This window comes from Desulfatiglans parachlorophenolica (assembly GCF_055394735.1).
Genome location: NZ_AP042460.1, coordinates 4,632,678 through 4,748,020, shown reverse-complemented (window position 1 = coordinate 4,748,020; position 115,343 = coordinate 4,632,678). Strand labels below are relative to the sequence as shown.

Sequence of the window (115,343 nt, the reverse complement as noted above, 5' to 3'; positions counted from 1 at the left end):
CCTGATGGCTGCAAAGGCTACTTTGCGCCAGGCGAAGGAACTTTTTGCGGCGAGGGCTGGCTCGACACTTTATCCACAAATAGAGGGTAACTTGGGTGGTCAGCGTCAACGCTTCAATCCTGAAACATTAGGACAGACCGGAGAAGCACGGGAATTCAGTCTCTACAACGCTGGCGTAGGTGTTCGATATACATTTGACCTGGCCGGAGGTAATCGTAGGGCGCTGGAAACTCTGGCTGCCAGGAGCGATTATCAGCAATTTCAATTAGAAGGTGCTCGTTTGACATTGGTGGCAAATATTGTAACAACAGCCGTTAATCAGGCTAGGCTGAAAAGGCAGACTGAGATTATAGAAAACATCTTAAAGTCGCAGGAAAACCAACTGGAATTAACCCTTGAACGCATTCGGCTTGGTCATGGAGAACCAGACGATGCGTTAGCTTTACAAACACAGTTGGAACAAACGCGCGCCAAACTACCGCTGTTACGTTATGAACTTCAACAAAACAAACATTTTTTAGCTGTTCTTGTGGGTAAATCTCCAGGAGAGAGCCTGCTACTGTCGTTTACCTTGGAGGATTTCACCCTGCCGCCTGAGTTGCCGTTGTTAATCCCCTCTGAACTGGTGCATGCAAGGCCGGATATTCTCGGGGCTGAAGCGTTGCTGCATGCCTCTAATGCAGAATACGGGGTTGCAATATCGAAACTATATCCCCAACTCAACCTTAGCGCCGATCTTGGATCGCAGGCACTCACGACCGGGGCGTTGTTCGGCGGTGGTTCTGCTGTTTGGAGTTTGGTAGGGCAACTGACACAACCCCTGTTCAATCCAGGTTTGCCCGCGGAAAAGAGAGCGGCTCTTGCCGCCTTCGATGCGGCTGCGGCAAACTACCAGTCCGTTGTTCTGGAAGCTCTTCGCAACGTAGCTGATGTGTTGCGGGCATTGGAGAATGATTCAAAAAGGCTGGAGGCTCTTTCTGCCGCTGATTTCGCTTCTGAAAAGTCTTTAGAGTCAACACAGCGTCGGTATAGGCTTGGAGCAACCAGCTATTACGATCTGCTTATCGCACAACAACAACGTCTTCAGACCGAAATCGATCTTACAGAAGGCCAGGCCAAACGTCTGGTCAACACTGTAGCTTTCTACCAGGCGATGGGCGGTGGTTTATGTGACATTAGCGGAAGCGCTGGAGTTGTTTCCAAGGCTCAAATCGGGGGACGGATCGCCTCGCGATAGTTCTGGAGGATCTGCTCGCGGGACTTCTCCATCACCTTATGCAGAAAGGGGCTGGCAGGGACATCGAAACAGCTCGACGTGCGTTTATAGCTCCTCGCAGTATTCCCGCACCTTTCCGAGAAAGGCTGGACTGATGGGAACCGTCCTGTTTTCCTTGTAATCGAAAAGGACCATCGTCGATTCACCTGACGCGTAGATCGTATCGGGATCGCCATGGTTCACGATCAGGTATTTGAAGACGAAGCTCTTCTTCCCGACCCGACCGATCCAGACCTGGATGGCGATCCGGTCCCCCAACACCACGGGCCTGAGGTAATCGCAGCTGATACGCGCCAGGATGAACGGGTACTCGGACGGATCCACGATTTCCAGCACGCGGGCAAGGAAGGCACTTCGTCCTTCCTCGAAATAGGTCAAGAAAACGGCATTGTTCACATGACCCATGGCATCGACATCCCGGAACCGCACGGTAAGATCGGCAACGATTTTCTGATGATTTTCCATGGCTCTCACCCTTCGCAGGTCGTTTCTTTGACTTCCCGACCCTATACAATCTTGAAATGCCAAGTCAACCTACCGGCCTGCCTTCCAACCCCGCATCCCTTGAACCGCTGCGATTCATCGAATCATTGCACAAGAAGACGGTTGAGGGATCGAACCATAAGATCTAAAATGGATGTGCAAAAGGCAGTCGAATCACACGGCGCCCATCTTGAGACTAATGAATGAGTGCTGTTTCTCTATCCACCCATCACAACACCTTTTTCGAACAAATCGCAAGGAGAAGATCCATGAATCATAAACCGGATGCCCCTTGGCCGGAGATGCGTCTCAGCCCCGTCGGTGTCGTGCGCAGCGGCATCACGTCGCCCATGCTTGCGGCCGGCGATGGAGACCTCGAACTGCAGGAGAAAAATGAGGCGATGCGCGAATACCACGAAAAGGTAGAAGACGGCATCTGCGAACTCGTCATTCATCCCGATTTTGCGGAACTTCTCGAAGGCATCGAGGATTTTTCCCACGTCATGGTGCTTTACTGGCCGCACCTGATCGACCCATCGAAGCGACGGCTTAGAAAAGTCCATCCCATGGGCCGCAAAGACCTGCCTTTGAGGGGCATCTTTTCCACGTGCAGCCCGGCAAGGCCGAATCCGATCCTGGTATCGGTGGTCCCGCTGCTGGAGCGCGATGGCAATATCCTGAGAGTGAAAGGGTTGGAGGCCGTCGACGGCAGCCCCATCATCGACATCAAACCTTTTGTAGAGCCTTCCCACGGCGCCAAAGACCCCAAGGTCCCCGAATGGATGAAACGGATTCACCGGGACCTTGGCATCGACACGCCCGCAGAGGCCTGAAAGGTCAGGCACTAAGCAGGTTCGCAACCGTGGCCCCTATGATCACGGCCATCCCGACCATCTGAAGGAACCGCACGACCACTTCCATAATACAGGGGAGTAGGCCCGACGTCGGCCGCGTTGACGATCGGAGAAGCGCAAAACGCCGCCCGGTGGTCCGGACGGCGGGGAGCGGTTCAGTCACGGGCTGCTGAAAGGCCCGATCCGGGCAACTCCCGGGCGCCTATCGAACCTTATGCGGTAGGAAGGGGGTGCACATGGAACGGCGCCTCCTTGATGTGCACATCGCGCTGCGGGAAGGGGATCTCGATATTGTGCGCCTTGAAGGTGTCCCAGACCGCCAAACGCAGGTCACTGCTGACGTTGGCCACACCGTTGGCGGGATCGTTGATCCAGGCGCGCAGTTCGAGGTCCACCGAGCTGTCGCCGAAGCCCATGAGCCGGCAGGAAGGCGCCGGCTTTGCAAGCACGCGCGGGATATCATTGGCCGCGGCCACCATCAGATCCATGGCCTGATGGATATCCGCGTCATAGGATACGCCCACCCCGATCTTCAGCCGGACCAGATTGTTTGAAAAGGACCAGTTGATGACCTGGTGGGTGATCAAATCTTCGTTGGGGATCAGAAATTCGAAGCCGTCCCGGGTGAGGACCGATACATAGCGGGCCCCAAGGGACTTGATCCGGCCGTAGCTGTCCCCGACTTCGATGACGTCGCCCGGCTTGATCGATTTGTCCAACAGGAGGATGATCCCGCTGATCAGGTTGCTGACCACCTTTTGGAGGCCGAATCCGATGCCGACACCCACAGCGCCGCCGATGAACGCGAAGGCCGAAAGGTTGATGCCGAGGCTGCCGAAGGCGACCGCCACCGCAATCACGAGCAGGGTCACTTTCAGCGCCTTGCTGAGCAGAACCTGAACCGACGGCGTCAGATCCTGGAAGGTGTGGATCCGCTTCTCGAACACCCCCGCAGCTCCAAGGGCCAGCCGCAGCAGGATCGTGAGGACGATCATCCCCTTGATCACCAGCAGGACCGAGATCCGGATGCCGCCGAGATCGACGCCGATCCGGTCGAGGAGGACCATGGCAGGTCCAAGCAGATTGAGGATATGTAGCGCCGCCAGCGTCCAGGCTGCCATGGCGATGAAGCGCCCCCACCTGGCGCCTCCCAGAATGGACGCGCTAAAGCGGATCATGACCCAGGCTGTGAGAAGTCGCGCTACAAGACTCAGGAAAGCGCCCGTCAGGCCATAGGCAAGGAAAGCCGCACGCGCCGCGTACAGGATGAGAATACCGGCGAGAAAAGGGGCGATATGGGCGAAGGCCGACAGAAGCCTCTCAAAGAAGCCCTCCTGTCCATCCGGGGTTGCCGCTCGGCGTTCGAGGCGCTTTTTGACCGGCCTGGCAATGAGGAAGGCTATCGGGATCAGGATCGTGATCGCGGCCGCTTCCATCAAGGTCTGCAGCGTAAACACGTGATCGAGGATCCAAGCCCACCCGCTCGAGGCGACCGACGACCAGTACCCTATTTCGAGGTATTTGTCCAAACGCTTCTAAATCCTGACGAAGATGAGATTAGACGATGAAATATTCATTGCATGGAGGACCATACTGGATCGAGCAGCATCTGACAACCTTCTTCCACCCGGTTCTATGCCAAATCTCGTCATGAAGCGCGTCCGGACCCTATCCCCCCGAAACCGGGATGTGGATATCCAAAACCTCCCCCGGCTGGAGCACATGATCGAAACCTTGCACCCGCCCGTCGATAAAGACATGGAGCATGATGTCTTCGAATTCCGCAGGGTCCCCAATGCCGGGGATGGCCTGGAGCAGTTCACCGATGGTGCTCCCGGGAGCCACATCCAAAACCAGTTCATCACCTCCGCCGAGGGCCGCCTGAAGCTTTTCAGTGGATCCCACCGCATAAAACGATTTTATTCTGACCTTTATCATCCCTCACCCTCTTTTCTAATGCGTTTCCAATCCGGAAATGGCCTTTTTGGCCAATCTCGGCGTCAATCTGCAGGTTTGCCTGTGCAGCGACCACCAGACCGCCTCAGCGCAAACGCTGGATTTCCTTGATATCGGCAAACGGGACCCGGCGCGAGGCGTGTGAAGAAAAAATTCTCATTTCCGGGTTTAAAACCGGATCGCGCTGGATAATCATTTCCGGCTGGACACTATTATAACAGTTGACAACGTATCCAATATACCTTAAATTGTAGTGTTTTGAAGTTCACATATCAATGCTTGAATTGGGTGCCCTGCATGTTTCCCAACGCATCTTTCTCCTTTCAAACGCCGCCTTGATCCTTTTCTGAGGACACCGGTCCAACTGGAGATCCCCGGGAAAAGTGATCTTCTCTGGGCGATTTTCTTGTTTCGCTAATTCCTGCTCGAAATATCAACATCTTACATAATCAGGGACAGTCAAATGAATTCAACTGCCGCCGCTCATCGGGTACCGAGAAGCTCCCTTCTCCATACGGAGATCGAACGTCGCCGTACCTTCGGCATCATCAGCCACCCGGATGCCGGTAAAACCACCTTGACTGAGAAACTGCTGCTGTTTGGGGGCGCGATCAATATGGCCGGGGCGGTCAAGGCCCGCAAGGCCAGCCGGCACGCTACCAGCGACTGGATGGCCATTGAACAGGAGCGCGGCATCTCGGTGACGAGCTCCGTCATGAAATTCAATTACCGCGATTACGAGATCAACCTGCTCGATACGCCCGGACACCAGGATTTTTCAGAGGACACCTACCGGGTGCTCACCGCCGTGGACAGCGCCGTCATGGTCATCGACAGCGCCAAGGGGGTCGAGACGCAGACCCGCAAACTGATGGAGGTCTGCCGGATGCGCAACACCCCGATCCTGACCTTCATCAACAAGCTCGACCGCCAGGGAATGGCGCCGCTCGACATCCTGGCCGATATCGAAGAAAACCTTCAGATAGAATGCACCCCGCTCTCCTGGCCAATCGGCATGGGCAAGCGTTTCAAGGGGACCTACAACCTCTACCGCAAAGAACTGAACCTCTTCAAACCCGGCGAGGAGAGAATCTCCGGCGATATCCTCACTATCCGCGACCTGAGCGACCCGATCCTCGACGACATCCTGGGCGGACAGGCCGAAGAACTCCGTGAAGACGTAGCCCTCCTGGAGGGGGCCGCCGACCCCTTCGACCTGGAAGAATACCTCAAGGGCAGCCAGACGCCGGTCTTCTTCGGCAGTGCCATCAACAATTTCGGCGTGCGCGAGATGCTCGACGCCTTTGTGGAGATCGCACCCGCGCCCCTCCCGCGCCAGACGACCACACGCACCGTCCATCCCGACGAAGAGGCGTTTTCCGGTTTTGTTTTCAAAATCCAGGCCAACATGGACCCAGCCCACCGCGACCGGCTGGCCTTCCTGCGCGTCTGCTCCGGCCGCTTCGAGCGCGGGATGCGTGTGCGCCACCATCGGATCGGCAAAGACATCCCGATCGCCAACCCGATCATCTTCATGGCCCAGGACCGCGCCCTGGTCGAGGAGGCCTGGCCCGGGGACATCATTGGCATCCACAATCACGGAACAATCAAGATCGGCGACACCTTCTCCGAAAGGGAGCCCCTTCAGTACACCGGCATCCCGAATTTCGCCCCCGAGCACTTCCGGCGCGTGCGCCTGAAGTCCCCGCTCAAGGCCAAGCAGCTTCAGAAGGGGCTGACCCAACTGGCCGAGGAGGGTGCCGTGCAGGTATTCCGCCCCCTGGATGGAAACGATTTCATCCTGGGCGCGGTCGGAGCGCTGCAGTTCGAGGTCACGGTCGCGCGCCTCAAGGCCGAGTACGGCGTGGACGCCGCCTACGAGCCAATCGGCTACAACACCGCCCGCTGGGTCATTTGTCCTGATAGGGTGCAGCTCAAGGCCTTTGAAAAGGCAAACCGGGCGCAGCTGGCACTGGATACGGGAGGAAACCTGACATTACTGGCCGAGGGTGAGTGGGAAATCAAATTCGTGGCCGAGCGCTGGCCCGAGGCAACCTTCCTGAAGACCCGGGAGCACCTCTGATCCCCGGCCCTCTTTTCAGCCGCCGAAATTCGGGTTGATGAACTCGATCCGGTCTCCGTCCCCCACGCGTGTGCGCTCATAATCCTGCGGGTAGACGAACCGGCCGTTGTGCTCCACGATGAGGTGCTTGTCCCCCTCCTTGAAATATTCAATCAGTTGCAGGATGCTGAGCGCTCTGGGAAGCTGCTCCGTCATCCCGTTCACGGTGATCTTCATGTCTGAGCCCCTTTTCATTCGAAATGCGGATGGGCCGGAGACCGCAGATGAAACCCGCCCGAACCATATTGTTATATTCTAATATTTCTATATAGATTTTCAAACCCGAAAAATCACCTGAAACATCTCCCCGCCGTTTCCGGAGAAGCAGCCTCTGGAAACCGGTCCCGAATGCAAACGGCGCAATCCCGAAGGGTCGCGCCGCAGCCCGCCACGAAGTGTCGATCCGGAACTGTTTGTCATAGCGTGCAAATATTCGGATCGGTCCCGGCATACCTCCCACCAAAATGAGCGCGCAGGCCTCAGGGTGGGTCGCCTCCCGCCGGTGCACGCCCTGCGCAGACCGGGCAGGCCGGATTCCGGGCGATTTTGATCTCCTTGAACGACAGATTCCTGCCGTTGAAGATCAGGAGCCTTTCCTTCAAAATCCCGTCGAGCCCCAGCAGAATCTTGACCGCCTCGATGCTCTGGAGGGATCCGATCACCCCGGGAACCGCCCCCAGGACCCCGATCGTTCGTCCGTTCGGCCGGTCATCCGTGGGAAAGAGACACTCGAGACACGGGCCCTGTCCGGGGAGGAAACTCGAGAGCATGCCGCCGAAGCCCTCCACTCCGCCGTAGACAAAAGGCACCCCCGCCCGCACTGCGGCCCGGTTCAGCGCCTTGCGGGCCGCGAGGTTGTCCGTGCCGTCCAGGATGAGGTCACACCCCTCCGCCAGCATCGATGCGCTTTCGTCGTGAATCTCCGCCTGAATCGGTTCGATCCGGCAGTGGGGATTGAGCGCACGGAGCTTCTCTTCAGCCGAACGTACTTTGGGCCTGCCAATGTCAGACGTCGTATGGATCAACTGCCGGTTCAGATTGCTCATTTCCACACAGTCGCGGTCCACGATCCGAAGCGAACCCACCCCGCAGGCCGCCATCTGATAAGCGAGGATCGAACCCAACCCCCCGACCCCGCCGATCAACACGCGGCAGCGCGAAAGACGCTCCTGACCTTCACGGCCGATCTCCGGCATCATCACCTGCCGGCCATAGCGGGTCACCTCCGTCCCTGTCAAATCCTTGCCCATAACACTCCTCTTCACTGAACCTTCCTGCAAGGAAACAGCTTCATAGATCATCTGTCCCGGCGTTTTTAGGCGGCTGTGGGGGCAGCGGGCTTCGGGTCGTCCCAAACTTCGAGCCCTCTTACGGACCGGGATTTAAACGCGCGCTGTAAAAAGCATTGAAGCAGATCCGAAACGCTGGACACCCTCCGAAGAATGTCTATTATTACGCAATAGACCATTCAGATGAAATCAACCCCGGCCTTGAATATTGCGGACCGTCACCTGAAGCGGTTCAGAGCAGTTCATTCCCGCGTGCTGAGAAGAAGGGCAACCATGGCAGAATCCGATATTTTTGACAAGATCTATCGCACGTACCTGGCCGACGTCTCGTCTATCGATCTGGAAAAGGCAAAAAAGAGGCTCGGCATCGATGCAGCGGAAGGCAAGATCCGCATACCCTTTTTCGGGAGCGTGTACCACGTCTCATCCGAAGGCGTCACCGACGAGCAAGGGCATAGACCGCCCCATCTCGTCAGCGTCATCCTCTGCAAGTATCTCCTGCTTTGTCCTCAGGACGACCCGGCCGGTTCGGATTGGGTCACCTATAAGGATTTCAAGGACGCCGCGCCTTTTGTCATCGGGTTCAGGACCAATGCGGAAGATCCGATCGCCCGGCTTTTCGCCGGCCGTCTCAGGGAGCTGGAAGATGCAGCGAGAAATCTCGCCGGACATCCTGTTGACATCGGCGTTGCGAGCGACCTCGCTTTGAGGTTCGACGCCCTCCCCAAGGTCCCTCTCCTGCTGCTTTTCAACGACAGGGACGAGGATTTCCCCGCCCAGTGCACGCTCCTCTTCGAAAGGCGGGCGGAAAGGTATCTCGACATGGAATGTCTCGCCATGATCGGCTGGGCGCTGGCAGACCGGCTGAAATAGAGCCGATGGAAAAAACCGCTCCTCATAGCCTGTCTCCATACCTGCGTACAAAGGGGATTCTTGAAGAACCCAACAAAAAGGCAGGGCCTACAACAGTCCCATTCCGGTTCAGCCCTGTCGATTCGAGAAGCGAGATCTTATGGGGCCGTTTCTCAAAAGTTCAGGTTGACGCCGCTCACCACACGGAATCCGTCATCGGGATAGCCGTAATGAACCTCATAGTCTCGATCGAATAGGTTTTCGACGTTGAGATACCACTCACAGGCCAACTTTTTCATGGTAAAGGGCTGGAGAACTTTCAGATCGGCTGTGGCATAGGCCTTGACCCGTTGGGTATCGAGGGCCTGCGCCGAGCTGTATTGTTCGGCGACATAGCGAACAATCCCCTCGAGACGCGTGTCCCACCCCTCGACGGTATAGGTGAAGCCGGCCCTGACCTTGTGCCTGGGTGTATAGGGCAGTTCGACGCCCGCCTTTTCATTTCGGGAATCCTGCAGGATATAACTCACCTCGATGCCGAGGCCGTTGTCTAAACCGAAGGCGCCTGCCACCTCCATCCCCTGACGCCAGGCCCGGTCCACATTCACCGGCCGGTAGATGCGATCCGGCCCGCGTTCATAGACGATGGCATTACGGGTCTCATCCCTGAAAAGCGCCGCCTTCAGAAACCGGCCTTTCCGGAATGAGTAGTCGAAACCCAGATCATAGGAAACGCACTGCTCCTCATCCAGGTCCGGATTGCCCCTTACCTGGTCGATCGAACCGTGGCTCGGCTGGTAAAGCTGGCCAAATGTCGGAAGGGTCACGGTATACCCGGCATTCGCCTTGACAAGACCCTTTTCCGTAAGCTGAAATCCCAGACCGCAGGAGCCGCCCGGGTTGAACCCAAAATCCGTACTGTGGTCCCCCCTCGCACCCACGGCGGCGGTCACGCTCCCGAAATCCCGCTCCCAATGCGCATGCGCGCCGCCCAAAACCCGGTGGTGGTCCCCTGAAAGGGTGTGGGCCACGTCATTCCGCTCGACGAGGCCCCCCAAACGGAGGGTACAAATCCCGCCCTCATCCGACCAGGTGGTATCCCCCTTCAGACCGAGCTTCAGTTCCTCCAGATCCGAGACAGACCCGGATTGAGCGGTATCGCGCGAATCGACATCGTCCGTGTATGCCTTGAGGGAAAAATCGCCCGATTCACCGGCAAACCCCTTCATCTCGAGATCGAAAGAACCTTTCGCGTAGCGCTGCCGCGCATCCGGGGTCGGGTTGTCCGTGGGACCGGGGGTGCCCTGCTCCAAGAGGTAGTACCGCCCGTTCAGATTGAATTGCAGAGCTTCCGCGGTCGAATGGTCCCAGTGTAGGCTCACCGTCCCTCTGTCCATGTCGCTGTTCGTGCGCTTCCCGTCCCGATGAATGCCGCCCGCCGTCAGCATCGCGTTGCCTCCGGCAAGGGGTGCGCCGCCGCTCAGGGTTCCCTCGGCCAGACCATAGGACCCCGCTGAGAGCTTCAGGCTGCCAGGCACCTCATCATCGACTGTTCCGCGGCCGCACCCATCATACGTGACGATGTGGATGGCCCCGTTGGCGGCACCCGGCCCAAGCCAGACAGGCACCGGCGGTTTGAAGACACTGATGGACTGGACGGTTTCGATCGGGATGCCCGCAAGATCGACGCCGCCGTATTGGCTGGTGTTCAGCGGCCTCCCGTTCAGGAGGACGAGCACCCCGCCGGCCTTGCCGGAGCCGCGGATCGAGATCCTCGCCCCCAAGCCGGCCGAATGGCTGATTTCCACCCCGGCCATCGTATTCAGGGCCTCTTCGAGATTCCGAAGGTTCCCCTCGCCAATCTCCTCCCGGGAGAGGGTCTCCACCTGCTGGGGATGATTTTTAACATAGTCTTCGAGCCTCTTTGCCGTGACAGTGACGGCCTCCAAGACAACCGCCGAACCGCCGGCATGGTTGTCCTCGGCCCAGACAACCGCCGCGTTCCCGAGGACAACCACACCTATCGCGGCCAGGACCACCCTCCACCGTCGTCGGTGGGCGGCGCAGGATGCCGCGTGTTCCTGCGGCTTTCGAGGCGGGCGATGCTGAAAAGAGAGTCCGTGCATACACCCATCGGCCTTCAATGCATTATATTCCATTCAAGATTCCGCGGCCTTTCTCAATCCGGTCCCCTACGTTCAAAAAGAACCCGCCCCGGCAGACTCGTGCGTCTCCGAAGAACGATCCGAGGCATCTCTTCCGGCGTCCTTGCGCACCAGCAGCAGTGAAAGGTAGTGAGGGGTGCCCTGGGGCATATCCCTGAGGTCTTCAACCACCACCTCGCCATCGAGCCCGCAACGGGAGACGAGGACGGAAGACGGCCTCAGGTCCAAGTGATCGAGGGTCTCCAGGATACGCCCGCAATTCCGGTAGACCTTCAGGATGACACAGCTCTCGGCCTGCGCGAGCCTCCGGCGCAGGTCCTCAGGATCACCGACGCCCGAGAAAACCGTGAGGGTCTCCTCCCCTTCCACGAGGACGCGCCCCACGCGCGCGGCAGCCGCCTGATAAGATGTCACTCCGGGGATCACGCGTATCTCCGCTTCCGGAACCATAGCCCGGATGGTGCGCATGAGATAACCGAAGGTGCTGTAGATCAGCGGGTCGCCGAGGGTGAGAAAAGCGGCGTCCTTGCCGGCATCCAGCGCATCCAGCACCTGACGGGCGTTCTCCTCCCAGGAAGCCGCCCGCTTGTCGGCGGAAAACGTCATGGGAAAGGTAAGACGCGTCACCGAAACCCCCGCCTTGAGATGGGGCGCGGCGATTCGCGTCGCGAGGGATTCCCGGTCACCCCGCGAGGCGGCGGCGAAGACCGCCCCCACCGAGTTCAGGATCCGCACCGCCTTGACGGTCATCAGGTCCGGCTCTCCAGGCCCGACCCCGACACCGTACAGGATCCCCCTCTGCCTCTGAATCTCTGGTTTCACCCATGTGCTCATCATCCACCTCGGGCGTTTCAGCATGCAGAAAAAGGCCGCCGCGACGTTACGCAGGGAGCGGAGACCCGTTTCCATCGATTATTTTCGCGGGCCGCCGGCGGTATTTGTCGAAATACCCCCGCGGCGTCACCATCCTCCCCCCGATGATCCGGGTGGAAGAATTCCCGACCAGAAGGATGCTGAGCATATCCGTTCGGGAGGGGTCGAGCCGGGCCAGATCCGTCACCTCCACCGTCTGCCCGTCCCGCATGGCGTTCCTAACGATTCCCACGGGCGTGCACCTCGAACGGACACAGGAGATGACCTCCCGCACGGCCTCGAGCTGCCAGTCGCGTTTCCTCGAGCGCGGATTGTAGAGCGCGATCACAAAATCCGCCTCCGCCGCCGCCCGGACCCTCCGAAGGATCGACTCCCAGGGTGTCAGCAGGTCGCTCAGACTGATAACGGCGAAATCGTGCATCAAGGGCGCGCCCAGAAGGGCGGCGGCGGCGCAGACGGCCGGGATTCCGGGCACGATCTCCACCTCGACCTCCCCCGTTGGATCCCGGTCTTCCAGCACTTCCAGGACGAGACCGGCCATCCCATAGACCCCGGCATCCCCGCTGCTCACGAGCACGGTCGCTTTCCCCGATCGGGCCGCCTCGATGGCTGCTTCGCAGCGCTCCACTTCGCCCCGCATCCCGGTCGATACGATGGTCTTGCCGGCCAGGACCTCCGGCGCCACCAGCGCCAGGTAGGTCCTGTATCCCACAACGACCTCCGCCGACTCCAGCGCCGCCAGGCTCTCAGGAGCCAGGTAGCGCGGGTCTCCCGGTCCGAGGCTCACCACCCGGAGGCTTCCAGGGCGACGGCCACCGTCACGTTCCGTCCTTTGGTCTTGCCCACCAGGATTTGCCCCCCGCGGGAGACCGCTATCGCCGACGCTTCGCATACGCTTGGCACCCCCATACACCGCGCCACCACCTCCGACGGGTGGGGCGCGTCCACGCCTCTGAGGACATCGGGACCGACCAGCTCGACCGGCACCGCCAGCCCGGCAGCCGCCTGGAGAATGCCCGCTTCGTCCCTTTTGGCCTCGATCGTCGCGAGGCACTTGACGGCCTGCAGGGACAGCCCGTGCCTCGTGAACACCGCTTCGATCAGCCCCCGGACCTCCGCCGCCGGCGTCCCCCGGTTGCAGCCGACGCCCACCACGAGGCAGCGAGGGTGCAGCACCAGATGGCATTCCGGATCCGGCGGCGCACAGCCCCCCCACGTCACACAGACGCCCGGCCGCCCGCGCTGGAGCGACGTCCGGTCCTTCACCCGCTCAGGCGTAGAACCCGGCCCCCAGGTCCATGCCTGGTCCAGGCGGCCCTCGGGATCCCATGCCTGGATCGGTTCCCCTTCGAGAAGAGCCATGTTGACCTGTTTGATCGCAGCCGGGTTCTGGATCGCGCATCCCCTTTGACAAGCCAGGCGATCGATGGCCGGGACACCCGCGGTGTCGGTGGCCGTCGTGATGACGGGCTCACCTCCGGTAAGACCCGCGACCTGCCGCGCCAGATCGTTCGCGCCGCCTACATGACCCGAGAGGACGCTCACCACGTACCGCCCCCCCTGGTCCAGCGCCACCACGGCCGGATCCCGCAGTTTGTGCGACAGGTGCGGCGTGATCACCCGCACCACGATCCCCACCGCCGCCACGAAGACATGCCGCCGGTACCCGTTGAATCGCTGATCGACCGCCTCGCGGAGGCTCTCGAAGGCCTCCGCCCCGTGCCGGGGCGCGAGCCGCCGGGGCAGAAACAGGTCCCCGTCGAGGGACAGCGCAATCCGGGCGCCGAGCCGGGCGCCGGCAGGGGTCAGTGCATAGACGGCCGTGGTCTTCACGGCCTGAACCCGTGCTTGAAATCCTCCGCGTAGAGCCGCGAGGCGCAGGCCGTTTCCTCCTGGCCCGGGAGCACCAGAAAGATGGCCTGGCGATGGATGCCGGCGGCCCCGACGGCTTCGGGCAGTTCGGAGAGCCGGGTGCGGATGAGCCTTTCATCGGGCCATCCCACCCGGTGGCACACGATCACCGGCGTCTCGGGGGAGTAGCCCCCTTCCAGCAACTCCCGGGCGACCCTTTCGCCCTGAGCGGCCGAAAGGTAGACGGCCATGGAGGTCTGGTGGCGGGCCAGATCCCTCAGCTGCTCGGCCTCCGGCACCAGGGTCCGACCGCCGAGCCGGGTCAGAATCAGCGACTGGGCCTTTTCCGGGAGCGTGAAGGAGACCCGTGCGGCGGCCGCCGCGGCAAAAGCCACCGACACACCCGGCACCATCTCATATGCAATGCCGTCCCGTTCGAGAAGGGCCGCCTGTTCCCGTACCGCACCGTAGAGCGCCGGATCGCCGGTGTGCACGCGGGCCACCGAAACGCCGCCCCGGACCGCGGACACCAACGCCGCGTGGGTCTCTTCGAGGGTCATGGACGCCGAATCGAGGACCTTCGCCTCTTTCGACGCACAGGCTATAACCTCCTCCGGCACCAGGGAGCCCGCGTAGAGGACCAGCCCCGCTTCCCGGATCAGCCGCGCCCCCTTGACCGTGATGAGCTCCGGGTCGCCCGGACCCGCGCCGATAAAATAGACCTTGGCTGATCCGCCCTCCGTCATGGGACCTCCTTCGCGCCCCGGCAGGCGCCTTCTTCTTTCAACCCGCCCGCGCCTCCCGGTTTTTCCGCCGTCAGCAGGAAAACCGGGTTCAGAGCCTCCAGGCGTTTATCCTCGGCGAGCGGTACGGAACGGGACGCCTGGACTGCGGTCACCGAATATGGCCAACCGGCGGACTCCATCCAGGCCTTTGCCCGCATCAGCGATCCCAGAAGGACGAGGGGCGCCACCAGACGGCCGCCCGGTGCGAGCCTCGCGCACGCAGCCTCGAGGACCTCGTCGCCCCGGCCGATGCCTCCGCCCAGGAAAATCCGGTCCGGGTCCGGGAGTTCTGCCAGGCAGCCGGGCATCACCCCCGAGCGCACTTCCACCCCGAGCGCGCCGGTCCGCCGGATATTCTCCCGGATAAGCGCCGCCCGCTCCGGCGCCTTTTCGACGGCGTAGACCCGCCCTTCGAAGGCCAGCAGCGCGGCCTCCAAGGCCACAGAGCCGCACCCCGCCCCAAGATCCCACACCGTGTGACCCGGAAGGATCTCGAGCAGGGCAAGCGCTGCCGCGCGGATCTCCCGTTTGGTGATCAGGCCGTTCTCGGGGCGATAGGCATCGTCCGGCATCCCGAGGTGAAGAGCCGCCAGGGGCGCGATGCGCCGGTGGAGAAAAAGGCAATTGAGCGGGTGAAACCTTCTTCGCGCCGCCTCCTCGAGCGTCAGACATCGGACCCGCTCCTCCGGCCCGCCAAGGTCCTCGAAGACCTGCATCTCCAGTCCCGTGGCACCCCGATCGATCAGTTCCGAGGCGATCCGCGCCGGACCGAACCGGGGATCCGTATAGACGGCGACGGTCGCATTCCCGGCTACAGCCCGGTAGAGCGGCCAGAGGTCCCGCCGTCCGTGGAGGCTCACCACCACGATCCTTTCCCAGGGGATGGCCATCCTGGCCGCCGCGGCCTGAAGGGCCGTGACATTCGGGTGAAACCGCACGGCCCCCGGCCCGAATTCCTGGATCAGCCTCCGGCCGATCCCGAAAAACAGGGGGTCCCCTCCAGCCAGTACGACCACCTTCCGACCGGCCTCGAGGCCCGCCCACAATCGGGAGATCACATCGGAGAGCGGGTCCAGGATGGGGATCCTCTCGGCGCCGGACCACGGGAAAAATCCGAGGAGCCGCGTCCCGCCCGCCAGGATCGCGGCCTCACGGATCAACCCGAGCGCCTCCTCGGAGACATCCCCCCGGCCCATCCCCACCCCCACGACCTCCAGGCATCCGTTGGTCCTCATCTCCGCTTCCCTCCCCTATCCGTTTCCGGACCACGGGCCGGCACCATTCCTCGCCGCCTGGTTTCCACCCTCCTCAGCACAGATCAGGAGCCGCCCCCCGGAGTCGAAAAGGCAAAATCCAAGCGCCGCTTCCGGTCCTAGATGCCGCCGGCCCATCTGAAGGGCGGTCTGCGTCACCCGCTCGAGAATCTTGCCGGAACACGGGGCCTCCTGGATAATGCCCAAGGCCTCCCGGGCCGTATTGGCGGCCATGACCCTGTGGGCCCGTTCCTGGTCGAGCCCCTCCGCCGAACACCCGTCGGCCAGCCGGCCGAAATCCAGGGCGGCCTTATGCGCGTGGGTATAGCCGTGCCCCTGGGCGATCTTGAGAAGTTTCCCGAAGAAACAGGCCATCCATACCGCTTCAAACCCACGCTTGCGGGCCTCCTTCAGAGAAAAGGCGAAAAAATCGGCGATCTGGATACGCCCCTCAGGAGGGATCCCGGGCCGCAGGGCCGCCAGGAAAGACTCGCTCCTGCCCCCGGTCGAAAAGGCGATGGAACGGATACCGCCCGCCCGGGCCATATCCAACCCCAGGCGGATAGTCTCCCGGTAGGCCTCGTTCGAGAAGGGGCGCACCGTCCCCCGGGTGCCCAGGATGGAGATCCCTCCCAGGATCCCCAGCCGCGGGTTCAACGTCCTGCGGGCGATGCGCTCCCCGTCCGGCACCTCGATCTCCACCACCAGACCGTCCGCCGGACCGAAGCCGTCCACCTCGTGCACCGCCTGCGTGATCTGCCGCCGCGGGACCGGGTTGATCGCCGGCTCACCCACATCCACCGGCAACCCGGGGCGGGTGACCCTGCCGACGCCTGCGCCCCCTCTCAGTGACACCCCCCCTGGCGGCCCCCCGACAGTGAATGCCACGCGGCAACGGATCCGGGCCCTGTGAGTCACATCCGGGTCATCGCCGGCGTCCTTGACGACCGTCGCCGCCGCCCCCCGGCCCTCCCATTCCACCGCCGCCAGGGGCACCACGAGGCGCCCGCCTTCCGGAAGCGGGATATCCACCGTGTCCAAGCGCCGGCCGGATAGAAGCAGCGTGGCAGCGGCCTTGGCGGCAGCGGCGGCGGCCGAGCCCGTGGTAAACCCTTCCCGCAGTTCTCTACGGCTCACCTGCAACCCCCATGCACCCTCCCCAAGCCTTTCACGAGGCCTCTTCCAAAGCGAACTCCGCCAACTGGTTCACCACGCAGGCCGCCAGCGCAGACCCGCCCTTCCTGCCGCAAAGGCTGATATAGGGGACTTTCGCCTGGTTCATGAGCCGGTCCTTCGATTCGGCCGCGTTGACGAACCCCACGGGCATGCCCACGACGAGGGCCGGCCGGCAGCGCCCGCCCGAAAGCCAGTCCAGGATCCTGAGGAGGGCGGTCGGCGCGTTTCCGACCACCCAGATTCCGCCGTCGATGTGCGGCGCCGCCAGATCCACGCCGGCCACCGAGCGCGTGATCCCTTCCCTTGCGGCACGCTGCGCCGCCTCCGGTGCGTCCACGTGGCAGGCCACCTCGCATCCAAGCCGGTCGATGCGCCGACGCGTCATCCCCATCCGGGCCATGTGGGTATCCGTCACGATCAGGCAACCCCGCCGCAGAGCGCCGACCCCGGCTGCGACGGCGTCGGGATGGAAGCGGACCAGGGTCGGCATGTCGAAATCGGCCGTGGTGTGGATCATCCGCCGCACCACGGCCCACACCCGACCCTCGAAGGGACGGGGCTCCGGCACCTCCCGGTCGATGATGGCGAACGAACGTGCCTCGATCTCCTCCGGGCGCAACAGCATCCCCTTTTCGGTTTCGGTTGAACCGCTTGTCGGCATCATGCTCCAAACCTTTTTCCAGATATCTTCACAGACAGCCGTTTTTGCCTTGCCGGGGCCTTCCGGCCGACTCCCCACAGACCTTCACGAACTGGTGCGCGACCTCGGGGTTCGATCCCCAATGCAGATGCACATAAGAACCGAGGACGCGGCCCACGGCGTACCCCTCCGGAACCCCTTCCGTCCCCTTGCGGTCGCTCACCCGGTAGCTGCAGGCCACCTCACCGGTTCTTGCGGCGATCCCGGAATAATGGAACTCATGCCCCCGGACCACCGTCCCGGCCGGCCCCAGGAGGCAGGGCCTGACGGTCACCACCTCCCTGTAGCCCAAGGCCCGCAGCCGCTTTTCCATACGCATCTCCATCGGGAAAAACCCCGCCATGGGGAACCGGCGGCCGCTCTCGTCATGGATGGCCTCGGACAGGACCATCAACCCGCCGCACTCCGCATAGATCGGGCGGCCCGCGCGGCCGAAGGTCCGGATCGATTCGAGCATGGCGCGGTTCCGGGTCAGCGCCTCGCAGTGAAGCTCCGGATAGCCGCCGCCCAGGATGAGCCCCTGGATATCATCCGGGAGTCTGCTGTCCTTCAAAGGGGAAAACGGCACCACCTCGGCCCCGGCCTCCCGCAGCAAGCGGAGGTTCTCCTCGTAATAGAAGGAAAAGGCCTCGTCCATCGCGATCCCGATGCGTATCCCCGGGCCTCCTGCCGCGCTTCCCGCCGAAGGGGCACCCGTCGCCCGACATCCCAGGCGGAGCAATCGATCGAGGTCCACCCCGCGCTCCACCCAGTCTACGAGCCGCTTCACCCCTTCATCATTCAAGGCCCGCGCCTCGTCCGTCACCAGGCCCAGGTGCCGGGACGGCATGGCGATCCGCTCCTCGCGCTCGAGGCAGCCGTAAACGGGAACATCTCGAAGGCCTTCGGCCGCCTCGGTGAGCATCTGCGCGTGGCTGCGGCTCCCCACCCGGTTGAAGACCACCCCCGCCGGCCGGAGCCCCGGGTCGAAGCGCGCGAACCCCAGGGCGACGGCCGCCGCCGAGCGCGCCGCGGCCCGCGCATCGATCACGAGGATGACCGGCAGGCCGAGCCATTTGGCCATCTGCGCCGTCGAGCCCGCCTCATCCGACCCCGAAAAGCCGTCGAAAAGCCCCATGACACCCTCCACCACAGCGACGTCGGCATCCGCCGCGTAGCGGTCGAAGAGGCGCTGATTGGCCTCCCGATCGAGCATCCACCCGTCCAGATTGTGAGACGGCCTTCCGGTAACCCGGCGGTGGTGCCCCGGATCGATGAAATCCGGCCCCACCTTGAAGGCCTGGACCCTGCAGCCGCGCGCCCTCAGGGCCGCCATGACGCCGAGCGAAACGGTGGTCTTACCGCACCCGCTGTGGGTCCCTGCGATGCAGAAGGCGGCGAGCCCCGGGCTGACAGCCGTCATCACTTCACCCCTCCACAAGTCCCAGGATGCGCGGCACATCGCAATGGGCCTCGAAGTGATCCGCCAGCCGGTCGTATTGGTGAAAGCGCCTCCGCCTGCCGGGGCCGGGTTTGCTTTCCCCAAGTCCTTTCGCCCGCCGCAGCGCATTCAGAAACGCCCCGCGAAACCCCGGTTCGTCGAGGATCCCATGCAGGTAGGTGCCGGCCGCCAATCCACCCCTGACCGCCCAGCCGTCCTGCCAGCCGTTTCTTTCCCCGGGCCGATGAAGCTCCAAAAACGCCTCTCCCTCGCCGCCGATCGGGGCCGTAAGCCCCATGTGGATCTCGTAGCCCGCGACGCGCTCCCCGCCGATCAGGGAACGCCCCGCCACCCTGCGGACGACCTTTTCCTCAGCGAGGACGGTTTTCACCGGAAGAATACCGAGGCCCGGGACCTCCGGGCGTTCGGACTCCACGCCCCAGGGGTCCTCGACGGCCTCGCCCATGATCTGGTAACCCCCGCAAATGCCGAGGACCCGCCTGCCCGATCCAAGGAATGCCCGCACCACAGGTATCCAGCCGGTTTTCTCGAGCCAGACCGCGTCCTCCATCACGTTCTTCGTCCCCGGGAGGATCAGGGCATCGTAGTCACTGGAAAGGTCCGCCGGCCGGGAAAGGTAATTGACGACGACGCCGGGCTCCCCCTCCAGCGCCTCGAGGTCGGTGAAATTGGAGATGACCGGAAACCGGAGCACCGCGATGTTCACCTTATCGGGTGCGGTCCGCGCCATGGCGCGCCGATCTTCCTGGAGCGCCACCGAGTCTTCCTGGTCAATGACAATATCCTCGAAGAAGGGCACCACCCCGAGGACCGGCCTCCCTGTGCGCTTCTCGATATATTCCACGCCGGAGGCGAAGAGCCGTTCGTCCCCACGAAACTTGTTCACGATAAACCCGGCCGTGAGCGCCCGCTCCCGGCGGCTCATGAGGTGCCAGGACCCGATGATCTGGGCGAAGACTCCCCCCCGGTCGATATCCGCCACGAGGATGCACGGGGCCCCCACCGCCTTGGCCATGGCGAAATTGACCAGATCGTTCCGTTTGAGGTTCATCTCGCAGCAACTGCCCGCACCTTCGAGGACGATCACCTCGTGCTGCGATGCAAGCCGTCGGTAGGCCTCCAGGACGGCCTTCCGCAGGCGCGGCTTGAGCCGATGGTAATCGAGGGCATCCAGCCGCCCGTAGACCTGCCCGTGCATCACGACCTGCGCGCCCATACCGGTCGACGGTTTGAGGAGGATCGGGTTCATATCCACCGATGGGAGAAGCCCGGCGGCCTCGGCCTGAACCACCTGCGCCCGGCCGATCTCCCCTCCTTCGACGGTGACATAGCTGTTGTTGGACATGTTCTGGGCCTTGAAGGGGGCCACGCGGTACCCCCGGCGCTTCAGGATCCGGCAGAAGGCGGCGGTCACGACGGATTTGCCGACGTCGCTCCCCGTGCCCAGGAACATGAGCGCCCGGCATCCCCCATCCGGCCGCATTTCTCCTTCGTTCATCAGGGCCTCCTTTCACCGGCCGAGACCGGGTGGCGAACCGGGGGCTGCACTCCGCCGATCTGCGCCTGCGTTGGAATCACGTCCAGGGCCTCCCGGATATGGGCCGCGAAACACTCCACGACCGCCGGATTCAAGCCCAAGCCATGATCATGCAGGATCACCTCCAGCCCCGCCGATTCGAGCGCCTGCCTCCAGGAATCCTCCTCCCCGGCCAGGTCTTCGAGGAAATGGGTGCCCGCGACGAGCATGAAGGGGACCAGCATCACGCGCCGGATCCCCGCTTTGCGGATGGCGTCCAGGGTCTTTTGCCGGGGCGCGTCGCCTTCCACGACACCGACAAAGACCCGCCGGTGACACGTCTCTCTGAAAAGCCCTTCGAGCGCCGGATAGGCGCACCAGATCGGATGGTCCGTGCCATGGCCGACCAGCAGAAGCGCCTCCTCCCCGCAGCAGGGAATGCCGCGATCGACGGCCCGGGCCGCCGCGCGGTAATCCGCCGGACCGGCGAGAAGGGGGAGCCCCATGGACACGCGCACCCCATGCCCCGCCACCTCCTCGACCAGGCGATAGAATTCATGGCCGCAGACAAGGTGCATGGACTGGACAACGGCCCACGAATGCCCTTCCTGCTCCAACCCGGCGAGTACCCGCCCCGGGTCCGGAAGCTCGATGCCCTTCCTGACCTTCAGGCGGCTTCTGACCATCCTGGAGGAATAGGCCCAGTGAACGGCATGGCCCGGAAATCGGCGCTCGATGTGCTCCCCGATAAAGTCATAGGTCTCGAGGGCACGGGTCGTCGTGCCGAACGCGGCCAGAACTATCGGAATGTCTTTCATCCAACCTCTTCCTTTGCGGTTTCCATCCCTGACGCCTCTCCGGCGAACCGCCCCCGGTGCTGCGGGACAGCTTATGGGTCCATTGGCCTGCCAGTCCCCGTTCAATCCCGGGCGGCGTTGACGGCGAGGAGCGCCAGGCCAAAAAAACAGGCCCCGCTCACCCCCAGAAAGACGAAAGCGGTGCCATCGGCCGGCATGCCATGGGCCGAAGCCCTGATCGCCCGCGAGGCATGGGTCAGCGGCAGAAAGGAGAGCACGCCTTGCGCCCAGGCAGGCAGTCGTTCGACCGGGAAAAAGGTCCCCCCCAGAAAGGCCATTGGGGTGATGATAAAACTGTTCAAAAGCGCCTGGTCTGCATGCGATTTCACGAGCATGGCCAGGCAGACCGCGAGGGCCGAGAAGGTCAGGCTGTTCAGGATCACCATGCCCCAGAAGGCCGGGTTGAGCGAAGGAAGGACCCCGAACCCGGCCCCCAGCACCAGGATCACCAGCACGGAGAGCAGGGCGCGGGTGATTCCCGCGCACACCTCACCGGTGACATAGGCCAGATTGCGGATCGGGGCCGCCTGGAACTCCTCGAAGATCTGCCAGTAGAAACGCGTGATATTGATCTCGCTCGAGATGGCGAAGGACTGGGTCATGGTGTTCATCGCGACGAGGCCCGGCAGGAGGTATTCGAGATAGGGACGCCCGTCGATCTCCACCCCTTTCCCCATCGCGTACCCGAAGGCGACCAGATAGAGAAAGGGCGAAACAGCCATCGATGCCAGGAGCTTCCAAAGCCGCCGCTCGATGATCAGGAGTTCCCGATAGTAGACTGCAAACCATCCACGCATCACTGCACCTTCTTTCCGGTCAGCGAAAGGAAGGCATCCTCCAGATTGACGCGTCTGAGGGTGAACCCTTCATCCCGCTCAGCCGCGGATCGGCGCGCCTCCTCCACCCTTTCGAAATAGCGGGTCTCGATCCCGTCCTCACCCACCCGGTCGAGCGCCCACGCGCCGACGGCATCCATCAGAGGGCGCGGGCGGTCCAGGGCCACGATCCGCCCCTGATCGAGGAAGGCCACCCGATCGGCCAGAAACTCCGCCTCCTCGATATAGTGCGTCGTGAGGAAGATGGTGGTGCCCAGCCGCTGCACCCGCCGAATGAGGCCCCAGATCCTGCGGCGCACGGCGGCGTCGAGGCCGACGCTCGGTTCGTCGAGAAAGAGGATCGCAGGGGAATGGACCAGGGCCCGGGCGATCATCAGACGCCTCTTGAGCCCGCCGGAAAGCTCTTTGACAAGGCTTCGGCTGCGCTCGGACAACTCGACATACTGCAGCATCTCTTCGATCCTCGCCCGGCGCTTTCTGCCTGGCATCCCGAAAAGCCGGCCATGGATGTCCATGTTCTCGAACACCGTCAACTCCTGGTCCAGGTTGATGGACTGCGGCACCACGCCGACCAGGCGCCGCGCCGCCGGCCCATTCCGATGGATCGAGACCCCGTTCAGGTGCACCTTTCCGGATGTGGGGAGCGTCAGCCCGGCCAGGATCCGGATGGTCGTGGTCTTGCCGGCGCCGTTGGGCCCGAGGTAGGCGAAAAGTTCGCCCCTGGGCACGTGCAGATCGACGCCCCGCAGGGCATAGACAGATTTGTAGCGCTTCTCGAGGCCCTCGATGACGATCATGACACCCCCTGCCCGACCGAACCCGCCCTGCGAATGGCTTTGAGATCCAGGGCGACGTCCTGCAGGGGCTGACGCCTCACCCGATGGGGAAGGGCGAGTTCAGCCGCCGCTTCGATATCGGCCCGTACGACCTCCAAGCGGCCTTCCCACGCGGCGTGGGTCTTGGCGGTCTTCAGCATGACGATGTCGCTCCGGTGGCCATCCACCCCCGCATCCAAACCGTACCGAGCGATCTCGAAAAGGAGCCCGCGGTCCACCCTCACTTCGGAGAGGCGCTCCTGCGCAAGACGGATCTTCTCGACCCATCCGCGCACCTCCGGTTCCCACTGCCGGACAAAGCGCTCCGGATCCGCATCGAATGCGGCGCGCCGCTCCATGACGGCCACCCGCTCCCCGGCATCGTGCGCCCCTTCCACATGCACGCACAGACCGAACCGGTCCAGAAGCTGCGGTCTCAATTCACCTTCCTCCGGGTTCATCGTGCCCACCAGCGTAAACCGTGCGGGGTGGGAAAAAGAGATGCCTTCGCGCTCCACGGTGCAGACGCCCATCGCCGCTGAATCGAGAAGGATGTCCACGACGTGGTCGTCCAGCAGGTTGACCTCGTCCACATAAAGGATCCCGCGGTGGGCGGCGGCCAGGAGCCCCGGCTCCACCTGTTTTTCTCCCCGTTTGAGGGCGCTCTCGAGATCCAGCGTCCCCACCACCCGGTCCTCGGTGGCCCCGATCGGCAGTTCGACCACCCGAATCCTGCGGCGCACCGTGCCCGGCACAGCACCCCCCAGAATCCCTTCCCGGCAGGCCGCCCTCGGACAATCGCGGCATATCTCCGCATCGTCCCATGGGGCCCGTTGAAAGGGGCAATCGGCCACCACCTCGATCTCGGGCAGAATCTCGGCCAGGGCCCTGACCGCCGTGGATTTGGCCGTGCCCTTTTCCCCCCGGATCAAGACCCCCGAGAGCGTCGGGTTGATCACGTTCAGGATCAGGGCGAGTTTCATCCTTTCCTGCCCGACAATGGCCGGAAAGGGGTAAACGGATTGCTTGCTCATTGCGTATATCCTTTCACGACGGATAAAAGCGCTTCGGCTTTCAGATCGTCGACCTTGAAGTATTCGGCCCGCAGCGCGGAAGCCAGGCGGCGGGCAAGGCCGAAGGTGATCATTCCCTCCTCTTCCGTGTCCACCACCATGAACCGGATCCGCTCATCGGCGGCCAGGCGCCCTGCCAAAGCCAGCGCCTCTTCCACGGGAGGAATGGCCTCTCCGAGGGGCGCATTGGCCTTGCCGTCCGTGATAACCAGCGTAATGGGACGCAGGGTCGGATCTTTGAGGAGTTGGCTTCGCAACACATCATGGGCCTTGAGAAGCCCCGCGGAAAGGGGGGTCCTTCCACCCACCGGGAGTTCACCGAGAAACCGCGCGGCCGCCTCCACCGACGAGGTGGGGGGAAGGTTCAGCGTCGCCTCACCCTTTCGAAAGGAGATCATAGCCACCCGGTCACGCTTCTGATACGCGTCCAGGAGAAGCGACATGACCGCTCCTTTGGAGGCTGCCATCCGTCCCGAGGCCCCCATGGAACCGCTCGCATCCACCAGAAAAAGGAGGAAATTCCCCAGCCGCCTCTCCCGTACCTTTTCCCGCAGATCCTCATCCCGCAGGACAAAGGCGAGACCGTTCGTCCTGTCGCGCCGACGCTGATGCGGCGCCGCTGCCCGGATGGTGGCATCGAAGGCGATATCGCCGTTTTGGGCGCCAGCGACACTCCTTACGTAGCGCCCCTGCTTCAGGGAAACCCGCGAACGGCTCCGCCGTCCCGAACCGCGCCGGAGCACGCGGTCCTTCGGCGTGCCGAATTTTTGGACGGTGAAGGTAGCGCCGACCGCGAACACCTCGTCGTGGGAGTCCCCACCTTCCCGCTCGGGCGGCGGTTCATGTCCCGCCTCTCCGGAAGGGGTCTCCGGCGGCGAGGTTTCGTTCCGCTGGTCATTTTGCCGGGCGTCCTCCTGAGGCGCCGTCTGGTTCGTCTCCTCTTCGCGACCCCCGTTTTCGCCATCTTCCCGGTCATTCTCCTTCTCCGGAGGATCGGGAAGCGGAGGAGGCGGAGGGGGCGGGAGCGCTTCCCGCCTCCGGTGCCGCAACGCGGCGGGCGCCACCCGCTGGATGTCCATCGACGTCACCTCCCCTCTTCCTTCATAGGCAGCCAAGGCGCAGGCGGCCTGCTCCATGACGAGATCCGCGCGGTGACCGGCGACGTTGTTCTCCCGTGAAAGCTCGGATACGAAGGATCGCAGACGACCGGGGAACCGCACACGGGCCAGCCGCTCACGGGCCAGCGCAATCCGCGCGGCCAGCTCCCTGTTCTGGTCTTCCCAGCGGGCGATAAACCCCCTTGGATCCCTGTCGTAATCCTCGCGCCGCTCCATCAGCAGGACGCGTTTCTCCAGTTCGCCTTCGGCCACCACCTCCACACACAGACCGAACCGGTCGAGCAGCTGGGGACGGAGTTCTCCCTCCTCGGGGTTCATAGTCCCGACCAAAACGAAACGGCAGGCATGGCGGAGGGATATCCCCTCCCGCTCCACCACGTTCGTTCCGGATGCCGAGGCATCCAGCACGACGTCCACCAGATGGTCGTCCAGGAGGTTCACCTCGTCGATGTAAAGGATCCCCTGGTGGGCCTCGGCCAGCAGACCGGGCTGCATCGAGGAAACGCCATCGCGGATGGCCGCGCCCAGATCGATCCCGCCAATCACCCGATCCTCGGTGGCGTTCAGGGGGAGCGTCACCAAAGGGGCGCAGCGCTTCTCGGCCGCGGGTTGGCCCCCGGCGATGCGGCAGCCCGGGCACCACTCCTCCGGCCGCGCCGGGTCGCAGTGAAGCGGACACCCGCTGACCACCGCGATCTCCGGCAGGATCGCCGCCAAGGCGCGCACGGCGGTGGACTTTGCCGTCCCTTTCTCCCCGCGCAGCAACACCCCGCCAGCCCTGGGATTCACGGCATTGACCACGAGGGCCAGCCTCATCTCTTCCTGCCCTACCAGGGCTTCGAACGGATACAGGGGTCTCATCATGGCGCCTTTAGGAGGAGGTCGAAATCCACGCGGTCCTGAAAACGCTTCCGGCGTGTCCGCCGGGTGTCGAGGATTTCGGAGCAAATCCCCGGACCGTTGAACACCCTTTCACTCCACCGCTCGTGGCCTTCCGGACGGCCGAAAATCCGGGCTTCGTTCCACGCGCACACCGCAACAGAGAGCCCCTCCAGGGTCCGAAGCGCCCCCAGACGGGCCTCGGCCGGGGTCAGACGATCCTCGGACGCCAGGACGATATCGCAGCCCAGTTTTGAAAAGGCGACGGCCAGTTCGGGGTGCGCCAAGGAGCTCAGGGGCGCGAGGGCGATTTTCGCCGGCCCGAAGGTCACGGCGGGAAACGGCCATTCCCCGGAAACCGCCGGTTCCTCGAGACGGAAGGACTCCAACCGCCCCCCGCCGGTGAGGATCCACTCACACCCCGGCCCACCGTTCCGGACCGCTGCCGCAACCGCTATGTTGCAGCGCTTCGCAAAGGCCTCGATCCTCTCCCGGCCGAAGTCCGCCCCCGAGACCCGGGGCAAAACGAGCAGGTCGGAATCGGATTTCTCGGCAGACGCCATATAACCCTCGATCGCCTCCAGGTCCAGACCGTCCCGCCCGGGGACCAGACAGTGCACGCCGATCTCGCCCGGTTCCGGCAGCCCATAGTGGGCCGTCATATCGTCGATCAGGCGGCAGTCGAGATACAGGGGGCGGTAACACGCCGGAGTGCGATCGGCCAGGCGCGCTTCGCGTCGGGCGCCGCTCAGACGCCCGTCGGCGTCCAGGAGCAGATCCACCAGGAAAACCGCCGAATCCGCGGAAGAAGAGGCCAGAAGCGCCTCTCCCCCCGGCCCGAAGACACACGAGACGGCTGATGAGCAGTCCATGATCCGGTCCTTTCCGGTCCGGTTGCACGCCGCAATCGTCAAGCCGTTCTCGCAGGCGCGCCCCTGCCAGAGTTCCAACGGGTCGAACCCCCCCGGCGGCCAGTTGGCCGGCACCCAGAGGAGATCGACCCCGCGCAGCGCCATCATCCGCGGCATCAGGCCATAGTAAGTGTCCGAACAGATGAGGACGCCGATGCGACCCCAGACGGTGTCGAAAAAGGCATCCTGCTTTTCCGGCCCCGGACAGGCCCAGCGTGCCTCGGCACTCACCTTTCGATAGCGGCAGACGATCCGGCCGACAGGCCCCAGCACGAACGCGCTGTTGTAGAAAATGCCGCTCGCCTCGTCCACCTCGGGAAGGCCCACGCCGATGTACACCCCGGATTCGGCCGCCAGATCCGCAAGGGCCTCGATCGTCGCCCCGTCCCGGGTCTCCACGAACGGAGCGACGTCCTCCCGGGAAAGAAATGAAAAGCCGGCAACCGCCATCTCCGTGTTCAGGATGAGGGCCGCCCCTGATCGGGCCGCTTCCCGGTTGAGCCGGAGCAATGCCTCACGATTCCTGGCGGGCTGCTTGTAATGCACGTTCAGATGGACCAGTGCGATTCTCAATGAAGGGTTTCCCGGCATCCTTTCCTCAAATCCCCCTTTGAAACCGTTGCACAGGTTTCGGAGAAGGGCGCGCGGACCAGCGCCGCCCTCGTTCGCAGCATGCAAAGTCCTCTGCCTTTCGAAAGGCTTCTCATGAAACGTCACCGTCCGATGTCATCGCCCTTTCGGCGGCGATCACCCGGCCGCCGCTGCCGTCCTCGAGGATCCTCGCCTCGATCTGATAAACGCAGGCGATATTTTCCTCATTCAGGACCTCGGCGGGCGACCCCTGGGCAAATATTCGTCCCTGGTGCATCATCACCACGAAATCCGCAAAACGTGCGGCCAGGTTGAGGTCATGGAGCGCCACCACGATGGTGAGGCCTCTGTCCCGCTGCAATCTTTTCAAAAGAGTCATGACGTCCAGCTGGTACTTCGGATCGAGGTCGCTCGTCGGTTCGTCCAGGAGCAGGATCCCGGTTTCCTGGGCCAGGGCGCGTGCGAGGAGGACCTTCTGCTTCTCCCCGCCGCTCAGTTCATCGAAAAAGCGCGACACGAAGCCCGACATGGAAAGAAGGCCGAGGGTTTCCATGACCACACTCCGGTCCCGGGCGCTGACCCGGAAAGAGAGATGCGGCTTGCGCCCCATCATGACCACCTCGAAGACCCGGGTCGAAAACAGCTGGGAGCCGTGCTGGGGGACATACCCGATCATTTTACCGAGGTCACGGCTGGCGAACCGCGCCATGCTTCGGCCATCCAGGTAGACCGATCCCTTCTGCGGCTTGAGGATACGGGCCAGAATCCGTAGAAAGGTGCTCTTGCCCGAGCCGTTCGGACCGATCAGGCAAACCAGACGACCTTCCCCGACATCCAGGCTGATGTCCTTCAGGACCGGTTCACCGCCATAAGCAAACCAAAGGGCCTCCGCTGCAATCCTCACCCCCACCAATCCTTTTTCCTCCGCCACAAGAGATAGATGAAGAACGGTCCCCCCACCAGAGAGGTCATGATCCCCACAGGGACCTCGACCGGCCAGACCAGACTTCGGGCCGCCGTATCGGCTGCAAGCAGAAGAATCGCCCCCAGCAGGCCCGATGCGGGCACCAAATACCGGTGGTCCATGCCTACCAGAATCCTGGCCATGTGCGGCGCCATGAGCCCGACGAACCCGATGGCCCCGGTAAACGCCACGACCCCGGCCGTGACCAGGGCCCCGGCCGTAAGGACCAGCAGTCGGAGGCGCCGGACCTTGACCCCCAGACTGACGGCCACCTCTTCTCCCGCCGCAAGCACGTTCAGATCCCATGCGTAGACCATCAGGAGCGCAAAGATGACCGCCACAAGGGGCAAGATCAGCATCACCGTGGCAAGACGCGCATTCCACAGGCTCCCCATCAGCCAGAACACCACGGAGCGCAGGTCCTCGTCACGGGCGACGTACTGCAGGATCGCCACCAGGGCCGAGAAGATATAGCCGACGGCGATCCCCGCAAGGATGATGGTTTCGCGGGACGAACCTTTGACGCGCGCGATGCCGTAGGTGGTGAACATAGCGAGCATCGCCGCGGCAAAGGCGTTTCCCACCACCAGCCATCGCCCGGCGCCCACCATATCCCACCCGAGTACGATGGCCAGCGCCGCGCCGAAGGCCGCTCCGGCGGATACCCCGAGGACGACGGGGCTTACGAGCGGGTTCAGGAGCACCCCCTGCGTCGCTGCGCCCGCAAGGGCAAGGCCCATCCCCGCCACCGCGCCGAGTGCGACCCGGGGAAGCCGCAAGTCAAAGACCAGGAGCCGGACCTCGTCCGGGACAGCCCAATCCGAACAGGCCCAGCCCAGGCAGGCCCCCAGGACCTCCCGGGCCCCCACCGCGGGAAGGCCGACGGATGCGCCGCCAAGCGCCACAGCCAGGAGCGCGGCGAAGAGTACGCCCAGGATCAGGCCCCTGCCTGCGCCTTCGCTGCCTCCAGTGGAAAAAGCGGCTTTCTCGATGCCGGTGCCGCTCATGGATAGAAATAACCCCCATCGAGGTCCACCCCGAAAAACGCCTTGAACAGCGAGGCGTGAACCGCCTGCGGATCGATGCCCGAGAAGCGCTCCGGGTGGATCGCCTTCGCCAGGTGAAGGGCGCCGATGAGTGTCCGCAGGCCATAGCCGATCCGGTGATCGATCAGGTAAACGCGAGCCTGCCTGACACACGCAAGGCCCCTGATCCCGGGCCTCGACATCACCTCTTTCCTCAGCCGATTCACGGATGCAGCGGATGGGATCCGGTCATCGACCCCTCGAAGATCGGCGCCGATGAGGAGATGGTCCGGCGCCTCCGCGATCACCCACTCGGGCGAAACACGCTGGAAGGGAAGCGGGAGGTTTTCGGCCACGTTCCGCCCCCCGGCCGCTTCCACGAGGCACCGGCCGCTGTTCCGGCCGAAGGTCCGCAGAAGGTCGCCGCCGAATCCTTGAAAGACACCCGGTCGCGCATGGATCGAAAGACCCGCCAGGCGCGTCTCGAGCAGCGCTTCAAGGCCCTTCAGGCAGGCCGTCAGGCGCTCTCCGCTTTCCGGGCAGCCATAGAGGCGGGCCAGAGCGGCTATGGCGGCAGGCACATCCCGAAAAGCATAGCCGTTCAGAAAAATCACCGGGACCCCGACCGCCTCCATCTGCCCCGCCGTCTCGTGAAAGTGGGTATCCGCGATGACCGCGTCGGGTTTGATCTGCCATAGAAGCTCCAGGTTCGGAAAGCTTGGGGTTCCGATGCTCGGAACGGAGGCCATGCGCCCGGGCCAGGTCAGCCAGGCCGAACGGGCGACAATCCTGTCGCTGCAGCCCAGGGCGCAGGTGATCTCGGCGGCCCCCCCACCCAACACCGCCACGCGCTCGAGCGGCCAGGGAAGACGACGTTCCCTGCCCAGGTCATCCACGTGAAGAACGGTCTTTCCCCGCTCCGGTGCCGCATGAACAGCGGCGGCCCCGGAGGAAGGCCCCGGAAACACGATCAAAAATCCAAGGGCGAAGATGCCCAAAACCGGGATCCGGAGACGGGCTGCCGACCCGGCGGAGGGCCCTCTCTTCCGCCGCATCATTCGGTCCTCTCCTCGATCTCGCCCTCGATGTCCAGATAGGCCTGGCGCAGGGACGCCTCCATCTCCTCGCCCGCCTGCCACATACCGCGCTGGATGGCCTCGAGGAGCTTGTCCAGGATGTTCTGCAGGGCATAGGGATTGACCGATTTCATCCACCGTCGCATCGCGGGGTCCAGGGCGTAGGCATCGGCGATCTTTGCATACATCCAGTCCTCGATCACCTCCGCGGTGGCGTCCCACCCGAGGACCACGTCCATCATGTGAGAGATGTCCCCGGCCCCTTTGTAGCCGTGCCGCTTCATCCCTTCGAGCCACTTCGGATTCACGAGGCGCGCCCGCAGCACGTGCCGGGCCTCCTCGAACGTGGTGCGGATTTTTATGCGCTTGGGGTCGGCGCTGTCCCCCATGACGGCAAAAGGCAGCGACCCGCGGACCGTCCTGGCAGCTGCAATCAGACCGCCGTAATAGTTGTAGTAGTCCGTACACGACATCATGTCGTACTCGCGGGAATCCTCGTTTTTGACGGTCACTTCCATGCGTGAGAGTACCCGGCGGAATACATTGGGCTTCTGACGACCGTAGCTGCCGAGGCCATAGGCATGGGAAGAGTAGCGGATGTAGTTGTTGCCGAGGTCTTCCGTCGTCTTCCAGTTCTTGGATTCCACCAGTTCGGCCACCCCCGCCCCATAGGTGCCGGGCGGACAACCGAAAACGCGGAAGGTCGCCTCCCGCCAGGCCTCCTCCTCCATCATCCCCTCGCCGCGATAGGCCTCCAAATCTCTGAAGACGTTTCGGCGCAGCAGGTTCGTCTCCGGGGGCTCTTTCAGCGTCGCCACCATGCGGACGGCCTCGTCGATCCGTTCGACGAGGTTTGGAAAGGCGTCCCGGAAAAATCCGGATATGCGGGGGACGACATCCAGGCGGGGACGCTTCAGCTCGCCTGCGGGGATCACTTCGAGCCCTGAAACATGGCCACTCCCCTCCTGCCAGACCGGGCGGAGCCCCATCAGATAGTAGATCTCCGCTATATCGTCTCCGCGAGTCCGCATGGTCGACGTCCCGAAGACCAGGATCCCGACGCTCTCGGGGTAGCGGCCGTTTTCCTGAAGACACCGTTCGATGAGGGCATCCCCCAGACGGACCCCCACCTCCCAGGCTGCAGGGGTGGGGATCCTTTTGGGGTCCACGGAGTAGAAGTTGCGGCCCGTCGGCAGGATATCCGCCTGACCGCGGCTGGGCGCACCGGAGGGCCCGGGGGGGACGAAGCCTCCCCTCAACCCTTGAAGGCTGAAGTGGATCTCGTCGGTGCAGCGGCGGATGTTGGGGACGAGGGTCCCGGCGATGTAGAGAAGGGCCGCCTGCGCATCGCTGGAACCCTCCGGGAAATGCCCTGCGACAATCCCTTCGACGGTCTCCGGCCGAAACCCCCCCGCTGCGAGGCCACGAACCATCGCCAGGGCCTTCTCGTGGGCCTCCCGCAGGATTTCACCGCCCGTGCGGTTGTCGAAACGCGGCAGTCTGCGGCCCCGGTTTTCGAGGACATCGTCGTGCTCGAAACCCATGGCTGCGAGCACGGCCTCCCGCAGGGATGGAACGCCGCCGTTGGGCAGCCGGGTGAGTTGGACGACGAAATCGACCAAACGCTCGCCCTCGGGCGGCTGTCCCATCACGTGAAGGCCGTCGTTGATCATGGTGTCGGCCAGATCCCGGAGGTAGGCGTGCAACCTCTCGAGGAACCCGTCGAAATCGGCCAGGGCCTCATCCTCCGTGGTTTCCAGGTCCTTATCGAGGTTTGCGGCGGCCGCCGCCTCCCAGAGCATGGGACGCAGAACCTCGAGCTTTCCCGGGTCCTCGGCGGCGGCAGCGGCATAGTCGTTCATCAGCCCCTCCACCTTGGCCAGATCGTCATACAGATCGGCCTGGGTCAAGGCCGGGGTGAGGTGATCCACGATGCAGGCGTAGGAGCGCCGCTTGGCCTGGGTGCCCTCGCCCGGATCGTTGATGATGTAGGGGTAGACATTGGGGAGGTCCATGACAGCCAGGTCCGGATAGCAGGATCCCGAAAGCCCGAGGGCCTTCCCCGGCAGCCACTCGAGCGACCCGTGTTTCCCGACATGCATCACCACATCGGCCTTGAAGATGTCCCGTATCCAGCGGTAGTGGGCGAGGTAGGGGTGTGGCGGCGAAAGATGCATGTCATGGTAGATTTGGTCGATCTTCTCGAGGTAGCCGCGCGGGGGCTGAATCGTGAGGAACACATTCCCGTTCACGACCCCGGGGAAAAGCATTCGGCCATCGTGTACAAAGAGGTCCCCGGGCATCCCGCCCCAGTCGGAGGTCATCTTGCGCCGAACCTCCTCCGGCAGCGCGGCGTGCCAGGGCTCGAAGCTCTCCGGCCCGGCCTGCGCCTCCGCGCGCGCCGCCATCCGCTCGGGGGTCGACCAGCGGCGGTCGGCGGTCATGCGGCTCAGCATCTCCTCCGCCAGTTCATTCCCGTCGGCGTAGCTCCGCTCGATCCGATAACCCTCCGCCTGCATACTGTCCAGCAGGGCAACGACGCTCGCGAAGGAATCCAGACCCGCCGCACACCCGATGCGGTCGTTGCGCGGCGGGTAGTGATGAAAGACAATGGCCGCACGGCGCTCGGCCGGGGGCGTGCGGCCGAGCCGCGCCCAGTTGAGGGCCAGACGCACCATCTTGTCCACCCGCTCCGGGATGGGCCTGTATTTGACCAACAGCGCCCCCGTGACAGGATCGATCACCTCCTGCTCGCGGGTAGCCACCGGAACGGTGATCAACGCCCCGTCGAATTCGGGCTGCGCCGCGGAATAGGACACATCCATGGTGGGCAGGCCCTGAACCGATGCCTCCCACTGGCTGCAGGGAGCGGAGCAAAGCATCGCCTGAATGACGGGCACGCCCAAACGAGGGAGAAGCCCGCCGTATTCAGGGGCCGCCAGTGTGAGAGAGAACATCAGCGGGTTGATCAGGACCTGGATGCGCGGCCTCCCGCCATCCATGAAGAACTGCTCGACCACATCGTCGGCGCCCCGGTTCCCTCGCTCCGCATCCTTGTAACGCAGGTGAAAGACCGGGATCACGTTGGCCCCGGACCCTTCGACGGCCCGGATGATCGCGTCGACAAAGGCCAAATTGTTGTTGAGCCAATAGGACTGGTAGAACCACAGCCCCACGGTGGGCTTCGAAGGGTCCACCTTCCGGGACAAGTACGCTTCGAGGTACGGGATACCGGCGAGGTCGGGGTGATAGATCCCCTCGTTCGGGACCTCCAAAGGCGGCCGGCATTCGGTTGTCTCCGCAAAGAGGAGATTGTGAAGGTATTTTAGAAGCTGGCAGACGTTGTCACTTCCACCGAATGTCAGATAGCGGTGGATTTTGTCCCACGGCGCCGTACCGAAATCCGGGGAGTGATCGCGTGCCAGGAGCAGTCCGTCTTCGTCCCCGCTTTGGGGATCGATGTGGAGGTAGGGGGTTCTACTTCCGGCCTTGCGCCGCTCATCCAGCGCTTCGATCAGTCCGTCGTATGCCGGGCAGGATGCCTTGCCGCCATGGAGCGTCATCAACACTGCGTCCACCTCCAGGGCCTCCTTCAGGAAATCCCGCACCCTTGCATCATCGAAAAGTTGGGTCTGCGTCCTAGCGACAACCCGCACCCTCCCGCCCTGTGCCTCATAGAGTCGCACCCCTTCCCCCAAGGAAGGAACCTCCATGCCGGTGGCGCTGAAATAAACCAACTTAAATCCTTGCATAGTTATTTTCCGCCCCTGAACGTATCTCGCATGCCGACCCGTTTCCAAGATCCGGAAACGGCGACAATCTCCTCTCCCAGTCGCCGAAGGCCCGGTACAGGTGCCGTGCCAGACACTCCGGCCCGCTCCGGTTGTAATAAAGCCTGCTGGGGCAATCCCCGGCGCATGCGTTTGCGGGCGCGGCGCGGTCACACCCGTCTCCCCCGCAGGCGAAGGCGGCCAAGGCCCGGAGACCGGCGGGGTCCGGATGCTCCACCGTGCCGGCGGCAAAGGCGGGGTCTCCAAGCGTCTGCCCGCAGGGGAAAAGGCTGCCGTCGGGGTGAACCGCGACGCTTTCGCCCGCCTCTGCGTGGCAAAAAGGTGAGGGTGCGCCCCCTCGTCGTTTTTGCCGCCAGGTCTCCCATTCCCGAAGGAGGATGGGCCTTCTGCGCATCCTGTTTACAGCCTCGAGCGTTCTCAGAAGCTCTGTCACCCCGGTGTACAAGGTCTGCGGATCGGACGGCGGCGCATCGGTCCGCCCGATTGCACGCCCCTTCGTTACCAGGAGATCCAACCCAAGGCCGAACACGTTCGGCAACCCCCCGAGGAACAGCCCAAGCCGCCCCAAATGTCGGGCGCTCTTACGGGTCACCACACTGGTGACGCTGAAGGGAACCTCGTATTGTCTGAGAAGCTCGAGCCCTTTCAGCGTCGACCTCGTTCCACCCCGCTGCGCATCCTGGATATCCGGCGGGCCGTCCAGGCTGACCCCGACCTGGATGCCGAACCGCTTGAAGATGCGGACAACAGAGGGATCGACCAGGGTACCGTTGGTCTGAACACCCAACGTAGCCGAACCGTTCGAACGGTGCAGCAGACCGCCGACCCATTCGATCATCTCCGGGACCAGCGTCGGCTCCCCTCCGCTCAGTTGCACATGAAATCTTTTTTCCCCCGCCATCGCCAGCCGGACGGCGGCCTCCGCCACCGCTCGAGACATGGTGGGGGTCTTGGCGACGATATCGCCGTGATAGCAATAAGAGCAGCGCAGATTGCAGTCGGTGGTCAGCACCAGAATCACATAGCGGGTCCTGAGCGGCCGCGCCGCCGGCTGCGCACCGATCATTTCTCCTTGCCAAGCCTCTCTCACGGTTTCCTTCCGTCCCATCGCGCGGTCCATTTTCAAACGTTTGGATCCTTTTAAAATTCAATCCCTCTTTGCGCACAGATCCCCTTCCGGAAGGGATGTCTGACCTCGACCATCTCCGTGACCAGGTCCGCCTCGGCGATGATCTCCTCCGGCGCCCAGCGCCCGGTCAAGACCAGATGGACGTCTCTCGGACGTTCCCTCAGAAAGGCAACCACTTCGGCCTGCGGAAGCAAACCCCTGTGCAGGGCGATATGAATCTCGTCCAGGATGACCATCCGGTACTCCCTCGAGACTATGGCCGATCGGCCTTTTTCCCACGCCTCTCGAGCCGCCTCCCTGTCCTTGGGCCCGGGTTCACGGCCAAAAGGCCGCATCATGCCCCGGCCAAGGGGGAGGATTTCAAACAGGGGATGGAGGTGCTTTGCCGCCTCCAACTCCCCATAGTGCCGGCTCCCCTTGACAAACTGGATCATCAGCACCCGAAACCCCTGTCCGACGGCCCGCAGGGCCAACCCCATCGCGGCCGTCGTTTTGCCTTTTCCGTTGCCGGTATGCACGATCAGGAGTCCGGGCTCCCGGGGACACGTTGCGGTCCAATGCTCGTCTTCGATCCTATCGGTCATGCTGTCCTTCTGCGCTCCTCGAACCGCACAGGAGGACACGATCCTTCCCCGCACGGCGTGATATCGAAATCCCGATCTCAGGCAATCGAAGCAACCTCCAGCACACGCCTGTCGAAGCGGCGACTCCGCTGGGATGGCCGCTGGAACGGTTCTCTGTCGATGCCGGGTGAGGGGGTTTCCCCCCTGCACCCGGACCCCCCGTGATCAGGAGAGGGTTAAAAGGTGATCTTCGTCCCGCCGTAAATCCAGCGCCCGGGCATGGTAAATCCACTCTCGGTGTACTCCTTGTCGAGTAGATTTTCGGCCCGCAGCCAGACCTCCAGCCACTTGCACACGGCATAGCTCAAGGCGGCATCCACACTCACCACGCTGGGCTCTTCATAACGAACCTTGTTCCAACTCGGGTCATAGAGCGGCACGATCCGGTCGCCGCTCCAGTTGATCCTCACCGAAGCCCTCAGATCCTCCACAGGAATCACCGTCGTGATGAAGCTGGCCTTGTTGCGGGGCAGATATTCCCGCCGGACCCAGATGTCACTGTCCTTTTCCTTGTACTGCGACGACGCATAGGTGTAGACAGCCGCAAAGTCGATCCGCTTGTTGGGTCTCACGTTCACATAACTCTCGAACCCTTCCGCCTTGGCTTCACTGGCGTTTTCATACCGATTCGCAAAACCGTCAAAGATGATCAGATCATCGAAATCGGTGCGGAACCAGGTAAGCCCCATGGTAAACTGTCCGTCCATAAACATCTGATCGACACCGAGTTCATAGCTCCGGCTTTCCTCGGGGCGAAGATCCGGGTTCCCGATGCTGATGACCTGCCCGTTCCACAGGTACCCGCCGTAGGTCTCGTAAAGGGACGGCGTACGGTACCCCGATCCGGTGTGCCCGTGGATCCGGGTGCCTGTATCGAAGGCATAGGCGGCCGAGAACTCCCCGACGGTCTTGGAATCGAACCGTTCATGATGGGTGTAGCGCCCCCCGGCATTGATCCGCAGCGCATCTTCGAGCAGTGACACACCGATCTGCCCGAAGGCATCCCAGCTGTCCCACTGCTCGTTGTAATAGACGGGATCGTAATCACCCAGGTACGGGTTGCGCGGCTCCCGGCCGTCATAGACCGATTTCTCGTAGTCCGCCCCTGCCGTCACCGTGAGCCAATCCAGCGGACGCAGATTGTGCTGCATCTCGAGGTATGTGGTTTCCCCGTCATAGTTGGACTGGTCCCCCGGTGTATCCGACCAGAAGTAGTGCCGCTCCGTTCGGCCGTAAGACCCTCGGAGGCCATAATCCCAAAACGCGGAGACGTCGTGGTTGAAACTCAGGCCCTGCTGGGTCATAAGGCTTTCACGGTGTTCGTCTTCACTGGCCAGATTTTTCACGACCTGCCCGTTGGCATCCAGTGCGGGATTCACCTCGCTCAAGGCGAGGTCGGAGTCGAAGGTGATGGAGCTGAATTCGACCGACATTCCCGGCCCGAACCGAAGACCCGCGCCAATGGTGCCGCCGAGGCTGTCATAGTAATAATCGTTCGGGCCGCCGTTGTTCTCGCCGTCGGTCGTGACAACCTGTGGATCGATATCCAGATAGTAGCGGTCCTCCTTGCCATAAAAGATACGCCCGTTCTGGATAAAGGTGTTTCTCTCCCCCACCTCGTTCCGCCACTCCAACCCGAGCCCGTCGACCCATTTTTCGGGGATCACATTGACGACTCCACCCATCGCCTGGGAACCGTAAAGGGTGCTGCTCGTGCCCTTCAGGACCTCCACCTGCTCGATATTGGAGGCGCCATAGAGGTCTCCGATGAAGTATTGAAGGGTGCTTTGTGTGTCCGCCGCATCCCTCAGGGGAAAGCCATTGTAGCGAAACTGGGTATGCTGGGTTCCGGAGCCGCGGATGCTGATGCCCGAGAATTGCCCGGGGCCCCCGTTGCGCCTGAGGTAAACGCCGGGCAGGTCATCGAGCAACTCGGGCAGAAAATATTGCTCCGCATCGTCACGCTCCTGTGTCGTCACCACGCTGACGCTTTTGGTCACGTGTTCGAGAGGCTCCTGGATCCGATCCGCCGTGACGACGGTCGGCTCCAGATACACCCTGCCGACGTCCTTCTCCTCCGATTCACCGGCAAGTTCCTCCTCAGCACCCGATGCGGTAGCGGCCTTTTCATCTGCAGCCCCTGCAGCCGAAGGCACCCCCCAGAGAAGACACAAAACCATCAAGATCTTCAGCCCGTTCCCAAAATGAATTTTCATAACGCTCCTCCCTCCTCCGTTCCTTGATGCGGGCAATCAAAAAGACGCATACGGTCCCGGCCGGCGGACTGCGTCATCCCATCCGATGAGGCCGGACGGGTGCCGTGAACCGCTGCCAACCGGGCTACACCGCCAGACCTCTTCTATCCGTAATTCGGTCAGGCGGGCGGCTCCGCGACGCACAGGGGAACTGAAGGTTCGAGCATGCCTTTCGGCCAGGCCGATCCCGGCGCAAAGACAAAAAAAATCCCCGGTCGACAAAGTCGATCCGGGGATTCCCCATTTTTATCCCTCAAGAATCTTCAGCCCCTACCCATACCACGAAATACGAGGGCCATGTGATCAGGCAGGTCTTCTGACTTCCCCCCCACTCTGGCGGCCTTCCCACCCGACTTATGACGGGCAGTGGCCATTGGTGCCAAAGCAGTTCCCTTCTCAAGCGGAAAAGGGAGGGGTTACAGCGGCGGGTCCGTCCCCGATTCACACGGGGTTCCCTCTTAAGCTCTTCACGAGCACCTGAACAACTATGGAGTTGATAGCAGGCGCCACAAACCCTGTCAAGAAAAATTTCTTCTCACAGCCAGCCCCATTCGGAACACCCCGGGCTGGAATGTGCTGTTCAAAAAGATCTGCTGTCGATCGGACGACATTCATCCACTCACAGACGTCCGAGGTCTGTTCCCTCTTTCCAGCGCAAACCATGAAAATTTCAGCATTCGAAAAGTCCGGCTGTCTCTTTCCCCGATCACAGTCTTGAAACCCTTCAGCCCTGTTCCTGGAGCACCCTTCCCGTCGCATCCAGAACCGTGTACTCCACAGGGGTAGCGCCAAAATCTGCAAATCAAAACAATCGATGATCTGCGATCGTGAGCATCGCTCGGCATGAGTTATGACAACCTTCAAATCACGGAGTTGAAAAAAAAGTTGACCGCTGATGGCTCGATGTGCCACATTGCGATCAACCGAGTCGCCATTTGCGATGGCATCAAAGGGAAGACGGTGCGAAGCCGTCGCGGACCCGCCGCCGTAACCGGGAACGAAAGCCGCAGAATGCCACTGTCCGATTGGATGGGAAGGCGCGGCCGCTAGGATGATCCGGAAGCCGGAAGACCTGCTCGGGTGGTGGTTGCAGCTTCGATTCCCGCGGAAAAGGAACGGCTGCAGTTTGGATGGAACACGGCATCCCGACTCTGAACATGGAGGGTCGGGATTTTTTTGCTTCGCAAACCTTCATCCTTCGGGGGCCGCTCACCCGGATCGCCCAAGGGGATGCACAATGGATCTTGGACATGGTGGAAATATCGGCCTGCTGGCGGCACGGGCGGGTTTGCCCAGGGATAAAATCCTCGACTTTTCGGCTTCCATCAATCCCCAGGGTCCGCCAGAATCCTTGCGCAGCCTGGTCAACCGCAGTCTGAGTGAGGCGGTCCACTATCCCGATCCTCACGCCTCCGGTCTGGCCACTGCACTGGGTGCCCATCACGGTATTTCGTCGGAGAAAATCGCGGTGGGCAACGGCTCGACAGAACTGCTCTTCTCCTTGCCTCGTGTACTGTGCGTGTCCCGGGCGGTGCTTCCCGTTCCGAGTTACCTGGATTACCGGACTGCGGTGCTGCGTGAAGGGTTGTCCGTCGAGGAAGTGGCGCTCAAAGAAGGCGACGGATTCGCCATACCCTGGAACACGCTCGAAAGGAAACTCAAGGGGGGAGAGATGGTCGTCCTGGGCCAGCCCAACAATCCCACCGGGAGGCTTTTCGAGATCAACCGTCTGGTGGATTTGTCCGACCGTTATCCGGACTCCTTTTTTGTGGTGGACGAGGCCTTTGCCGACTTCGTCCCGAACTACCAAAGCCTGATCCATGCCGAGCGTTCCAACGTCGTGGTGGTGCGCTCTATGACCAAGCTTTATGCCATTCCAGGCTTTCGTCTGGGCTACGCTGTGGCGGATGCCGTTCTGGCCGCCCGATTGCGCGAGTTTCTACCGCCCTGGTCCGTGGGTTCTGTGGCTCAGACCGTCGGCACAGGCGTTTTGCGTGATCAGGCCTACGCCGAAAAGAGCCGTTCGGATGCCGTTCGCCGCCGGGAAATATTGGCGAATGAACTGTCCGCCCTGCCTGGGTTGAAGGTCTATCCCGGTGCAGCGAACTATCTGCTGGTCCGAATCAAGCGGACGGACATCGATGCGGTCGCGTTGGAAGAACAGGTGCTGCGCCAGGGGATCGCTATCCGGGTATGCACCGACTTCGTCGGCCTGGGAAGAGACTATTTCAGGGTGGCGGTGCGGACGACATCAGAAAACCGGTGTCTCGTCGCAGCACTGGCCAGGGTACTCCAGCCATCCCGGCCGACCGCCGTCGTCAAATCCCGAAAAACACCTGCCATCATGTTTCTGGGCACCTCTTCCCATGCAGGCAAGAGTGTGCTGACCGCCGCCCTGTGCCGCATCCTTCTCCAGGACGGTTACACAGTAGCCCCGTTCAAGGCCCAAAGCATGTCACTTGATTCCTATGCGACATCCGAAGGCGGGGAAATAGGGCGCGCCCTGCTGGTCCAGGCTCAGGCCTGCCGTCTGCCGCCCGACGCGCGGATGAATCCGGTGCTGCTCAAGCCCCTTTCAGAATCGGGGTCTCAGGTGATCGTGGTCGGAAGACCGATCGGCAACATGTCGGCCTCCGAGTACATCGCCTGCAAGAAGGATTTGTGGAAAACGGTCCGCGAAGCCTACGACTCATTGGCGGCCGAGGCGGACGTGATGGTGCTCGAAGGCGCGGGGAGCCCGGCCGAGGTCAACCTGAAAACACATGACCTCGCCAATCTGGCCCTGGCCGATCATGCCCGGGCCACGTCCCTGCTGGTGGGGGACATCGACCGGGGCGGACTTTTCGCGGCCTTTGCCGGGACCCTCGACCTCTTGTCGGAGCATGAGCGGTCCCTGATCAAAGGATTCGTGATCAACCGCTATCGCGGCAGACAGGCCTTGCTCGATGACGCCATCGCCTTCACCGAGCGCCACACCGGGCTGCCGACCTTCGGAGTGGTGCCATTCCTGGAGGATTTCGCATTCCCTGAAGGAAACCCTGCCGATTACGAGGCGGCATCCCAGGCCGAAGGTGAAAAGGGACGCGTCGCCGCGCCTTATGAGGTGGAGGCCGCCCTGGAGCGCCTGGCCGCTGTGGTGCGGGAAAATCTGCATATCCAAAAAATCTATCGATCGGCGGGATTGCGATGAAATGGATCCTCTACATCTGGCTTGCCCTCGCCCTGGATTACCTCATCGGCGATCCCCGTCGGCTGCCCCATCCGGTGAAACTGATCGGCGGTTTGGCGATCCGCCTCGAGGCCCCTATGCGAGCCCGGTTCGCATCCGCCAGGATCGCCGGTCTGGTGACGGCCTTGGCCGTCATCGGCATCGCCGCCCTGACCACCTGGGCCTGCCTGACTTTAGCTGAAGGGGCGGCGTCATGGCTGGGGCATATCATGGCCGTCCTCATCCTGTACACCGCATTCGCCGCCAGGGACCTCGACCGCCATGGCCGATCGGTGCAGGCAGCCCTGAGGCAGGGCGATCTGCCTCTGGCGCGGCGGCGGGTCTCCCTGATGGTCGGGCGTGACACCGCACGACTCGACGAGGCCGGCGTGACGCGTGCCACAGTGGAAAGCGTGGCTGAAAACACGGTGGACGGTATTATAGCACCTCTTTTTTTCGCCTTTCTGGGTGGACCGGTGGCAGCCGTCGCCTATAAGGCCGTAAGCACTCTGGATTCGACCTTCGGCTATCGGAACGAACGGTATCTTCAGTTCGGCTGGGCATCCGCCCGCCTCGACGATGCGGTCAATTATCTACCGGCCCGCATCAACGTTTTGCTCACGGCCTTGGCCGCCTGGGCATTGAAAGAGGACCCCCGTGCCGCCTGGCGGGTGGCCTGGAGAGACGGCCCCAAACACAACAGTCCCAATGCCGGTCTGGCAGAGGCCTCCACGGCCGGCGCACTGGGTGTTCAACTCGGCGGACCGGTTTACCGCAGTGGGCGCTTGGAGGAAATGCCGACCCTTGGAGATCTGCGTCATCCGCTTTCCCCCACCCACATCGCGCGGGCCTGCCGATTGATGATGGGGGCGACCCTGGCCGGGGCTGTGTTGTTTTCGCTCGTGCGTGGAATCATCCTATGGGCTATGTAAAATTCTGCCTGATCTTCCTCCGCAGCTAACAAGTTTCCATCCGGCAATGGTCTTTTTTGCCAATCTCGGCGTCAATCTGCACGTTTGCTTGTGCGGCAATCACCAGGTCGCATCCGCGCAAGAGCTTGATTTCCTTGATATTGTCAAACCAGAACCCACCGCGAAGCGGCGGGACTGAGCACGCGAAGCGTGTGAAGAAAAAATCCTCATTTCCGGATTGGAAACCGGATTGTACCGGGAAATCATTTCCGGATGGACACAAACTAACGAATCCCGGTTACGCAGTTCCTTTCCTCCTCTTCAGAGTGTGTCAAAGAAACTGTCGTACTTCCTTTTCAAGACCCGCCGAAGAAGCCAACCTGAGCAGACGCATGACGCCTTTTTTTGCAGGATCGGATTGCACATAGACCCATTCACACAGTTTCTTGAGCGCCTGTCCACGTGCAACGATGCCAAGGCATGTTTCCACCCCCTGCTGCATATCGCGCACCTCTTCACTCAAATAGAGGATCGCTCCCGCGTTCAGACAGGCGAGTTCCATGCATGGGCGAGGTCCTGTGCCGGCGATAACCTTCAGGAACCGAAGGGATTCCGCATCCAATTTGCCCGTCGCCGCTATGTCATTGTATTCATAACGATTCAGTCCAAGGTCCTCGGGTTCGAGCCGGTAGGTACGATCGTTTCCATCCGATAAGGATTCATGTACAAGAGTTTGGCCGATATTGGAAAGCTCGTCCATGCCGTTTTCACGCCTGTTGTCAAAACCATGCACGGTCATCGTTCTTTGGTAGCCGATCTCACGCATGACACGCGCGGTTTTCTCTACCATGGATTCTGAGTGCACACCACGAAGGGCATGGGTGGGACGGCAAGGGCTCGCCAACGATGCTGCGATATTGAGCGTGGATCCAAAGCGAATCCGGCTGAGAATACGCGCCAGGGACCGGGGGTGCACCTTTGAACTCATCCCGTTGAAGAGTCCGATGCCGACTTCCGAAATGCTCCTCTCCACCGTGCTCATATCACATTCCACATCAACACCCAACGCCTCGGCAATGTCTACCGTTCCACAGGCCGATGTGAGAGCGCGCGACCCGTGGCGAGCCAATCTCACACCGCCCGCAGCAGCAATGACAGCTGCAGCCGTACTGACATTGAAGGTCTTCAGCTGATCCATACCCGTTCCCGAATTTTCGACCAGAGGCGATCCGAATTCGATCTTGGCGGAGACCGTATCCAGTTCCCGGATGGCGGCCCAGGCACCCGCGATCTCGCCGGCGGTTTCTCTTTTTGTCGCTAAAGCCGCCAGAAACGCGCCCTGCTGCAAATCAGGCTGCTCATCGAGGAGAATCTCCCGAAAGGCCGCATAGCTCTCCTCGCGGGTAAGATCCATACCCGAAACCACCTTCTGAATCACCGCGCCAAACGAACGAAGGGCCGCCTCGTCAAATCGCTGCATCGTCTTTCCTCCTATTCCAGGGATAAAGCAGAATCTTCATACCCGTGCGGTGAGCCACCAGATCCAGCGCCTCTCCAAGGTCGCATAAAGCCATCCGATGGCTGATCATATCCCGGACCGGAACGCGACCTTGTGCGATCCGCTCAAGGGCCTCCAGACCGTGATGGCGAGAGCAGCCATATGCACCGACGATGGTTTGCTCGAAGTAATGGATCCGGTTAAAATCAACCATCATCTGCTCCCCCAGTGGTGCGAGTCCGGAGAAAACAACGAGCCGCCCCCTGGAACCAAGGACCTGTAGGGCCTCCTCGTAAGCCTGACGATCCCCGACGGCTGCTAAGCAAACGTCGTAAGGTCCCGCACCGGCCGTTTCCCGCCCGCCGATCAACGTCCGTCGTCTGAGATCCGGCTCGATATTCACCGGGTAAGCCCCCGCGGATCTTGCAGCACGTGCCAGAAGGGTCCCCGCTGGGCCGGCACCCCAGATAGCCACACGGTCCCCTTCCGTCAGGCGTGCCATTTCAAGGGCGTTCAGGCAGCATGAAAGGGGTTCGGCAAAAACCGCTTCCTCGGCAGAGAGCCCCAGCGGGACGGGTATCAAGCTGCGTTCCGGCGCAAGGACGTACTGAGCAAAACCCCCGTCCCTGTGGAATCCCATGATCTGCATCCGGCGGCACATATTCTCCGCCCCCTTGCGGCATGCCTCGCACTCCCCGCACCAAAGCCCCGGGTAGACATAAACACGCTCCCCTTCGGAAACCTCTGCACAACCGGGGCCCTGTTTTTCAACGATCCCCACCACCTCTTCCCCGGGTATTCGCGGAAGAATGAGGTCTCGGTGTCCTTGACGGATCAGCTTGAGATCCGTGCGGCAAAGCCCGGTCACCTCCACCCGAATGAGCACCTCCCCAAAACCCGGCTGCGGCAGGGACACCCGCGTAAACTCGAACGAGCCGATCTCCCTTACCTGTATGCACTCCATATTCATTCGATTCCCTCCACCATAAAAAAAGGCTCCAACAGCTCCGAAGAACCGCTAGAACCCTTTACCATCGGACCCTATTACCGGCTTGCCTGCGTCGTCTTCTGGCTTCCCCAGCCGTACGATCGTCTTCCCACAGCGATACCTCGCCACAGTGACTTTGAATGACCGGACGGATCCCCGTCTCCTGAAAGAGCGCGGGGAGAGGGGTTACAGCGGCGGGACCGCTACGGACTCACACCGTATTCCGTTACGCAGGCAACCCTGTTTTTTTCGTGGATGCTAAAGAGATGGGAAGCAAAAGTCAAGATAAAATTCCCGCCATCGAAAGACCCTGTCAAGATCAGGGGGGCACCCCGCAGGGCTTTGTATCAGGAGCACAGAACACCCCTGCGAAGGGACGGCAATGTGCTCTCTTTGAAGGTCTCCGAGCGGGCGTTCTCGGACCTGCTGCCGGAGCGCAGGATGATCGACCCGCCCCCCCTTGACCGACGACTCATCACTTTTTGGCGCACACGATCCTAACGGCTTGTTGTGCGCAAGGCTCTCAACGTGTGCCGTCACAAGCGACTGCCTCGACGAAACCGGTTCAGCTCGAACAACGGTCCTCCGATCAGATAAACACCGAAGAGGATTGGGATCGATCTCTGGCCTTGTCGACGGTTATGATCGCAAGGGAAAAAGCCGACACGCCGATGGCGGCAAGGATCGGATAGTCGCCGATTTCCGGCACCAATCCAAACGATGATGTCCGGATCGCATCGGCGGCATGGGTCAAGGGCAACAGATACAGGATCCTTTGGGCCCAATGCGGAAGCAGATCGACCGGAAAAAATGTCCCGGCCAGAAATTCGCCCTCCTCGATCAATCATTCGCCTCCCGGCGGCATGGGTTCCGCCGGCGCAGCTGCTCGACATCCAACACGATATCCTGGAGAGGCTGCCGCCGTATGCGGTGGGGAAGGGCCAGTTCCGCGGCCTCATCGATGTCTTCCTTCATTACCTGTGTACGGCCGTTCCAGGCGGCCAGGGTTTTGCCGGTCTTGAGGATGATCACGTCGCCGCGGTGGCCGTCCACGCCCACATCCAGGCAATAGGAGGCGATTTCGTAAAGGAGTGTGCGATCCACCTGAACCTTCGGATAGAGTTCCATGGCCGTTTCGATTCTTCTTGCCACCTCCCTCGATTCGGCCTCCCACCGTTGAGAGAATGCTTCCGGATCTTCGTCGAACGTAATCCGTCTTTCCATGATGGCCACCCGGTCGTCAGGATCGCCGATGCCCTCGATATGGATGCAAAGCCCGAACCGATCCAGCAACTGCGGCCGCAGTTCGCCCTCCTCGGGGTTCATAGTGCCCACCAGGGTGAAGCGCGCCGGGTGCGAAAAGCTCACCCCCTCGCGTTCGACCGTATTGACGCCCATAGCCGCCGAATCGAGCAGGATGTCCACCACATGGTCTTCCAGCAGGTTGACCTCGTCCACGTAAAGAATGCCCCGGTGGGCCTTGGCCAGGAGCCCCGGTTCGAAACGTTTTTCGCCCTTCTTGAGGGCCTCTTCCAGGTCCATGGTTCCCACCACCCGGTCCTCGGTGGCCCCTACGGGCAGTTCCACGACACGGATGCCACGCCGGATCGTTTCGACGGGTGACTGGGGATCGTTTTTGCGGCTGCACTCCAGGCGCCCGCATCCCATACAGATGTCGGACGCACTGTCCCTCAGAAGTTGGAAAGGGCAATCCCGAATGACCTCGACAGCGGGCAGAATATCAGCCAGGGAGCGTACGGCCGTCGATTTGGCGGTTCCCTTCTCGCCCCGGATCAAGACGCCCGAAAGGGTGGGATTGATGATGTTCAATATGAGGGCCAGTTTCATCTTTTCCTGGCCGACGATAGCGACGAAAGGGTAAACGGGTCGGTTGTTCATTGGACGTTCTCCTTGGCGATGTTGGCGAGCGTGTCGGCCCTGAGGTCTTCGATCTTGAAGTATCGGGCCTTCATGGAACCGGCCAGCCTGCGGGCCAGGCCGAAATTCACCAGCCCCTGGCTTTCCGTGTCCACGACGATAAAGCGGATCCGCTCGTCGGCACCCAGCCGCACGCCCAATTCGAGAGACTCCTCCAGCGGTTTGCGGTTCCCGAGGGCGACATTGGATTTCCCGTCGGTGATGAAGATGGCGATGGGGCGGGCGGTCGGGTCCCGCACCAGGTGATTGCGCAAGACCTCGTAAGACTTGATCAGGGCGGCGGAAAGCGGCGTCCGGCCGCCCACGGGCATCTCCCGCAGGAGTCCGGCCGCAAGCTCGATGGACGCTGTCGGCGGCAGGTTCAGTACGGCACTCTCCTTGCGGAAGGATATGAGACCCACGTGGTCTCTTTTCTGATAGGCATCCAGGAGGAGCGACATGACCGCCCCCTTGGACGCCCGCATGCGGCCGCGTGCGCCCATGGAGCCGCTTGCATCCACGACAAACAGCAGAAAGTTGCCGATCCGCCGCTCCCGGATCTTTTCCCGGATATCTTCCGGCCGCAGGACTACGGCAAGCCCGGAGCCGCCCCTGCGCAGCAACTGGTGCGGAGCGGCCGCCCGCAGGGTGGCGTCGAAGGCCACGTCGCCTGAGTTCCGATTCATCGTCGCATGAACATAACGCCCCTGTTTCAGCGCGACCCGCGTCCGGCTGCGGCGGCCCGAACCCCGGCGGAAGGCCCGATCCTTGGACGAGACGATTTTTTGGACCCTGAAGGTTTCGCCCACCTCGAAGATCCGCTCGCGCGAGTCGGCAGCCCCTGGCCGTGATTCTTCCCTCCTGCTGTCCTGCCCATCCTGCGCATCTTCGGACCGAGGACCTTCCCCCGGATGGGCGGATCTTTCCGCCTGGGCATGATCCTCATCCGGCGATTCGTCTTTTCCCTGCCGCTTTTCACCGGGGCTGTCGGGAGGCCTGTCGGGCGTGTGCCGATGGCTGGGAGGCGGGGGCAGCGGGGCCGCTCCACGCCTCCGATGCGCGAGCGCGAACTGCGCGGCTTGCTGGATGTCGTCGAGGGTGACCTCCGGATTCCCGTCCAAGGCCGCAGCGGCCCTTGCCGCCTGTTCGATGACCAGGTCAGCGCGGTGCCCCGCCACGTTGTTTTCCGTGCAGATATCGGAGATAAGCCTCCGCAGGCGGTCCGGAAAACGAACATCCTTGAGGAAATCCCGTGCGGAGACGATCCGTTTGGCCAGGGTGTCGTTCTCCGCCTGGAAGCGGCGGATAAAGCCGGAGGGGTCGGTGTCGAAAGCCTCCCGCCGATCCATCAGCGCGGCCCGCTTCTCGATGTCCTTTTCCGAGGCGACCTCCACGCAGAGGCCGAACCGGTCCAGGAGCTGTGGTCTGAGTTCGCCCTCTTCGGGGTTCATGGTCCCCACCAGGATGAACCGGGACACATGGCTGAAAGAGACGCCTTCACGCTCGACCCGGTTTCGGCCCGAGCCGGCGGCATCGAGAATGATGTCCACGATATGGTCATCCAGCAGGTTGACCTCGTCCACATACAGCATGCCCCGGTGGGCCTTGGCCAGGAGCCCCGGCTGAAAACCGCGGACGCCCGTTTTCAACGCCAGATTGAAGTCGATTCCGCCGGCCACACGGTCTTCGGTGGCATTGAGCGGCAGCGTGACCAGGTGGATACGCCGCAGCCGGGCCTCGACCACCCCCCTGCGGCTGCGGCACAGCGGGCAGAAGCAGTCGGGCTGATCCGGGTCGCAGTTGCACGGACATCCGTCCACAACGCGTATCTCCGGCACAAGCTCGCCGAGCGCGCGCACGGCGGTGGATTTGGCGGTGCCCTTTTCGCCCCGCACCAGGAGGCCGCCGATGGCTGGGTTGACGACGTTCAGCAGCAGCGCGCGTTTCAGTCTTTCCTGACCGATGAGGGCGGAAAAGGGGTAGACAGGATGCTGCGTCGTCAAAGCGTTCTCTCCTCCTTCGACCGGATCTTGTTCATGACGCTCTGCATGGCCGACCGCCAACTTTCCACGTCATCCGCCGTCAGAACGTCCACGGCGCCTCCCTGAAAATCGCCCTGAACATCCCCGATGGTCTCCTCCAGCCTCGCTTCGGTCTCCAGGTAGGCATTCCTCAACTGCTCGAGCAGATCTCGGGCCGGCTGCCAAATGCCCCGGCTTTCGGCCTCCAGAAGCCGGCGGCCGATTTCCTCCATCGCCCAGGGGTTCACTGCCTCGAACCAGGCCTTCATCTCCTGATCGAGCATGAAGGTCTCGGCGATTTCATCGAATATCCAGTCGTCCACCTTTTCGGTGGTAACACCGAAACCGTAGACCCGGCCGATCCGTTTGGAGAGTTCCGCGGCGCCCTGGTAACCGTGGGCCTTCATCCCTTCGAGGTATTTCGGGTGGAGGAGCTTTGCCCTTACGACCCGGCGAAGTTCATCGGCAAAATCGGTGACAGCCACGTTGGCGGGGTCGCGGGTATCACCGTAATAGGTCTTTGGAGCATGGCCGGAGATGGACTTCGCCGCCACCGTCATGCCGCCGTAGTTTCCATAGAAGCCACAGCAGTTCAGGAAATCGCCTTCATCCGAAATATGCTTGTCGAAAGTGACCTCCACCCTCCCCAAATTCTCCACAAGCTCACGATGCGCCTCGGTTCCGTAAGTGGCATCACCAGCCCCGCCCCCGTATGCGTACCCGTTCCAGAAGACGTAGACGTCGGAAAGATCATCCGCGGTCTTCCAGGCCGAAGCCGCCACCGCCAGGTTCACACCGGCCTTGTAAACCCCCGGCTGCGCGCAGAAGATCCGGTATGTGAGACGGCGGAAATGCCCGCTGTCTCCGAGATCCAGATCAGAGCCCGCGGCCTGCTCGACGATGTGCTTGCGGATGAAGTTACGCTGCGGGTCTTCATCCTGCATGGCGACGGCCTGGACTACCCGGTCCAGGTAGGTCACCGCGTCCGGGAAACAATCCCGCGTGATACCCGAAACGCGGATATTGACGTCGATCCTCGGCCGGCCGAGCGTTTCGCCCGGAAGGATGTCAAAATCGTCTATCTGCCCATTGCCCTTCCATGTCGGCCGGGCACCCAGCAGATGCAAGATCTGGCCGATCTGCTCACCGTCGGCCCGCATGATGTCCGATGCCAGCCACACCATACCCACCGATTCGGGATAACGACCCTCCTCTTCCAGGTATCTTTTCAGCAGGGCGTCGGCCAGTTTGACCCCGACCTGCCACGCCGCGCGGGTGGGGATCCGGGTGGGGTCCACATTGTAGAAATTGCGGCCGGTCGGCAGGATGTCGTAGCGTCCGCGCGAAAGGTAGCCGGAGGGCCCGGCGGGCACATACCCCGCGTTCATGGCGTTCAGGAGAGAATCGATCTCCCTGGAATCCTCGATCCTCCGGTCGATCTCTTCGACCAGGGCCGCAAATTGTTCGAAACGCTCCTGAAGAGAGGCCTCCATCCCTCCAGGCGCGTGCTCCTCGATCAGCTTCTCCAATCGCTCGCCGCCGATCAACCGCGCAATAAGGCCCTCGGCCAGACGGTCTGCTTCGAAGATCATCCGGCCGTAAGTTTTTCCGCTCCGGCTCGCCAGACCGGGGTTTTCGAGCGCTCCAGGCAAGTCTTCGCCCCAAAGGTCGAACACCAGGCGGTGCGTGTTCAGCTTGCTGCCGCTGTCGAAGCGCAAGATGGTGTTGATGACCTCGGCGCGGCCGCCGTCCCGCGGCTGTTCACCGAAGACGTGCATACCCGTTCGTGTCTGGGAGTTCCGGATCCGTGAGAGCAGATCATGGCAGCGTCTTGCAACGGCGTTGAAATCGGGCGCCTTCAGCGCATCGATTTCCCGGCGGAAATGGGCCCGGTCAATGGCCTCGTTGATGAGGTGCTCCAGGTGATGGGCCCGAGCCGGGTCGGTTTGCTTCGCCCGCTGATGATCGTTCAGGAGTTCCTCCAGGTCCTGGAGTTCTCCGTAAGTGTCGGCCGTAGTCATCACCGCCTGCATGTGATCCACCAAGGTGGCGTAGCTGCGCCGTTTGGCCACGACGCCTTCAGCCGGGTTGTCGGCGTTGTAGATGTAGAGATGGGGGAGTCTGCCGGCGGCGATGTCCGGCCAACATGCGCCTGAGAGCCCCGCGCCCTTCCCCGGAAGCCACTCCAGGTTGCCATGGGTACCTACGTGGACGATGACGTCGGCATCGAATACGCGGTCCATGTACATGTACGTGGCGATGTACTGGTGCGGCGGCGGGATGTCGGGATCATGAAGGATCTTGCACACCTGCCCGTCGCACCGGGACCCGGCGCAACCCCGTTTGGGCTGCATGATGACATTGACATTTCCAAAGTTGAGCCCGGTGATGACCAGTTTTCCGTCGTGTACCATGGCCGCGGGCACACCGTTCACCTCCTGACCCGGGGGCTCCCCCCAGGCCTTTACCAAGGCCGACCGGGCCTTTTCTGGCAGTTCGGCAAACCATTTTTCGTAGACTTCGCTTTTCAGAAGGGCCAAGTGGCCCCCCTTGGCCACGATTTCGTCCACAGTGGTCCACCGGAACTCGGCGATGGCTTTCCGTTCCAGGATGGTCTGCATCAGGGCCTCACCCGACTCCGGCGCACCCTCGATACGATACCCTGCCTCCTGCATCCGGCGCAGGACACGCACCACACTCTCGGCCGAATCGAGCCCTGCCGCTCCGCCCACACCGGCCTCGAGTCCCGCGCACTCGTTCTTATGCAGCACGAAAACAGCCTTTCGTCGAGCGGGCGGCCTGGCCGACAACCGGACCCAGCGCGCCACACGCTCGGCAATGTGGGACACACGCCCGCCGATGATTTCACGGATCTCGAAGGCTGTTTCGGAGCGGGCATCGGTCAGCTTACGGCTGCAGGCCATGATGATCGGCTCGATGTTGCCTTCGAATTCCGGCATGGCGATCCCAAAACTGACTTCGGCGATGAGTCCCTGGGGGTCTTCTTCCCATTCCTGGATCGATTTGCTATACGAGACCACCGGCTTGAAGACCGGCACGTTGAGCGTCCTGAACAAATCCACGGTTTGCGCCGCCACGCCGGTTTCGGAAAGCCCGCTTCCCGCCTCGCGGCCGAGAAAGAAAAAATGCAGATTGATCAGCGCATCGATGCGGGGCGCACCTTGCGGATCGAGAAAAAAACGTCGGGCCGTTTCGATGGGCCCCAGAGCCCCTGCTTCCTTGTCGGGCACCCCGTGGGAGAAGACCGGCAGCACTGCCAGCCCATGCGCCTCCAGGGCCTCGATGAGGTCTCTTTCCATAGCCCCATCAGTGTTGGTGAAGGTGTGACGGGAAAAGAAGACGCCCACCGTCCGTGGATGCAGGGCTGGATGGAACCGGCGGTAGGCTTCGAACGTAGCGTGGACGGTCTGGTCCGGCGGGCGCAGGATGCCTTGCCAAGGAAGGGGAACGGGGTCCTCCACTCCGATGCCGGGATTCACCTGATGAGCCAAGAATTCAAGCAACCTGCGGCAGTTTTCCGTTCCGCCCTCGGCAAGGTAGGCGTAGGCCCGGGCGCAGACGGGGATCTCCACCGTGGCCCTGCGACCCCAGTTGGCGGGATCGAAGGAGGTGGTGACAATGGTCTTGGCGTTTGAAACCTCGTCGATCCGCGCGTCGACCTCCTCCCAGAAGCCATCGCTGGTCCAGTAGAGGAAAATGATGTCGGCCCCCCGCGCCGCTTTCCAGAAAAGTTCCAGGCAGTCGGCGTCGCTTTCGATCTCTTTTTGGGAGAACAGGGTCAGTTCGACGTGACGGCTCTCGTTCGCGGCCGCCAAGAACGTGGGGAGATACGAATTCCACATGATTGAGACGATTCGAACGCGTTGGGTATCCATCGGTCAGGTCCTTACATCGTCTGGGCACGGGGGAAATCCGCTTGCCGGGGATGCCGGCAGGTGGATGCACCGCACCGGGTGAATATGGATATATCCGTTTTCTTTGCGGATTTGAGCCTCGACTCCATAGATAGCCGCGATGTTCTCCGAGGTCATTACCTCGGAAGGGCTCCCTTTGCAGAATATCCTGCCTGCGTGGAGCATCAGGATGGTGTCGGAAAACCTCGCCGACAGATTCAGGTCGTGCATCGCCATCATGATGCCACGGTTCTTGATCTTCGACAGGTTGGAAATCAGCTCCAGAATTTCCAGTTGGTGACGCAGGTCCAGGCTGCTGGTGGGCTCGTCCAGCAGCAGGTAGGGGGTATCCTGGGCCAAAGCCCTGGCAAGCAACACCTTCTGCACCTGGCCGCCACTCAGACGGTCCATGTCCCGCGATGCCAAATTTCCCATATCCATCTCCTCGATAATCCGGGCGGTTCGCTCCAGGTCGTCCGGTGAAGGGCGCCAGGCGATATACGGCCTCCGGCCCGCAAGGACCGTCTCGAACACGGTCGTCGGAAACCTGGCGGGCATGCTCTGAGGCACATAACCGACGTGCTTCGCCATTTCTTTTCGAGGCATGCGGTGCACATCCCGGCCGTCAACAAGGATACGGCCTCCAACGGGTGTGAGGATACGGACAATACACTTGAGAAGGGTGGTTTTGCCGGCACCGTTCGGTCCTACGAGGCTGAGGACGCTGCCCTTCTCGACCGTTTCGCTGACCCCCTCGAGCACAGGCAGGCCGCCGTAGTCAAACGACAGGTTTTCTATCTTGAGCATCACCAGTACTCCCTGGAGCGTTTCATCAGGAGATAGAAGAAAAAGGGCACGCCGATAAAGGAGGTGACGATCCCGATGGGAATAACCTGCGGCGCCCAGAGGCTTCTACCGAGGATATCCGCGGTCACCACGATCAATCCTCCCACGATCCCCGAAGCCGGCAGAAGGAACCGGTGGTCGTTTCCGATCACCATACGAGTGATATGGGGGGCCACAAGCCCCACGAAACCGATCACCCCCGTGAAGCAGATCCCGCCGGCGCTGACAAGGGAAGCCGCAACGACTGCCGACATCCTCAGCCGGATGACATTCACACCCAAGGAAAGGGCCGAGTCATCCCCCGAAGCAAGCAGGTTGAAATCCCACGCTCGCCATAAGAGGAAGGGAAAAGGGATCAGGATCATCGCCGCGGCCAGGCCGATTTGTGGCCACCCCGCCTTGGAAAGACTCCCGAAGAACCAGAACACCACTTCGTGCACCTGCTCCATGGTCCCCATGTACTGAAAGAGGGACGTGAGCGAGGAGAATAGGAACATCTGGGCAATGCCCGTCAGGATCATCGTCTCGGAAGATGCCCGTTTCATCTTTGCCACCGCCAGGATGAACACCGCCGATAGGATGGAAAAACAGAAGGCACCGAGGGCCATGGGCCAAGTCTGGAAACCCCGGTTCAGGAGGAGGATCACCGTCACCGCCCCGAAGCCTGCGGCCGATCCGACTCCCAGGGTAAAAGGGGAGGCGAGGGGGTTGCGGAGTATGGCCTGGAATACGGCGCCCGCCAGCCCCATGCCGAAACCGACAAGCGCGGCCATGATGACACGGGGCAGGCGCAGCATCCAGATGATGCTATGGTTACGCCCGGTGTCTTGGAAAAGAGAGAAAACCACTTCGCTCCATCCCATGCCCGAGGCGCCGACGTGAAGCCCGGCGGCCATGGCCGTGAGGAGCAAAAGGAGGGCAAGAGCGAGAGAGAAGGCACTCGCCCCGGTGCGCGCCCGATAGAGCCGGGAAAGGTCTTCAGCCCTACGGTGCATCTTCACCCTCCCGGGTATCATCGGATACGAAATGGCCGTGATAAGGGATGCCCTGAAATATTTCGAGGTACTCCCCGTGCAATGCCTTGGGCTTTAGATCCTGGAAGAGCGCCGGGTGAATCCAACCGGCCATATACGCGATTCCGATGATGGCCCGGGGGCCGTTCCAGATGGCGCTGTCCGTGACGTGCACCCTTTTCGATGCAACAGCCGAAATATGCCGCCACGCCGGACGCCCCAGGATGGCCTCCCGGCAGAGGTCGAGAGACGCCGCATCTTTGAGGCCATAGCCATTCCCATAGGAGGCGGCCTTGACAATTACCTCGGGGTTCCGGGATACCACCCACTCCGGCGTGACCTGAGGGTAAGGAATGGAAAAGCCGGCGGCTATGTTCCTCCCGCCGGCTGAGACACACATTTCATGCCCCCCCGATCCCGGCCCCGCGGCATGATAGTCGGTGTAGCCTTCAACGTAAACCGCCGGCCGCTCCTGGACCCCACCGAGCCTCTCAGCTATCCTTCGGACATGCGATCGGTGCCATAGGCAGAAACGCGCCGCCTCCGCTTCCCGATCCAGCAGCCGCCCCAGGATCCGAACTTCTCGTTCCAAGGCTTCGACCTTGAAGAAGTCCAGACGCAGCACCTGAATTCCAAACAGGGCCATTTTCTGTTCCAGGATCGGTCCCGGGTTTCGTGCGTAGGCAATTACCAGATCAGGCTTGAGGGCGGCGATGGCTTCCATATCCGGGTCGCGCCAACTCCCCACTTTTGGTTTTTCTGCCAAACTGCCCCAGAACTCCGGCTCCCGCTTGATTTCGGAAAATACGCCGGAGATAAGATCTTCTGCCTTCAGTGTACGTAAGACTTCCAGAATATCCGAGTTTAAGGCTACCAGGCTTTGGATAGGCAAGGAGACCGGAACTTCTCTCCCCAACGCGTCTTCTACAACCACTGAAGAGCCAGAGCCCGTGGCCGGTGCCGGCGAAAAGTGCAGGATGAACAGAGCGGCGAGCCCGCCGATCAGGCATGCCCATGTGTGAAAACCACGACAAGGCATGTCAGTATCGCAACGTGAACTCGGCGAAGAACGTCCGGCCGTCACTCTTGTAGTATTCGTAGTATTCCTCATCCAGGATGTTATCCACGCAAAGGGATACTTCCACCTGTCTCAAAGGGATCACAGTGATCTTGGCATCCATGAAAAAGGCCGGCTCATAGGTGCTGTAGACCCCCTCCGCGGTGTCCCTGTTGTCCGAATCGTTATAGATCTTACTGAAATAGCGGCCTACCAGGCTTCCCCTGAACCATTTGTAACGGGTGTCGATCCCCGCATTGAAGGTGTTCTCAGGGATGCCCGTGACCTGCTTGCCTTCGCTGGCCGGATCCATCGGGCTCTCGGTGATCTCGGCGTTCGTATACGTGTAATTGCACCAGAGGGAGAGCCACTCCATCAACTGGTGCGAGGCCTGAATCTCGAGCCCATAGGTTCGCGCCTCCCCGGCATTGGTCCGGAGCTTCGTCGAACCGTCGGTCCGGTAATAGATCAAGTCCTCGATATCGTTGCGGTAGCCAGTCATGGAAACCCGGGTCTTTCCATCCAGAAAGCTTTGCTCGATGCCCATTTCGTAGGTCCAGACGGTTTCAGGCTTCAGATTTGGATTGCTTTGATAGATGGTTCCCCAGGATTCCCAGGTTCGATAGAGTTCATATAGCGTCGGAGGCCTGAAGGCATGACCGGCGGAGGCCTTGAACGTGGTCCGTTCATAGGCCTTCCACACAGCGGAGATCTTGGGGCTCAACTGGGATTCCGTATTGCTTTCGTAGCAAGTCATCGCCCCCGGAACCCCCGAGGCGCCGTCATAGACCTTCCAGGAATCGTAACGGAGTCCGAGGTAGAGGGTCAGCGGATCGGCGATCCGCCACTCGTCCTGGGCGAACAGGGCCCACGTCTTCGAATCCCCCCCGCTGTAGAAGGTGCTTTCTCCAGTGTCGTCATAGCTGCGGTAAAACGGAATTTCGTAGTCATTGGTGTCTGACTCGTCCGTCCGATAGGAGGTACCAAGACTCATGATGTGAGCTGAACCGATGGGCATGTCCCCGCGTAATTCGGTGAACCAGCTCTCGTTCTTGGTAACTTTCAGAGATCCCTCTGAGTTGTTGTAATCGTCCAACCCGCTCCCGGACTCGAGCGTGTAGCGATCGTCGACCTGAACCGTTCCCGCCTGGGCGTTGAAATGAACCGTTCCGAATATCTCATCGAAGGCCAGGGTGCAGGTGTCGTTTTCGGTCTTGCCGATCCCGGTGTAGTTGATGAAATCGTTCGGCCTGAACCGGGCACGCTGACTGGGGCCGGAGATGGCGTAGGTGGAGTTGTCGCCGAGCGTCCCCATGTAGGAGTTCGGCGCTCCGTAGTCATATTCATGACGCCCTGAGAATGCGCTCAGGGACAATTGACCCGTTTCCGAGAAATCCAGGCTGAGTTTCCCGTTCAGCGTCTTTCTCTCCGCCCCGTTTTCACCCTTGTCACCGACAACCCATTTCGTGGGGTCTCCGTATTTGTCGTTCATTGGGTACCCGCCCGGTACGTTTCCCGGCCCAGAAGAGATGGAGGCAAGGACCGGGGTAGCGGCATAGCCGTCTGTACCCTCTCCTTCATACCCGACCCTGAGGCTGAACCGGTCGCGAAAACGGGTGCCTGCGCTCATATGATAGCGCCAGGTGTCGTGGGTACCGTAGCCTCCGCCTGCCTCAAACTCAGGTTTCTGAGGTGTTTTGGTAATAATGTTGACCACCCCTCCCATAGCGTTCCCCCCATAAAGTGCGGATGCCGCTCCCCGGATCACCTCTATCCGGTCGATGTTTTCCACGGGAAGCGACCCCCATGAGACACCGCCGGTATAGGCGTCATTGAGAGGCTGCCCGTCGAGGAGAACAAGGGTGTACTGGTCGCCGTTGAACCCCCGCATCCGCAGGGAAGGTGTCGAATCCATCAAGCCCTTCGTTCTTTTGACAAAAACACCGGCAAGGCTGTCAAGCGCGTCATCGACGGTCTGGATGTCTTGGCTCTTGAGCTCTTCCTGATCAATGACCGTCACGCTTCCGGGCGCGTCTTCGACCCTCTTTTCCGTCTTGGTTGCCGTGACCACGATTTGCTGAAGTTCGAATTTGTCGTGCGTTGTCCCTTCTGCCCTCGCGACATGAACCGACGCGAAACAAACAGCCGCAACGGCTGCAATCAGACAAACTCCTTTTATTCCTCTCATCCCTCATCCCCTCCCTTGGTTTAGCGCCTCACGGTCGGTCCTGTTCCGGAACCTTCGGCCTTCCCTTTTCCAGGCAGCGAGGCTGACGAATTGACGGGGAAGAGATGCAGTGGTATTATCAATACCTGAAGCATCGCCTTCCCGCGAGCGCTTCCACAGGGGGGCGGCGAGGACCTTGGCCGGTTGTACGCCGCCCTCCGTGTTCTACCCATCTGAAGATGGATCGGCTCAGGTCGAACCGCTCGAATCGCGTTTCCGCTGAGTTTGATCCAACAAAAAAGCCACGAAGGCACACCTCTTATGAGGAGCATGAGCCTTCGTGGCTTTCGATCCGGTCTATTTGAAATTGAGCGCGCTGATATCCGGCAGGAAATCCCGTGTCCGATTCGTTGCAGCAGGATCCCCAGCCGAAAGCGGCTTCTGCCGCCGATTCAAATGGTTGCTTTTAGTCCAGAGCCTTCAATAAGTCAAGTCGTTTATCACATCCCATATCATCCTTTTCCGCCGCAACTGCATTTTTTTCTGCGTCATAACACCAGCTAAGGTTGAATGAACCTGTCCCGTTTTTCGTGTTTTTGGACAACACCATCCTGCTTCCCTGCTCGAATTGCTTCTGGATCCCAGACCACCCTGCGGCAGTCTCAAAGACCTCCTTTTCCAGAGCACCTCCCCATCGACAAAGGTGCGGTCCACCTCAAACCCCCTTACCGGAATCACCCGGCGGATGCAGTTGAACCGCGAAAAGAAGGAAATCGGCCCTCTTACACCCGAGAAAATAACCTCGATGCTCGACACCTGCAATCAGGTACGTCCGGTGCACCACGCCTTTTTAGCGTAACCTTAGAACAAAATTGATATAATCTTGATGTCTTGGTAGGCCATGAAGCCCACCCCCGCAAAAAAAGAAAAGTTAAAGCGCCAACCTGCACCCTGGAGCAGTTTTGACGCTCTAACCTTCTGAAATAGCCGGATCTGGTGCCGAAGGCGGGATTCCACGAAACGCAAAATCATATCAATAACTTATTGAATTTTCTATCCGCCAGGGTGCTTAAATCGTGTCAAATCGTACCAACTCGGGTGGCGCCCATGCAGCTCATCTGCACCCGGTTTTTGGCCTTCTATCCCCGTCTCTTCGGGGGGACAACTGGGCACATTTCGGAACCTTGTCCCAAGATGTCTTTGCCTTCCCTACCCGGCGGCCCTCGAAGACGGCCATGCCGATACCCCTGGTGGGCCACGCAGTCCCCCGACAGCATATTCTGCCAACCAACACCCCGGTGTCACGGCCTTCAAACAGAAGCGGCTCGTTGGTGAAAGATTCCTGGCCGTCATCTGCCTCCCCTCGAACCCGTCCACAACCACGGCCGTCATAGATACGACCTCTTTTTGAAGTAGACGCTGACGGGTTAAGCTGGACCCCGATGAGGGCAAGATCGAGACCGACAAAGAGGTAAGGAGTACCGGACGTATTCCCTGCAAGGTTCATTTTAGAGCCATAAACCCTACCCGTGAGGTAGCAGCAAACAGATCTGACGGATTCAGGAACTCGTCAGCAACAAGGATGATAATTCTGAAACGGGTGTTGAACCCATCCGGCATTGAGCGAGATCGAACATAAAAGCTAATTTGATTACGTTCTTTCTTAGTTAGTCTCCATCCGGAAATGATTTCCCGGTACAACCCGGTTTCCAATCCGGAAATGAGGATTTTTTGCCAATATCAAGGAAATCAAGCGTTTGTGCGGAGGCGACCTGTAGGTCGCCGCACAAGCAAACGTGCAGATTGACGCCGAGATTGGCCAAAAAGACCATTTCCGGATGGAAACTAGTTATTTTTGTTAAAAAACATTAGTTGCTTGCTTTTCTATATCAACTTACCATAGCACAAAAAGATGTCTCATTTGCAATTGCGATGCCTGCAGAAACTTTGTCGTTTTCCTATAATATTGTGAGTTTATTGCATATCAATAGATACTACCACCGCACCCAAGGATAGAAAAGGCAGAGCCTTTTGGTCCTGCCTTCTCTTATTCATAATAGTGACTCACCAGATTCATGCATACTTTTTGCGCGTCATTGAAATAGTCCTTGTATTACGTCGTCCTCTTCTTAATGAAATCAGATGAACTGAATTTTTCCATCAGATGGTCTCTGTTCCGAAGTAGTACCTAGCAAGATCAGTCAGATATAGAAGCGGTCCGCCGACCCATATCTGGGTGATTTTCATATCCCTAACAAGCTTTTCGATTCTTCCTTCCCGTGAGTAGCCATAAGAACCCATCAGTTCCAACACCCTATTAACCATCCTGTACCCTACATCTCCTGCGGTTTTCTTAAGTGCGGAAGCAGCTACCAAATTTTTGTATTCCCATGGAGGACCGTAGACTTCGGGATGGTCCAATCTTTCTGCCACGGAGTACAAGTATGCTTCGACTGCCAAAATATCTTCGGCTATCTGCCCTAATTCATACACAATAACACCGTGTTCCTTCATGGGCCTGCCAGCTATTTCCCTGTTATCTACATAGTCTTTAAGAACTTGATAAGCCCTCTTCATTATTCCAAGTGTCATAGCAACTGAAGGTGGGCGCCCTATAGTCAAATTTACAACAAGCGATTTCAAATCCTCCTTGGGATCCTCATGAGCACGGTTTTCTTTCGGGACTCTGACGTTATCAAACCATACATCTCCGTTTGTATCGATGCTACACCCCATTTTCCTATAAGGCTTGCTCGTTGATACTCCAGGTGTATCAGCAGGAACATATATTTGCGCAATATTGTTGGGAAATTGTTCTCCCTCCACGATACACACAACTCTGAACAAATCGGCATGTCTGAATGCAGATGCCCATTGTTTATGCCCATTAATTACCCATTCATTTTTTTCCAGCCGAGCTTTCGTTCTGGTCTGCGATCCCTTCAGTTTAAAATCTTCAACCGATCCTCCACCATGAGGTTCAGTAACACAGGAACAAATCTGAAATACTTTATCGCCGCAAAAGAATGGGGCAAATTTTTTAAGCAGAAATTCATTTGGCGTAGGAGGCGCTATTGGTAAAAGCCCCCAAACATTCATAAACGTTTCGCAACAAATTCCCAGATCACCTCTTGCCAATTCTTCAACTAAAGCATTCATATCAACATTGGAGCCGCCACCCATCCCCCCTAATTCCGTGGGAAAGAGTATTTTTTGTACTCCAAAATCCACATACACCTTCTTTACTATGTCACTGATAAGATTATGCTCTTCACGTTCCGTCCAGTCCCAATAATCGTCCAGTTCTGCTTCGTGAGGCAATACCTCTTTATCTACGAATTTCCTTAAAACCTCACAGAACTTCTTGATATCATCAGATAGCAAATGATCAGGCCTCGAAAAATCATCAATACCCTTTGATCTTGCATTATCAAATTTTGATATATCCAGCATTTTACCACCTCCAGCTAAATCTATTATTTTTCATCTTTGTATCTTCATCCTTTTTAACTCATAGTTTTCTAGATTGCAGGATTTTTATTAAGGGTGCCAGACCCTTCACCCCCACCGGCAGCCGGTGGCCAGCGGCTCTGTCCAACGCCGGCCCGGCGGCCTCGACATCGACCTACTTGAGAATCGCGTACCACGGTTTTTCCGGCACGCCGGTCAGGTCCACGTAGATATGCTTCGTGGTCGTGTATTCGTCGAGCACCATGGTGGAGAGATCCTTCCCCCAGCCGGATTGCTTGCAGCCGCCCCACGGGGTCTCGCAGAAGATGATCAGATGTTCATTGATCCACACTGTACCGGCCTTGATCTGTCCGGCCATGGCCAACCCCGCACGCACATCCTTTGTCCAGATCGATGCGGAAAGTCCGTAGTTCGAGTCGTTAGCCAGCGCAACGGCCTCCTCCGGCGTACTGAAACGCGCCAGTCCAACGACGGGGCCAAAGATCTCCTCCCGCATGAACGTCATGTCATTCGTGCAGCCGCCAAAAATGGTGGGCAGAACGAAAAAGCCGTTTCGGGTTTCGGGCGTGTCGGGCCGCTCCCCCCCCAGCAGCAAAGTGGCGCCGGCCTCCTTGGCACCGCGGATATAGCCCTCGACCTTGTCCCGGTGGGCCTCATAGGCCAGTGGTCCGATGACGGTTCCCATATCCATGGTGTCGCCACACCTGAGCTTCTTCGACGCAGCGACAAATTTTTCGGCGAACGCGTCATACAAGGATTCATGGATATAAAACCGGCTGGCGGCGGCGCAAACTTGTCCGGTGTTGAAGAACGCGCCGAAAACGGCCCCTTCCACAGCCGAATCGACGTCGGCGTCGGCCATGACGATAAAGGCGTTCTTGCCACCCAACTCCAACCCGACCTGCTTGACTGTATCGCTGGCAAGCCGCATGATGCGCTTGCCTGTCGCCGTATCGCCCGTAAACCCGATCTTGGCCACCTTCGGGTGCTTCACGAGGGCCTCACCGACGGATTCACCCGGGCCGGTCAGGATATTCACCACACCCGCAGGGACGCCCGCTTCCATGACGATCTCGCCCAGCTTCAACGTGGTCAGGGGGGCAACCGACGGCGGCTTGACGATACAGGTGTTGCCCGTAACGAGGGCCGCGCCGAGTTTCCAGACGACCATCAGGGCCGGGAAATTCCAGGGCGTAATGAGCCCTACGACCCCCAGCGGCTCCCTTACGGTGCATGACAGGCACCACGGCCCCACGGGCAGGGTCTCCCCTGTCAGGGCCCGGGCAACGCCGGCAAAATATTCGAACTGCTCGGCGCAGAGCGGAACATCGAAATTCATGGTCTTGCGTATCGGAGATCCCTGTTCCGCGGTCTCGAGCTTCGCCAGTTCTTCCTGATGAGCCATAATTCCTTGGGAAATCTTCAAAAGTATCTTTGAACGCTCGCCCATGGTCTTGGACGCCCACGCTGGAAAAGCTTCCACGGCCGCGCTCACCGCCTTGTCCACCTCCTCCGCACCGCATTCGGGGGCGCTGCCGACTTTCTCCCCGTTTGCGGGATTGATCACCTCGATCCGCCGGCCTCCCGCCGCCTCAACCCATTCCCCGCCGATGAGCACCTTATAATCTTTCCGCATCGATCCCTCCTTATTTCTGGTTCAGGTTCACGAAAGCTCGTTCACGCGGTCACGCCTCTAAGAACCAATCCCATGCTGCAGGCCGATCGGTTCCTCCCTGCGGCCACCCATAGTTGGACATCAGCAAGACGGATGCCAACGGCGCTTTTGCACCCGACAAGTCACCTAACCAGCTAATATATTATGGAATTGGGGATCGGAACTCTCAGAGCGGTTGGCGAACTCCGGCAGCATCGGTTTTCAAAATGACATAGGCGTGTCATTTTGAAAGATTGAACCGCTTCATTTTGCGGTAGAGGGTGCTTGTCGAGATACCAAGGGCATCAGCTACCCCGGCCAAGGTAGGTTGAGTTTTCAGCGCCTCCACAATCAGGTCTTTTGTAATACCTTCTATTGTTTTTTCTTTTTTTCTTTCATTGTGTTTGAACTCGAGGAGTTTTTCACCCAGGTCCTCCACCGAGATGACGTCCGTATCGCAAAAATTGAAGGCATATTCGATACAGTTGCGCAACTCCCGGACATTTCCAGGCCAGGCATACTGTACGAAGAGGTCCATAGCCGCAGACGTCAACCCCTGGATGGCGCGGCCAAATTTCACATTCATCTCCCGGATGAACGTCTCCACCATCGCAGGGATGTCCTCCTTCCTGTCCCGCAGGGGAGGAACCCTCTGTGTCAATGTGGGTGAGACACGCCCCCCTTGAAAATTTAGTGTAGTATCCATCCGGAAATGATTTCCCTATAGAACCCAGTTTCCAATCCGGAAATGAGGATTTTTTGCCAATATCAAGGAAATCAAGCGTTTGCGCGGAGGCGACCTGGTGGTCGCCGCACAAGCAAATGTGCAGATTGACGCCGAGATTGGCAAAAAAGACCATTTCCGGATGGAAACTATTTAGGTGTTATGTCGTTAACCAAGGTTCCAGAGCTAAATCTCTATCAAGTGACATTCCGTATCGGTGCATCAAGAAATGGTGAGCGGACACCTGAGGCTGTAGCGGCTTGGTTGCGGATGGGCGAACGCCGAGCTCACAAGGTTAAATGCAAGCAATTTGATCGGGAACGACTGCGAATGATTCTTGGCGATTTAAAAGCTTTAACCACCAAGCCTCCTGAAGAGTTCCAAGAGCCCTTACAACAGAAACTCGCGAACTGTGGAGTGGCTTTGGTTATTTGTCCGCATTTTTCAAAAACTAAGGCTCATGGGGCTGTCTTCTGGATGGGGCGTGATAAAGCAGTCCTGATGATTACTATCCGTGGTAAATGGGCAGATATCTTCTGGTTCAGCTTATTTCACGAAATTGGACATATAATTTTGCATGGCCGGCAAGAAGTTATTTTGGAAGATGATGGCGGAGACCAACAAGAAAAAGAAGCTAATACTTTTGCATCCGACATCTTAATACCTCCCGACGCCTACAAAACTTTCATTCAGAGGGACTTTTTCAGCGAGGATAATATCAAGCGATTTGCTTGTGATATGGGGATAGATCCAGGAATTGTGGTTGGGCGTCTCCAGCACGATGGCAAGTTGAGACCACAATGGGGAAACAACATGCGTTCTCGTTATGATTTGAAAAATTAATCGTTTACCCTGACAAGACGGAGCAGATTGGCCCGGATCACCCGCGCTGGAGTCCGCGCCCGGGCAAAGATGCAGATTGAGCGATTAACGCCCACTGGTCGGACTGGCCCCCGAAAAGGAGTTCCCTGCCACCTGCCAGCGGGCAGAACCATAACGAGGTAGTTTCCATCCGGAAATGGTCTTTTTGACCAATCTCGGCGTCAATCTGCACGTTTGCTTGTGAGGCGACCACCAGGTCGCCTCCGCGCAAACGCTTGATTTCCTTGATATGGGCCAAAAATCCTCATTTCCGGATTGGAAACTGGGTTCTATAGGGAAATCATTTCCGGATGGACACGAGGTATGATGGCAACGGGGATTTCCATGGGTGTCACAATACGACAAAAGGTCAAAGGCAAAGGTCAGCCGTGGTGGGTATTCATCGCCTATCAAGGGCAACGGAAAAGCGTCAGGATCGGCGACAAGGCGGCAGCCGAAAAGGTGGCTTCAGCCCTTCGGGAGCGTCTCAAAAAAACCCTGCTGAACCTGGCGGAGGAAAAGAAAGCCTCGCCTCCATCCTTCCAGGAAGCATCCACGAAATGGTTGTCCTACATAGAAGCGGCGATGCGGAAAGCTTCAACTCATGAGCGTTACGATAATACGATCAAGAAGCATATCGTGCCCGTATTCGGCCAGGCCCGCCTGGATAAGATCAACAGGGGAGAGGTCCGCGACTTCCTTCTTGAAAAGTTCAACGACGGCCTGAGCAAATCCACGATCGGGCTGCTGCGCGACATCATGAGCAGGCTTTTCAACTTCGCTATAGACGAAGGAGTAGTCAGGGAAAACCCTGTTACCGGTATCACCCGGCGCATGCAGTTAAAGCGTGAAAAAATGGAGATCAACCCTCTTTCCCCTCAAGAAATCGCCCTGGTCCTCGAGACCTGCAAGGAGATTTACCCTGAATACTACCCTTTCTTCATGCTGCTTGCCCGTAGCGGGGTCCGCCTGGGTGAAGCCCTGGGCCTCGAATGGGGCGATCTTGATTTCAACGGCAGGGCGCTATGGGTCCGTAGATCCTACCGGCGGGGGACCTATACCACCCCTAAAAACACCAAGGCCAGGAAGGTCGATATGTCGGACCAGCTCCATGCAGTGCTGAAGGCCCACATGCACCAGCAGAAAAAGGAAACCATGAAATCCGGGAAGGGAGAGCTGCCCGCCCTGCTCTTCCATCGTGGCGGCCATGTGATTGAGCAGAACTATATCCGAAGGGTCTTTGACCGGGTGCTTCTCAAGGCCGGGGTACGCAAGGTACGGCTGCACGATCTCCGCCACAGTTACGCTTCGCTGCTCCTGAGCGGTGGCGAGTCGGTTTTTTATGTGAAGAAGCAGCTGCGCCACAGCAGCATCAATATCACCGTGGACCGCTACGGACACTGGATCCCGACAGAGAAGAAGGCGGGGGTCAACCGCTTGGACGAGGTAGGCACCCCATAGCACCACCAGGTGATGCCATCCATGGGAACTCCGTTTCGATCCGGGGCTTTTTCATTTTCGGGGGTCAAAAAAGCAAAGGTTAGAGCGCCGATCTGCACCCTATATGCACCCTGGAGCAGTCTTAGCGATCTAACCTTTTAAAATTACAATGATTGGTGCCGAAGGCGGGATTTGAACCCGCACGGACGTCGTCCACTACCCCCTCAAGATAGCGTGTCTACCAAATTCCACCACTTCGGCATCGATCTACTGTTTTTCTGCCGGGGTCTGGGGAGCTTCCGGCTGGGCTTCACCCCCGGGCGTCGCCTGGTCGGTCACCGGGGGCTTGGTATCCTTCACGCCTTCCATGATCGACGAGGTTGCACCCTTTCCAAAGAAAAACGAAAGGGTCAAAGACGTCACCATGAAGAGGATTGCGACGAGCGTGGTGACCTTGTGCAAAAAGGACGTTGCCCCGGTGCTTCCGAAAACGGTCTGGCTCGAACCGCCGAAAGCCGCCCCCATCCCGGCGCCTTTACCGCGCTGAAGAAGGACGATGATAATCAGGGCGATGCACGCCGCAATATGCAGGATAATAAAAATGGGTTTCATCTAAAGATCCAATCCCCCGAAATGTTGCGCGAAAACTCGAAATGCTGATTCTACCTCACGGATTTTTTTTTGCAAGAAAAAACTTCCGACTGCCTTGATTGGATGGAACAGGGCGGGGAACGTCAGTCCATCCTCCTGAAAAACACCTCGGGCCCACCTGCAGCGCTACCGCCCATCCTCATTTCCGGTAGTGGACAATGCCGAGAAAACTTTCCGCTTTCAGGCTCGCGCCGCCGACCAGGACCCCGTCGATGTCTGGCTCGCTCATAAGGTCGGTGATGTTGTCGGGTTTCACGCTGCCGCCGTAAAGGACCCGCGTACGCCCCGAGACAGCCCCACCAAACCTCTCTGTGAGCCAGCTCCGGATGGCCTGATGGACATCCTGGGCCTGGGCCGGTGTCGCGGTGCGGCCCGTGCCGATCGCCCAGACCGGCTCATAGGCAAGGATCGTTCCGGCCGGCAGATCCCCTCCCACCAGAAAAGCGGAGAGCGAACCAGCCAGCTGCCTCTCGATGACCGCAAAGGTCTTTCCCGCTTCACGCTCTTCAAGCGTTTCACCGATGCACACAATCGGGATCAGTCCGCTCCTGGCCGCCGCCTGGGCCTTCCGATTCACGTCTTCGTCGGTTTCACGAAAGATATGCCGACGCTCCGAGTGCCCCAGAATGACGTGCGTGCAACCGGCAGCCCGCAACATCGGTCCGGAAATCTCTCCCGTAAACGCTCCGCTCTCCTCCCAGTGCATGTTCTGGGCTGCGAGCAGGATTCGGGCATTTTCCGCAAACGGCTTCGCAACGGAAAGGTTCGTAAAGGGCGGCGCCACCAGGACATCAACCTCTTCGTCTCCACGGAGCCCGGCACTGACAGCCTTTACCAGGTTGACGGATTCGAAGATATCCGTGTACATCTTCCAGTTGCCGGCTATCATCGGCCTTCTTTCAATCATCAGGCAATTCTCCTGCTGCTGCTGAGCTGCGCCCGAGGGCTGCAACCGGAAAGGCCCCGGAACGGATCCATCCGGAAAAAACCGCCGGTTGGTCCGCCCGTTTCGGTCCTGAGACCCTGTTGCCGTTCCTCGATTTTACAGCGGACCTTGGATCGCACTCCCGGAGGAAGCACCGGTCCAGGGTCCGGGACCCCCATCAATGCCCGGCCATGTAAACGGCCAGTTCCACCATCCGGTTGGAGTAACCGAATTCGTTGTCGTACCAGGCAAGGACCTTGGCCATATCCCCCACCACCATCGTCGAAAGACCGTCCACGGTGCTGGATACACGCGTCCCGTTGAAATCCGTGGACACGAGGGGCTCGTCCGTATAGGCCAGGATGCCCTTGATAGGCCCTTCCGCCGCTTCTTTGAGGGCGCCGTTGATTTCCTCGACGGCCGCAGCGCGGCCAAGCTGAACCACCAGGTCGATCACCGAGACATTGGGCGTAGGCACCCGGATGGCCATCCCGTTGAGTTTTCCCTGAAGCTGAGGCAAAACCAGGGCCACGGCCTTCGCGGCACCGGTCGTGGTGGGAATCATCGAAAGCGCCGCCGCGCGGGCCCTGCGCAGATCCTTGTGCGGAAAATCCAGGAGCCTCTGGTCCCCTGTGTAGGAGTGCGTGGTGGTCATCAGCCCTTTTTCTATCCCGAATGAATCCAGAAGCACCTTGCAGACCGGCGCAAGGCAGTTGGTCGTGCAGGAGGCGTTGGAGATCACATGATGCCGCTGAGGGTCGTAATCCGTGTGGTTGACACCCATCACCAAAGTGATATCGGGCCCCTTGGCCGGGGCTGAGATGATCACCTTCCTGGCGCCTGCTTCCAGATGCGCCGCGGCCTTCTCCCGGTCACGGAAAAGACCCGTGCACTCGAAAATCGTATCGATTCCGAGTTTTCCCCAGGGCAGACGGCCCGGATCCCGCTCCGAAAAGATCTGAATTTCTTTTCCATCTACGATCAAGGAATGGTCCGTATGACCGACTTCGACCCCAAGGGTGCCATGCACCGAATCATACTTGACCAGATGCGCCAGAGTAGCCGGATCGGTCAGATCGTTCACCGCCGTAAACTCGATATCGTCGCGCCCGAATCCGGCCCGGAAGACCATGCGTCCAATCCGCCCAAATCCGTTTACAGCCACCTTCAATGACATCGTGACCTCCTGATTCTTGATGTTTATGCTTTGATTATCGTCCGTCGCGTATTCGGACCGCGGGGCTGCTGAACCTCCCGGCTCGCCTGCGCTCAAAGTGCTAGGGGCTTCCGGCGGCGTTTTTCTGAAGGATCGGCCGGCACATCAGGATGGCATCCTCCCCGGAATCCCTGTAATAGAAACTTCTGCGGCCGACTTCCATAAAGCCGCGCCGCATATAGAGCCTCAAAGCCGCAGCATTGGAAGGCCGAACCTCCAGCCAGGCCGACCGGGCGCCTGCGTCAGCTCCCGCTGCAAGGATCCTCTCCATGAGCATCGAGGCCAGCCCGCGTCCACGCATCGGCGGGAGGAGGGCGATCTTCATGACGTGCAGTTCCTCGGCAAAGACCCAGAAACAGGCATACCCGGCAAAGCGCCCGTCTTCCAGAAGAACCCAGAGCCTCGCCACAGGATTGTCCATCTCCTGCCGGTAAGCCTCTTCACTCCATGGGGTGTGGAAAGCGGTCCTTTCGAGACGGCAGATCTCACGGCGATACTCGTCGAAATTCGCCGCTGTCAGCTCCACGTGAGCGATCATTCCATCTTGAGCAGCTTGCCGGCCAGCGCGATGCTCCGCCGCCCGGCTTCCTGTGCTTTTTCACCGAGTTCACTGAGCGACAGGCGCTCTCTATCCCCTGCAACCGCGATAACCATCGGGAGGTTGACGCCCGTCAAGACCTCGACGCGGTTCTCCTCGAGGAAGGAAAGGCTGAGATTCGAAGGCGTGCCCCCGAACATGTCCGTCAACACCAGAACGCCCTTGCCCTGATCCAGTCGTTTGATCTTTTCAGCGATGGTCTTCAGCAGCGGCTCACTCTCCGTAATCTGGGTGATCGGAATGGAATCCGCTGCGTCCAGCCGCCCGACGATCAGCTCGGCGGCGCGCAACAACTCCCTGCCCAAGTCACAATGAGAAATGATCAGGATCCCTATCATAACGCCACCCCAAAGCCCTCCCCTTCATGAACCGGATCAGGAAGATTCTTCATCGGTCCGAACAATCGCCCTGTAGATCTCCTGCTGATCACGGGCCTGCATCAAGCGTTTTCTGAAGGCGCTCGTCTTGAGGATCTTGGCCAGCCGAGCGAGCACTTGCAAATGAACGCTGGATGAGTCTTCCGGGGCAAGCAGAAGGAAAAAAAGATGGGCAGGTTGCCCATCCATGGCGTCGAAATCAACCCCCTCGAGGCTGCGTCCGCAGGATATCATCGGTTGACTGACACCGCCAAGCTTGCCATGGGGGATGGCAACCCCATCTCCTATTCCCGTACTCCCAAGCTTTTCACGCTCGAGCAATACCCTGACAAGGGTGTTCTTGTCAATACTAGGATCCTGGGCGCACACCCGCTCGGCCAATTCGCTCAGAACAGATTTCTTGTCTTTTGCCTTCAGTTCAGGAACGATGCTGTCTTCATGGAGTATTTCAGATAATTTCATTTGCCGCAACCAGATGAGAATCAGCTCGCCGGTTCGATGAGCCCCAGGCTGCCGTCTTTTTTCCTGTAAAGGACATTGACCTCCAGGCTTTTAGCGTTACGGAATACCAGAAATTCCTGCTTCGAGAGATTCAGCTGCATGACCGCTTCTTCTGTATCCATCGGCTTGGCGATCATCCTTTCGACCTCGATAACGGTCTCGGTCTCCGCCGCGGCCAAAGGCTCTTCCCCTTCGCCCTCTTCTTCGGCCCTCGCACCTTCGGGGCGGCGCTCCCTGATCTTCTGCAGATGCCGCTTGACCTGCTTCTCGATTTTATCCATCACCTGATCGATGGCGGAATACATGTCGCCGGTCTCTTCCATGGCCTTGACACGCGTCCCGTTGACGATCAGGGTTACATCGGCCTGATGCCTGAACTTTTCGACGCTCAGAACGATGTGCGCCTCGACCGGAACATCGAGATACTTCCTGACCTTTGAAACCTTTTCCTCGGCGTACACTCTCAACGCGTCGCTCGGTTCGGTGCGTCTGAAGGTCACAGTGATATCCATAAAAACTACCTCCACATTCTCAGGATAAGGTGATACAGCGGCAAAGAATCGCAAAAGCGCAGGGTTTCATCAATAAGGATCCTTCCTTTTCCTCGAAGGCAGGATGCCAGCCCCCTCACGATATTTGGCGACCGTCCGCCTCGCTACTTTGATGTTTTTCCCGCGCAGCATGTCCGAAATCTCCTGGTCGCTGTAAGGTCTCTTCTTTTCCTCCGACTTGACGATGCTGCGGATGAACTCCTTCACGGTCTCGGAGGCCAGATCCTCTCCGTCAACACTCTTGATGGCGCTGTTGAAGAAAAATTTGAGTTCGAAAATACCTTGGGGCGTGTGCACATATTTGTTGGTGGTGACCCGACTGACCGTCGACTCGTGCATTTCGATATCCTCAGCCACCTCCCGGAGCACGAGGGGTTTCAGATAAGCGATGCCCTTGTCGAAAAACTCCCGCTGAAACCGGACGATGCTCTCGGTCACGCGGTAGATCGTCCGCTGCCTCTGGTGAATGCTCTTGATCAACCAGGCCGCCGATCGCAGTTTTTCCTTGATGTAGCCTTTGGCGGTTTCGCCGACCTCGATCTGCCCTGAAAGGACCTCCCTGTAGTAACTGTTGACCCTCAGGCGCGGAAGGCCGTCTTCGTTGAGGAGAATCTCGTACTTGTCACCCACCTTGATGACGTAGATATCCGGCGTGATATAGATCGTCTCTTCGCTGGAGTAAGCCCGGCCGGGTTTTGGATCCAGCCCCTGGATGACGGTTACGGCCTCGCAGATCTCTCCCACCGTAACACCGAGTTTGCGTGAGATCTCTTCATAGCGCTTATTCTCGAGGTCGTGCAGGTGATCCTGTATCAGCGTCTCCACGAGACTCCCTCCGAGCCCGTGAAACCGGGCCTGGATCAGAAGCGACTCCCGCATATCACGGGCGGCGACCCCCACCGGATCGAAGTTCTGGACCAGACTGAGCGTCTCATCCACCTTTTCGAGCGGATATCCTGCGACCTCCGCGATCTCTTCCAAACCGACATCGAGATAGCCGTCCTCATCGAGGTTGCCGATGATGTAAGAAGCGATCGTCCGGGCATCATCGTCCATGCGGCTCATGTTGAGCTGCCAGGTCAAATGATCACTCAGGTCCGTCTTCGTAGCCGTCATGCTCTCGTAAGACGGGGCGTCCCTCTCTTCATAAGGGGCTTCAGCCCAACCCGTGTTGTACTCCGAGACGTAGCTTTCCCAATCCACGTCCTCTCGGGCGCGCTCCTCGACACGCACCTCCGTTACGGCTGGAACAGCCTCGACGACAGGCGCTTCGGTATCCTCTCTTGGACTCATCTCCTCTTCCGGATCGATCCCGAGTTGCTCTTCGAGGATCGGATTCACTTCGAGCTCCTGATAAATGGCATCCAGAAGTTCGAGGCGCGAGAGCTGCAGGAGCTTGATCGCCTGCTGCAGCTGCGGCGTCATCACCAGTTGCTGCGAAAGCCCAAGAGATTGTTTGAGTTCCAATGCCATCAGACGATTACAACCACCCCTCCATCGATTACCAGCACCCGATCCGGCAGACGCCCAACCCCCTGCCCACTTCCAGGACAGGGTCTATTAACGCCCACTTTCAGACTGCACCACCCCCGGCTCGGCGCCGGGCTGCTCATCCTTGTTGTCGGATTTCGGAAACACGACGGCCTTGACCCTCTTTTTTTCGGATCCTTCCACAACCACCCGGTCATCTTCGATGAAAAAGATGACCCTTTCTCCCTGAACCGTGTCGTTTTCCTGCTTCAGGACGGGGTTGCCCGTCATGACCACTTTGCTTTCCTTTTCGTAGTACACGGCCTCTTCAGCGGTGGCCGAACCGCCCGCGGCGCGGTCCACGCGCACGGCACCCTTGGCGACGATCCTGTCTATGCTGCTCCCCTCGGCCTCATCGCCGGCCGAACCGGCATCCTCCGAACGGACATAGTGGACCACCATCTGTTCACAGTGGATGATAAAATCATCTCTTTCGGCCTTGACCTTCCCCGAAAAGGTGATGGTCCGCTGGAGATTGTCCGCCTCGAGCGTGTCTGAATGGATCACCATGGGGCCGCCTCGCGACGCCTTCGCCGCGATGCCCGGCGTTTGCGCCGCCGCCTGCACCGCGGACATCACAAAGACCAGCAGTACAGCCCACCCAAAAATCCTGAAGGCCTGGGACTTCATCTCGCTCACCATAACCATCCTGATAAAGGAAAATCGCGGATACAACCGGCAGGCGTCATCGGATATGCGTTGTGACATCCGATAAGATCTGCACCCTCTCCTGGTTCAAATCAAAGAAGAGACCCTTTCCCTCAACGGAAAAAAAGGAACCTTCCAGCTGAACAGGGTCCTCTGTTCGAACCGTTTTCTTCCCTTCATCGATCAGAAGATGTTCTGTCAGAAGCCGGTAGCCGTCCCCTGTCTCCCCTTCTATCGCACCACGGATTTCGATCTCACCGGTATCCCGGGAATAATCTCCCTCGTTGCCTTTGAGCTTGATCCACGCGCCTTCTTCCGGCTCCACAGTGAGCAGAAAACGAGAAAACTGAACAAACCGTTGATCTTGTGAGAAGCGGACCGAATCGGCATCCAGGATCCACCTCAGGCCCCGCTCGGGATCATCCTGCGTATAGTGAATTTCATTCAATTGAATGCCTTCCTTGCCGATCACATTCTCCAGCAGGGAAGCACCACGACCCACCCATTTCGCCCCGATCAGATAGGCCGCCACGACGGCAAGCAGAAGCCCCAGACCAACAAGAGGCCAATGTCTCAGCAGAAAGCGCCGCATGCAATCCTTCTCAGTATATCAACCCGAAAAATCCATTGTAAAGACTATTTTCCGGCATAAGCCGCAACGACACCAGCCCATTTCCCCTGGCATTTGAGCAGCCATTCACTCGCCTCCCGCACAGCACCCTGTCCCCCGTTGCGCCGGGTGATAAAATCGGCGACTTCACGGATCTCTTCAGCGGCATCGTTTACGGTCATGCGCAATCCGGTCTCCATCATCATCCCGAGATCGGGCAGATCGTCTCCCATAGAGGCGACGTTTTCCGTTCGCAGCCCCCGTTCGGCGATCAACCTCCGGCAGAGGGCCCGCTTGTCGTCGACGCCCTGGTAGACGGCTTCGATTCCCAACTCCCGTGCCCGGTAAGCCAAGGCGTTCGAGGATCTCCCCGTGATGATGACGACTTCGATGCCGGAGGCGACAAGCATCTTCACCCCCTGGCCGTCCTTGGAGTGGAAGGATTTGATTTCGGCGCCGCGGTCGTCCAGCGTCACCCGCCCATCGGTCAGGACACCATCCACATCCAGAAACAGGGCCTTGATCTGCTTCGCCTTCTCCTCCATATGCTCCATCCGGGTTCCTCCATCGGCGGGATCACGTCAATTTATCCATGCTGCAAGGCATCGAACCACCTCCAGGCGGGGGCGGCCTAAAGCGGCCCCTGCAAGGTGTTTCCTGCAACCCTATCGGCAGGTTCTTCCCGGGTTCATGATCTGACGAGGGCGTGGATGTCTTTCAGCAGCCGTAAAAGAGGGCGCACGTCCTGAATGGGCAGGGAGTTGGCCCCGTCGCAAAGAGCCCGGTCCGGGTCGGGGTGGACTTCCATGAACACGCCGTCAGCTCCTGCGGCGACCGCTGCCCGCGCCAGATGCCCGACAAACTCCCGCTGCCCTCCCGAGCACGTGCCCTCCCCCCCCGGGAGTTGGACACTGTGGGTGGCATCGAAAACGACCGGGAAGCCAAACCCGCGCATGACGGCAATGGCGCGCATGTCCACCACGAGATTATTGTAACCGAAAGATGCCCCGCGTTCGGTCAGGAGAATCTGCTCGTTGCCCGCCGCGACGATCTTTTCCGAGGCAGGCCTCATCTCCCACGGCGAGAGAAATTGGCCCTTCTTGAGATTGACTGGAAGGCCCGTCCTGGCGGCGGCGACGACCAGGTCTGTTTGGCGGCATAAAAACGCCGGGACCTGGATGATATCGAGGACCTCGGCGGCGACGGCCATGTCCTCCGCCCGATGAACGTCGGAAAGGACCGGAAGGCCGGTCGATTCCTTCACCTTCCGGAGGATCTCGAGCCCCTTCTCGAGGCCGGGCCCCCGGTATGAACCGATGGAGGTCCGGTTGGCCTTGTCATAAGAACTCTTGTAAACTACAGGGATATCCAGATCATCCCCTATCTCGCGCAAACGATCCGCCACTTGCAGCGCGAGTGTTTCATCCTCTATCACGCAAGGACCGGCAATCAGGAAAAAAGGGCCTTCCATGCCCAGCAGCATTGAACCGATTTTGATCGATCTGACGACACATTCCCCCAAATCTGTTCCAACCCCCTCTTCTGACAACAAAAGAGCACCAAATCCCGCAACGGCCCTTAATCCATGATTAGCCCAACCCTATCGGGAAGTCAAGGAACCTCCATCGGGGCCACCGCCAAACAGATGCTTGACCCGCCATGAAATAGCTGCTATCTTCATAGTTTGATAAGGGCGGTTAGCTCAGGTGGATAGAGCGTTGGTCTCCGGAACCAAAGGTCGCGCGTTCGAGTCGCGCATCGCCCACCATAAGAAAATCAAGGGGTTGTGTTAATTCGCAGCCCCTTCTTTTTTGGGCTGGAAAGCCGTACCCAGCATCATACCCAGCGCCGAAAAAAGATTCATCCCCTCCTGTCGACCTAAAAAACCCGACCACCTGGTGGTGGCGGCCAAGTGATCGGGGGTATTCGAGCGGCCCAGCGCGGGCAGGTTACCGCTCAAAGCTTATGAAAACATGGTCATGGCAGTGCCGGTGGATGTCAAGCCATACACCACAAGCCCCCGTCAATAGGAGATCGTCGATCCTGGGCCATCCTCGTGAGCCCTAGCCACCTTCATCCACCCCGGAATACGGCGTATCACCGTAATGGATAAGCGGACATGGCTGGCTTGGTAGCCGGGATGCCCTCCTCGATGTTCAGCCTTGAAACGCGCCTCCTTATGTGCTATCAGCAGATCAAGAAGGATTCGCCCTGATTGCCTTTTTTAACATTGGGGGGGCTGCAATGAGCCGGAAGTCAAAAAATATGATCATTGGTTATATCGTCATAGCGATCATCGCATTAGGGATAATCGCTTGGATTATAAAATCAATTGGTGTTAATAATTTTATTCTATTTGCATTATGTACTCTCTTTATTATATTCGCTTTTTTGATTATATTCTTCGAAAAAATAATAAAAGCAGTGAAACTTCTTATCACTAATCCAAAGCATTTCTGGCAGCACATTAAATCGCGCGTGTTGACAGCCAAGTCTGGAATTATACAAATAAATGGAATCAATTTTAATGTTGACATTGACTTAGATCCTGCTATGCATAGCATGTATTTTTCTATCTATGAACCGCAAGTAACAGATATATTGAAACATTCACTTGGGCATGGCGATACATTCATAGATGTAGGGGCCAATGTTGGCTATATTTCTGCGTTTGCTTTGGGTTTGGTGGGCAAGACTGGTTCGATTCACTCGTTTGAACCAGTACCACAATTTTTCAGAAGATTACAAAGAATTAAAAATGACAATCCAAATTATAATAATATCTTTCTGAATAACACAGCTTTAGGTGAACATGATCATATAGCGCAGATTTCCGTTACGAATTTGAATAACATTGGGTGGAACACAATGGTTCCTGGTTTCATGAGTCAAAATTCAGTTAAAGAAAATTTATGGATAACAGTTACTACCTTAGACCATTATGTTTTTGAACATAATATGGAAAGAATAAATTTAGTTAAAATTGACACTGAAGGCTATGAGTTTCAAGTAATTAAAGGTTTCCAGCACTATTTGCGTTCTGTCGCCGAGTTGCCGATCTTAGTAGTTGAGATTGCCCCTGCTGCGTATCCTCTACTTAACAGCTCACTCACCGAATTTTCTGAATTTATGCAAGAGCTGGGATACGTCGCTAAAAGAGAAGACCTTGGGAATTTCGTGAAATTAGAAGAAATTGAAAAGACTACGAATGTAGTATTTTTGCCGGCTCTACAATTCAAGAATACTTAGTGCTTCTCCGTAAATAAAATGTGCTTTTCTCACGATTTTTGCTATGCTGGCAGCCATCTTGAACCTTTGCGATGGAGGCCCTATCACAAAAATTCAATCGTGGGAAGTATCGGATGCCTTTTGGGAAAGGGTTAAACCCCTTGTGCCGGCGCCAGAGCGGGATCCACAAAAATCTTACAAGCGCAAAATCGGCGGGGGAAGAAAGCCGATGCCCCCCAGGCAGATTTTTGAAGCCATCATGTACGTGCTCAGAACCGGCTGTCAGTGGAAAGCGCTTCCCAAGGAACGTTTCGGAAGTCCCAGCGCAATCCACACCCATTTCATGCATTGGATGCGCGCAGGCTTTTTTGTCGCCTTGTGGAGAACCGGGCTTGCCGAATACGATGAAATGGAGGGCATCGCCTGGAGCTGGCAAAGCATCGACGGGGCGATGGTCAAGGCTCCCCTGGCGCTGGAAGCGGTTGGTCGGAATCCGACCGACAGGGGAAAAAAATGGAACCAAGCACCATCTGCTGGTGGACGGCCGTGGTGTCCCGCTGTCGCTCGTCGTGACCGGAGCAAACCGGCATGATGTGACCCAATTGGAACTGGTGCTGGAAAAAATTGTCATCGACCGTCCCACCGATATCCAGCAGAATCTGTGTGCGGATAAAGCTTATGATGGCAAACCGGCATTGGAGACCATCGTTGCCCACGGTTATATTCCCCACGTGAAAACACGGGGGGAGGAGCGCCAGGAAAAAAAGCGCAATCCCGCATGGAAAGCCAGAAGATGGGTGGTTGAAGTGAGTCATTCATGGTTCAATCACTTCCGTAAAATCCTGGTTCGCTATGAGAAGCTCAGCGATACCTATATGGCTTTGCTGCATATGGCTGCTGCTATCATCGCCTACCGAAAAGTGGGCGTTATTTACGGATAATATCTTAGTCTTTCCCTCCGGTTCGTAAACTCCTGCTCTTCATCTGGGCAACCCCCGTTTCACGGAGCCTGGCGGCAAAACTTCATCCCTGCCGCCCGGTTTTCCGTGGGACTGCCTGCTCTCACGCCCAGCAAAATGATCTGCTTACCGTTCCTGTGAAAAAATTTCTGCGGTCGAAGACCTGCACCGTCCCGGCCACGCCATCAAAATGGGACGTTTCCATAGCTCGTGTCCATCCGGAAATGATTTCCCGGTACAACCCAGTTTCCAATCCGGAAATGAGGATTTTTTGCCAATATCAAGGAAATCAAGCGTTTGCGCGGAGGCGACCTGTAGGTCGCCGCACAAGCAAACGTGCAGATTGACGCCGAGATTGGCAAAAAAGACCATTTCCGGATGGAAACCAGCTCGTGTCCATCGGAAATGATTTTCCTATAGAACCCAGTTTCCAATCCGGAAATGAGGATTTTTGGCCAATATCAAGGAAATCAAGCGTTTGCCCGGAGGCGACCTATAGGTCGCCGCACAAGCAAACGTGCAGATTGACGCCGAGATTGGCCAAAAAGACCATTTCCGGATGGAAACTAGCTCATTACTGCCGATGCAGCCGATCCTACACCCATGCGCAATCCTGCGCCAGGTGGGTAGCTCTGACGCTTACGAAAAAACCGCTGCGCATAGTACTGCCGGGCCATCAATACACCTCGTCAAAGTTGAATGACACTTTGCCGGCAACTAATCAAAAAATTCAAACAGGCGTATCTGCTTGGTTTTTTCATACCCTTCCTGGTAGTCGCGGACTTCTATGTCAAACCTCTCAACAATTTCGTCTTTTGCCAGCAATTCGTCGGAGATATCGTAGTAATCAAATTCAACATGGATCAGGTCGATCATTTCCTGGGCCTTCGGGAAATTCAGCCGATGATCGACATAGGTCTCAACAGCCTGTTTGACGGCTTCCTTTTCCGGGATTTTCCCGTCCTGCATTTGGCGCTACAGTGTCTGGTCATTCGCAAAGAGTTGGCCCCAGCATCCCTTTTCTTCCATGGCCTGAGGATATAGGTCGTCAATGAGGGCTGTCCGGCTTTCCTTCAGCAGATCCACAAGGCTCTTCCGGATCGGTGTCCTGCCTTGCCTCTCATCACCTTTTCCCTCATGTATCAAACCATCCACGAGTTCATACACCAGGAAAGCGATACAGTTTTCAAGTGATCGAATGTTTTTCAGTTCAATCAGGGTTCCATAGCGTTTCGCATCAAAAGTATGTTTGGCGGTGACACCACTGGCTTGCATGAGAAAATCATTAATCACCACCAGGTTCTCCACATCTTCGCGGGTCAGAACATTCCAGCTGCTTTTCAGCCGTATATTGGTCTTCGGAAGCATGTTGTTGAAAGGCCGCAGGGAGATGGACTTGTTCTTGATCCGGACACCGTGCAGGGTCATTTTCAGCAGTTTATATTTATGCCGGTAAAATGTGGTCTTCCGCAGTTCGGCCGGATCAACCGGCGGATTTTTCTTGAGCACGGAGATGGTTGTCTCAATTTCCTGTTTAATCTCTTCCGGGGCTTTCTGAATGACAGGGCAGGTCTCAATGGCAATATTCATCCCTTCGATGTTGATCTCAATCGGTTCCCCCTCAATCTGCCGCAACAGACTGCCTGCTACGTCCTTCCCGCCAATAAAGCCATTGGGGAAATCAATCTGCTCTGGAACCTCTTCCCAGGACAATGCCACCGGTGAATAAACCATGACCTTTTCGTCTACGATAAGGATAGCCATCCTGATATAGTTGGCGCTCTGGACATTCAGCAGTTCAAGATTTTCATTGATCCGTTCAAGGGCTGCCTGTTCCCCGAAGCCGTAGCGGACTGAATTTTCATTGGTGTCCACATAAAGGTCGCATCGCACACCCTTTTTTGCCAGATCCAGCAGTGTTTCAATCTCGGCAATAAAATAGCCGGCCTTGGCAATGACAACCCGTTTCCTGGCCTCATTGAGGAAAGAAAGGACACTTTCTTTGGAGGCCTTAACGAACTGGACAGTGGCGGCATTAAATTGCATTTTTATGCCCCTATTATTCAACAATAGCCTTGATCAAGACGTCCTGATTATCAGAATAATACTGGATGTTGACTTTGGTGGCCATATCATCCGAGAGTTCGAAGAGCTGTTTACGTGCCGACACCGGCATGAGAACAGTCTCCGCACCCTTTTCAACAGCCAGTTCAATCGTGGCCACGGCATGATGGAGGCTGTCTATTGATCCACCGAGGTTAATCGCCCCGACAAGGACCAAGCCGCCCCGCAGGCTCCTTTCAAGCAGAGCACTGCAAAGCGCAACAAGAACCGGCAGGCTTATTCCTACACCACTTTTATCGTTGTCCATGGCCCGCAACTGGATGGAAAATTCATGCCCCCTCGGATCGCGGTCGCCCACAAGTGCTTTTGACCGGGCATAGAGGTTTAGTTCCGCATAGCGGACACTTTCGCGGAAAGAGGGGGGTACTGGATAGTTCAGGATTTTGACTCCACTCCCCGGGCCAACCGTCACCTCGATGCGATACAGACTGGCGCCGGCCTCGGCACTTCCCGGGCCAATAGCCCACACCTGTCCGGGAGGCAACGGATCGGTATCGATCTGGTCCTCACTGTGCAGTTCCGGTGTGGCGACAAACTGCTCCACCCCGTCTTCACCGATGGAATAACTGAAGTGGGTATACCTGAACTCGGTCTTCAGACATTTTTTCTGTTGCTCCTTGACCCGCCGCCGGCATTCAAGGGCCAGCCTGACGATGCTTTCCAGTTCCTCATCGGGCACAGGCATCTCCGGGTCGGGATAGAGAATTTTGATCAGACCGCTGACCGTCTTGCTCACAGCGGTTATATCTCGGCCCGACAAGGCGCCGCCAAAGTTCACCCGTCCCTGGAGGGCGGCAACCCGGCTGCCGTTGCGCAGCTGGTTCCAGCATTCGGAGAGGAAATCGCTGACCAGGCCAAAATGATCGCTGAAATGTTCATTGGGGTTCAGCTTGGGGAAGTCCCAGCCAGGCAGGAAGGCATGGAGCCTGTCCATGAAGGCGGTGTCGTTGCGCATCTCCTTCGGCAGGGGTGAGAGCAGGTGGCCAATACGCTGCTGCTGTTCAATGTCCACATCAAAATTGCCCACCATGACAATCCCGCCCGATGCACGGATGGACTCCTTGCCTCGGCTGAACTCACCGGACTCCATATAGCCTTTCAGGATGTTCACTCCATCTTTCTGATCAAAGGAAACACCGGAGATTTCATCAAAGCAGACCACATCATACTGACAGACCAGACCACGCTGACCGGTGCCCATGTGAACAAACATCTTGGCCACTGTTGCCTTGCCTCCGGAAATCAGGTGGGCATAGGGGGAAATCTGCTGGAAAAGGTGACTCTTCCCTGTCCCCCTGGGGCCAAGCTCAACCATGTTGTAGTTACGTTCTACAAAAGGAACCATCCGCAACAGGGCCACGGCCTGGCCTCTGTCCGAAAGGGCTGCCGGTTCAAGCCCGATACTCCGCAGCAGGAGATTTTTCCACTCTTCAAGGGTGAACTGGCTACGAGCCTTGATGAACACCTGCAGGGCATCGGCCTTGGAAAGCTGGATGGCCCGCAGATTGTCGATGGCAAAAGGCCGGCCACCCTTTTCCTGGGCAATGGCGCTGTCATAGCTCAGAGTGATTTCGGCATAGAATCCGTCCGTGAGCATCCGCTCGTGATTTTTTATCAGATGGTCGTCAACCCGCACGTCTTTCAGGGCCAGGCTTGGCAGTTCAGCCACAAAGCAGTCGTTTTTGGCATCGAGACGCGCCTTGACAATATCAATGAGTTTCACCGAACCTTCGTCTCTGGCTTTGGCCTTGAAAAGCTCTTCCGTTCCAGTGCGCACCGTTCTCTCTGAGAGCTGTCGTTCGACAATGGCAAGGCCTTCATTGATTTCAGCATCATCGATGCTTGCGCAATAGCGCCCCAGCATAAACTCCACCACATAGGTTGGCACCGGATACTGTCTGCTGTATTTGCGCACCAGATCCTTGCGCACCAGATACCCCTCAAAGGCCTCGGCCATCAATCGATCCAATTTGTCGAGTTCCATATGCCTATTCTCCGCCAATGATGGTGGCCTGCTTGGCGATTACGGTGTCGGCGGCATCCACGAGAACAACAACGGCCGGCGACCCCTCAAGGCTGTCGTCAATGACAAACAGGCTGGCATCACCTTCTTTGCCAAGGTTTTTCCCTTGCACTTTTGCTGGATCGGGTTCGTTGACTTTCAGACGAATATCCACGGTCAGGGTCGGATCACCATTCTCGACCTTGACCCGACAACGCAGCCCGGTCCATTTGACTTCAGTAAAAGCCGCCAGCCTGGCACCCGCCATGTCTCCGCCGTGAATAACGATAAATGGCACCAGGCATCCCTGCAGGCTCACCCCGCCGTGGGCATACTCGTTTCCTTTGCCGAAGCAGGCCGCTCCCGGCCCCACCGCCACATAATGGTGGGGATTCCAATGCCAGGGCACCACAGGACAATCCACTTTTGCCCCCTCCTTGATGGCGGCGCATCGTGCCCATCGGCTTTCGGTCAAATATTTGGGCAGGGCAACAGTCGGCAAGCCCCCGGGAACCAGAAGCCAGCCATGATCCGTGATGACATGGATCATCTTCCAGCCTGCCGCAACAAGGCCCTGCAGTCGTTCAAGAAGCAGATCGAGCTGCTCATTCACCCTGGAAGCGAGCTTACCCTGAAGAGAGTGGCCCAATCTGTCCAGTTCGCCTTGTTCGGTCCAGGCCATGCCGGTCGGGTCTCCGGTTTCTTCCACAGTCAGATACGGGATTTTGCTCTCCGCAAGCAGTTTGCGGAATCGGTCAACGGACAGACGTTTTCCTGTCTTGGTGATTGTAGGCAGAAAGGTGTCATCTACTGTATTCCCGCTCAATTTCCCCGCTACCGGGGAAACAGCGGGTTTGGCGGTCGCTGTGACCGTCGGGACCGCTGCCCAGCGGCTTGACATCTGAGCTGTCCATCCTTGAGAGTGTATTTTTTCGAGCAGCCGGCAGGCGGTATCCCAGCGCAGACCATCGGCAAAAACAACGACGCAGCCTTTGGCCGGCAAGAGTTTCTCTATTGCCTGGTGATCTGGCAACGGTTCCTTTTCAATGAGTTGCTGAAGGTGCAGAGCGCTTTTTTCCAGCCACGGCAGATAGCAACTCCTGAGCCCTACCTGCACCGCCTGGCTGTCGGCGCCGGTTACCGCCTCTGCCATGGCAGAGAGGACAGCGTCATCGATGTGCCAGCCTTCGGATATGTAGAGGTCGGCCATTGCCGCGAGTGATGTGCCGCCAAGACTCTGTTCCGTCTGCCGGGCAACAGTGGACAGGTGTGTCAGTGCCCTGGCCAGCGGGGCCTTGCCAAGCCTGGCCCATATCCATTCACGCCTCTCCCCGTGCGTTTTTTCCAGCTCCAGAATCGTTTCCCGGGCCCGATCGGCCGGCAGGCCGTCAAGCTGCAGCAGGGCTGCCCGCAACTGCTCTTCACCGCTTTCATTGTCCTGCGGCCAGGTGGACTTGTCGTCCCACATTCCCAGATCAATCGGCCGTGATTTGCGCAGCACATCGGTGACACCGTTATAGAGGGCCGGCGCCTCGGCAAGCCGGTTCCAGACGGGCTCCCATCCTTCATATTTTCGCCCGAGCCGTTCCCCAGCCACCAGTTCGCCATCCTTTTCCGGGTCAAACTTGTATTCCTTTTTGCACCGGGAGCGAAAGGTCTTCCACTTTGCCGCTGGCCACTGTTCGCGCACTTCTGCCGGCTTATTGAGCCAGGTGAGGAGATCCTTGACCGGATCTTCGATGATGAGCTTCTCGAAATCCTCGGCCTCCAGGTGCCGGCCCTGCATCTGCGCGACAGGTTTGGCAATGAGTTCGGGCAGTGCCGTGACCAAGGCGGCCCGGCTGCTGGCATCCTTGGCAAGGTCAAGCCCCAGCCCGCCGTCTCTGGAGACCAGAAATGCCTCCACGCTCCAGTCCTTCCCGTTCTTCTGGGTCCAGCACACTCCCCGGTATTGCATCGCCACCAATGGCTTCAACTCTTCCGGGCATTCATGCACGGCCCGCAGGGTCTGCCGGCTCACCCCCGGCATATAGATCACCGGGGCCGCCTCTGCCGGGAGTTCCACCTCCGGCAGGGTGCGGTCAATGACGCAGCGCAGCCAGATGGCCGGCCCGGTCTTCCTCTCAGGCTGGTACTCCCCGAGGATGAAAAGCTCCGGCATCAACGCCTGCAATAGAGGGATTACCGGCTGCCACTGCCGGTCGGCATCATTCCAGAGGATGGCCGCCGGCCTGACCACATCGTCCTGGTTGTAGCGGGCCGCTGCCAGCAGTGAATCCCGGAGTGCTTCTATGATGGTTTTGTTGCTCATTTTTTCATGGCCCATATAGGTACACAACTTACCTTCAGTACCTATTTATTGTGTACATTGCCTATTTCCCGCCTGGTCTGCATCTAAAAAAGCAAACCACTCCAAAATAATTTATTCAGTGTTTTCATATTTTTAGCAGTGCCATTCATCTCATTCTTCAGCTAAAGTCGTCTAAAATGATCTAGCATTAATATGCAATGAAATCTTTTTCATTACCCATTAAATCGGTCATGGCCCATTTTGGTGCCACTGGGCATTCGGCCCCCTGCCTGTGCAGGTCAGCTTCCCTGCATCTCTTTCCTGCCTCAATATCCTCCGGATCATGTCAATACTGACCGTGGGGCAGAGTTCCTGAATGTCCCTGATGGAAAAATCCCCCGGCATGTGGCTGATGACATCAAGAACCATTGCGGTCTTGGTACCCCTTGCGCCCTCCACCAGGCCGGCTCGACGTTCAAACTCCTGAAATGCGCCCAGGATGACCACGCCGAGAAAGTATTCCAGCCAGGGCATCAAGGAATGTTTTCCCTCATGCCAGCCTTCGGATGATCGATACAGAGTGTCGTAATAACTTTCCTTGGTCTGTTCAACGATCTGTTCAAGGCTGATGAACCGGCCAACCTCATAACCGAAATGATAGAGCAGCAAAAGAGTGATGAGCCTGGCCATGCGTCCGTTGCCATCCCGGAAGGGGTGAATGCACAGAAAGTCGAGTACATAGGCCCCGATCAGAAACAGCGGATCGATTTCACCCACCTGAACCGATTGATCAAAGCCGGTATGCAATCGCTCCATGCAGTCGGCCGTCTTGTAGGCGGGCACGGGTACAAAGCGGACAACCTTGCTGCCATCCGGACCGGTTTCCGTGATCTCATTATCCACGGGCTTCCAGTGCCCACCTTCTCCTGGTAGAAACTGATAGAGATCTCTGTGGAGCTGAAGAACCAGGTTCCGTGAAAAACGCATCGCGCCGGCATTGGCATGGATCGTATTCAAGACATCCCGGTACCCGGCAATCTCCTGCTCGGAACGATTCTGCGGGGCTGTTTTACGGGCAACAAGGTCCTTGATTCTGGCAAGCGGCGCGGTCACCCCCTCGATTCGGTTTGAGCACTCGGTGCTCTGGATTACCGCAACCTGCCGAAGGGTTTCCAGCACCTGCGGCGATTGGCTCTTGAACAGCTCCTGTTTTCCACGAAACTCACCGATCTGCCGAATAATTCTCAGCATGCCGTGCGTAATGGGAGTTTGTTCAATCACCTTGTATTCAAACGAGTTCATCGTTCACCTCCCGCCTCCAGTGACCGGCCACATATAGGTAATGTTTTGCGTTTCATTACCTATTAATCGGGTATAGTACCTATTTATTTCTCACCTTCTTTCCTTTCGCGTGCTCCTCGTTTCTCGGCGATGGTCAGATGGTGGTCGTTGATGCGGTCGCCCTTGTTGCCGCCGGGGATATCGTCGGCCATGAAGGGGCGGATGTTCAAGCGGACGCCGTCGTTGATGTCCGGTTCCCAGCCGACGGGTTGCTGATGAAGCGATTTCCAGCGGACAAAGATGTCATAGGGCGGTTCCCCTTCGAGGATGGCCTTGAGACGTTTTTCCAGTTCCAGGGCGGCGGCCAGGCGGTCTTCGGCCCCGCCCGTGCCCTGTTTCACCCCGTCCTTCTGGAGGATGATCCAGTCACCGAGGTAGCCGTAGGTGAGTTTTTCCAGAAGCTGGCGACCCTTGCCGTTTCCTTCGGCCAGCTTGTGGTAGTTGACCAGGGCGTGGAAACCGTCGCGTTTGCGGCCGTCCCAGATGTGCCAGATGAAGGGGCGGTGCTGAAAGAGCTTGCAATGTGCCTCGAAGAAGGTGTTGCGGAGCCAGTCGTCGAGATTGGATTTTTGATTTTCGATTTTTGATTTTTGATTGGCGGGAAGTGTGCTGGCCAGGAGTTCCTGTTCCTTGGCCGGCGACCAATCCGGGCCATAGGCGGCTGCCAGGATTTCCCGCAACCGTTCGTGGGCAGCGTCTTCACCTCGCAAGGAGGGGATAGGAACGATGCCGTCCTCGTCGGCCAGTTTCAGCAGGGTGTCGCACTTCTGCACCCAATCCCGTTGTTCTGCGGCCAGCTCCATGTCGGGGTCCAGTTCCGCCGGCCAGCGGTAGCCGAGAAGCCGGGCCACGGCGATCTGGAGGACCGTCTCGTCGGTGCGATAGGGGCCCTGTTCCAATCGTTTGCTCTCCTCGCTCCACACAACTGAACCGCAGGGGTGGCCGTGGAAGATCCACTGGGTGGGGTCGTTGGAATAGGGTTGCGGAAGGCCGTTGGGGTATTTTTCGGCCGCAATCCTGACCCAGTAATCCAAGTCAAATGGGACTTTTAATAGATTGCCTTCTGTTACGCTAAGCGCCTGGTCAAGTGATCGAACTGACTCAAAAAATTCTGAAGACGAACAGTACGACCAGATTGCTGAAATATTTTTTTTGTCTTTTGAGATAATGGGAGAGTTGCTTTGGTCGAAATAAGCCCCACTAAATAATGAACATGGAAGGTCTTGCATTAACCGAACTGCAATCCCCTGTTTGCCCCAAGCTGCTTGTCCTTGGATTCTTGCTTGTGAACTCTGAGAGAGATATCCTTTTCCTGACTCCCAAAAAACAATTGAATGCCTTCCGTCATAATGCTTCGTTACATTTGTCGATAATTGCATGAATTCCCATCTAGGTTTATGAGCATCAATTTCCCAAAACTTCTGAATGAATCTCGGCAAATCTCCAGTGGCGATACCTTGTGAACAGAAAGTGAACTCAGAGAGCCGGGTTGATATCGTTGAGCCTTCCGTGACGATAATTGCATCCGGATTATCCAGTTGCTTCCCCTGCTCCACCTCCTTGATTTCTCCGGTAAGCAGCAGCTCCGCCTTTTCCTGGGCAGTACGAGGTTTGGATGCATCAACACCTCTGATCAGCCCCCCAAATCGAAAATCATCAATCTTCGATCGAAAATTTCCACGGCCCATCACAAGTAGTATCGCCTTGACCACCTCACCGCTGATGGTCTCAAACGCCCCTGGCCCCAATCGCGCAATCATTCGCCAGGTATGCCGGCGCAGCAGTTTTTCCCGGAATTTTTTGTAGGTGGTCAGAAAGAGCCAGTTCTGGGGCAGGGCGATGCCGGTGGTTCCTCCTTCCCTGCACAGGCCAAGGCAACGTTCCAGAAAGACGGTGGCAAGGTCGTTCTTGGCCTCTTTGTAGTTGCGCTCGCAGAAGTGTTGTAGCACATCACCCTGTTTACCTCGGGCCAGGTACGGCACATTGGTGATCACCCAGTGATAGCGGCCGGCCAGCATTCGGGCGGCACGGGCCAGGCCCTGGGCAGCCACCCCGGCCTCATGGGCCTCCTCGCCCTGTTCCCGACTCAGTGCCTCATCCAGGGCCTGGGAGAGTTCCTCCCATTCGATCAGTTTGGCGGCGTCGCTGGCGGTTGGATCCAGCAGGCTGCCCAGAACCGGGGCCTGGGAAAAGAAATCGTGCATCCAGGCCAGGGCCAGACCCAGATTCTTTTTATTCAGACCCAGTTGTCGCCATTCCTCTCGTGCTGCGCCTACGGAAAGACCTGAACAGGCCACCGGCAGTTGCGGCAGTCTTCGGTAGCCACCGGCGTCCGGGTATTGCCAGGCCGCCAGGGCCAGGGCAAAGGCGGCAATCTGGGTGCAGCGCTCATCCAGCTCCAGGCCGTGCAGGTTATCGGTCAGCACCATGTCACAGGCCTCTCGCGCGGACAGCCCTTCCTCGGCCATGCGCAGTAGCACCAGATGGTTGAACAGGGCCACCAGGAAGTGGCCGGAGCCGCAGCAGGGATCGAGGGTTTTCAGGTCAGCGGCCTTGTCCGGCCACTGCGCGAAAATCCCGGCCGCCGGTGCCCATTCTCCTTTATCGTCCTTAACAAAACGCAGGTACTCCCAATCGATTCCCGGCAGGGCCATGGCGTTGCGCAGTTCGTCCTCTGACTCACCTTCGAGGCCCCTGCCTTCAGCCCGGAGCCGACCGAAACGCCACGCCCCCAAGGTGTTGTGGATCAGGAAATGGACCATGTAGGGCTCGGTGAAGAGCTGGGTCACGGCCGGCAGCTCGTCGGCCCCGATCTTGACCTCGGCCTGGTTCACCTCCTCTTTTTTCTTGGTCTGCCAGAACTGATACACCCAGCCCAGAGAGTCGGATGCAGTGAATGTCTCGGAAGCAAGTTTCTTGAGAATATCCTCCAGGGGGATCTGATGGTTTCTGGCCAGCCTCACCTGGAGGAGCGAATCATCGGGCCGGAAGATCTGCGGAAGCATTTTCTCGGCATAGCGGCCGGCCAGGGTCCAGGTGTCCAGCCCCTCTTCCCGGGCCAGCTCCTCGCATTCCTCAAGGGAGATGGCCACCCCGGTCTCGGGTTCGATGAGCAGATGGTTCTCCGCCAGATACCGGGCAAAGAGCATCCGGTGCCAATGCTCATAGGCGCACTCCGAAACCAGCCGGTGAATCTCCTGGCTGCCGCTGTTCGGGTCGCGCCGGTCGCCCAGTTGCCGGGCATGGGCACGGAGTTGTTTGCGCAGGCCCCGTTCTTCACCGGTCATGTGGCCATACGGTTCATGATGATGGACTGCCAGGGCTTCCAATGCCGCCCGGCTGCCGGTCTCGGCAATATCCCTGGCCGCGATCACCGCGTCTTTGAGTCGGTTGCGAAGTTCAGATGCAAGAGTAGCCATTCCGCAGACTCCCTATTTCTCGTCCAGCCTTTTCTGCTCCCGCTCCAACTGCCCGATGCCCTTTTCCGGCGAGGGGAGATCTTCAGGCATGGTGCCGCCCAGTTCCTTGATGGTCTGGCGCACCTTGGCCCCGACCTCGTAATGGGTCCGGTTTGCCGTGCTCTTGCATTGGATGTCCTCCCGGCGCAGCTTTTCCTCGGTCTGCGTAGCGCGGAAAAGGTTGGCGGCCAGTTCGGTACTGCCCATGTGATCGAGAATCTTCTGGCTCTTTTTCAGACCTTTATGTTGGTGGATACCCTTGGCATCGAGTCCGCCGTACAACCCTTTGTAGCCATGGTTCTGAAAGATGGCAAAATCCAGAGTTGTCTCCACCCCGGCCTGCTGGGCCGTTTCCACAAGCTGCTTGTTGTGTTCCCGCAGTTCATTGCGGAGAAAAAGCCGTTTTTCATCCTCTTTGAGCCTCTGAAAGACCTCGTCATCGGCCAGCTCCTGCCGCCTGGTCTGGATGGCGAAATACGTCTGGCCATTGGCGATGATGGGTTTTGAGGGGTCGGCATTCTGGACGATCAGGTAACAGGCATAACGAGAAAGAGCAACAGAGGTCATTTCTCGTTTAGCCCCGGAGCCAATTTCAACCATCTCGTGCATGTCCACGAAATGGTCAACAATCTGTTGTTCACTGTTTGCGCAGGCCGTTTTTGCCCGGTCGATGACAGGCAGAAAATTGCGGTATTCTGCATATCCAAGGACTTTGGCCAGATGCCGTGAAGACCAGAATTCCATGCCGAACTTATTGACTTGTTTTAATTTTTCAAATGTACGATGATGTTTTTTTTGAATTTCTATGCTCATTTCATTCCTCATTTTTAACCTTTAAGTGATCACGATCGGTCCATCTTCGATTCTATCCAGCAGGTCGTTACGGGTCTCCTCGACCCAGGCCTCGACATCCTCACGGGTCTTCAGGGTTCCGCTGGACAAGGGGATATGTTGGATTTTCGGCTCAAAGAGCTTGTCCGCCTGGCGCCGGGCCTCGGCAAACTGCTGGGTCAGGGCCGCTGTCCTGGTCTTCCAGGATTCCAGCGAGACGTTGCCGAGGGAGGTCAGGACCTGCTCACCACTACCGACCGGTCCCTTTTCAATCCGGGAGAGGCCAATCTCTGCAAGAATGGTCTGTTGTTCGCTCTCATCGAGTTTCTGCCAGTTGTCGGCCCTGGACAGGTCCGCCATGCCTTGGTCGTAGGCGATGTGAAACGCTTTTTCCGCGTTGGTAATCGCTGTCCGTAGGCCATCCACGGATTCCTTGATCAGATCAGGCAACGGATCAGTGGCATCGAGCAGTCTGCGGTCAGCACGGATGGCATCGGCCTGAGAACGGATCGGGTCGGCAAAGGCCAGTCCGGTTGCATGCCCCAGCAACGTGTTCAATTGCTGCCAGGATGGCAGGCGGCGCTCGGCAAGGGCGCTGAGAGCCGTCCATTCCTCGACATTCTTTTTCAGAAGATCGTGGTCCTTCAGGGTCCCGGCCAACTGCTCATTGCCGGCCATGGACTGCACGTCGGTAATGTGTGTTGTTTTGGGTCTTTCGGGCAGCGGCGGTTCGCCCCCAGCCTCTTTTGCCAGGTCCAGAAGCTTCTGCAGGAATTGACCCGCTGCTGCGCCTTCTTCGTCGGGCTTGCAGGGCACACCCGCCGTCTGATAAAGGCCGCGAAGCTTTAAGCGGTCCTTGATGCCGATGGTGGTTGTTTCGGTGCGGAAATCGGTGACCGGGATCTTGTTCTGGTCCAGTTCTTTGGGCTTTAAGGGGATACTGTTCTGGGAAGCGGTCACCTGCCCCGTGGCAAAGAGACTGATGAGCGCCCCGTCAATCGCGTCCCTCGGCCAGCCATAGGGAGCGGCCTCGAAGGTGGTGCGTATCTCCTTCCCTTTCTTCCCTGAACCGACATGGGCGAGCACGGCGGCACAGACCGGGTGCTTCTCCACCTTGTCCTTGAAGTCGATGACCTCGAGCGGGGTTTCGGAGCCGCCCCGGGCACGGGCGATGACCTTGTTCCAGCGGGCGTCATCCGCCTTTCTGAAGTCCGGGAACATGCGGTCAAGGGAGGCTGAAACCGCTTCATTCAGTTTGTCGGCCAGGGAGAGTTCCAGCCGTTCATTGCCGCCGCCCTGGAACACCTTGGAACTGTCGATGATCTCCTTGATCAGGCCGGCCAACCGCTGGCTCGACTCTGCCAGGCGGGTCTGCATGGCTTCCCGGGCCTCGATGCCCTCCTTGGTGGTCGGCACCCCTTTGAAATCCAGGGTTCCCTGGGCGGCATCCTGTTCAGCGATCCGATTCTTGATGGCCGTAGCGTGGCTCTTGGGGATAAAGATATGGATGATGGGACTGTCCGGGCTGGCGGCACGGGCATCGGCCAGCACCGTCTTTTCGTCGGTGCCCCATTCATCACGTATCCAGACCGGAATGTCCTGCTTGTTCTCAACCGGCGCATCCTGGCCGAAATGGAGAAGCAATTTGCGCGGCACCTTGCATTTGCCATGCATGGGTTTGATGGCGCCAAGGGCCTGCTGGCAGGCGGCCGCCAAAAGCTGCCCGCGCTTGCTGGCCATGCGGGCGGAGTCGTTGATGAGTTTCGTCTCCCGGCTACGGAACTCCTGCTCCCATTCGCTGGACTCCTTGGTCTGCAGGCTGTACTCATCATCCACCTTCATGAGCGCGCCCTGGGTGACAAGCTCGTCGAGCAGGCCGGGGATGAGACTGCGCAGTCGAGCGCCGTCGCTGGACAGGTTTTCCACCAGGAGGTCGGCCAGCATCTCGGGAGTGGCCCGCACCCCGATGTCAACGGCGGCTTCGCGGGGCAGTTTTCTGATCACAAAGACCATGGCACAGAGCCGGGATTTCAACCGGCCGTTTTCGGTGCCGTCATCCTGCCGGCGAATGATCTCATCGATCTCCCGAAGCAGGACACCGGTCTGCAGCAGGTTTGGCGATATTTCGTCAAAGAGGAAGTCTGCCGCCACCACGGTGCCGACCGGTGCGTCCGCTGTTTTGCGGATGGCGTCGTAGACGATGCGAAGCTGAGTGCGGAGCTGCCCGGCCGTGCCCGCCTTGTCCACGGCCCTCAGGGTGTTCTCCCAGAAACGCCGGCGGACCGGCAGCAGCGGGTAATCCTCCACCAGGACTGCTCGATCCTCGGAACGGGAGCCGATCTTTGATTCCTTGAGCTGGCGGTCGATCTCGCCGCCATGATCATCCAGGCACTTCTCCACGTCACCGATGCGGTCGGCCCGCTTAGCCAGCACCACCCGCCGGGTCACGGTTTCCACGTCATGATCGGATAGCTCGACATTGACCGTGAACCGGCCCTGCAAGCGCTGAAGAGCCGGGGTTCCGGAAAGGGCTGTCTGGCCGGTCCCGACGAAGAGAAGGCTGGAACCAAAACGCTTGCTGCAGGCCTCCACCACTTCCTGGACGATATAGGAACGGCCGGAGTCGTCACCGATGTATTGCTGGACCTCGTCCAGGATGATCACGGTGCAGGGCATCCTGCCGTCTATTCCCAGGGCATCCTGCATGGCCTGGACAAACTCCTCCGTACTGATATCTTTGGGTTTTGGAAACTGTGCCCGCAAGGTCGCCTTGACGTCTTTTTCATTGGCTGCGAAATTGGCATCGGCCTTGAGCAGCGCCCTGGCAATGACCGGGCTGACATAAAGGTCATTCAGCTCCTTCCGGAAATCACGACCGGCCGCCTCGACCTCGGCAGAGACCGGATCAAAGAAACCATTTTTTCGGAGCCAGATGCAGAAGCGGGCCTGGGGATAGCTTTCCGGCAGGTTTGCGGAACGAAAGACAATGCCAAGAAGAGACAGACGCACCGAGTCACCCGCGCCTGCACCCAAGGTGCCGGAGGCGGCATGCAGGCCACCGTATCGTTTGCCGAGAGTGGAGATTTCTATGAGATGGTCTTTGACTTCATCCGGCAGGCGGGCCAGGCCCCGGGCGGTGGCCCCGTCCTCGGGAAAGGTATAGTCGATCCAGAGATAGTGGAGCATTTTGGCCAGGTGGGATTTACCGCTGCCAAAAAAGCCGCTGATCCAGGCGGCCGGTTGCTCCGGCTGGCCCGCATTGCTGACATAGGTATCCAGGATGCGGGAAAGGCCCCGCTTGTACTCGCCCTCACAGACAAAGTGTTCGAGTTCGAAGCGCAGGGTCCGTCGTTCTTCGTCAGTAAAAACGTCGGTCATGGCGGCAACGCCATTATTGAGGAGAGTGATCTTGTCCGGGTCCCGCTGATAGATATCACGGTTTTTCATCGGTCCTTTTCTCCTGCGATGTTGTCAGACATGAAACTAGGTAGTTTCCATCCGGAAATGGTCTTTTTTGCCAATCTCGGCGTCAATCTGCACGTTTGCTTGTGCGGCGACCACCAGGTCGCCTCCGCGCAAACGTTTGATTTCCTTGATATTGGCCAAAAATCCTCATTTCCGGATTGGAAACTGGGTTCTATAAGAAAATCATTTCCGGATGGACACTAGGTAATCGAAATCTCCTCGTGCAAAGTAATGGGAACGGCATGGTAGTTCCAACCGTCCCTGGCATCCAGCAGCCGGTAGTTGGCATTTTCAAATTCGCCGGGAAAGAATAGCACCAGGCGCCCTCTGATACTGTTCTCGATCCGAAACATGATCTCCGAAATGCGTACAAAACCGAACAGGGAGGCAACGCCAAACACACCCACAACGGTCTTATGATCAACGTCTTGTCCGCTCAGGTTTTCCTGCAAAATGGCGACGACATAATCGAGAAAATCATCCTCCAGTTTCAGTTCCAGATCCTCGGGCGACTCAAAATAACTCTCCCGATAGTCAATACCTGCCATCCATTGCGAGAAGACACCAGAAAGATCGATCTCTTTCCAAGGGTGTTTTGCCTTGGCCGTTGCCAGAGCAAAAAGCTCCTTGCGGTTGATCAGCCGGCGTTCATCCGTTTTGTCGTATACAACAAAGATTGCTTTCTGGGCGCCGGCAAGACCCTTCTGCCAGGGGAGCGATACATAGCGTTCGTAGCGCTCGGCAAGTTTCTCAATCCGCCCCATGCAAAAGCTCCTTATCCGCTTCAGTGAGTAATTTCGGGAAAGAAATATCCATGAGAGAGCCTGACTGCTTGATGTCCAAAAGTCCTAATCGCTTGGCATCATCGGCTCGCTCCCGGGCTTCCAGTTCATCAAGATCAAGCACCTTGACCCAATCACAGGCAAAAAGATTCTGACCACGAATTCCTTGCAAGTAGCCCAATAGTAAAGCATAGGCTGCACCAGCCGGGGTTGCGCGGACCATTTGTCGGAATTTCCTGGCCCGGCCCTGCATGTGGCCGGCTTGGGTCCAGGATGAAGATGCGTTGCGAACGATCTTGTCCAAGGTCGAATCATTGAATCGTCCGCCGGTTCCCGCTTCAAGGGCATCGGTCATATCCTGGCGGGCAAATTCCTTCCCTGCCGGGGTTTGAAGCACCGGTGCCGCAGTGAGACGGAGGAGCGGGTCACGGGATAGGGCTACCAGAAGAGCAAGCTGCCGCCGACTATCCGGATTGCTTTGCCAAAGGCTTCGCATAACCCGAAACAATGGGACAGATGGGTCAAGTGCGTACAGCTCACTCAGCCGCTGCAACGACAGTTTTCTCGTCGAAAGTGTCTGCTTTCCCAGGCAGTTCGCTTCAAGCACGGCCTGTTCGTAATCCCCCGGGGCAACATTCCCAGGAACGGAATCAAGAAGCGATTGAAGCTCACTGAACATCATGGTCCGGCTTGAGTGTGTTCCTTTATCGCCAAAGCGAAAACCCAAGCGGATGAGTGATGAAGGAGTGTCTGAACGTAAAAGAGATGTGAACATTGAACCTCTCGTAAAATGGCGATCAATTTTCGCCGGCCAGTTAGCCGGCGCATTTCTCGCACAATAATTTTGCCTTTTCTTGTTGTCAAGCAAAAATAACTTGTTGCGCGCTGGCGGGATGGCGAAAGACCCGGGAGCCAGCCGCGGCCTGACAAGCGGTTGGCTATACTCGATTGGATGGTTGCGATGGAAGCTTGGAAACGAGAGAAGTATCCTTCGGGGCGGAGCCGGACCACGCACCCGCAAGCCGGGCAGCGGTACCTCGGAATCTCGGCAGGTTCCCCGTACCCGTCAAAACAGGCGGTGGTATACCCATGCCCCCACAGCTTCCCTTCGCATTTGGGGCAGGATGGCGGCCTGGGCCAGAGATATTTTCGGCCCAGCCTGAAAAGGCTCTTGACGCATACCTCGACAAATACTATCAATAGAGTACGGGTTGTGAGTTTTACTCACATGTTTTTCGGGGTAAAGGGTGCTGCTACATCCTTTACCCCAATTGTTTTCTATGCCCGCTTTCGCCCTATTCCCAAAGCCAGAATAATTCGACATCCGACCCCCTCTAGTCAAGCGTTTGTGAAAAATACGGCCCCCTTCCCGACAGCATATTCTGCCAACCGACAAATGTGGAACTCACGCTCGGGATGATTTTTCTCGAAGTAAAACCTGAAAAGTCATCAGGAGATGAACTTATCCTGGGTGAATCCGGGGAAGCTGGCGCAGGGAAATCCGTATCGCCACCTAGGCAGTCCCGTTCCGTCACTTCCGATAATTCGAGCTGTTGAACCGCCTTTGCGAAGGTATTCATCTGGTCATTTCATCCGGCGCAGGCTCTGCTTGTTGTCTTCGGCCTGCGCATCGAGCTTCTCGAGCCGTTACTCGATCTCGGCGGCTCCAACCCTTTCAAGAGGATATTGCGCATAATAGCTCAGTGTCCATCCGGAAATGATTTCCCGGTACAACCCGGTTTTCAATCCAGAGATGAGGATTTTTTCTTCACACGCTTCGCGTGCTCGGTCTCACCGCTTCGCGGCGGGTGCCGATTTGCCGATATCAAGGAAATCGAGCGCTTGCGCGGAGCCGCCCTGGTGGTCGCCGCACAAGCAAACATGCAGATTGACGCCGAGATAGGCAAAAAAGACCATTTCCGGATGGGAACTAGCTCAGCCTCCGTAATGATACGGAAAATATCACTCCCCCCGAAAGCCGGATCAGGCTTGCGGCATTTACTTTTCGATCGGTCTAAAGATCCCCCGGCCATTTCTTGACCGCGGCCATCCCACCCTGCAGGTTGAAGGTGTTGTGGAACCCCATTTCATCCAGAAAAACCTGCGCCTCATAAGAGCGCACACCCGTGTTACAGATCAGAACGATGTTTTTATCTTGGGGCACCTCCGAAAGCCTCTTTCGAAGCTCATCCTGCGGAATGCTCTTCCAGTGTTCCGGATATTTTTTGACATAGGCCTCGGCATTGCCCCAGTTCCGGCAATCCATGAAAAAGGTTTTCCCGTTTTCGCGGTGGTTCCACCACTCGTCAAACTGATCGACGTCCATCACGCGGTTTTTCCCATCGAGCAGGTTTTCGGCGGCGTTCCCCAAGGCGTTCAACACATCCATGGCGGATGAAAACGGCGGCGAGTAGGGCAATTCCATATTGCTGACATCGGCCGTCGTTGGCCTGTGTTTGAGGATGGCGGCCACGGCGCTGATGCGGGCCAGAAGGCCGTCCCCCTTGTTGCCGATCCCCTGGATCCCCAAGACCCGCCGGGTGCCCTTTTCCACCACCAGTTCGAGGTAGAGAAGATCCTTTTCCGGATAGAAATGGGCCCTGTCGAACTGCACCACGAAGGTGCTGACGGCATCGAACCCTTCCCGCCGGGCCACACTCAGGGAAAGCCCGCTGCTCGCCACCGACATGTCGAAGAGTTTGACCACAAAACTGCCGACGGCCCCTTCGAACTCGGCCCGACCCCCGGCGAGATTCGTCCCGACCACGCGTCCCTGACGGTTCGCGAGGGAACCGAGCGGCCAATACCCCGGTTTTCCCGTGATCAGATTCGGGATCTCCACACAATCTCCGCCGGCATAGATCGATGGATCCGAGGTCTGCATGCGCGTGTTGACCATGATGGCCCCGCGCTCCGAGACCGCAAGCCCGGCCTCACGAGCCAGGTCGACGTTGGGCGTCACACCTACGGCCATCACCACCAGATCGGCCTCCAGGGCTCCCTGCCCGGTCAGCACCCGCTCGACGCACCCTTCGCCCTCGATTCGGCGCACCTCCTCACCCATCTGAAACGCCACCCCGCTCTCCTCCATGTGGCGCTGTGCCATCCGTGCCAGCGTGGGGCTGACAATATGGGGAAGAATCTGGTCCTGAACCTCTACCACGGTGGTCTCGATGCCCCAGAGGTCGCTCATCGCCTCGGCCATCTCGAGCCCGATGGCACCCGCCCCGATTACAACGGCCTTGCCGACCTGCCCCTCTGCAATCCGCGCCTTGATCCGAACCGCCTCATCGAGGCTCGAGACCGTGAAGACCCCCTCGAGTTCGGCGCCGGGGATCGGCAGGCGCCGGGGCCTGCTACCGGTGGCCAGCACCAACTGATCATACGCGATCCCGCCTTCCTTCCCCGTCTTCAAATCGATGACCCGGAGCAGCTTGCCCTCCCGATCGATCGCTGTGGCGCGGGTCTCGGTCATCACCTCGATCCCCTTGGCCTCCTTGAAAAACCGCGCATCGCGCAGCATATGGAAGCTGGTCGACTGCAGCTGGTCTGGGTCGCTGACATCCCCCGAGATGTAATATGGAATCCCGCACCCTCCGTAAGAGATCATACTGCCCTGATCGATCATGATCACACGGGACCCCGGTTCGAGCCGCTTGAAACGGCAAGCCGCCTTGGGACCCAAGGCGACGGCACCGACAATGACAATCGTCTGAGACATGACACTCACTCCCTGAATCGTCCTCTGCGGGCTCATGCTCCGCCCGGGGACAGCAAGAGGTTTTCAACCCGAAACGGTATTTTCCCAGCCGGCTGCGTCTTCGCCGTCGTGCCGCGCACCATGGCGGCGCTGCGCTCCACGCAGACCGACCACATCGAAACGTAGCACCGACCACCGTCCACCGTAGCCCTGTCCCGCATCGCGGCAGACCGTCGGCCGGGCCAGCGGAAGGATTTCTTTTCCCGGTAGAAAACCCATTCAATACATGGCGCACCCTGTACCTTCACCAGCGCGCGCCGCAGGCAAATCGAATCGGACCTATCCTAGAGCATCCACTCGGAAGGGTTCAACTTTTTTTGTCTTTCGCCGCATTTCCTTCCGTGATATCGTAATATCGACAAGGTTCTGAGGACCTTTCGGAATGACACCCATTGCAGGAGGAAGGCTCATGCATTTTTCCTTGAAACCGGCTTGCCGCGGCGCCCTGGTTTTCGTGCTCGCCGTCACGGCGGCTGCAGTTTTCCCTTGCCTGAGCCGCGCAGCCGATCCAACCTTTCAAAACCGCTTGGGGATGATGTTCGCTCTCATCCCTTCCGGATCTTTCAGGATGGGAAGCCCGGTGGACGAAACGGGCCATGAAGCGGACGAAGCGCTTCACGAAGTCCACCTCTCCAAGCCGTTCTACCTGCAGACAACCGAGGTCACCGTCGCGCAGTGGCGCAGCGTCATGGGGGCCAGCTGGTGGAAGCGGGACCGCGAGAGTCTGAAACCTATCACCAAAGTCTCCTGGTTCGATTGCGAGGACTTCGTCAAAAAGCTGAATGCCATGGGTGAGGGAACCTACCGCCTGCCGACCGAGGCCGAGTGGGAATATGCCTGTCGCGCCGGAAGCGGGACGGCCTATGCCTGGGGCGACACCCTGACATGCCGGCAGGCCCTTTTCGGGAACAATAGCATCAAGTCTCCTGAATGCATCCCCACCGTAAAGGAGATCGGCCTCGAACCGGATGGTCCGGCACCGGTGGGGAGCTACGCCCCCAACGCCTGGGGACTTTACGACATGCACGGAAATGTATGGGAATGGTGCCTGGGGTGGTACGGCAGCTACCCGGGGGGCCCGGTGACGGATCCTGCCGGCGCGCAGGAGGCAGGCATGAAGGTCCGGCGCGGCGGCAGCTGGTTCAAAGGCGCCCGAATGTGCCGCTCCGCCAACCGGAACTTTGCCCATCCGGCCAGCCGCTACCGAACCTTGGGCTTCAGGGTGCTGAGGGAGGTCGATTGACGGCAGGCGCGGGAGCCGGCTTTCCAGGAGGCTTTGCGAAGCCTTTTTCCGCGTGTTCGAGTTCTCGGGGCTCGAGCGACCAGAGCGAGACAATCGCGCGGTCCGAACTTTTGAGAAAACCCACCTGCATTCCTACCCTGAAATCTTCAATGGAGGCAGACCGTTTCCTGAAGGTCGCACACTGCAACCCGGACCTCAGCCGGTACAGACAATCATCGATGACGATCTCGCCCTCGCCGATCCGGTTGACCATCCCTATGCCGTCGAAGCCGTCGGGATAGTGGGGCGGCAGTATCCACTCCCCTTTGATGCGACCTTGCTGCAGCGGCTGCGGCTCCGCCGCCGCGGCCTCGTCCGCTGCGGCGAAAACCACGATCCCCATTAGAAACACGACAAACAGAATGTATTTTTCAAGTTTTTTCATCGATATCACACCCCAACAACGGTTATCCGCGCTTTTGAAAGCGTGCAGAAATCCTGGAAGGTGCCCATCCAAAGAGGCTCGTCCAACGCCACCCGATTTCCCTACCGGAGAATGAGGATTCCTGCCTGACGTCAAGAAACTCCGGCGATTGCACAGAGCTGAGCCATGGGCTGCGCTGAACAGGCAAACGTGCAGATTGACGCCGAGATTGGCCAAAAAGACCATTTCCGGATGGAAACTCATCGGGCGACTTCGATCCAGTAGCCCATGCCGAGACGGACCGCCCTTTCCCTGAGCGTGACGATGCTCCCGGTCGATGAACTGAAGTACTTCACCTCGCGATGATTGTCGAGGCGCAGGATGGCCGGGGGCTGCAGTCTTCCGGGCCGGCGGAATCCCGTCGGTGAGACCCATACTGGGTTTTCTTCGTCTCCGATATTGATCCGATCCTGATCATCGATATCCCCGTCGTCATCGATATCGATCTGCGGCGTGGTCAAGCGTCCGCCCGTACAGGCATCCATCTCGTGGACGATCGAATCCCCGCCGGTCCCGCAGGGGGAAGCCTCCGGTTCGAAGGAGATCACGATGGCCTTCCCGTCGCGCACAAGTACGTCCACCACCATCCTTTCTTTGGTGAAAGGAAGGTCGAAATACCAGCCGGCATGGTTCGCCGTATCGGCGGATGGATCGGGGGAACCGTTCTCGTCGCCGTCTTCGCCGGTCGCCCATACCGGGGTGTTGTCGCTCAGGGTACGCAAGTAATTGTTTTCCACCTGCCGCCAATCGATCTGGGTCTGCTGAAGAAGGCTCACGGTGGCCGACTGGTTGGATAGCCTGTTCTCTGCGCTCCTTTCAAAAGAGCCCAGATACTCGCTGTCATCCGCATCATCTCCGTAATCCCAGATGCCGTAGACCGTCTGGGCGCCGGAATGGTAAAAGTCGGTGTCTCCCAGGTACCGGCCGGTTCCGAATATCACCATATAGCCGTGCCTCGAGCAGTGGAACATGACATCCGGCTTGGTGGTGATCGGCTGCAGGCTCCCACCCGGCCCTTTGGCCTGGAACAGCGGCCTCGGCGAAGAGCCTTCCTTGTAGGCGATATCCCAGAAAGCAGGGCTTTCGGCGGTCAAGTCGAACTTCCAGAGATTCCCCCGCAGATCCCCCGCATACACGTAATCGACCTTGCGGTCATAGTCGACATCGACAGCGACAGGCGTCGAAAGCCCGTTGCACGAGCCAACTCCGGTATCGATCGACTTGATCAGCGACCCGCTCGAAGGATCGAGAATCAAGAGCACCGCTCGACTCTCGAGGCTGTTATAACCGTTCCCGGCGATCACGACCCATCCCGCCTTTGATTCCACGATCACGGGACGGCTGTAGGTAAAGCCGAGCAGGTCCCGTTCCGCGGCCGGCGTCGCGTCGTTCGGGTATTCCCACAGCACCCTCGCGGCCAACTCGGTCTCCGTCGCAATCAGGAAGGGGTCCGTGACATCCAGGGCGTAAAAACCCTTGCCGCCTTTTCCCAATCCGCCTGCAAGCAGGGTCCTTCCTGCAACGCCGGAGAGCGTCACTCCCTCGCGCGCGGCCGGCGTCAAATCGACGTAGTATCGGTGGGTGTAGGCCGCATTGGCAAGCTGCGACAGATTCTCGAACACCAGGTTTGGGATGAAGGCAAACGCCTCATCCCCCGTATCCGGATCGAAGGCATGCAGCATTCCGTCGTTGCCGCCCGCATAGAGCATCCCGTTCTCGAAGAGCGGGGAGGAATGAACGATGTCGCCAAGGATTCGAAACCGGCTGCGGAATGTCCCCCCGTTCTCCAGTTCGTAGCTGGTATCCCCACGAAGGAAGTGCAGAAGGTGGACGGCCTCGCTGTCATCCAACTCCCAGTCCGGATCGAGGCGGGCTTTCTGCTCCGCCGTAAGCTGATCGAAACGGAACGGTGTCCCGGTCGACGACCCGTCGTAGGTGGCGATCCGCCTTTCCGTATTCCAATCGGTCTCCTCCAGCCGGTCCGCCGCCGACCAGACATACGCATTGGTCGTGACATCCCCGGTCAACGGGTTGACCGAATAAGCCTTTACATCCCCCGACCATCCGTCACTGTAGTACGTCGACTGGAACACATAGACGCCTTCCCCGACTCGCCCATAGAGTTCATCGCCATTGATGGAGACCGACGAAGCCGACCCGATGCGGGCTTCGATATCCTGCATGATGGCCGTAAACGCATTCAGCAGTTCCTCGGGGCTCGCCACGCTCAGATACCTCCCGCGGCCGTTGACGGAGGCGTGCCACAGGTCGTCGATCTTATATTGAAAAGTGATCGAGGGGTTGGGCCACTCGGGATAGGGGCCGTCCACGAGATCATAGTCGGTCGGGTTCAGGGAGCCGAAAACACCGAAAGAGACCCCGTAGGTCACCACATGCTGGTGCGTCGCATCGTCATACGGGTTGACAGGCACGAGGTCCTGCAGATCCGGGGCCAGATCGTTTTCGTAGTAATACATGGCGACGTCGGCCAGGGTGTCGGCGTACCCATCGGCGTACGGCACACCGTTGTCTCCGTCCTCGTTTCCAAATCCCGGGGCGCCGCCGTTATAATGCCCGTCGGTAAAGACCACCGCAAAATTCTGCTGGCACTCGCCACCCTCCTCGGCCGTGGCGATGGGGGAGGGACCCACCCCGCCGTCCCCCCAGGAAAAGTGGTCATCGGTCTGGTTGTAATATCGGCAGGTATCGCGGAATCCGGCCCGCAGGGGCGTAGCGGCCTGTTTGAGGACAACCCCGTAAGTGTACAAGGAATCCAGCAGCCTTGCAGTCTCGTCGATCCCGGACACCTTGATCTTCAAGACCGGCTGAACCAGGTAACCGTTGATGCTCCGGATACCGATCTGGACCCCCTGCATGTTCACGATCACGTTCGCCATGGCCGCTGTCGCAGCCAGCTCACGCCGCCGGTAGTAGGAATACCAGTTGGCGAAGTTCTGTCGTTCCGCCGCATAGCTCCGGCCGTTCACGACATCGGAGGGCGGATCGACGTTTTGGATGATCTCGCCGAACTCCACCTTCTCGTCCCGGTCGCGGTCGTCGATCCGATAATAGCGGATCGCTCCGTCCAGGACGACCAGATAGGGTTTCTGCTCCTCGAAAGACCAGGTGTAATAATGGGCCTGGGTTATGTCCAGGGTGGGGGCCCCTGCAGGCACGAACTTGACTGCATCGGCACAGGCCCGGTTATCGTCGCCCCGCCTGGTATGATGCAGGCTGACGCCGCCCGTCGCGGCAGCGAAGTCGTATGTGCCCAGAAGGACCCAGGTCCCCCCGTTCAGCCGCTGGTTCACGAAAACGGTGTCATCGCCCCCCGCATGGTGCACCGTATAGGCCACCGACTCGGAACGATAAGCGTTGCTGAACCAACGGGTATAAACCTCAAAGGTTCCGGCCGGCAGCCGGTCACCGGGCGTCCAGGACGCCGTATACTCCCCATCGTAAGGCGTCCAGTAATAATATCCGTTATAGGCACTCGAACCGCTGGCGCTGTACCAATAGCCGCTGCAGGAAAATCCCTCGCCCTGATCATCGATGATGATCGCCTGATCGATGCTGGCATAGGTACCGCCCAGATCGAGGGTCAGATCGGCATTCGTCGGATGGGAGCGCGGGTTGGCCGGATCGGCATCACTGAAAGTGGGCCAGGGTTCATAATCCGTCGAGGGGTTGTAGTACATCCTGTTGTACCCCGACCACTGGGACTTCCAGCGCATCCGGTCTTCCCCCTCCAGGATCCGGGAGTAAACGCCGGTCTTGTAGACATTGTCCCCCGGGTTATCGAAGATGTAGGAGAAGTCGTCGAAAAGGCCGTCCACTTCGGACGTCATGAACTCCCAATCCATGCTGCCGGAATCGTCCACGACAAACATGATGTTGGCCGGCGCGCCGTGCCGGCGCGCATCCAGGGGGGAATCGGCGATATCCACACAGGATTCCGGCGGCACGCTGAAGGTGGCATAAAGGGTGTGATCGGCCGCAACATTGCTGAAGGTATAGCTGGATACCGCCCCGACCGAAACACCATCCACAAGAACATCCTCGACGGTATTGCCGAAATTGGGCTCGATCGCAAAGGTCTGGCTGTCCCCTTCGGAAACCGTGAGCGTCCCCGTGGGCGTGACCGTACCGCCCTGGCCCGCTGCCACCGTTATAGAATAAAACGAGCTGCACGTGACTTGCAGCGTATACGTCCCGGTCCTGCTCGTGTTGTAGTGACGGACCAGGACATAATAGGTGCCAGGCGTTACCGTTTCTTCGATCCGGAAATTTTTGTCGTTGCCGCTTATGTTGTCGTGATGGGCGATCTCGCTGCAATCACCCGCCAAGAGATAACCGTATGTATTTGTACTTCCTTGAGTATATACAGTCAGAATACCGGAGCCTGCCATCTGGATTTCAAAGTAATCCAGATCTCCGGCTGGATAAATATTCCCAGATGCAGCACTGTTGCAGGATATCGACGTCGCCGATTCGCAGTCGTTCCCATGATCGTCCGGTGCAAACGCCGTATTCAGGAGATAACTGCCTACCCTGTCGGCGCTGTAGTGACGCACCGCCACATGATAGGTTCCGGCATTCAGGCTCGTCTGGATTGAAAAGTTGGCGTTTCGGCCATTGTCATCATCCTCCAGGAGGATATTGCACTCCGAATCGAGCAGGTAGCCATAGGTATCCATGTTTCCAGTGCTGAAAACTGTCAGGACTCCGCCGCTTTCAAACGTCAGTTTGAAATAATCCCAGTCCCCGGGCGTCTCGATCTCCCCCGCCGTAATGCCGTTGTTGCCGATCACTGCAGCCTCGCTGCATGTATCGGCATAGTCATCCGCACCCGCCCGAGTGGGGAGAAAGAAGGCCAAAAGAAAGAAAACAGCAAGTATCTCAAGACATCCGCGGGAGTTTTTCATAAAACGAACCCGTCCTAGATGAGATTTACAAATCTCAGACAGATAGAAGGCTAAAAGGCTTTGCGATATCCTGCTTTGATAATGGCATTCCCGTTGTTCACGCCGCATCGGCCATAGATCGCGAACGCATGGACTCTGGATCGACTTGCGTCAAGGGAACTGCCCGACGCGATTCCCTGTGAAACGGCAAAGAACCGGGCCCCGGACAATCCACACTCCGCTGTAGACGAGTTTTCGCACTCCCAGAAGATGTCATCGCAGACATCCACGTCAGCTACGCTTCCGAGGTCCGTCTCGAGCCAGACCGGTGGATTCCGAATGGGGTCCGAGATATTCTGCATCCGCTGCGCCGCCTCCATGACAGCCGACTCCGCCAGGTAGAAATTCTGCGCATAGACCCTTTCATTGCCGGCTATCCTGAGCTCGATAACAGCCGTGGTGGTAGCCGCGATGCCTATGACACTCATCAAAATCAGCATCACCACACAAACGATCAGTACCGACCCTTCATGATCCATTTTGGCGCCTCTCCAGCCGGAGCGGCGCGCAGCAACTGTCCTGAAAAACGCCCGCCTACCGGCCATTCTGGCTCCAAACACCTTCCCGTTCGTTTTCCCGTGGACACCGGAAGGGAGCCGGAGAGCCCTAGGCATAGATCCTCCTCCTCGAGCCGTGCGTCGTTTTCGGAGTCAAAGCTCCGGCTTGATGCAAGTCAGGCGGACCAGCCTGCTCCGATCCCTGCCCTGCCAGGCCACGACCACCCTGACCGTTTTGGCATTGGCTACGGGATCGTCTTCACTGACGTTCCAGAAGAGGGTATAGCCTCCCCGGGCCTCCGATTGGTCCGCGCCTTCCCCAGTATCATCCAGCCCCGCCCCGCCGTCACCGTCCATATCGGTCAGCACCGCGTCGTCATATTCACGAATCATCAGATCTTCAATCTTGTCCCGAGCCCATTTCGTCGCTCGCGTCACATCACGGGCATCCGCGTTGCCCTGAATGGCCGTCATCTGCATCCGCGCAATCGCCAAGAGACCTACAGCCAGGATGGCCAGGGCGATCATCACCTCGATCAGGGTGAAGCCCGCCGGCGCTCGAGGCCGTCTTTCCTTTGCGGGTCTCATCATCCATTTTTCCCTTCGTCACAGATCCTGAACAACAACCGCCATCCAGCCCCAAAACACTCAGGCCGAAAGGGGGCCGGCCACCCGCCGTCATACGTCGGAACACAAACTGCAGGTCACCGAACAAGCCAGTATGCAGTTCGAAGCGGGTATCGGCCAGATAAAGCCCCGGATTTAGACAGCTTATGACCCCGTATTCCGGCACTTTATCCGTACGGAAAGCGATCTTCGGCGAAAGTGGTCGCCCGGTGCCGCTAGGATCACCGTTCCGCTCTGATTGACATAGTTCGTCGTATCCGTGAAATCCCTGTCGATCTGACCGGTCCGTGCAACCAGGCTCACTTCGACATAGCGGATTTGCTCCGGCAGGACGGCTATCCCGCCATCATCACGAAGATACACAAGATCCATAACCTCGATGTTCTGAGCCACCGGTACCCCATTCCGGAGCAAGTCGCTCACCCCGTTGCCATCCGAGTCGCCCAGAGAATATGCAACATCTTCGTCAGCATCCAGACAGTCGCCGTCATAGAATTCATCGGGCTCGTCCACCCGACCATCATGGTCATTATCCAGGCCGTCACCTTCACCGCCCCTGACATCCATCGTGAAACGCAGACTCGAAGAAGACGCTGTAATTATCCCGGCCGGCGCAGACCCTGAAGGATTGCACCCTGCCATACGGATATCGCGCTCCAGGAAATACATGGCCGTCCGGAGGTTTTGCTGGGTCGCAGCCACAGCCTCCTGCACCAGAGAGGTCTTCTGCTGAGAGAGATACACCACATACACCGCCGATAGCGTAATCACCGAGAGGCACAGAGCGACCAGCAATTCCAACAGGGTGAAGCCGGCGCTCCCACACAGCCCTCTACGCCTGCGTGCGACGGCCCGAATGCCCCGCTCCTTTCCACCCCCATGAGCGGCGTCTCTCCTCCAGCATCCTGACAGACTCACCGCCATGCGACGCCATCCCACTGGCGCATCATGATCAGGCCGGTCGGCAGAGTACCGACGGCATAGGAACGGTCCTGCTCCTGATGCTCGAGATAAACGTAACCCGAATCGGACATGCCTGTCGGACCGAACAGAATCACCCCCTGATCGTAGGTGACATTGCCGTTGTCGAAGCCCCCCCCATTTGCATCCGCTTCTTGTGTGGCGCACCCATGGCCGAATGCGACCCCGCTGCCATATGGCTGCAGTTCCACGCGCTTCTCCACCGAATTATCCGCAATCGATGTCCACAAACCGTCCGACCCGCTTCCAGAGCAGAGGTAATAGCAGCCGTTGCCGGCGTCGAAAAGAATGCCGCAAACCGCATTGCGGCGCACAGCCTCGAGTTTCATCTGCTGCATGCATCCATACAGTTCGCCGGCGGCGCGCCGCAGACGATAATCCGGCAGCCACGCCGCTATCGCCGGGATGGCGACGGCGGCAACCACTCCGAGGATGCTCGTCACAAGCAATAATTCCAGGAGGCTGAAACCGTGCGACCGAACCATAAGACCCATTTTCCCCCATTTTCATCGAGTGCAAGAAGGATACCCTATGCCCTCGTCCATTCACGAAGAAAGTGGATGCTTTTTCTCACACCCCGCGCCGGCGAACTTCAGACTCCCGACGGCCGTATGCCGGACTTCAAAGAAATCACCCAATCTTCAGCAGAATCCATTCCTGCATGTGGTGAATGTTTTCCTATACGCCACATCGAAACGGACTTCTCCTGTTACGTCACACACCGATCATTTCGTTCTTGCAATTGCTATAACAAGAACGTAATCCAGATGTGTGCTCTCGGCAAAGCCGGTTTGATCGAGGATACATGCATGGGGTGAAAGAAACGGCCTCGTCGCCTCCGGATCGGCGAAGCGAGTATAGTTTCCATCCGGAAATGGTCTTTTTTGCCAATCTCGGCGTCAATCTACACATTTGCTTGTGCGGCGACCTACAGGTCGCCTCCGCGCAAACGCTTGATTTCCTTGATATTGACAAAAAATCCTCATTTCCGGATTGGAAACTGGGTAGTGCCGGGAAATCATTTCCGGATGGACACGAGTATGGTTTCCATCCGGAAATGGTCTTTTTTGCCAATCTCGGCGTCAATCTGCACGTTTGTTTGTGCGGCGAACTGCAGGTCGCCTCCGCGCAAACGCTTGATTTCCTTGATATTGGCCAAACCGGGACCCGCCGCGGAGCGGTGGGACTGAGCGGCGAAGCGGTGAAGAAAAATCCTCATTTCCGAATTGGAAACCGAATCATGCTGGATAAAATATTCCCGGATGGAAACGAGTATAAAATAGCGACCTATTTTGAAGGAAACATGTTAGAAGTTTTGCATCGGGTGAACTTTTTCATGCCGGCACGCCTCGACCCTAAGAGGCTGACCTTGCGGCGACACGGTCGGACGCTTTGGAGCAAAGAGCCGCTGTTGGTGGGTGGAAGCTTTAAGAGGCATCCATCCGGAAATGCTTTATCCAGCACGAACCAACTTCCAATCCGGGAATCATGTATGGGTTTGCGAAAAGGTCAACACATCGAACTCGAAATCGTCAAAGCCGCATTCGGAGGCCGGGGAATCGGCCACTTCGAGGGCCGGGTCGTATTCGTACCACACGCTGTCCCCGGCGACCTTGTTCAGGCACGCATCACTAAGAAAAAACAAAATTGGGCGGAGGCACGCTTCGAGGGGCTTTTACGCCCGTCTCCCGACCGCATCGTCCCACCCTGCCCCTACAGCGGGTATTGCGGGGGCTGTCAGTGGCAGCACCTGAAATATGAAAGGCAGCTGCTCTATAAGCGATCCTTCGTGGCGGAAAACCTGGCTCACATCGGAGGGCTGAGCAACGTCGCCATACACGAGGTCCTTCCTTCCCCCGCCCGCTTCGGCTACCGGAACAAGATGGAATTCTCCTTCTCCGACAGGCCCTGGCTCCTTCCTCACCAGATGGGCCGCGGCGTGGATCTGCCTCCGTTCGCGCTCGGTCTACACGTGCCCGGAACCTTTTTCAAGATCATCGATCTGGATGCCTGCCTTCTGCAGGGGGAAGAAGGCAACACTATCCTCTCGGCCGTCAAGGGCTTCGCACGGCAATCAGATCTGCCGCCTTACGGGCTCAAGAGCCATCTGGGATTCTGGCGCTTCCTGACCGTGCGTCGCTCCGACGCATCCGGGCAATGGCTGGTCAATCTCGTAACGGCCCAAAGCCGCCCGGATACGATGCGCACCCTCGCTGCAACCCTCATGGAGCGCACCGGCGCGGTTGCCACGATAGTCAACAACATCCATTCCGGCAAGGCCTCCGTGGCCATCGGCAGCCGTGAAGATTTGGTCAGCGGTGAAGGATTTCTGGAGGACCGAATCGGTTCCTTCCGATTCTGCATCTCCGCAAACTCCTTCTTCCAGACCAACACCGCGGCGGCCGAGATCCTCTACCGGACCGCCGCTCGATACGCCGGACTCACAGGGAAAGAAACCGTTCTGGACCTATACAGCGGGACAGGAACCATCCCGATTTTTCTTTCCGGTGAAGCGGCCCGTGTTACCGGGATCGAAATCAACCCTTCAGCGATCGAGGATGCCCGCAGAAACTGCGAAATGAACCGCGTCCAGAATTGCCGTTTTCTCTGCGGTGATGCACGTGAGGTCCTCAAGACGATCGGAGAGGTGCCCGATGTGTTGATCGTCGACCCCCCCCGCGCAGGGCTGCATCAGGATGTCCTTCAACAGATTCTCGATCTGAAACCCGAAAGACTCGTTTATGTCTCCTGCAATCCCTCCACATTGGCGCGGGATCTGGCACTCCTCGGACCGGGTTATGAAACGCTGGAGGTTCAGCCCGTCGACATGTTCCCCCACACGTATCATGTCGAATCGGTTGCACGTCTTGCACGCCGCAGGCGGTTCAGCCCCGCGGCTTCGCCTCCCTTCCCGGATTCGGTATAGGGAAAAAGGGACTCCTCCGCGAACCTTTTCTCGAGGGGCTGAGATCTCCAAAAAAAAGTTGACAGGGAGAATGAAGATTGTATGATGGTTTGTCTAGAGTTTCTCCGACGGAGAATCCCTGTCAGGGCGGTATCGTCTAAGTCATGGGTTCGAAGAAGGTTAAAGGGGGTGATTATCTATGAATGAATCCTTTCTCAAACACCACCAGGTGAGGGATTCTTTCGGTATACGCAAACCGGAAGATCATCCTTCCCGACGTGGGTGCCCCTTGCCTTCACTACAGGTCGAAACCTCTCATCAGGTAGGCTGATGTGAAAATCGCACTGTAATGGGCTGTAAAGCCCCGGAAGGTCAGGTAAGCACCTTCAGCCGTGCGCTGAGGTGCTTTTTTTATTTTTTGTGTCGAGGTACGAAATTATGAAGGTGATCGTTCACAACAACCAGATCGAGAAAGCCATCAAGGATCTGAAGCGTAAACTGACCAAAGAAGGTTTCTTTTCAGAGATCAAGGAGAGACGTTTCTACGACAAGCCAAGTGTTCAGAAAAAGAAGAAGCAGGCCAAGGCCGCAAAGCGGCGCCGCAAAAGGATGAAACGCATCTAGCTCCCGAACCGGTCTTCGGCACGGCCTTGCCTGAAATCGCCCTGAGGTTTCGGGCAGTGCCTTGCCGCGGGAGACCGCAACCCCGTCGCATCCCCTCACCGACCGGTCCAGCCCGCCTCTTCCAACCGGTTTTTCCGCTTGACAAAAATCGGCCCAATAGGTAAATACGCAAAAATTGTCAGTCAGGTAGCAGAGCAGAATCTAAACCCTTTCCGTAAGAGGCCTTACCACATGAAAAATCCAGCAGATTCCTCCGAAAAACCTTCGAAGGGTGGGTGGATCTTTTTTCTTATGGGTTTTATTGGATCCCTGATCGTGGGGTGGGTCATTTTCCCCATGGTGCTGTACTCCAAGCAGGCCCAGCCGATCAATTTCAACCATGCCTTGCACATGGATCCTGAGCGGGTATTCGGCATTGACGGCGAGACCGAGGCCGAGCGGTGCGAGTTTTGCCACGCGTTCCGGGATGACGGCACCTTTGCAGGAATCCCGAAATTGGAAAACTGCACCCAGTGCCATGACGACCCTGAGATGCCCATGGGGGAAACCGAGGCTGAACAGGCCTTTTTGAAGGAATACGTCGCCGATGAGAAGGAAATCCCCTGGCTGTCTTATTATCGCCAGCCCGATTGTGTCTATTTTTCCCATATCGCCCATGTAGAAATGGGGCAGATGGAATGCCGCGTGTGCCACGGAGACCACGGCCAGAGTGAGATCCTGCCGCCCTACGAGGAGAACCGCCTCACCGGGTACAGCCGCATGATCTGGGGCAAGCGGATCTCCGGACTCAAGGAGAACACCTGGGATCGGATGAAGATGGACGACTGTGCCGAATGCCACACCGATAAGGGACAGGAACAGAACAACGCCTGTTTCGTCTGCCACAAGTAAGGGGATGATTGCGATGAAACTAGACAGAAGGAATTTCATCAAGCTGATGGTCGGGGGCGCCGTAGGTCTTCAAGTGACACCGCTGCCCTGGAAGATCACTGACGATATCGCCATCTGGACCCAGAATTGGCCGTGGGTGCCCGTTCCGGCCGAGGGGGCCTTCAACCAGGAAGCATCTGTCTGCGCTTTGTGTCCCGGGGGCTGCGGGATAGAAGTCCGCAAAGTCGACGATCGTGCCGTCAAGGTCGAGGGGCGTGAAGATTACCCCATCAACCCCGGTGGGTTATGCCCTTTGGGCATGGGCAGCCTTCAGCTTCTGTACAACGAGGACATCCGCTTCACCGGTCCTATGAAGCGAGTCGGTCCCCGAGGCGCTGGTATATTTCAGGACATCAGCTGGGATGAGGCCTTGGAAATATTGGTGGGTCGCCTGACCGCACTGCGCAGAGACGGCCGCCCTGAGGCCGTGGCTGCGATCGATGGAAACCCGGTCGACTCTACAGTCTCCCTGATGATTCAACGTCTTCTGCAAACCGTCGGCAGCCCCAATTACCTTCGCGTCCCCTCCTTCGAAGACACGGACCGGTTGGTCAACCTCCTGATGCAAGGCGGAGACGGGCCCATCGCTTACGATCTCGAGAACGCCGATTTCATCCTCAGCTTCGGCTGCGGGCTTCTCGAAGGCTGGGGCGCTCCGGGCCGCATCCTCGGGCTCTGGGGAAAGTGGCACGATCGTGAAAACAAACACAAGCCCACCGTGGTTCAAATCGAATCCCGAGCCACGAACACCGCTTCCAAGGCTGACCAGTGGATCGCAGCGGCTCCCGGCACCGAGGCCGCCCTGGCCCTAGGCATCGCCCATGTCATCATCAAGGATGGGCTGTACGACAGGGACTTCATCGAGCAGAAAACCTTCGGCTTCCATCCGTGGAACGCCGCCGACTGGAAAGAACATCAAGGCCTGCAAGGATTGGCCCTCTCGGAATATTCACCCCAAAAGGTCCAGGAAATCACCGGTGTAGCAGCCGACCGGATCGTCTCCCTGGCCCGGGCGTTCGCCAAGGCCAAGGCCCCCGTCGCCATCTGGGGAAAAGGCAAAGGCGACTTGAATGGCAGCCTTTATGAATCCATGTGCATCCACAGTCTGAATGCCTTGGTGGCCAACATCAACAAGCCCGGAGGGGTGCTGGTCCTCGACCGGCTCCCGCTGAAGGCGCTTCCGGAAACGCCCCTCGACGCCACCGCCGAGGCCGGTCTCAAACAGGCACCTGTCGGGGCAGCAGGCGACGAAAACAGCCCCTTCGCTGCGAATCTCCTGACCCGTTTCAATGAAGCCGTCCTGGCCGCCGCGCCATCCCCCGTCGAACTCCTGATGGTCTTCGGTGCCAATCCGGCCTTTACCATGCCCGACGGCGGCTCCATGCGCCGGGCGCTCAAGGCCATTCCTTTCATCGTCAGCTTCTCCCCCTTCCGCGACGAAACCGCTTTCATGGCTGACCTCGTCCTTCCAGACCACATGGCCTTCGAGAAGACGAACGAGATCATCCAACCACGAGGGATTCAGTATCCCCTCTACGGCTTAGGCAAACCGGTGGTCAAACCGCTCTATCAGACGCAGGAAGCGGGGGAGACCATCCTGAAGCTTGCCCGCAGCATAGGCGATACCCTCCAAGCCGCCTTTCCCTGGAAAACCTTCGAAGAAGTCATGGCCTTCCGGGCAGAGGGGCTTTTCGAGGCCGGCGGGGGGCTCGTGCGATACAAACCCTCGCAGCCTCCCTGGGCCTGGAAACCCTCTACCCCATCCAATTCAGGTTTCAAATCCTCAAAGGACATGTGGCAGAAAATCAAGGCCTCCGGCCTTTGGTACCAGCCCCTCGACCATCAGCGGGCCGCCATGACCACATTCAGAACCCCGACAGGCCAGTTCGAATTTTACTCCACCCGGCTGGAAATGAAGTTGAAGGATCTGAACAAAGCCCCATCCTCCGACCTCGTCTGCACGCCGCATTATGCACCACCCTCGCCACCTCCGGACCCATCGCGGTATCCCCTGGTGATGGTGCCATATGACATGCTGAACCTTGTCAGCTCCTGGCTGCCCAACCCGCCGTTCCTGAACAAGACCCTGTTCACGGATCAACTGCAGAAAGACATCTCCTTCGCCGAGATCCATCCCGATACCGCCAAGGCCTACGGGCTGAAGCAGAACGACCTCGTACGAGTGGAATCGGCGGCCGGCGAGGTCCGGGTGCGCATCTGTCTCTTCGAGGGGGCTATGCCAGGTGTCGTCTATCTGCCTTTTGGTTTAGGACACACCGCTTACGACGAATTTGCACGCAACAAGGGCGTCAATCCCAATGACATCATCACAGCCGGGGCCGACCCTCTGAGCGGCCTGCCGGTCTGGTGGAAGACCCCTGTCCAATTAAACAAAGTCTAGCAGCGAGGTAGATCGTGAAAGAGAAACCTGCCAATGGCCACAGCTACGGCATGGTCATCGATCTGGACAAGTGCACGGGATGCGGCACTTGTATGGTGGCATGCAGTGTCGAAAACAACGTCTCGGTCCGCCCTGACGAATCGGATCCGCAGCGTCGGCTCACGTGGATGCGCCTTTACAAGGTCACCAACGGAAAACCTTTCCCGGAGACCGAGGTCAGCTATTTTCCGCGGCCTTGCATGCAGTGCGACCATCATACACCGTGCGTCTCCGTCTGCCCTGCTACAGCGACGGAAATGAGTTATGAAACCGGGATCGTGAGCCAGATCTACACCCGGTGTATCGGCTGCCGTTACTGCATGGCCGCCTGTCCCTACCATGCCCGCGTCTTTAACTGGTGGGACGGCTATTTTCCCAAGAGCAAAGGGATGACCCGCTATCTGTCACCCGAGATCTCCCCCCGGATGCGGGGGGTCGTTGAAAAGTGCACATTCTGTCATCATCGTTTGATGCGTGCCAAAACAAAGGCCTATGCCGAAGGCCGGCGTGAATTGGAAGAGGGAGAATATATCACCGCCTGTACCGAAGCCTGCCCTGCACAGGCGATCACCTTCGGCGATCTCAACAACCCCGATCACAAGGTAGCGAAGTTGATCAAGAGCCCGTATGCCTTCCGCCTTCTCGAGAAACTCGGCACAGAACCCAAAGTCTATTACCTTTCGAGCAAGGACTGGGTGCGGGAACTCGGAGACAACTTTCTGCCCGGCCAGTATGAACCCGTTACAAAGGTGAAAATGGGCTAACCCGCCCATTTTGCTGCATACCTCAACAGGAGGATCGATTCATGGATTCCGTATTGATTCCAGAAGGCGTCAAAAGATGTTCGCCCAAGGCATTCTTCTTTTGGACCCTACCCTGGCTCGCCCTGCTGCTCTGGGGAGGCATTTCGGCCCTTCTTTGCCTCTGGAAGGGCCTCAACCAGACCAACATGTCCGACTACTTCGCCTTCGCCTTATGGATCGTGTTCGACCTCGCGATTATCGCTCTCGGCGCCGGGGCCTTCTTCACCGGCTTCTTGACCTATATCGTCGGCCGTAAAGAACTCAAGGACATCATCAATGCCGCCGTGATCATCGGATTCATCTGTTATTCCGGCGCCGTTGCAATGCTCGGGATCGATATCGGCCAACCAATCCGCGGCTGGTTCATCTTCTGGCATGTCAATGTGCATTCCATGCTGGCTGAAGTGTCCTTTTGCATCACCTGTTATCTGGGCGTCCTGCTGATCGAATACATCCCCCTGATCCTCGAAAATCCCCAGATCGAAAAAGTCAAGCCTCTGCGCCTTTTCGGGCAAAACCTGCATGGGATCATGGCCATTTTCGCCGCCACCGGCACCTTTCTTTCCTTTTTTCACCAAGGCTCGCTCGGCGGTCTCTACGGGGTCATGTACGCCCGTCCCTTCGCATTCCGTGAGGGTTTCTACGTCTGGCCCTGGACCTTTTTCCTTTTTATCCTGTCCGCCATTGCCGCCGGACCTTCTTTCACCATCCTCTGCACCAAATTGGCTCAGGCCATTACCCGTAAACGCCTGGTCCCGGATAAAGCCTTTCAGACGTTGGCCAAGATCTCGGGG

The 115,343-nt window shown here is 58.8% G+C and carries 95 protein-coding genes, 2 tRNA genes, 1 pseudogene and 3 riboswitches (2 of these 101 cut by a window edge); of the genes and pseudogenes, 21 read left to right on the top strand and 77 right to left on the bottom strand.

The features are described 5' to 3' along the window. A protein-coding gene (locus ACZ500_RS22025) for an efflux transporter outer membrane subunit (RefSeq protein ID WP_464229573.1) crosses the window boundary here: on the top strand, positions 1-1,237 show its 3' portion. The gene continues 278 nt to the left of window position 1, outside the view; only the last 1,237 of its 1,515 coding nucleotides appear in the window; the start codon falls outside the window, past its left edge; the stop codon is at positions 1,235-1,237. A gap of 84 nt (positions 1,238-1,321) precedes the next feature. Here the strand turns inward: ACZ500_RS22025 and ACZ500_RS22020 are convergent, their stop codons facing one another. Continuing rightward, complete coding sequence (locus ACZ500_RS22020) at positions 1,322-1,741, bottom strand: acyl-CoA thioesterase (protein ID WP_464229572.1); 420 nt, start codon at positions 1,739-1,741, stop codon at positions 1,322-1,324. A 287-nt stretch (positions 1,742-2,028) separates the two neighbouring features. Between ACZ500_RS22020 and tsaA the strand changes: the two genes are divergently transcribed. Beyond that, positions 2,029-2,592, top strand: a complete 564-nt coding sequence (gene tsaA / locus ACZ500_RS22015) for a tRNA (N6-threonylcarbamoyladenosine(37)-N6)-methyltransferase TrmO (protein ID WP_464229571.1) — start codon at positions 2,029-2,031, stop codon at positions 2,590-2,592. 233 nt (positions 2,593-2,825) lie between these two features. Here tsaA and ACZ500_RS22010 read toward each other — a convergent pair whose 3' ends face one another. Then, on the bottom strand, positions 2,826-4,142 hold the full coding sequence (locus ACZ500_RS22010; RefSeq protein ID WP_464229570.1) for a mechanosensitive ion channel family protein: 1,317 nt from the start codon (positions 4,140-4,142) through the stop codon (positions 2,826-2,828). Positions 4,143-4,281: 139 nt separating this feature from the next. Then, the gene (locus ACZ500_RS22005) at positions 4,282-4,551 is read right to left on the bottom strand and encodes a MoaD/ThiS family protein (RefSeq protein ID WP_464229569.1); all 270 of its coding nucleotides are present in this window, start codon (positions 4,549-4,551) and stop codon (positions 4,282-4,284) included. A gap of 37 nt (positions 4,552-4,588) precedes the next feature. Between ACZ500_RS22005 and ACZ500_RS22000 the strand changes: the two genes are divergently transcribed. Both ACZ500_RS22000 and ACZ500_RS21995 read left to right on the top strand, forming a co-directional pair. Next, on the top strand, positions 4,589-4,714 hold the full coding sequence (locus ACZ500_RS22000) for a hypothetical protein (RefSeq protein WP_464229568.1): 126 nt from the start codon (positions 4,589-4,591) through the stop codon (positions 4,712-4,714). Between the two features lie 318 nt (positions 4,715-5,032). After that, the gene (locus tag ACZ500_RS21995; RefSeq protein WP_464229567.1) at positions 5,033-6,652 is read left to right on the top strand and encodes a peptide chain release factor 3; all 1,620 of its coding nucleotides are present in this window, start codon (positions 5,033-5,035) and stop codon (positions 6,650-6,652) included. A gap of 15 nt (positions 6,653-6,667) precedes the next feature. Here the strand turns inward: ACZ500_RS21995 and thiS are convergent, their stop codons facing one another. Both thiS and ACZ500_RS21985 read right to left on the bottom strand, forming a co-directional pair. Then, the gene (gene thiS, locus ACZ500_RS21990; RefSeq protein WP_464229566.1) at positions 6,668-6,886 is read right to left on the bottom strand and encodes a sulfur carrier protein ThiS; all 219 of its coding nucleotides are present in this window, start codon (positions 6,884-6,886) and stop codon (positions 6,668-6,670) included. A 284-nt stretch (positions 6,887-7,170) separates the two neighbouring features. Further along, complete coding sequence (locus ACZ500_RS21985) at positions 7,171-7,941, bottom strand: HesA/MoeB/ThiF family protein (RefSeq protein WP_464229565.1); 771 nt, start codon at positions 7,939-7,941, stop codon at positions 7,171-7,173. A gap of 312 nt (positions 7,942-8,253) precedes the next feature. On the opposite strand from ACZ500_RS21985, the gene ACZ500_RS21980 reads away from it, so the two are divergent. Further along, positions 8,254-8,853: a DUF3786 domain-containing protein gene (locus tag ACZ500_RS21980; RefSeq protein WP_464229564.1), complete on the top strand. Its 600-nt coding sequence runs from the start codon at positions 8,254-8,256 to the stop codon at positions 8,851-8,853. 152 nt (positions 8,854-9,005) lie between these two features. Here ACZ500_RS21980 and ACZ500_RS21975 read toward each other — a convergent pair whose 3' ends face one another. From ACZ500_RS21975 to ACZ500_RS21865, 23 genes are all read right to left on the bottom strand, one after another. Beyond that, the gene (locus ACZ500_RS21975; protein WP_464229563.1) at positions 9,006-10,991 is read right to left on the bottom strand and encodes a TonB-dependent receptor plug domain-containing protein; all 1,986 of its coding nucleotides are present in this window, start codon (positions 10,989-10,991) and stop codon (positions 9,006-9,008) included. A 39-nt stretch (positions 10,992-11,030) separates the two neighbouring features. Next, positions 11,031-11,906: a precorrin-2 C(20)-methyltransferase gene (cobI, locus tag ACZ500_RS21970; protein WP_464229562.1), complete on the bottom strand. Its 876-nt coding sequence runs from the start codon at positions 11,904-11,906 to the stop codon at positions 11,031-11,033. After that, positions 11,878-12,762 carry a precorrin-3B C(17)-methyltransferase gene (cobJ, locus tag ACZ500_RS21965; protein ID WP_464229561.1) on the bottom strand — a complete coding sequence of 295 codons (885 nt, stop codon included), beginning with the start codon at positions 12,760-12,762 and terminating at the stop codon, positions 11,878-11,880. The genes cobI and cobJ overlap by 29 nt, the downstream gene beginning before the upstream one ends. Beyond that, positions 12,654-13,703 (bottom strand): cobalt-precorrin 5A hydrolase, encoded by a 1,050-nt coding sequence (locus tag ACZ500_RS21960; protein WP_464229560.1) that lies wholly within the window; start codon positions 13,701-13,703, stop codon positions 12,654-12,656. Before ACZ500_RS21960 ends, cobJ begins: the two co-directional genes overlap by 109 nt. Next, a complete protein-coding gene (gene cobM, locus ACZ500_RS21955; protein WP_464229559.1) occupies positions 13,700-14,467 on the bottom strand; it encodes a precorrin-4 C(11)-methyltransferase in 768 nt (255 codons plus the stop codon). The genes ACZ500_RS21960 and cobM overlap by 4 nt, the downstream gene beginning before the upstream one ends. After that, positions 14,464-15,741: a precorrin-6y C5,15-methyltransferase (decarboxylating) subunit CbiE gene (cbiE, locus tag ACZ500_RS21950; RefSeq protein ID WP_464229558.1), complete on the bottom strand. Its 1,278-nt coding sequence runs from the start codon at positions 15,739-15,741 to the stop codon at positions 14,464-14,466. The genes cobM and cbiE overlap by 4 nt, the downstream gene beginning before the upstream one ends. A 15-nt stretch (positions 15,742-15,756) precedes the next feature. Beyond that, complete coding sequence (locus ACZ500_RS21945; RefSeq protein WP_464229557.1) at positions 15,757-16,896, bottom strand: cobalt-precorrin-5B (C(1))-methyltransferase; 1,140 nt, start codon at positions 16,894-16,896, stop codon at positions 15,757-15,759. A gap of 31 nt (positions 16,897-16,927) precedes the next feature. Beyond that, positions 16,928-17,560 (bottom strand): precorrin-8X methylmutase, encoded by a 633-nt coding sequence (locus tag ACZ500_RS21940; RefSeq protein WP_464229556.1) that lies wholly within the window; start codon positions 17,558-17,560, stop codon positions 16,928-16,930. A 64-nt stretch (positions 17,561-17,624) separates the two neighbouring features. Further along, on the bottom strand, positions 17,625-19,037 hold the full coding sequence (locus ACZ500_RS21935) for a cobyrinate a,c-diamide synthase (RefSeq protein ID WP_464229555.1): 1,413 nt from the start codon (positions 19,035-19,037) through the stop codon (positions 17,625-17,627). 4 nt (positions 19,038-19,041) lie between these two features. After that, positions 19,042-20,574: a cobyric acid synthase gene (locus ACZ500_RS21930; RefSeq protein ID WP_464229554.1), complete on the bottom strand. Its 1,533-nt coding sequence runs from the start codon at positions 20,572-20,574 to the stop codon at positions 19,042-19,044. Further along, complete coding sequence (locus ACZ500_RS21925) at positions 20,574-21,410, bottom strand: sirohydrochlorin cobaltochelatase (protein ID WP_464229553.1); 837 nt, start codon at positions 21,408-21,410, stop codon at positions 20,574-20,576. The genes ACZ500_RS21930 and ACZ500_RS21925 overlap by 1 nt, the downstream gene beginning before the upstream one ends. 101 nt (positions 21,411-21,511) lie before the next feature. Further along, a complete protein-coding gene (locus ACZ500_RS21920) occupies positions 21,512-22,246 on the bottom strand; it encodes an ABC transporter permease (RefSeq protein WP_464229552.1) in 735 nt (244 codons plus the stop codon). Beyond that, positions 22,246-23,082 carry an ABC transporter ATP-binding protein gene (locus ACZ500_RS21915; RefSeq protein ID WP_464229551.1) on the bottom strand — a complete coding sequence of 279 codons (837 nt, stop codon included), beginning with the start codon at positions 23,080-23,082 and terminating at the stop codon, positions 22,246-22,248. The genes ACZ500_RS21920 and ACZ500_RS21915 overlap by 1 nt, the downstream gene beginning before the upstream one ends. Beyond that, on the bottom strand, positions 23,079-24,134 hold the full coding sequence (locus tag ACZ500_RS21910; protein ID WP_464229550.1) for an ATP-binding protein: 1,056 nt from the start codon (positions 24,132-24,134) through the stop codon (positions 23,079-23,081). Before ACZ500_RS21910 ends, ACZ500_RS21915 begins: the two co-directional genes overlap by 4 nt. Continuing rightward, positions 24,131-26,155, bottom strand: a complete 2,025-nt coding sequence (locus ACZ500_RS21905) for a putative cobaltochelatase (RefSeq protein ID WP_464229549.1) — start codon at positions 26,153-26,155, stop codon at positions 24,131-24,133. Before ACZ500_RS21905 ends, ACZ500_RS21910 begins: the two co-directional genes overlap by 4 nt. After that, positions 26,152-27,654, bottom strand: coding sequence for a carbon-nitrogen hydrolase family protein (locus ACZ500_RS21900; protein WP_464229548.1), 1,503 nt, complete (start codon positions 27,652-27,654; stop codon positions 26,152-26,154). The genes ACZ500_RS21905 and ACZ500_RS21900 overlap by 4 nt, the downstream gene beginning before the upstream one ends. 130 nt (positions 27,655-27,784) lie before the next feature. Further along, positions 27,785-28,582, bottom strand: coding sequence for an ABC transporter ATP-binding protein (locus ACZ500_RS21895; RefSeq protein ID WP_464229547.1), 798 nt, complete (start codon positions 28,580-28,582; stop codon positions 27,785-27,787). Next, entirely contained in the window at positions 28,573-29,643 is a 1,071-nt protein-coding gene (locus ACZ500_RS21890) for a FecCD family ABC transporter permease (protein WP_464229546.1), read from the bottom strand. The genes ACZ500_RS21895 and ACZ500_RS21890 overlap by 10 nt, the downstream gene beginning before the upstream one ends. Next, positions 29,640-30,719: an ABC transporter substrate-binding protein gene (locus tag ACZ500_RS21885; RefSeq protein ID WP_464229545.1), complete on the bottom strand. Its 1,080-nt coding sequence runs from the start codon at positions 30,717-30,719 to the stop codon at positions 29,640-29,642. Before ACZ500_RS21885 ends, ACZ500_RS21890 begins: the two co-directional genes overlap by 4 nt. Further along, complete coding sequence (cobN, locus tag ACZ500_RS21880; protein WP_464229544.1) at positions 30,716-34,489, bottom strand: cobaltochelatase subunit CobN; 3,774 nt, start codon at positions 34,487-34,489, stop codon at positions 30,716-30,718. The genes ACZ500_RS21885 and cobN (ACZ500_RS21880) overlap by 4 nt, the downstream gene beginning before the upstream one ends. Then, complete coding sequence (locus ACZ500_RS21875) at positions 34,476-35,648, bottom strand: radical SAM protein (protein ID WP_464229543.1); 1,173 nt, start codon at positions 35,646-35,648, stop codon at positions 34,476-34,478. Before ACZ500_RS21875 ends, cobN (ACZ500_RS21880) begins: the two co-directional genes overlap by 14 nt. A gap of 20 nt (positions 35,649-35,668) precedes the next feature. Then, positions 35,669-36,241: a cob(I)yrinic acid a,c-diamide adenosyltransferase gene (gene cobO, locus ACZ500_RS21870; RefSeq protein ID WP_464229542.1), complete on the bottom strand. Its 573-nt coding sequence runs from the start codon at positions 36,239-36,241 to the stop codon at positions 35,669-35,671. Positions 36,242-36,456: 215 nt separating this feature from the next. Continuing rightward, positions 36,457-38,496, bottom strand: coding sequence for a TonB-dependent receptor plug domain-containing protein (locus ACZ500_RS21865; RefSeq protein WP_464229541.1), 2,040 nt, complete (start codon positions 38,494-38,496; stop codon positions 36,457-36,459). 328 nt (positions 38,497-38,824) lie between these two features. Further along, positions 38,825-39,031: riboswitch (cobalamin riboswitch) on the bottom strand. Positions 39,032-39,443: 412 nt separating this feature from the next. Continuing rightward, positions 39,444-39,629, top strand: a riboswitch (cobalamin riboswitch). Between the two features lie 143 nt (positions 39,630-39,772). On the opposite strand from ACZ500_RS21865, the gene ACZ500_RS21860 reads away from it, so the two are divergent. The 3 genes from ACZ500_RS21860 to ACZ500_RS21850 are packed head-to-tail and all read left to right on the top strand — an operon-like array spanning position 39,773 to position 42,853. After that, positions 39,773-41,725: a cobyric acid synthase gene (locus ACZ500_RS21860; RefSeq protein ID WP_464229540.1), complete on the top strand. Its 1,953-nt coding sequence runs from the start codon at positions 39,773-39,775 to the stop codon at positions 41,723-41,725. After that, entirely contained in the window at positions 41,722-42,675 is a 954-nt protein-coding gene (cbiB, locus tag ACZ500_RS21855; protein WP_464229539.1) for an adenosylcobinamide-phosphate synthase CbiB, read from the top strand. The genes ACZ500_RS21860 and cbiB overlap by 4 nt, the downstream gene beginning before the upstream one ends. A 46-nt stretch (positions 42,676-42,721) precedes the next feature. Further along, positions 42,722-42,853 carry a hypothetical protein gene (locus ACZ500_RS21850; RefSeq protein ID WP_464229538.1) on the top strand — a complete coding sequence of 44 codons (132 nt, stop codon included), beginning with the start codon at positions 42,722-42,724 and terminating at the stop codon, positions 42,851-42,853. Between the two features lie 132 nt (positions 42,854-42,985). Here ACZ500_RS21850 and trpD read toward each other — a convergent pair whose 3' ends face one another. The 15 genes and pseudogenes from trpD to ACZ500_RS21775 form a co-directional block, all read right to left on the bottom strand. Next, a complete protein-coding gene (gene trpD / locus ACZ500_RS21845) occupies positions 42,986-44,134 on the bottom strand; it encodes an anthranilate phosphoribosyltransferase (RefSeq protein WP_464229537.1) in 1,149 nt (382 codons plus the stop codon). Next, the gene (locus ACZ500_RS21840) at positions 44,121-45,122 is read right to left on the bottom strand and encodes an alcohol dehydrogenase catalytic domain-containing protein (protein ID WP_464229536.1); all 1,002 of its coding nucleotides are present in this window, start codon (positions 45,120-45,122) and stop codon (positions 44,121-44,123) included. The genes trpD and ACZ500_RS21840 overlap by 14 nt, the downstream gene beginning before the upstream one ends. 70 nt (positions 45,123-45,192) lie before the next feature. Beyond that, positions 45,193-45,391: riboswitch (cobalamin riboswitch) on the bottom strand. A gap of 338 nt (positions 45,392-45,729) precedes the next feature. Continuing rightward, on the bottom strand, positions 45,730-45,894 hold the full coding sequence (locus ACZ500_RS21835) for a hypothetical protein (protein WP_464229535.1): 165 nt from the start codon (positions 45,892-45,894) through the stop codon (positions 45,730-45,732). A gap of 86 nt (positions 45,895-45,980) precedes the next feature. Then, positions 45,981-47,039 carry an ATP-binding protein gene (locus ACZ500_RS21830; RefSeq protein ID WP_464229534.1) on the bottom strand — a complete coding sequence of 353 codons (1,059 nt, stop codon included), beginning with the start codon at positions 47,037-47,039 and terminating at the stop codon, positions 45,981-45,983. Further along, on the bottom strand, positions 47,036-49,060 hold the full coding sequence (locus ACZ500_RS21825; RefSeq protein WP_464229533.1) for a putative cobaltochelatase: 2,025 nt from the start codon (positions 49,058-49,060) through the stop codon (positions 47,036-47,038). Before ACZ500_RS21825 ends, ACZ500_RS21830 begins: the two co-directional genes overlap by 4 nt. Continuing rightward, the gene (gene cobN / locus ACZ500_RS21820; RefSeq protein ID WP_464229532.1) at positions 49,057-52,941 is read right to left on the bottom strand and encodes a cobaltochelatase subunit CobN; all 3,885 of its coding nucleotides are present in this window, start codon (positions 52,939-52,941) and stop codon (positions 49,057-49,059) included. The genes ACZ500_RS21825 and cobN (ACZ500_RS21820) overlap by 4 nt, the downstream gene beginning before the upstream one ends. Before the next feature lie 36 nt (positions 52,942-52,977). Next, on the bottom strand, positions 52,978-53,799 hold the full coding sequence (locus tag ACZ500_RS21815; protein ID WP_464229531.1) for an ABC transporter ATP-binding protein: 822 nt from the start codon (positions 53,797-53,799) through the stop codon (positions 52,978-52,980). Next, positions 53,799-54,833, bottom strand: coding sequence for a FecCD family ABC transporter permease (locus tag ACZ500_RS21810; protein WP_464229530.1), 1,035 nt, complete (start codon positions 54,831-54,833; stop codon positions 53,799-53,801). The genes ACZ500_RS21815 and ACZ500_RS21810 overlap by 1 nt, the downstream gene beginning before the upstream one ends. Further along, positions 54,823-55,890, bottom strand: coding sequence for an ABC transporter substrate-binding protein (locus tag ACZ500_RS21805; RefSeq protein WP_464229529.1), 1,068 nt, complete (start codon positions 55,888-55,890; stop codon positions 54,823-54,825). The genes ACZ500_RS21810 and ACZ500_RS21805 overlap by 11 nt, the downstream gene beginning before the upstream one ends. Position 55,891: 1 nt before the next feature. Further along, positions 55,892-58,096: a TonB-dependent receptor gene (locus tag ACZ500_RS21800; protein ID WP_464229528.1), complete on the bottom strand. Its 2,205-nt coding sequence runs from the start codon at positions 58,094-58,096 to the stop codon at positions 55,892-55,894. Between the two features lie 1,646 nt (positions 58,097-59,742). After that, positions 59,743-59,907, bottom strand: coding sequence for a hypothetical protein (locus ACZ500_RS21795; protein ID WP_464229526.1), 165 nt, complete (start codon positions 59,905-59,907; stop codon positions 59,743-59,745). Positions 59,908-60,235: 328 nt separating this feature from the next. Continuing rightward, complete coding sequence (locus ACZ500_RS21790; protein ID WP_464229524.1) at positions 60,236-61,528, bottom strand: acyl-CoA dehydrogenase family protein; 1,293 nt, start codon at positions 61,526-61,528, stop codon at positions 60,236-60,238. A 172-nt stretch (positions 61,529-61,700) separates the two neighbouring features. Further along, entirely contained in the window at positions 61,701-63,182 is a 1,482-nt protein-coding gene (locus ACZ500_RS21785) for an aldehyde dehydrogenase family protein (RefSeq protein WP_464229523.1), read from the bottom strand. Between the two features lie 259 nt (positions 63,183-63,441). Further along, complete coding sequence (locus ACZ500_RS21780) at positions 63,442-63,639, bottom strand: helix-turn-helix domain-containing protein (protein WP_464233107.1); 198 nt, start codon at positions 63,637-63,639, stop codon at positions 63,442-63,444. Positions 63,640-63,642: 3 nt separating this feature from the next. Then, positions 63,643-63,786, bottom strand: a pseudogene (locus ACZ500_RS21775) (AAA-type ATPase lid domain-containing protein); the annotation flags it as partial. A 300-nt stretch (positions 63,787-64,086) separates the two neighbouring features. On the opposite strand from ACZ500_RS21775, the gene ACZ500_RS21770 reads away from it, so the two are divergent. After that, positions 64,087-64,767: an ImmA/IrrE family metallo-endopeptidase gene (locus tag ACZ500_RS21770; RefSeq protein WP_464229522.1), complete on the top strand. Its 681-nt coding sequence runs from the start codon at positions 64,087-64,089 to the stop codon at positions 64,765-64,767. A gap of 37 nt (positions 64,768-64,804) precedes the next feature. Here ACZ500_RS21770 and ACZ500_RS21765 read toward each other — a convergent pair whose 3' ends face one another. Then, a complete protein-coding gene (locus ACZ500_RS21765) occupies positions 64,805-65,044 on the bottom strand; it encodes a hypothetical protein (RefSeq protein ID WP_464229521.1) in 240 nt (79 codons plus the stop codon). 86 nt (positions 65,045-65,130) lie between these two features. Between ACZ500_RS21765 and ACZ500_RS21760 the strand changes: the two genes are divergently transcribed. Then, complete coding sequence (locus tag ACZ500_RS21760; RefSeq protein ID WP_464229520.1) at positions 65,131-66,246, top strand: tyrosine-type recombinase/integrase; 1,116 nt, start codon at positions 65,131-65,133, stop codon at positions 66,244-66,246. Between the two features lie 153 nt (positions 66,247-66,399). Here the strand turns inward: ACZ500_RS21760 and ACZ500_RS21755 are convergent. The 13 genes from ACZ500_RS21755 to kdsA form a co-directional block, all read right to left on the bottom strand. Beyond that, positions 66,400-66,486 (bottom strand) — tRNA-Leu (locus tag ACZ500_RS21755). Positions 66,487-66,492: 6 nt separating this feature from the next. Continuing rightward, positions 66,493-66,837, bottom strand: coding sequence for a preprotein translocase subunit SecG (secG, locus tag ACZ500_RS21750; RefSeq protein ID WP_464229519.1), 345 nt, complete (start codon positions 66,835-66,837; stop codon positions 66,493-66,495). A gap of 178 nt (positions 66,838-67,015) precedes the next feature. After that, positions 67,016-67,783 (bottom strand): triose-phosphate isomerase, encoded by a 768-nt coding sequence (gene tpiA / locus ACZ500_RS21745; protein ID WP_464229518.1) that lies wholly within the window; start codon positions 67,781-67,783, stop codon positions 67,016-67,018. Between the two features lie 196 nt (positions 67,784-67,979). Continuing rightward, positions 67,980-68,978, bottom strand: coding sequence for a type I glyceraldehyde-3-phosphate dehydrogenase (gene gap, locus ACZ500_RS21740; protein WP_464229517.1), 999 nt, complete (start codon positions 68,976-68,978; stop codon positions 67,980-67,982). Between the two features lie 100 nt (positions 68,979-69,078). Next, positions 69,079-69,555, bottom strand: a complete 477-nt coding sequence (gene rimI, locus ACZ500_RS21735; protein ID WP_464229516.1) for a ribosomal protein S18-alanine N-acetyltransferase — start codon at positions 69,553-69,555, stop codon at positions 69,079-69,081. Then, complete coding sequence (locus ACZ500_RS21730; protein WP_464229515.1) at positions 69,552-69,953, bottom strand: PTS sugar transporter subunit IIA; 402 nt, start codon at positions 69,951-69,953, stop codon at positions 69,552-69,554. Before ACZ500_RS21730 ends, rimI begins: the two co-directional genes overlap by 4 nt. 36 nt (positions 69,954-69,989) lie before the next feature. After that, entirely contained in the window at positions 69,990-70,454 is a 465-nt protein-coding gene (locus ACZ500_RS21725) for a PTS sugar transporter subunit IIA (protein WP_464229514.1), read from the bottom strand. Between the two features lie 20 nt (positions 70,455-70,474). Further along, positions 70,475-71,005 (bottom strand): ribosome hibernation-promoting factor, HPF/YfiA family, encoded by a 531-nt coding sequence (gene hpf / locus ACZ500_RS21720; RefSeq protein ID WP_464229513.1) that lies wholly within the window; start codon positions 71,003-71,005, stop codon positions 70,475-70,477. 69 nt (positions 71,006-71,074) lie between these two features. Beyond that, a complete protein-coding gene (gene rpoN / locus ACZ500_RS21715) occupies positions 71,075-72,517 on the bottom strand; it encodes an RNA polymerase factor sigma-54 (RefSeq protein WP_464229512.1) in 1,443 nt (480 codons plus the stop codon). A gap of 87 nt (positions 72,518-72,604) precedes the next feature. Next, the gene (gene lptA / locus ACZ500_RS21710) at positions 72,605-73,204 is read right to left on the bottom strand and encodes a lipopolysaccharide transport periplasmic protein LptA (RefSeq protein WP_464233106.1); all 600 of its coding nucleotides are present in this window, start codon (positions 73,202-73,204) and stop codon (positions 72,605-72,607) included. A gap of 55 nt (positions 73,205-73,259) precedes the next feature. Further along, entirely contained in the window at positions 73,260-73,814 is a 555-nt protein-coding gene (gene lptC / locus ACZ500_RS21705; protein ID WP_464229511.1) for an LPS export ABC transporter periplasmic protein LptC, read from the bottom strand. A gap of 44 nt (positions 73,815-73,858) precedes the next feature. Continuing rightward, positions 73,859-74,386 (bottom strand): KdsC family phosphatase, encoded by a 528-nt coding sequence (locus tag ACZ500_RS21700; RefSeq protein ID WP_464229510.1) that lies wholly within the window; start codon positions 74,384-74,386, stop codon positions 73,859-73,861. 134 nt (positions 74,387-74,520) lie between these two features. Beyond that, positions 74,521-75,315 carry a 3-deoxy-8-phosphooctulonate synthase gene (gene kdsA, locus ACZ500_RS21695; RefSeq protein WP_464229509.1) on the bottom strand — a complete coding sequence of 265 codons (795 nt, stop codon included), beginning with the start codon at positions 75,313-75,315 and terminating at the stop codon, positions 74,521-74,523. 208 nt (positions 75,316-75,523) lie between these two features. On the opposite strand from kdsA, the gene ACZ500_RS21690 reads away from it, so the two are divergent. The 3 genes from ACZ500_RS21690 (at position 75,524) to ACZ500_RS21680 (ending at position 78,001) form a co-directional block, all read left to right on the top strand. Further along, positions 75,524-75,600 (top strand) — tRNA-Arg (locus tag ACZ500_RS21690). A 413-nt stretch (positions 75,601-76,013) separates the two neighbouring features. Continuing rightward, positions 76,014-77,081 carry an FkbM family methyltransferase gene (locus ACZ500_RS21685; protein ID WP_464229508.1) on the top strand — a complete coding sequence of 356 codons (1,068 nt, stop codon included), beginning with the start codon at positions 76,014-76,016 and terminating at the stop codon, positions 77,079-77,081. Positions 77,082-77,124: 43 nt separating this feature from the next. Next, positions 77,125-78,001, top strand: a protein-coding gene (locus ACZ500_RS21680; protein ID WP_464229507.1) for an IS5 family transposase whose coding sequence is annotated in 2 segments (ribosomal slippage) — positions 77,125-77,568 and positions 77,570-78,001 — 876 coding nt in all. Because the reading frame shifts where the segments join, the coding sequence is not laid out codon by codon here. 144 nt (positions 78,002-78,145) lie between these two features. On the opposite strand, the gene ACZ500_RS21675 is transcribed toward ACZ500_RS21680, so the two are convergent. The 9 genes from ACZ500_RS21675 to brxC all read right to left on the bottom strand — a co-directional run bounded on the left by ACZ500_RS21675 (position 78,146) and on the right by brxC (position 93,512). Further along, complete coding sequence (locus tag ACZ500_RS21675) at positions 78,146-78,391, bottom strand: hypothetical protein (protein ID WP_464229506.1); 246 nt, start codon at positions 78,389-78,391, stop codon at positions 78,146-78,148. A gap of 345 nt (positions 78,392-78,736) precedes the next feature. Further along, a complete protein-coding gene (locus tag ACZ500_RS21670; protein WP_464229505.1) occupies positions 78,737-78,988 on the bottom strand; it encodes a hypothetical protein in 252 nt (83 codons plus the stop codon). Positions 78,989-78,994: 6 nt separating this feature from the next. After that, the gene (locus ACZ500_RS21665; RefSeq protein ID WP_464229504.1) at positions 78,995-80,065 is read right to left on the bottom strand and encodes a hypothetical protein; all 1,071 of its coding nucleotides are present in this window, start codon (positions 80,063-80,065) and stop codon (positions 78,995-78,997) included. Positions 80,066-80,078: 13 nt separating this feature from the next. Then, a complete protein-coding gene (brxL, locus tag ACZ500_RS21660; RefSeq protein ID WP_464229503.1) occupies positions 80,079-82,127 on the bottom strand; it encodes a BREX system Lon protease-like protein BrxL in 2,049 nt (682 codons plus the stop codon). Positions 82,128-82,131: 4 nt separating this feature from the next. Continuing rightward, positions 82,132-84,456, bottom strand: a complete 2,325-nt coding sequence (gene pglZ / locus ACZ500_RS21655) for a BREX-1 system phosphatase PglZ type B (RefSeq protein WP_464229502.1) — start codon at positions 84,454-84,456, stop codon at positions 82,132-82,134. A 228-nt stretch (positions 84,457-84,684) separates the two neighbouring features. Further along, on the bottom strand, positions 84,685-85,737 hold the full coding sequence (locus ACZ500_RS21650; RefSeq protein ID WP_464229501.1) for a Fic family protein: 1,053 nt from the start codon (positions 85,735-85,737) through the stop codon (positions 84,685-84,687). A gap of 83 nt (positions 85,738-85,820) precedes the next feature. After that, on the bottom strand, positions 85,821-88,868 hold the full coding sequence (locus ACZ500_RS21645; protein WP_464229500.1) for an Eco57I restriction-modification methylase domain-containing protein: 3,048 nt from the start codon (positions 88,866-88,868) through the stop codon (positions 85,821-85,823). 339 nt (positions 88,869-89,207) lie between these two features. Further along, positions 89,208-90,047 carry a DNA damage-inducible protein D gene (gene dinD, locus ACZ500_RS21640; RefSeq protein ID WP_464229499.1) on the bottom strand — a complete coding sequence of 280 codons (840 nt, stop codon included), beginning with the start codon at positions 90,045-90,047 and terminating at the stop codon, positions 89,208-89,210. A 21-nt stretch (positions 90,048-90,068) separates the two neighbouring features. After that, positions 90,069-93,512, bottom strand: a complete 3,444-nt coding sequence (brxC, locus tag ACZ500_RS21635; protein ID WP_464229498.1) for a BREX system P-loop protein BrxC — start codon at positions 93,510-93,512, stop codon at positions 90,069-90,071. A gap of 57 nt (positions 93,513-93,569) precedes the next feature. On the opposite strand from brxC, the gene ACZ500_RS21630 reads away from it, so the two are divergent. Next, positions 93,570-93,734 carry a hypothetical protein gene (locus tag ACZ500_RS21630; protein ID WP_464229497.1) on the top strand — a complete coding sequence of 55 codons (165 nt, stop codon included), beginning with the start codon at positions 93,570-93,572 and terminating at the stop codon, positions 93,732-93,734. Here ACZ500_RS21630 and ACZ500_RS21625 read toward each other — a convergent pair. From ACZ500_RS21625 to ACZ500_RS21605, 5 genes are all read right to left on the bottom strand, one after another. Continuing rightward, the gene (locus ACZ500_RS21625) at positions 93,731-94,294 is read right to left on the bottom strand and encodes a BREX protein BrxB domain-containing protein (protein ID WP_464229496.1); all 564 of its coding nucleotides are present in this window, start codon (positions 94,292-94,294) and stop codon (positions 93,731-93,733) included. The genes ACZ500_RS21630 and ACZ500_RS21625 overlap by 4 nt on opposite strands. Next, on the bottom strand, positions 94,281-95,180 hold the full coding sequence (locus tag ACZ500_RS21620; RefSeq protein WP_464229495.1) for a hypothetical protein: 900 nt from the start codon (positions 95,178-95,180) through the stop codon (positions 94,281-94,283). Before ACZ500_RS21620 ends, ACZ500_RS21625 begins: the two co-directional genes overlap by 14 nt. Before the next feature lie 923 nt (positions 95,181-96,103). Next, a complete protein-coding gene (locus ACZ500_RS21615; protein ID WP_464229494.1) occupies positions 96,104-96,229 on the bottom strand; it encodes a hypothetical protein in 126 nt (41 codons plus the stop codon). Between the two features lie 97 nt (positions 96,230-96,326). Continuing rightward, positions 96,327-98,033 (bottom strand): FAD-dependent oxidoreductase, encoded by a 1,707-nt coding sequence (locus ACZ500_RS21610; RefSeq protein ID WP_464229493.1) that lies wholly within the window; start codon positions 98,031-98,033, stop codon positions 96,327-96,329. A 63-nt stretch (positions 98,034-98,096) separates the two neighbouring features. Further along, positions 98,097-98,291: a hypothetical protein gene (locus tag ACZ500_RS21605; RefSeq protein ID WP_464229492.1), complete on the bottom strand. Its 195-nt coding sequence runs from the start codon at positions 98,289-98,291 to the stop codon at positions 98,097-98,099. Positions 98,292-98,481: 190 nt separating this feature from the next. Between ACZ500_RS21605 and ACZ500_RS21600 the strand changes: the two genes are divergently transcribed. Further along, positions 98,482-99,315: a formylglycine-generating enzyme family protein gene (locus tag ACZ500_RS21600; protein ID WP_464229491.1), complete on the top strand. Its 834-nt coding sequence runs from the start codon at positions 98,482-98,484 to the stop codon at positions 99,313-99,315. Here the strand turns inward: ACZ500_RS21600 and ACZ500_RS21595 are convergent. The 6 genes from ACZ500_RS21595 to ACZ500_RS21570 all read right to left on the bottom strand — a co-directional run bounded on the left by ACZ500_RS21595 (position 99,290) and on the right by ACZ500_RS21570 (position 107,332). Further along, on the bottom strand, positions 99,290-99,964 hold the full coding sequence (locus ACZ500_RS21595; protein WP_464229490.1) for a hypothetical protein: 675 nt from the start codon (positions 99,962-99,964) through the stop codon (positions 99,290-99,292). The genes ACZ500_RS21600 and ACZ500_RS21595 overlap by 26 nt on opposite strands. 14 nt (positions 99,965-99,978) lie before the next feature. Continuing rightward, positions 99,979-104,703, bottom strand: coding sequence for a PilC/PilY family type IV pilus protein (locus ACZ500_RS21590; protein ID WP_464229489.1), 4,725 nt, complete (start codon positions 104,701-104,703; stop codon positions 99,979-99,981). 50 nt (positions 104,704-104,753) lie between these two features. Then, positions 104,754-105,356, bottom strand: coding sequence for a pilus assembly PilX family protein (locus ACZ500_RS21585; RefSeq protein WP_464229488.1), 603 nt, complete (start codon positions 105,354-105,356; stop codon positions 104,754-104,756). 36 nt (positions 105,357-105,392) lie between these two features. Continuing rightward, on the bottom strand, positions 105,393-105,830 hold the full coding sequence (locus tag ACZ500_RS21580; RefSeq protein WP_464229487.1) for a type IV pilus modification PilV family protein: 438 nt from the start codon (positions 105,828-105,830) through the stop codon (positions 105,393-105,395). A gap of 180 nt (positions 105,831-106,010) precedes the next feature. After that, a complete protein-coding gene (locus ACZ500_RS21575; RefSeq protein ID WP_464229486.1) occupies positions 106,011-106,790 on the bottom strand; it encodes a prepilin-type N-terminal cleavage/methylation domain-containing protein in 780 nt (259 codons plus the stop codon). Then, the gene (locus ACZ500_RS21570; protein WP_464229485.1) at positions 106,781-107,332 is read right to left on the bottom strand and encodes a GspH/FimT family pseudopilin; all 552 of its coding nucleotides are present in this window, start codon (positions 107,330-107,332) and stop codon (positions 106,781-106,783) included. The genes ACZ500_RS21575 and ACZ500_RS21570 overlap by 10 nt, the downstream gene beginning before the upstream one ends. 389 nt (positions 107,333-107,721) lie before the next feature. On the opposite strand from ACZ500_RS21570, the gene rlmD reads away from it, so the two are divergent. From rlmD to qrcD, 6 genes are all read left to right on the top strand, one after another. Continuing rightward, complete coding sequence (rlmD, locus tag ACZ500_RS21565; protein WP_464229484.1) at positions 107,722-109,773, top strand: 23S rRNA (uracil(1939)-C(5))-methyltransferase RlmD; 2,052 nt, start codon at positions 107,722-107,724, stop codon at positions 109,771-109,773. A gap of 417 nt (positions 109,774-110,190) precedes the next feature. Then, positions 110,191-110,376: a 30S ribosomal protein S21 gene (gene rpsU, locus ACZ500_RS21560; RefSeq protein WP_028320526.1), complete on the top strand. Its 186-nt coding sequence runs from the start codon at positions 110,191-110,193 to the stop codon at positions 110,374-110,376. A 231-nt stretch (positions 110,377-110,607) separates the two neighbouring features. Beyond that, a complete protein-coding gene (gene qrcA, locus ACZ500_RS21555; RefSeq protein ID WP_464229483.1) occupies positions 110,608-111,267 on the top strand; it encodes a menaquinone reductase multiheme cytochrome c subunit QrcA in 660 nt (219 codons plus the stop codon). A 13-nt stretch (positions 111,268-111,280) separates the two neighbouring features. Then, positions 111,281-113,707: a molybdopterin-containing oxidoreductase family protein gene (locus tag ACZ500_RS21550; protein ID WP_464229482.1), complete on the top strand. Its 2,427-nt coding sequence runs from the start codon at positions 111,281-111,283 to the stop codon at positions 113,705-113,707. A gap of 50 nt (positions 113,708-113,757) precedes the next feature. Then, positions 113,758-114,510 (top strand): menaquinone reductase iron-sulfur cluster-binding subunit QrcC, encoded by a 753-nt coding sequence (qrcC, locus tag ACZ500_RS21545; RefSeq protein ID WP_464233105.1) that lies wholly within the window; start codon positions 113,758-113,760, stop codon positions 114,508-114,510. A 41-nt stretch (positions 114,511-114,551) separates the two neighbouring features. Further along, a protein-coding gene (gene qrcD / locus ACZ500_RS21540) for a menaquinone reductase integral membrane subunit QrcD (protein ID WP_464229481.1) crosses the window boundary here: on the top strand, positions 114,552-115,343 show its 5' portion. 447 nt of this gene lie beyond the right edge of the window; only the first 792 of its 1,239 coding nucleotides appear in the window; the start codon lies at positions 114,552-114,554; the stop codon falls past the right edge of the window.

Bases quoted from the DNA above. Each gene is read 5' to 3' on its own strand.
- ACZ500_RS21815 (WP_464229531.1), bottom strand. From the start codon at position 53,799: ATGCTCAAGATAGAAAACCTGTCGTTTGACTACGGCGGCCTGCCTGTG.
- ACZ500_RS21995 (WP_464229567.1), top strand. From the start codon at position 5,033: ATGAATTCAACTGCCGCCGCTCATCGGGTACCGAGAAGCTCCCTTCTC.
- ACZ500_RS21650 (WP_464229501.1), bottom strand. From the start codon at position 85,737: ATGAACTCGTTTGAATACAAGGTGATTGAACAAACTCCCATTACGCAC.
- ACZ500_RS21605 (WP_464229492.1), bottom strand. From the start codon at position 98,291: ATGGGTTTTCTACCGGGAAAAGAAATCCTTCCGCTGGCCCGGCCGACG.
- ACZ500_RS22020 (WP_464229572.1), bottom strand. From the start codon at position 1,741: ATGGAAAATCATCAGAAAATCGTTGCCGATCTTACCGTGCGGTTCCGG.
- ACZ500_RS21875 (WP_464229543.1), bottom strand. From the start codon at position 35,648: ATGGACCGCGCGATGGGACGGAAGGAAACCGTGAGAGAGGCTTGGCAA.
- ACZ500_RS21885 (WP_464229545.1), bottom strand. From the start codon at position 30,719: ATGATGCGGCGGAAGAGAGGGCCCTCCGCCGGGTCGGCAGCCCGTCTC.
- lptA (WP_464233106.1), bottom strand. From the start codon at position 73,204: ATGAAGTCCCAGGCCTTCAGGATTTTTGGGTGGGCTGTACTGCTGGTC.
- ACZ500_RS21795 (WP_464229526.1), bottom strand. From the start codon at position 59,907: ATGGTCTTTTTGGCCAATCTCGGCGTCAATCTGCACGTTTGCTTGTGC.
- ACZ500_RS21600 (WP_464229491.1), top strand. From the start codon at position 98,482: ATGCATTTTTCCTTGAAACCGGCTTGCCGCGGCGCCCTGGTTTTCGTG.
- cobN (WP_464229532.1), bottom strand. From the start codon at position 52,941: ATGTGGAATTCGTATCTCCCCACGTTCTTGGCGGCCGCGAACGAGAGC.
- ACZ500_RS21570 (WP_464229485.1), bottom strand. From the start codon at position 107,332: ATGGTTCGGTCGCACGGTTTCAGCCTCCTGGAATTATTGCTTGTGACG.
- ACZ500_RS21805 (WP_464229529.1), bottom strand. From the start codon at position 55,890: ATGCCTTGTCGTGGTTTTCACACATGGGCATGCCTGATCGGCGGGCTC.
- ACZ500_RS21610 (WP_464229493.1), bottom strand. From the start codon at position 98,033: ATGTCTCAGACGATTGTCATTGTCGGTGCCGTCGCCTTGGGTCCCAAG.
- dinD (WP_464229499.1), bottom strand. From the start codon at position 90,047: ATGAGCATAGAAATTCAAAAAAAACATCATCGTACATTTGAAAAATTA.
- ACZ500_RS21770 (WP_464229522.1), top strand. From the start codon at position 64,087: ATGTCGTTAACCAAGGTTCCAGAGCTAAATCTCTATCAAGTGACATTC.
- ACZ500_RS21670 (WP_464229505.1), bottom strand. From the start codon at position 78,988: ATGCAGGACGGGAAAATCCCGGAAAAGGAAGCCGTCAAACAGGCTGTT.
- ACZ500_RS21575 (WP_464229486.1), bottom strand. From the start codon at position 106,790: ATGGCGGTGAGTCTGTCAGGATGCTGGAGGAGAGACGCCGCTCATGGG.
- ACZ500_RS21840 (WP_464229536.1), bottom strand. From the start codon at position 45,122: ATGAATATGGAGTGCATACAGGTAAGGGAGATCGGCTCGTTCGAGTTT.
- ACZ500_RS21890 (WP_464229546.1), bottom strand. From the start codon at position 29,643: ATGAGCGGCACCGGCATCGAGAAAGCCGCTTTTTCCACTGGAGGCAGC.
- ACZ500_RS21785 (WP_464229523.1), bottom strand. From the start codon at position 63,182: ATGCGGAAAGATTATAAGGTGCTCATCGGCGGGGAATGGGTTGAGGCG.
- ACZ500_RS21585 (WP_464229488.1), bottom strand. From the start codon at position 105,356: ATGCCTAGGGCTCTCCGGCTCCCTTCCGGTGTCCACGGGAAAACGAAC.
- ACZ500_RS21940 (WP_464229556.1), bottom strand. From the start codon at position 17,560: ATGCTGTTGCGCCCGGAGGAGATCGAGGCACGTTCGTTCGCCATCATC.
- cbiE (WP_464229558.1), bottom strand. From the start codon at position 15,741: ATGAGGACCAACGGATGCCTGGAGGTCGTGGGGGTGGGGATGGGCCGG.
- ACZ500_RS21760 (WP_464229520.1), top strand. From the start codon at position 65,131: ATGGGTGTCACAATACGACAAAAGGTCAAAGGCAAAGGTCAGCCGTGG.
- ACZ500_RS21925 (WP_464229553.1), bottom strand. From the start codon at position 21,410: ATGAAAGACATTCCGATAGTTCTGGCCGCGTTCGGCACGACGACCCGT.
- ACZ500_RS21630 (WP_464229497.1), top strand. From the start codon at position 93,570: ATGGTCTTTTTTGCCAATCTCGGCGTCAATCTGCACGTTTGCTTGTGC.
- ACZ500_RS21930 (WP_464229554.1), bottom strand. From the start codon at position 20,574: ATGAACGAAGGAGAAATGCGGCCGGATGGGGGATGCCGGGCGCTCATG.
- ACZ500_RS22005 (WP_464229569.1), bottom strand. From the start codon at position 4,551: ATGATAAAGGTCAGAATAAAATCGTTTTATGCGGTGGGATCCACTGAA.
- ACZ500_RS21865 (WP_464229541.1), bottom strand. From the start codon at position 38,496: ATGAAAATTCATTTTGGGAACGGGCTGAAGATCTTGATGGTTTTGTGT.
- cobN (WP_464229544.1), bottom strand. From the start codon at position 34,489: ATGCAAGGATTTAAGTTGGTTTATTTCAGCGCCACCGGCATGGAGGTT.
- rpoN (WP_464229512.1), bottom strand. From the start codon at position 72,517: ATGGCATTGGAACTCAAACAATCTCTTGGGCTTTCGCAGCAACTGGTG.
- rlmD (WP_464229484.1), top strand. From the start codon at position 107,722: ATGGTCTTTTTTGCCAATCTCGGCGTCAATCTACACATTTGCTTGTGC.
- ACZ500_RS21860 (WP_464229540.1), top strand. From the start codon at position 39,773: ATGGATCTTGGACATGGTGGAAATATCGGCCTGCTGGCGGCACGGGCG.
- ACZ500_RS21810 (WP_464229530.1), bottom strand. From the start codon at position 54,833: ATGCACCGTAGGGCTGAAGACCTTTCCCGGCTCTATCGGGCGCGCACC.
- ACZ500_RS21590 (WP_464229489.1), bottom strand. From the start codon at position 104,703: ATGAAAAACTCCCGCGGATGTCTTGAGATACTTGCTGTTTTCTTTCTT.
- thiS (WP_464229566.1), bottom strand. From the start codon at position 6,886: ATGAAAAGGGGCTCAGACATGAAGATCACCGTGAACGGGATGACGGAG.
- ACZ500_RS21725 (WP_464229514.1), bottom strand. From the start codon at position 70,454: ATGAAATTATCTGAAATACTCCATGAAGACAGCATCGTTCCTGAACTG.
- tsaA (WP_464229571.1), top strand. From the start codon at position 2,029: ATGAATCATAAACCGGATGCCCCTTGGCCGGAGATGCGTCTCAGCCCC.
- ACZ500_RS21980 (WP_464229564.1), top strand. From the start codon at position 8,254: ATGGCAGAATCCGATATTTTTGACAAGATCTATCGCACGTACCTGGCC.
- ACZ500_RS21615 (WP_464229494.1), bottom strand. From the start codon at position 96,229: ATGGTCTTTTTTGCCTATCTCGGCGTCAATCTGCATGTTTGCTTGTGC.
- pglZ (WP_464229502.1), bottom strand. From the start codon at position 84,456: ATGAGCAACAAAACCATCATAGAAGCACTCCGGGATTCACTGCTGGCA.
- ACZ500_RS21850 (WP_464229538.1), top strand. From the start codon at position 42,722: ATGGTCTTTTTTGCCAATCTCGGCGTCAATCTGCACGTTTGCTTGTGC.
- lptC (WP_464229511.1), bottom strand. From the start codon at position 73,814: ATGCGGCGCTTTCTGCTGAGACATTGGCCTCTTGTTGGTCTGGGGCTT.
- ACZ500_RS21920 (WP_464229552.1), bottom strand. From the start codon at position 22,246: ATGCGTGGATGGTTTGCAGTCTACTATCGGGAACTCCTGATCATCGAG.
- ACZ500_RS21665 (WP_464229504.1), bottom strand. From the start codon at position 80,065: ATGCAATTTAATGCCGCCACTGTCCAGTTCGTTAAGGCCTCCAAAGAA.
- ACZ500_RS21625 (WP_464229496.1), bottom strand. From the start codon at position 94,294: ATGGGGCGGATTGAGAAACTTGCCGAGCGCTACGAACGCTATGTATCG.
- rimI (WP_464229516.1), bottom strand. From the start codon at position 69,555: ATGATCGCTCACGTGGAGCTGACAGCGGCGAATTTCGACGAGTATCGC.
- brxC (WP_464229498.1), bottom strand. From the start codon at position 93,512: ATGAAAAACCGTGATATCTATCAGCGGGACCCGGACAAGATCACTCTC.
- ACZ500_RS21975 (WP_464229563.1), bottom strand. From the start codon at position 10,991: ATGGAATATAATGCATTGAAGGCCGATGGGTGTATGCACGGACTCTCT.
- cobO (WP_464229542.1), bottom strand. From the start codon at position 36,241: ATGACCGATAGGATCGAAGACGAGCATTGGACCGCAACGTGTCCCCGG.
- ACZ500_RS21905 (WP_464229549.1), bottom strand. From the start codon at position 26,155: ATGATGAGACCCCTGTATCCGTTCGAAGCCCTGGTAGGGCAGGAAGAG.
- cobM (WP_464229559.1), bottom strand. From the start codon at position 14,467: ATGACGGAGGGCGGATCAGCCAAGGTCTATTTTATCGGCGCGGGTCCG.
- gap (WP_464229517.1), bottom strand. From the start codon at position 68,978: ATGTCATTGAAGGTGGCTGTAAACGGATTTGGGCGGATTGGACGCATG.
- ACZ500_RS21550 (WP_464229482.1), top strand. From the start codon at position 111,281: ATGAAACTAGACAGAAGGAATTTCATCAAGCTGATGGTCGGGGGCGCC.
- cbiB (WP_464229539.1), top strand. From the start codon at position 41,722: ATGAAATGGATCCTCTACATCTGGCTTGCCCTCGCCCTGGATTACCTC.
- trpD (WP_464229537.1), bottom strand. From the start codon at position 44,134: ATGCAGCGATTTGACGAGGCGGCCCTTCGTTCGTTTGGCGCGGTGATT.
- kdsA (WP_464229509.1), bottom strand. From the start codon at position 75,315: ATGCTGCTGGGCATGGAAGGCCCTTTTTTCCTGATTGCCGGTCCTTGC.
- ACZ500_RS21700 (WP_464229510.1), bottom strand. From the start codon at position 74,386: ATGGAGCATATGGAGGAGAAGGCGAAGCAGATCAAGGCCCTGTTTCTG.
- ACZ500_RS21830 (WP_464229534.1), bottom strand. From the start codon at position 47,039: ATGAACAACCGACCCGTTTACCCTTTCGTCGCTATCGTCGGCCAGGAA.
- ACZ500_RS21595 (WP_464229490.1), bottom strand. From the start codon at position 99,964: ATGGTCTTTTTGGCCAATCTCGGCGTCAATCTGCACGTTTGCCTGTTC.
- tpiA (WP_464229518.1), bottom strand. From the start codon at position 67,783: ATGATTGAAAGAAGGCCGATGATAGCCGGCAACTGGAAGATGTACACG.
- qrcA (WP_464229483.1), top strand. From the start codon at position 110,608: ATGAAAAATCCAGCAGATTCCTCCGAAAAACCTTCGAAGGGTGGGTGG.
- rpsU (WP_028320526.1), top strand. From the start codon at position 110,191: ATGAAGGTGATCGTTCACAACAACCAGATCGAGAAAGCCATCAAGGAT.
- ACZ500_RS21915 (WP_464229551.1), bottom strand. From the start codon at position 23,082: ATGATCGTCATCGAGGGCCTCGAGAAGCGCTACAAATCTGTCTATGCC.
- ACZ500_RS22000 (WP_464229568.1), top strand. From the start codon at position 4,589: ATGGCCTTTTTGGCCAATCTCGGCGTCAATCTGCAGGTTTGCCTGTGC.
- hpf (WP_464229513.1), bottom strand. From the start codon at position 71,005: ATGGATATCACTGTGACCTTCAGACGCACCGAACCGAGCGACGCGTTG.
- ACZ500_RS21910 (WP_464229550.1), bottom strand. From the start codon at position 24,134: ATGAGCAAGCAATCCGTTTACCCCTTTCCGGCCATTGTCGGGCAGGAA.
- ACZ500_RS21800 (WP_464229528.1), bottom strand. From the start codon at position 58,096: ATGAGAGGAATAAAAGGAGTTTGTCTGATTGCAGCCGTTGCGGCTGTT.
- brxL (WP_464229503.1), bottom strand. From the start codon at position 82,127: ATGGAACTCGACAAATTGGATCGATTGATGGCCGAGGCCTTTGAGGGG.
- secG (WP_464229519.1), bottom strand. From the start codon at position 66,837: ATGAAACCCATTTTTATTATCCTGCATATTGCGGCGTGCATCGCCCTG.
- cobJ (WP_464229561.1), bottom strand. From the start codon at position 12,762: ATGCGAAGCGTCGGCGATAGCGGTCTCCCGCGGGGGGCAAATCCTGGT.
- ACZ500_RS21730 (WP_464229515.1), bottom strand. From the start codon at position 69,953: ATGATAGGGATCCTGATCATTTCTCATTGTGACTTGGGCAGGGAGTTG.
- qrcC (WP_464233105.1), top strand. From the start codon at position 113,758: ATGGTCATCGATCTGGACAAGTGCACGGGATGCGGCACTTGTATGGTG.
- cobI (WP_464229562.1), bottom strand. From the start codon at position 11,906: ATGGAAACGGGTCTCCGCTCCCTGCGTAACGTCGCGGCGGCCTTTTTC.
- ACZ500_RS21580 (WP_464229487.1), bottom strand. From the start codon at position 105,830: ATGATGAGACCCGCAAAGGAAAGACGGCCTCGAGCGCCGGCGGGCTTC.
- ACZ500_RS21935 (WP_464229555.1), bottom strand. From the start codon at position 19,037: ATGACGGCTGTCAGCCCGGGGCTCGCCGCCTTCTGCATCGCAGGGACC.
- ACZ500_RS21985 (WP_464229565.1), bottom strand. From the start codon at position 7,941: ATGGGCAAGGATTTGACAGGGACGGAGGTGACCCGCTATGGCCGGCAG.
- ACZ500_RS21675 (WP_464229506.1), bottom strand. From the start codon at position 78,391: ATGGTCTTTTTTGCCAATCTCGGCGTCAATCTGCACGTTTGCTTGTGC.
- ACZ500_RS21790 (WP_464229524.1), bottom strand. From the start codon at position 61,528: ATGCTGGATATATCAAAATTTGATAATGCAAGATCAAAGGGTATTGAT.